This window comes from Streptomyces maremycinicus, from assembly GCF_001184025.1.
In the GTDB taxonomy this organism is placed as follows: Bacteria; Actinomycetota; Actinomycetes; order Streptomycetales; family Streptomycetaceae; genus Streptomyces; species Streptomyces maremycinicus.
Map to the genome: position 1 here is coordinate 396,374 of NZ_BBYG01000014.1, position 112,834 is coordinate 509,207.

Genomic DNA, 112,834 nt, shown 5'->3' on the forward strand with positions numbered 1-112,834 from the left:
CGGGGTCGCCCGGCGGGAACTCCCACAGGCCGTCGGTCGCGGGGCGGGCGTACAGCGCGTCGAAGGTCTTCCGGGCGCTGTCGCCGCCGTGCTGTTCGGCGTACAGCCACTCGGTGTAGGCGGCGAAGCCCTCGTTGAGCCAGATGTCCTTCCAGGAGGTCAGGGAGACGGAGTCGCCGAACCACTGGTGGGCGCTCTCGTGGACGAGGGTGCTCAGGTCGGGGGCACGGTCGTAGACGGGCCGCGACTGGGTCTCCAGGGCGTAGCCCACGTCCGGGGCGTGGTCGACGATGGAGCCGGCCGCGCGGAAGGGGTAGGGCCCGAACAGCGCGCTCTCCCACTCCAGCACGGCGGGCAGCTGCTTCAGGACGGGTGCGGCGGCCGCGGCCTCACGCGGGTCGACGGCGTCGTAGACCTCGACGCCGTCGCGGGTCGTGTACTGATCGACCCGGAAATTCCCCACCGTGGCGGTGGCGAGGTAGGCGGCCATGGGTTCGCTCTGGCGCCACCGGTAGGTGGTCCTGCCGTTCGAGGTCCGCCGGCCGAGGAGGACCCCGTTGGCGACGGCGGCGCGGTCCTCGGGGACGGTGATCGTGAAGTCGTAGGAGGACTTGTCGAGGGGATGGTTGTTGGCCGGGAACCAGGTCATGGCCCCCTGCGGCTCGCCCGCGACGAAGGCTCCGTCGTCGGTGGGGATCCAGCCGTCGAGGGAGCCGTCGGGGTCGGTGACCGGGCCGGGGGTGCCCTGGTAGGTGACGGAGACCTGGAACCGCTCGCCTTCGCGCAGGGCGTGCCGCGGGGTGACGACGAGTTCCTGGCCGTCGCGCCGGTGCGCGGCCTTGACGTGGTCGACGGTGAGGCCGGTGACCTTCAGCCCCTGGAAGTCGAGGTCGAAGCGGGCCAGCCGCCGGGTGGCGCGGGCGGTCAGCACCGCCTTGCCGTCGAGGTGGCGGCCGGCCGGGTCGTAGCGGAGGGTCAGGTCGTAGTGGCTGACGTGGTAGCCGCCGTTGCCGGCGAGGGGGAAGTAGGGATCGCCTGCGCCGGCGGGGCCCGCCGGTCCGGCCGCGGTGGCGGGTCCCGCCGCCGCGAGCAGCGCCGCCAGGGCCACGGGGACGGTGGCGGCGACGGCTTCGCGGCGCAGGAGGGTGGTGGCGCGTCTGCGGGAGTGTGTCACGTGCGCTCCTGGGGGGGTGGCGTGTGATCAAACGTCCACAGACTAGGGACCGGACGCCTCGTTCCTCCCCCTCGTTCAGGTCAAGCCGGGCGGTGTCCGCCGGTGTCCCCGGTCTACGCTCGACGGGACCCGCCACCCCGAGAACGGACGGACGGCCCGCCCATGAGTGTCCGTGTGCGTCGCGTCTACGACCCGCCCGAGCCCGGCGACGGGGTGCGGGTCCTGGTCGACCGGCTGTGGCCGCGCGGGGTGTCCAAGGACGCGGCCCGCGTGGACGAGTGGCCCAAGGGCCTCACCCCGTCCACCGAACTGCGCCGCTGGTACCACGCGGGCGAGCGGTCGTACGAGGAGTTCGCGCGCCGCTACGAGGCGGAGCTGACCGCGCCCGAGGCGGCCGCGCTCCTCGACCGGTTGCGCGAGACGGTCCGCGAGGGGCCGGTGACCCTGCTGACGTCCGCGAAATCCCCGGAGCAGAGCCACACGGCGGTGCTGGTCCGACTCCTGGAGGCGGAGGCGGACCGACGCTGAAGATCCGGGACGGCCGCCTCCGCCGTAGGCTCGTCCGCCGGTCCGTCAGGGCGGCCGCCCACCCGTCTGTCCGCCCGTCAGCCCGTCTGCCGGGCCGCGGCCCGGCCGGCGGCGCGTCCGGAGAAGAGGCAGCCGCCGAGGAAGGTGCCTTCGAGGGCGTTGTAGCCGTGCACGCCGCCGCCGCCGAAGCCTGCCACCTCGCCCGCCGCGTACAGGCCCTCGACCGGCTGTCCGTCGGCGCCCAGGGCGCGCGAGTCGAGGTCCGTCTGGATGCCGCCGAGGGTCTTGCGGGTGAGGACGTGCAGCTTGACGGCGATGAGCGGGCCTGCCCCGGGGTCCAGGATCCGGTGCGGGGTGGCGACCCGGCCGAGCCGGTCGCCGATGTAGCGGCGCGCGTTGCGGATGCCCTGGACCTGGGAGTCCTTGGCGTACGGGTTGGCCAGCTGGAGGTCGCGGGCCTGGATCTGGCGGCGCAGTCCGTCCGCGTCGAGCAGCGGCTTGTCCGTCAGCGCGTTCATCTTCTCGACGAGCTTGTCGAGGGTGTCGGCGATGACGAAGTCCGCGCCGCGGTCGAGGAAGGCCTGCACCGGCGCCGGGGCTCCCTTGCCGAGCAGCCGGTCTCGCAGGACGGCCTTGCGGTCCTTGGCGGTGATGTCGGGGTTCTGCTCGGAGCCCGAGAGCGCGAACTCCTTCTCGACGATCTTGCGGGTGAGCAGGAACCAGGAGTGGTCGTGCCCGGCGAGGTCCTCGGTCGTCCGCAGGTGCTTGAGCGTGTTGAGGGTGTCGTAACCCGGCAGGCACGGGTCGGGCAGCCGGCGGCCGAGGGCGTCGAACCACAGGGAGGAGGGGCCGGGCAGGATGCGGATGCCGTGGCCGGGCCAGATCGGGTCCCAGTTCTGGATGCCCTCGGTGTAGTGCCACATGCGGTCGCGGTTGACCAGCCGGACACCGGCCCCGGCGCTGATGTCGAGCATGCGGCCGTCGACGTAGGCGGGGACGCCGGTGACCATCTCGGCGGGCGGCGTGCCCAGCCGCTCGGGCCAGTAGCGCCGCACGATCTCGTGGTTGGCGCCGATGCCGCCGCTGGTGACGACCACCGCCTGGGCGGTCAGCTCGAAGTCGCCGGCCCGGTCGCGGTTGGAGGCGACGCCGCGCGCGGAGTCGTCGGGGGCGAGGACCGTGCCGCGCACCCCGCGGGCGGCGCCGTCCTCGAGCACCAGTTCGTCCACCTGGTGCCGGTGGTAGAAGGTCAGCAGCCCGTCCTTCGCGGCCTGCCTGGCGTACCGGACGAACGGCTCGACGACGCCCGTGCCGGTGCCCCAGGCGACGTGGAAGCGGGGCACCGAGTTGCCGTGTCCGTCGGCGCGCAGGTCGCCGCGCTCGGCCCAGCCGACGGTCGGCACGAAGGAGATCCCGTGCCCGGCGAGCCAGGTCCGCTTCTCCCCCGCCGCGAACTCGACGTAGGCGCGGGCCCAGCGCATCGCCCAGGAGTCCTCGTCGTCGGCACGGTCGAACTGCGCGCTGCCCTGCCAGTCGCTCCAGGCGAGGTCGAAGGAGTCCTTGATGCCGAGCCGGCGCTGCTCCGGGGAGTCGACGAGGAAGAGCCCGCCGAAGGACCAGAACGCCTGGCCGCCGAGGTTGGCGGCGTTCTCCTGGTCGACGAGCGCGACCCGCCGTCCCCTGCTGGTGAGTTCGTGCGCCGCGACGAGGCCCGCGAGGCCCGCTCCGACGACGATGACGTCCGCGTCCATGGCGTCCGCTGCCTTTCTCCTGAGGATGTCATTCCGGGGTGCCGCTGCCGTCGGTCAGCAGCGCGGTGAGCAGTTGCTTCAGCCAGACGCGGGCACCCTCGACGTCCTTGTCCAGCAGCAGTTGGGCGGTGACCCCGTCGTAGGCGGCGACCACGGCGTGCGCCGCGCTGTCGACGTCCCCGAGCACGGCCGGCGGCTCGGCGAGGCCCCGGGCGCGGGCGAGCCGCTCGGCGATGGCCCGCCGCAGCCGCGCCCGGTGTTCGAGCAGGGTCTGCGCGACGTCCGGAGCGCGTGCGGCGTGCACCAGGAAGTCCGTCTTCACCAGCAGCCAGTCCAGGTCGAGCAGGAGCACCTCGGTGACCCGGTCGACGGCGGCGGGCACGTCGAGGTCCGGTCCGTCGAGGGCGAGCGCTCCGGACACCTGCTCGGCGATCAGGTCGGCCCGCTGCCGGTAGAGGGCGAAGAACAGCTCGTCCAGGCTGTCGAAGTTGGAGTAGAAGGCGCCCCTGCTGTACCCGGCGGCCTCGCAGACCTCCTCGATGGAGACCCGCCCGAAGCCCTTGGCGGCGAAGACCTCGAAGGCGGCGTCGAGCAGTCTGGCCCGGGTGCGGACCCGGCGCCTGGTGACGCGCCCGGTCGTCCGCCCGGCCTGCGCGTCCCGCTCGGCCTGCTGCCCGGTCCGCTCCAGCTGCTCCGTCTGCTCGACCTGCTCCGTCTGCTCCGTCACCGTCTCGGACCTCCGTTCGATACGGGAATGTATCCGATACATCGATGTATCGAAAGACCTTGCGAAGCAGGCTTCACCCCCGGGCTTCACCGCCCCGAACCCCGCGCGTGATGATCGAAGGGAACATATTTTCGATTAAGGCGTAGGCTGGAACCATGACCGCGCACCACCTCCAGGGCTCCCTCTTCGACCAGACCGACGAACTGCGCCTCGGTCCCCTCGACGGCATCCGGCGGACCACCCTCGGCGCGGGCGCCTGGATCGACGTGCTGCCGGGCTGGCTCACCGGATCGGACGCCCTCTTCGAACAACTGGCGGCCGAGGTCCCCTGGCGGGCCGAGCGCCGCAAGATGTACGACAACGTCATCGACGTACCGCGCCTGCTGGCGTTCTACGGAGCCGGCGAGGAGCTGCCCCACCCCGTGCTGGGCCGGGCCCGTGCGGAACTGTCCGCGCACTACGCCGGGGAACTGGGCGAGCCCTTCGCCACCGCGGGCCTGTGCCACTACCGCGACGGCCGGGACAGCGTCGCCTGGCACGGCGACCGGATCGGCCGCGGCGCGCGGGAGGACACCATGGTCGCGATCCTCTCCGTGGGCTCCCCGCGCGATCTGCTGCTGCGCCCGGTAGGCGGGGGCGAGACGGTACGGCGCCCGCTGGGACACGGCGACCTGATCGTGATGGGCGGCTCCTGCCAGCGGACCTGGGAGCACTGCGTCCCCAAGTCGGCCCGGGCCGCCGGGCCGCGCAGCAGCGTCCAGTTCCGCCCGCGCGGGGTGCGCTGAAACGGAACCGGCGGTACCCGTGTCCCCGCCCCCCGGGGGTCCGTGGTTTGACCGCATGACCGACCCGCCGGAGCCCGCGTCCGCCGCCGGGACCCCGACGAGCGCGCGACCCCGGCGGACCGAACTGGACGTCCTGCGGGCCCTCGTGGTCGTCGGCCTGGTCTTCTTCCACGCCGCCCTGGTCTTCTCCCCGGACGACGACTTCTGCGTCAAGAACCGGGACACGACGGACGTCGTCACCGTCGTCGCGGGGCTCGGGGTGGTGTGGGCGATGCCGATGCTCTTCCTGGTGGCGGGGCTCGGCGCCCGCTTCTCGATCGGCCGGCGCGGCCCCGGCGGCTTCGCCCGCGAACGCCTGCTGCGCCTCGGCGTCTGCGCCTCGGCGTCCCCCTGGTCCTCGCGACGCTGACCATCGTCCCCGTCCCGCAGTGGCTGCGGCTGCGCGCCGCCGACCCCGGCTACGACGAACCGTACGGGCGTTTCTGGCCGCGCTTCTTCGACGTCCGCCCCGACCTCGGCGACTTCCCCTTCGTCCTGCGCGGGGAGTACTTCGAGACCGGCCATCTGTGGTTCGTGGTGCTGCTGCTCGCCTTCTGCCTGCTGCTCGCGCCGGTCGCGGGCCCGCTGGCCGCCGCCGCGCGGCGGACCGGCGCCGCGGTGGCGCGCCGGCCGGCCCTGCTGCTCCTGCCCGCCCTCCCGCTCGCCGCGATCGACTCCCTGCTCGGCATGGAGGAGAGCTACGCCGGCTGGAACCGCTGGGCGTATCTGGTCTTCTTCGGGTACGGCTACGCGCTGTCGGACGACGACCGGGTCAGGGCCGCGACGCGACGCCTGGCCCTGCCGGTCGGCCTGCTGGGCCTGGCGCTGTTCGCGGCGACCGCGCCCGGGTTCATGGGCGCGGACGACCCGTTCACCGAGCGGACTCCGCTCGCGCTGGTCACCCGGGCGCTGTTCGGCGCGGCGGGCTGGGCCTGGGTGGTGGCGATCCTGGGGCTGCTGGACCGGCCCCGCCCGCACCGCCGACCGCCGGGCCGGGTCCTCGGGTATCTCGCGGTCGCCGCGCTGCCGTTGTACGTGCTCCACCAACCGGTGGTGGTGGCCTTCGCCTACGGCGTGGTCGGCCGGCGGACGCCGATCGTCGTCAAGTACGCGGTGATCGTCGCCGCTTCACTGACCGTGATCCTGCTGGTGTACGAGTACGGGGTGCGCCGGACGCGGGTGACGAGACTGCTGTTCGGCATGCGCGGAACCCCACCGTCCGCGGCCCCCCGCTGATCTGCTTTGCTGTCCCCGTCGGGCACGAATCTCCAGGACACGGGACGGCCATGCGGGCAGACGTACGGCAAGTGGCGGACGGCACCTACCTGGTGCACGGCAGCAACACCAACTGGGTGATCCTCACCGAGGGGGACGCCGTCACGCTGATCGACACCGGCTACCCGGGCGACCGGCAGCTGGTCCTGGACTCCCTCGCCGCCGTCGGGAGTTCACCGGAGGCCGTCACGGCCGTGCTGATCACCCACGCCCACAACGACCACCTGGGCTCCGCCGAGCACCTGCGCTCCGCGTACGGCACCCCGGTGTATCTGCACGAGGCCGAAGTGCCGCACGCCCGCCGGGAGTTCCTCCAGCAGGTGACCGTGGGCGAGGTGCTGAGGAACGCCTGGCGGCCCGGAGTGCTGCCCTGGACGGTGCACGCGCTGCGCTCCGGCGGCACCGAACAGCACCCGGTGACCTCACCCGAGGCGTTCCCCGGCGTCGGCGGCGCGCTCGACCTGCCCGGCCGGCCCGTACCGGTGCACACCCCCGGTCACACCAGCGGCCACGCCGTCTTCCACCTGCCGCGGGCGGGCGTCGTCGTCTCCGGCGACGCCCTGGTCAACGGCCATCCGACCTCCCGGCTGAAGGGCCCGCAGCTGCTGCCGGACATGTTCCACCACGAGCGCGCCGTCGCGGTGGAGTCCCTCAGGGTGATCGAGGGACTGGAGGCCGATCTGCTGCTGCCCGGACACGGCCCGCTGCACCGGGGGTCCGTGCGGGCCGCCGCCCAGCAGGCCCGCGAACGCGCCGTCTAAGGTCGGGCCATGGCTTTGCAGATCAGCGCCACCAACCCGGAGCATCCGGCACTCCTGCTGGAGCTGCCCTGGCACCTGCCCCTGGAGGAGTGGCCCGAGGAGGTCCTCGTCCCGCTGCCGCGCGGCATCTCCCGCCACGTGGTGCGCTACGCCCAGGCCGGCGACGAGGTGATCGCCGTCAAGGAACTCGCCGAGCGCCCCGCGCTGCGCGAGTACGAGCTGCTGCGCGACCTCGACCGGCTGGGCATCCCCGCGGTCGACCCGCTGGCCGTGGTCACCGGCCGCACCGACCACGACGGCGGCCCGCTGGAGCCGGTGCTGGTCACCCGGCATCTGGGCGGCTCGATGCCCTACCGCTCCATGTTCGAGACGACGATGCGCCCGGCCACCATGGACCGGCTCATGGACGCTCTCGCGGTGCTGCTGGTCCGGCTGCACCTGGCGGGGTTCGCCTGGGGCGACTGCTCGCTGTCCAACACACTGTTCCGACGGGACGCGGGCGCCTACGCCGCCTACCTCGTCGACGCCGAGACCGGCGACCTGCACCCCCGGCTGAGCCCCGGCCAGCGCGACTACGACCTCGACCTCGCCCGCGTCAACATCAGCGGCGAGCTGCTCGACCTGGAGGCCTCCGGGGCGCTGCACCCCTCGGTGGACCCGATCGAGTTCGGCACGGAGATCTGCGCCCGCTACGGGGCGCTGTGGCAGGAACTGACCCGCACCTCGGTCTACCCGGCCGGCAAGTACCACTACATCGAACGCCGGATCCGCCGGCTCAACGAGCTCGGTTTCGACGTCGCCGAGATGCAGATCGAGCACTCCTCCAACGGCGACACGGTCACCTTCGTGCCGAAGGTGGTCGACGCGGGCCACCACCAGCGTCAGCTGCTGCGCCTCACCGGCCTCGACACCGAGGAGAACCAGGCCCGGCGGCTGCTGAACGACCTCGAGAGCTGGATGGCCACCCAGGACGACCACGCCCCGGGCGACCCCCTCGCCGCCCGCCCCGAGGTGCTGGCGCACCGCTGGGTACGGGACGTCTTCCGGCCCACCGTACGGGCGGTCCCCCTGGAGCTGCGCGGCTCCATGGACGCGGCGGAGATCTACCACGAACTCCTCGAACACCGCTGGTACCTCTCGGAGCACGCGCAGCACGACATCGGGCTCGACACGGCGGTCGAGGACTACATCCAGAAGATCCTGCCCAAGGCCCGGGAGACCCTGGAGCCGACGCTCCCGGAGTGAGCCGGCCGAGAGCGTCGGGGCCGAGTCAACCGGCCGGAGCGGGTCGGGGCGGAGTGAACCCGCCGGAGCGAACCGGCCGGACAGGGTCGGCCGCAGCGGGTCGGCCGGAGTGAACCGGCCAAACCGGCTCGGCCGCAGCGGCTCAGTCGTGGGGCACGACGGCGACCGGGCAGTCCGCGTGGTGCAGGACGCCGTGCGCCACCGAGCCGATCCGGGCGCCCACGGCCGTGCGATGGGCACGGCGGCCGACCACCATCAGCTGCGCCCGCCCGGAGACCGACAGCAGCACCTGCCCGGCGCTGCCCATCTCGACGTGCTCCACCACCGGCACGTCGGGGAACCGCTCCCGCCACGGCGCGAGGGCCGCGGCGAGTGCCTTCTTCTCGTACGGCTCCAGGCCGCCGGCCTCGTCGGCGAGCTGGAGCGAGCCGGGGCTGAAGGCGAACACCGGCGGCAGCGTCCAGGCCCGTACCGCGCGTACCCCCGCGCCCCGGGCGGCCGCGGTCTCGAAGGCGAGGCGCAGTGCCGGGGCGCTGTCCTCGGGCTCGCCGTGCTGACCGACGACGATCTCACGGCCGGCCGCCTCGGAGGACGCCTCGTCACCGGCCCGGACCAGCACGACCGGGCACGCGGCCTCGGCGATCACCTGCCGGCCGACCGAGCCGAGCAGGAACCCGACCACCGGCCCGTGCCCGCGCGAGCCGAGCACCAGCAGTTCCGTGTCCGCCCCGGCGGCGACGAGCGTGCCGACCGGGTCTCCCTCCCGCACCTCGGTGGTGACGGCGAGGGCCGGGTGCCGCTCGGCGACCGTCGCGACGGCATGCCGCACGGAGTCCCGCACCCACCGCTCCTGGGCGTCCCGGTCCGCGACCTCGGGCGCGGCGTTCGGCTGGAACCGCCAGGCGTGCACCACCCGCAGCTCCCGGTCGCGCCGGACGGCCTCGCGGGCCGCCCAGGCGAGCGCCGCGAGGCTCTCGTCCGTCCCGTCGACCCCTGCCGTGATCGGGACCGTCATCCCGCCGCCTCCTTGTGTCGTGATCACATCCGTCGGGCCCCAGTCTTCACTACGCTGCGGACATGGCTTTGGACTGGGAACAAGTGATCGTCGACTCGGCCGACCCGTCGGCCCTGGGGCGCTGGTGGGCCGCGGCCCTCGGCTGGGTCGTGGTCAACGACGCACCCGACGAGTACGAGATCCGGCCGGAGCAGGACCGGACGCCGGGTCTGCTGTTCGTCCCGGTGCCGGAGCGGAAGACGATCAAGAACCGGCTGCACCTGGACTTCCGCCCCGACGACCAGGAGGCCGAGGTGGCCCGTCTGCTGTCCCTGGGTGCCCGCCGCGCGGACATCGGACAGGGCGAGCAGCCCTGGGTGACGATGACCGACCCCGAGGGCAACGAGTTCTGTGTCCTGGGCGCGCGCAGGCCCGCTTGACGGCGGACGCCCCGCCCTGTACCGAGAGCGCACGGTCCGCCGTGGTCCGGAGCGGCCCGGGACGATCGAACATACGATGGGCTGAGTCGGCGCGGGCTTCGCCGTGCCGCGTGAGCGACGACCCTCTCGGGGTGGGAGACGTATGGCACAGGCCGCCGATTCGGCGCGGACCGTCATCCTGACCGTGGACGACGACCCGGGGGTATCCCGTGCCGTCGCCCGTGACCTGCGGCGCCGCTACGGCGCCGGGTACCGGATCGTGCGGGCCGAGTCAGGGGAGTCCGCGCTGGAGGCGCTGCGGGAACTGAAGCTCCGGGGCGACCTGGTGGCCGTCATCCTCGCGGACTACCGGATGCCGCAGATGAACGGCATCGAGTTCCTCGAACAGGCGCTGGACGTGTATCCGGGCGCGCGGCGCGTGCTGCTGACCGCGTACGCCGACACGAGCGCGGCGATCGACGCGATCAACGTCGTCGACCTCGACCATTACCTGCTGAAGCCGTGGGACCCGCCGGAGGAGAAGCTCTACCCCGTCCTGGACGACCTGCTGGACGCCTGGCGCTCCAGCGACTACCGGCCCGTGCCCGCCACGAAGGTGGTCGGGCACCGCTGGTCGGCCCGGTCGTCGGAGGTACGGGAGTTCCTGGCCCGCAACCAGGTGCCGTACCGCTGGTACTCCGCCGACGAGCCGGAGGGACAGCGACTGCTGGCCGCGGCCGGGGTCGACGGGCAGCGGCTGCCCCTGGTGGTCACGGCGGACGGCACGCCCCTGGTCGAGCCGGACGCGCCCGAGCTCGCCGCCCGCGTGGGGCTGGCGACGACACCGACGGCCGACTTCTACGACCTGGTGGTCATCGGCGGCGGCCCGGCCGGGCTCGGCTCGGCGGTGTACGGGGCCTCCGAGGGGCTGCGGACGGTGCTCGTGGAGCGGTCCGCGACCGGCGGACAGGCCGGGCAGAGCTCCCGCATCGAGAACTACCTGGGCTTCCCGGACGGCGTGTCCGGGGCCCAGCTCACCGACCGGGCGCGGCGGCAGGCCACCAAGTTCGGCGCCGAGATCCTCACCGCGCGCGAGGTGACCGGCCTCGAGGTCAACGGCTCCGCACGCGTCGTGCGGTTCTCCGACGGCTCCGCGGTGGCCGCGCACAGCGTGATCCTCGCGACGGGCGTGTCGTACCGGCAGCTGGCGGCTCCGGGCTGCGACGACCTGACCGGCTGCGGGGTGTTCTACGGGTCGGCGCTCACCGAGGCGGCCTCCTGCCAGGGGCAGGACGTCTACATCGTCGGCGGCGCCAACTCGGCCGGCCAGGCGGCCATGTACCTGGCGAGAGGCGCCAAGTCGGTCACCCTGCTGGTGCGCGGCGAGTCCCTGGCGGCGTCGATGTCGCACTACCTGATCCAGCAGATCGACGAGTCGCCCAACATCAGCGTGCGCCCCGGCACGGTCGTCGACGCGGCGCACGGGGACGGCCACCTGGAGCAGCTGACACTGCGGGACGTGACGACCGGCGAGACCGAACTCGTCGACGCGCAGTGGATGTTCGTGTTCATCGGCGCGGCCCCGCTGACCGACTGGCTGGACGGCACGGTGCTGCGCGACGAGCGCGGGTTCATCCTCGCCGGACCCGACCTCACGCCGGACGGACGGCCGCCGGCCGACTGGGCGCTCGACCGGCCGCCGTACCACCTGGAGACCAGCATTCCCGGCGTGTTCGTGGCGGGTGACGCGCGCGCCGAGTCCGCGAAGCGCGTCGCGTCCGCCGTAGGAGAGGGAGCCATGGCAGTGATGCTCGTCCACCGGTATCTGGAGCAGTCATGAGCGGGCAGCTGATGCCGTGCAGCCCGAACGAGATCAGTTCGCTGTTCCTGTTCGAGAAGCTCTCCCCCGAACAGCTCGGACGACTGTGCGCCGAGGGGCGGGTGGAGAAGTTCGAGCCCGGTCCCGTGTACACCGAGGGCGATCCGGCGACCTGCTTCTACGTGATGATCGAGGGCTCGGTCGTGCTGTACCGCCGGGTCGGCGGGGACGACGTCGAGGTGAGCCGGACCTCCCAGCGCGGGGTGTACGCCGGGGCCATGCAGGCCTACCTGGGGGACCAGGTGCCGCAGGTCTACAACAACTCGATGCGGGTGACCGAGCCGACGCGGTTCTTCGTGCTGCCCGCCGAGTCGTTCTCGGCCGTCATGCGGGAGTGGTTCCCGATGGCGGCCCATCTGCTGGAGGGGCTGTTCTTCGGCTCGAAGAACACCCAGCGGGCGGTCGGACAGCGTGAACGGCTGCTCGCCCTGGGCTCGTTGTCCGCGGGCCTGACCCACGAACTCAACAACCCGGCCGCGGCGGCCGTACGCGCCACCGCGACGCTGCGGGAGCGGGTCGGGAAGATGCGGCACAAGCTGGCCGTCATCGCCTCCGGCGCGTACGACCCGGAAGCCCTCGCCCGGTTGATCGAGATCCAGGAACGGACGGCCGAACTGGTCGCCAAGGCACCGTCGTTGAGCCCGCTGGAGGCCTCCGACCGGGAGGACGAACTCGGCGACTGGCTCGACGACCACGGCATCCAGGAGGGCTGGCGGATCGCGCCGACCTTCGTGCAGGCCGGCCTGGACGTGGACTGGCTGGAGCAGGTCGCGGCCACCGTCGACGACGACACCCTGCCGAGCGCGGTGGGCTGGCTCAACTACACGGTCGAGACCGAGCTGCTGATGGACGAGATCGACGACTCCACCAACCGCATCTCGCACCTCGTCGACGCCGCCAAGCAGTACTCGCAGCTCGACCGCGCCCCCTACCGGGTCGTCGACGTGCACGAACTCCTCGACAGCACGCTGCTGATGCTGTCGGGCAAGATCGGACAGCGCATCGAGGTCGTGAAGGAGTACGACCGTACGCTCCCGGCGATCCCGGCCTACCCGGCGGAGCTCAACCAGGTGTGGACGAACCTCGTCGACAACGCCGTCTTCGCCATCGACAGCGCGGGCGGCGAGGGCACATTGACGGTGCGGACGGCTCGCGAGGGCGACCGGCTGCTGGTGGAGTTCCGCGACACCGGCCCCGGTGTCCCGCCGGACGTGCGGGGCCGTATCTTCGACCCGTTCTTCACCACCAAGCCGGTGGGCGAGGGCACCGGGCTGGGCCTGGACATCTCCTGGCGGATCGTCGTCAACAAGCATCACGGCAGCCTCCTCGTGGAGTCGGTGCCGGGCGACACCCGCTTCCAGGTGCTGTTGCCGCTCACCGCGCCCGACCCCGAGAACGCGCCCGACCCCGAGAGCGCGTCGGACCCCGACACCGCCCCCGACACCGCCGAGGAGCCCGTATGACCGACACAGACGCCATCGACCCGAGCGTCCCGCCCAGCGGCGCGGGCTGCGTGGACTGCGACTCGACGGGCGGCTGGTGGTTCCACCTGCGGCGCTGCGCGAGCTGCGGCCATGTCGGCTGCTGCGACTCCTCCCCCGCGCAGCACGCCACCGCGCACTACAAGGCGACCGGGCATCCCCTGGTGCGCAGTTTCGAGCCGGGCGAGGAGTGGTTCTGGGACTACTCGAGCGACGAGATGTACGAGGCGGGGCCCGAGCTCGCCCCTCCGGCCAGTCATCCCGAAGACCAGCCCGTGCCGGGGCCGGCCGGGCGGGTGCCGGAGGACTGGACGCGGTCACTGCACCGCTGACGGCGGGCTGTTCGGGATCGTCCCCCTACGGCTCCGTTCCTGGTCGGGGGCCGCGTTGTCGGTGGCACGTGCCAGGATGGAGCCGTGTCGCAGACCGTGTTCGCCACTCCGTTCATCGGCCGGGAAGAGGAACTCGCCCGGCTCTCCGGCGTGCTGGAGCGCGCCCGCGGCGGTGAGTCGCGGGCGGTGCTGATCGCCGGGGACGCCGGTGTGGGCAAGACGCGGATGCTGGCCGAGGTCGCCGCGCGGGCGGCCCGTGCCGGCACGACCGTCCTCACCGGGCACTGCGTCGACCTCGGTGACGTGGGGCTGCCGTATCTGCCGTTCACCGAGATCCTGGGCCTGCTCGCCGCCGACGAGCGGTTCGCCGGCGTGCTCGCCGCGCACCCCCTGGTCGACCGGCTGCTCGGCGCCGGCCCGGAGGCCGACGCGGCGGGTGCCGCCCCGGGTTCCGGCGGCGGAGAGGGCCGGCTCAGGCTGTTCGAGGGGATGGCGGCGCTGCTGGCCGAACTGTCGGGCGTCACCCCGCTGCTGCTCGTCCTGGAGGACCTGCACTGGGCCGACCAGTCCTCCCGGGACCTGCTGCGCTTCCTGCTCAGCCGCGGCTTCCTCCAGCGCCCCGCGGGCGACGGCTCCGGTCACCGGCTGGTGATCCTGGCCTCCTACCGCGCGGACGACCTGCACCGCCGCCATCCGCTGCGCCCGCTGCTGGCCGAGCTGGTGCGGCTGCCGGCCGTGGACCGGCTTGAGCTGCGGCCGCTGGCGGACTCCGAGGTGGCCCGGCTGCTGCGCGCCCTGGAGGACCGGCCGCTGCCGGACGCCACGGTGCGCCGGATCGTCGAGCGCGCGGAGGGCAACGCCTTCTACGCGGAGGAGTTGCTGGCGGCCACCGACACGGAGTCCGGCGGCATGCCCAGCGGGCTCGCCGACCTGCTCCTCATCCGCGTCGAGCAACTCCCGGACACCGCCCAGCAGGTGCTGCGGACCGCCGCCGTCGCCGGGCGCCGCGTGACCCACGATCTGCTGCGGGACGCGGCCGGACTGCCCGAGGACGAGCTGGAGTCGGCGCTGCGGGAGGCCGTCGGCCACCAGCTCCTGGTAGCGGGCGAGGACGGCGCGTACGCCTTCCGGCACGCCCTGGCCCGCGAGGCGGTGTACGCGGATCTGCTGCCGGGTGAACGCTCGCGGATGCACGGCGCGTTCGCCGCGCTGCTGGCCGACCGGGGCCACCGCGCCGAGACCGCGGCCGAGCGGGCCCACCACTACCGCGAGAGCCATGATCTGGGCGCGGCCCTCGCCGCCTCGCTGGAGGCCGCCGACCACGCCCGGCGGGTCGGCGCGCCCGCCGAGGAACTGCGCCAGCTGGAAGCCCTGCTCGACCTCTGGGAGTCGGTCCCCGCGACGGCCCTTCCGGTCGGCGAGGGGACCGACCGCGTGACGCTGATGCTGCGTGCCTCGGCGGCGGCCGCGCACGCCGGGGAGGCGCACCGCGCGGTCTCCCTCACCCGGGCCGCGCTCGCCGGCGTCGGCCAGGACGCCGACTCCGAACTCGCCGCCCGGGTGCGGTACACGCTGGCCGGCACCCTGATGAACGTCGACAGTCTGACGGCCGCGTTCGCCTGGAGCAGCGAGGCATTGGCGATGATCCCCGCCGAACCGCCGTCGCCCACCTGGGTGTGGGCCGCCGCCACACATGTCCTGGCGGCCCGTCAGGTCGGTGAGTCCGAGACCGCCCTGCGGGTCGCGCGCCGGGCGCTGCGCGCCGCCGAGCAACTCGACCTGACGGACGCGCGTGCCGACCTCCTGGTCTCGCTGGCCAACCTCGAGGGCGACGGCCGCCGCTCCGCCGAGGGCCGCGCCCGGCTGACGCAGGCGCGTGAACTGGCCCGGCGCGGCGGCAACGCGCCGGTGGAGATGCGGGCCCTGTTCACCCTGGCCATCGGCGCCTACGAGGCCGGGCAGCTCGAGGAGTCCCTGCCCTGGCTGGCCGAGGGCCTGGACCGGGCCCGCCGGGCGGGGCTGCTGTCCTCGCCGTACCCGCTGGAGATGCGGTACCTCCAGCTGCTGGTGCTCTACACCCTGGGCCGCTGGGACGAGTGTCTGCGGACGGCGGCGACCGACCTGGCGGTGCTGCCGGCCTCGGGGGGCTACGCGGTGGGCCCCGCCCTGTACGTGGGTCTCGCGCGCGGCGACCGGGGCGTCACCGACCGGGCCCGCTCCCTGATCGAGGGGCGCTTCGACTGGATGGCGTCGCTCGTCGCGGGCATCGTGCTGACCGACGCGGCGGTACCGGCCGGGGACGCCGAGGCGGCGGTGACCCGGCTGCGGTCCTCGGTCGAGGCGCTCACGGACGAGGCGGGCACGCTCCCGGACGTCACGGTCCGGCTCACCGCGCTCGCCCTCACGGCGGTCGCCGAGGCGGCGACCGGGGCACGGCACGCCGGTGACGCGGCGGCGGCCGACCGCTGGTCGGCGGTGGCGACGGAACTGCTGGAACCGGCCAGGTCGGTGGCCCTGCGGGGCGCGACCGGCGTGCCGCAGGGCCCGGAGGGGCGCGCCTGGCTGGCCCGCGCGGAGGCCGAGTGGGTGTGGGCCACCACCGGGCCGGATCCGGCGGCCTGGGAGAAGGCGGTGGCGGCGTTCGGCTACGGCGACGCCTATGAGCTCGCCCGCTGCCGACTGCGGTACGCGCAGGCCCTGCTGGGGGCCGGCCGTCGCGAGGAGGCGGCCACCGAGGCCCGCGCCGTCCGGGTGACCGCCGTACGGCTGGGCGCCACACCCTTGTCGGAACGCGCGGACGACCTGATCCGGCGGGGGCGCCTCACCGACGACCGGTCCACCGCCCCCGGCGGCCCGGTCCCTCTCACGGCCCGGGAGCGGGACGTCCTGCGGCTGCTCGCGCTCGGCCGGAGCAACCGGCAGATCGGCGAGGAGCTGTTCATCAGCGGCAAGACGGCGAGCGTCCACGTCTCCAACATCCTCGCCAAGCTGAGCGCGGCGAGCCGCACGGAGGCGGTGGCGATCGCCTACCGCGAGCGACTGCTCGAACCGGAACTCGGCACGCCGGGCTGATCCGGCCCCCTCGCCCCGCCCAGGCCGCCCGGACGCCGGACCCCGGGCCCACCGAGGTCGGCTGCCCGGTGTGCCGGGGCGAGCCGGGCGTGGGCGGGAGGGCGGTGAGGAACCTCGGTCGCGGGCCGTGCGTTGTCGGGGCAGGGCCGCGGCGGGGCCCGTGCGACGACATCGGGGCGGCAGGATGAACGTGTTGGTTCCCGGGGGCAATCTGCCCCTCCCGGGTGGCGCCCTGGCCGTTCGGGTACCCGGCCCCTTCGATCTGTGCGCCCTCGTCACCGACGACAGCGGCCAGGTGCGGGGCGACGCCGACTTCGTGTTCTACAACCAGCCGACGGCACCGGGAGCCGTGCTCCGCGGCGACACCCTGACGCTGGAACCCGACAGACTGCGGACCGGCGCCACCCGCGTCACGGTGGTGGTCGGCGCGGCCGCGCCGGGTACGCCCCTGGCCCGGCTGCCCCTGCCCACGCTGCACGTCACCGACGCGCCGGGCCGGGTGCTGGCCCGGTTCACGCCCCCGCCCGCGCAGGGCGAGACGGTGCTGCTGCTGGCGGAGTTCTACCGGCGCGGCGGCGGCTGGAAGCTGCGGGCGCTCGGCCAGGGGTACGCGGACGGACTGGCGGGCCTGGCCCGGGACTTCGGGGTGGACGTCGTGGCGGAGGACGGTCCGCCCACGGGCGGACGGGCCGGGGCGGCACCGGCCCACGGGTACGCCGGGGAGACCGGCACCGGCCCCGCGAGCCGGCGGCGGACCACCGCACCCCGCCCGACGACGACACCGGGCTCCGTGCCGTCCCGCCCGTCCGCCCCGTACGTGCCCGCGGGGTCCGCATCCGACCCCGACGGGTTCCTCGCCCTCGTCAACCCCGCCCGCGCCATCGCCGGTTCGCGGCCCGTGTCCCTCGACGCCCGCCTCGCCTCCGCCGCCGGGGCGCACGCGGCCGCCCTGGCCGCGGCCGGGCGGCTCGGTACCGAGGGCGCGGACGGCGTCTCGGTGCACCAGCGGATCACGGCCACCGGCTACCGGTATCTCGCCGTCGGTGAGCACCTGGTCTCCGGGCCCCGCACCACCGCCGAGTTCGTCGCGTACTGTCTGCGCACCGACCAGGCCCGGCAGACCCTGCGCGATCCCGCGTTCACGCACGCCGCGCTGGGGCGGGCAACCGACACCCGCACCGGCGACACCTACTGGACCGCCGTTTGGGCGAGTGCGCTCACCCCGGACGGTCTGGCCCGGACCGCGGCCGAGGTCGTCGCCCTCACCAACCGTGAGCGGGCGAGGGCCGGGCTGCCCGCCCTGGCCGTCGATCCCCTGCTCACCACGGCGGCGCAGGCGCACAGCGCGGACATGGTGGCGCGCGCCTTCTACTCCCACACCTCACCCGAGGGGAGCCACCCCTGGGACCGGGCGGCCGCCGCGGGCTCGACCCGGCGGACCATCGGGGAGAACATCGCCTGCGGCCAGCGCTCCCCCGCCGAGGTGACGGAGGGCTGGATGAACAGTCCCGGTCACCGGGCCAACATCCTCAAACCCGCCTTCACCCACATCGGCGTCGGCTTCGCGGGCGGCGGCCCGTCGGGCACGTACTGGACCCAGCTCTTCGGCGCCTGACGCGTCACCGGCCGCCACCCTCCGGCACCCGCTTCCCGGCACCCGACTCCCGGCCTCCGCTCCCCACCCTCCCCTCTCCCCTCAGCCTTCTCCGTTCTCCCTCTCCGCTCTCCGGCCTCCGTTCTCAGTCCTCCAGGCTCCCGGGTGATCTGCGCCTCACAGGCAACCCCCTTCACCGCGCCCGCGTCTTGACCGGCAACACCGCACTATACCCACCGTGTATACACAGCGTGCATACGTGAACACCGGTGGTCTGCCGAAGGGAACCGATGTACGGCAAGGCATTCGCCCCGGAGTACCAGGGCGCTCTCACCACCCTGTCCGTGAACTCCTCGCTGGACGACGTACTGGCCGCCGGAACCGAGCGGTTGAGGGCGGCGGAGCGGGCCGGGGAGCACGGCGAGGCGGCCCGCTCGGGGCTCGCGGTCGCCGAGGCGCACCGGCGGCTGGGACAGGTGGAGGAGGCCGACCGGGCCTGGAAGGCGAGTTACCGGGCGGCCCGGGACGCCGGTGACGTCGCGGCGATGGCCTGGGCGCTGTGGAGCGGCGGCACCCTGGCCCGCCAGCGGGGCGCGTTCCCGCTGGCCCGGCGGCTGCTGGGGCTCGCCGCCGACCTGGGTGAGCGGGGCGGCGACATCGTGGTCCGCGGCTACTCGCTGGCCGGACTGGCGGAGACCGGCCGCATCCAGGGCGACTACGAGGCCGTGGGCAGGCTGCACGAGCAGTTGCTGGCCGAGGCCCGCAGGCGCGGCGAGGCGCGGCACACGGTGTGGGCCCTGGAGGGCATCGCGCAGATGCACCGCAACTCCGGTGAGTACGACAGGGCGTACGCCCTCTTCGAGGAGGCGGCCCGGATCGCCGAGGGCGCCGAGGACCGCCGGGGCCACGCCTGGGCGCTGCGCGGGCTGGCCGACATCGTCTCCGCGCGGGACGGGGACACCGAAGGCGCCCTCGGCCTGCTGACCCGGGCCGAGGAGTCCTGCCGCGCGATGAACCTGTCCGGCGCGCTGGCCTACAACCACAAGATGCGCGGCAACGTGCTGTACCGGGCCGGTCGTTACCCGGAGGCCCGGCGGTTGTACACGCAGGCGCTCGACGAGTTCCGCGCGATGGGCGAGCCGCGCGGCGAGGCACTGTCCCGGCTCGGCCTGACGAAGTCGCTGGCCCGGCTGGGCCGCGACCGGGGCGAGACGGCGGCCGAACTGGCCGGACTGGCACGGGAGCTGGAGCGCATCGGACTGCGGCACGCACGGGAGATGGTCGCCCGGGCGCAGACCGAACTGGGAGTCGGCCCCACGGCCCCGGACACGGAGGCGTCGTCCGCGTCCCCGTCCCCGTCCCCGTCTGCGTCTGCGTCTGCGTCTGCGTCTGCGGAACAGACGCAGGCTCAGGTACATGTACTGGCACAGGCAAAGGCACAGGCACAGATACCGGCAGCCACACCCAGGGGTTCCGGCACGCACGCGGCGGTCGCCCGGTGACCGCGCTCGGCACGACCGTGCGGGAAGTCACCGCGACCCGGTCCCACGCATCCGAGGTCCTCGCCCGCTGCCGGGCGTTGGTGCGCCCCGCGCTCGTGGAGGCGGTCGGGCGATCGCACCCCTGGGTGGGCGAGATGGCCGGCTACTCCTTCGGCTGGTGCGGGGTAGGCGGGGTGCCCGCGACCGGCTCCGGGGGCAAGGGCGTCCGGCAGGCGCTCGCGGTCCTCGGCGCCGAGGCGGCCGGTGCGCCCGCGCGGGCCGGGGTGCCCGCGGCGGTGGCGGTGGAGTTGGTGCACGCCTTCTCCCTGCTCCACGACGACATCATGGACGGCGATCCGACCCGGCGCGGGCGGGCCACGGTCTGGCAGGCCTACGGCACGGGACCGGCGGTCCTGGCCGGTGACGCCCTGTTCGCCCTGGCGGTGGAGACCCTCGCACTCCAGCCGCCGCCGGCCGGCGGCGAGGCCGTACGCCTGCTGTCCGGCGCCCTCGGGGACCTCGTGCGCGGACAGGCCGACGACCTGCTGTTCGCGGCGCGGCCGTGGTCGGGACCCGAGCGGGTGCGGCCCGCGGCCTACCGGGCGATGGCCGAGGGCAAGACCGGCGCGCTGCTCGGCTGCGCGGCCGCGCTGGGGGCCGTGCTGGGCGGTGCCTCCCCGGCCTCCGTGGCGGCGCTGGACAGGGCGGGACGGCATCTGGGGATAGCGTTCCAGGTGGTCGACGACGTGCTGGGCATCTGGGGCGACCCGTCGGTCACCGGCAAGCCCGTGCACGGCGATCTGCGCGAGCGGAAGAAGACGTTCCCGGTGCTGGCCGCGCTGGACTCGCCCGCTCCCGCCGCGCGCCGGCTGGCCGCGCTGCTGGAGCGGGGCGGCGAACCGGGTGAGGCGGCGGCGCTGGCCGAGGCGGCGGGAGGCCGTGCGGCGGCGCTCGCCGAGGCGGGCCGGCAGGTCGCCGCCGCCGAGTCGGCGCTGGCGGACGTCCCGCTGGCCGCCGGAGCCGTCCGCGACCTGCGGGCCCTGGTCGAATTCGTGGTGCGCCGGGATCTCTGACCCGGCTCCGCCGGGATCACGCGAGGGCGTTCCGGTGATGTCGGCCGGGCGGTGGCGCGGAGGCGGGTCGCCCCCACGGGGAAAATCACCGGGGCGGACTCCGAGCGGGAATGCGTCACGGTCGACAGGGGCCGTTCCGGGGAACGCCGAGGCGTCCCGCCCGACCTGTTTACCGCTGGTTACACCACAGGACGGCCCTCGGACGGTCCCCGGCAATTCCTTTTCCCGCACAAGCACTCGAATCACGGTGACGCCCTTTTGAATAAAAGACAGGAATCACACCGGAGTTGCCCGCCAATTGAACGGACCCCCTCGCGCCGGTCGTACCACTGGGAAAGGTGAGTTCCGGCGTTTCAGCGAGGGATGGCCATGGTCAAGACGCACGTCTCCACGCACGAGTTGGTCGCCGGGAGGTACCGGCTGCTCGACGTCGTCCACCGGGAGACGAACCGCGTCGGCTGGTACGGCGAGTACGTCGAGAACACCGGAGCCGCCCGGCCCTGCCTGGTCACCAGGATCGGGCTGCCGGCCTGCCAGGGCGAGGAGAAGTCCCGTCAGGCCGCCGACCGGGTCCTGCGCATGTCGGAGACGATGGCGCGGCTGTGCCCGGGCCGGATCGCCACGGTCGTCGACGCCGTGGAGGAGGCGGGCTCCCTGTGGACCGTCACCGAGTGGATCGACGGCCTGCCGCTGAGCCAACTCATGGAGCAGAAGGGGGCGTTCAGCCCGGCCAAGGCCGCTGCGGTCGGACTGGATCTGCTCGACGTGCTCGAGGTCGCGCACGGTGAGGGCATCACCCACGGCGAGCTGAGCCCGGGTCAGGTCTTCGTGCGGGCCCGGGGCCCCCTCGTCCTCACCGGGTTCGGGTTGGCGGGCGCGACCCTCGCCCCCCGGGTGGCGGCCCCCGCGTACGCCTCCCCGGAGCAGGCCCGGGACGACCGGATCGGCCCGGCGGCCGACCTGTGGGCGCTGGGCGCGATCCTGTACACGATGGTCGAGGGACGCCCGCCGTACCGGGACCGGGACCGGCCCGAGAGCACGCTGAAGGGCGTGGACCGGCTGCCGCTGCGCACCCCGCTGCGGGCCGGATCGCTCACCCCGACCGTGCAGGGACTGCTGCGCAAGGACTCCCGGGAGCGGCTGACCAAGGCGGTCGTACGCCAGTCCCTCACCCGGGTGCTGGACGAGGATCCGCACGCGGTCATGCAGGCCCCGGCGCTGAAGCGCGCCTGCGCCGCCGCCCGGTACGCCGGTCCGCGCTGGAGCGGCCGGGCCATGGCGGCGGGGACGGCACTGGCCGTCGTCACCGTGGCGGTCGCCGCCCTCGCCGTGACCCACCAGCTGCCCGACACAGACGACACCGCGGGAGGCGGCACGCAGGCCGCGCCGTCCGCGACCGCCGCGGCGCCCGGCGAGGACGGCGAAAGAGAGCCCGCGGCGCCGACGCCGACCGCGCCGGGCAGCCCGTCGCCGAGCGAGTCCGCGGCGCCCTCCCCCTCGGCGCCCGCCACCGCCGACGCCCTCCCCGGCGGCTACCGCGTGTTCCGCGCGCCCGAGGGCTTCTCGGTCGCGCTGCCCGCGGGCTGGAAGCCGCTGGAGACCGCGCGCGGCACCGACGGTGCGTACCGCGTCACGTTCGGGGCGACCGGCGATCCGCGCACCCTCGCGGTGACCTACAGCGAGAGCGCCGGACCGGACCCCGTGGCCGTCTGGCGCGAGGACGTCGAGCCCGGCCTGCGCGACGACGCCGGTTTCCGCCGCCTGGGCGACATCGAGGCGACGACGTACCAGGGGTACGAGGCCGCCGACATGGAGTGGCTCATGGACGCCGACGGCACCCGGGTGCGCACGCTCGGCCGCGGCTTCCTCCTCGGCGGGCAGCGCAGTTTCTCGCTGCGCTGGACGACACCCGCGGAGGACTGGGCCAAGAAGGCCAACCGCGAGGCCCTGGACACCTTCCTGCGCACCTTCCGGCCCGGTCCGGCCGCCTGACGGGGGCGACCGGGGCGCCGGGCCGCCGGCCGTGATGCAGCCGAGGAGGTGGTCGACCGGCCCCGAACGGTAGGCGAGGACGACCGTCTTGCCGACGCCTTCCGACGCCCGCGTCAGGCGTCCCGCGCGGTGTGCACACGTCGGCCGTCGACGTAGGTGAGGTGCACGCGGGTCTCGGCGATGGCCTCCGCCGGGGCGGCGAAGGGGTCACGGTCGAGGACGACGAGATCGGCGACGTTGCCGGGGCGCAGACTGCCGGTGTCGTCGCGGTGGTTCACATAGGCGCTGCCGGCCGTGTAGGCGGCGAGGGCCGTGCCGAGGTCGAGAGCCTGTTCCGGCAGGAACGGCTTGGCCTGTGCCTGCGGCAGGACGCGGTTGACGGCCACGTGGACCGCCTCGAGCGGGTCGGGACTGGAGACGGGCCAGTCGCTGCCCGCCGCGAGGGTGGTGCCGGCGCGGAGCAGGTCGCCGAAGGGGTACTGCCAGGCGGCACGTTCGGCGCCGAGGAAGGGGATGGTCAGTTCGTCCATCTGCGGTTCGTGGGCGGCCCACAGGGCCTGGATGTTGGCGGTCGCACCCAACTGCCGGAAGCGGTGGATGTCGTCGGGGTGGACGACCTGGAGGTGGGCCAGATGCGGGCGGGTGTCCCGCCATCCGTTGGCGGTGCGTGCGGCGGCCACCGCGTCGAGGGCCTCGCGGACCGCACGGTCGCCCAGGGCGTGGAAGTGGATCTGGAGATCGGCGGCGTCCAGCGCGGTGACGTACCGCTTGAGCGCGTCCGGGTCGACGAAGCTCAGACCGCTGTTGCCGGTGGCGCAGCCGCAGCCGTCCAGGTAGGGGGCGGTCATGGCGGCGGTGCCGTTCTCGGCCACACCGTCCTGCATGATCTTGACCGTGGAGCAGCGCAGCCTGCCGTGGGTGAGGTGCTCGCGCTTGTGCAGCAGTTCGGGTATCTGCTCCTCCCCCGCGCCCCGGCGCCACCACAGGGCGCCTGTCACGGAGGCGGTCAGCGTCCGGTCGCGGGCGGCGGTGAGGTAGGTCTCGGAGGGGTCGGGATAGCCGTCGGCCCCGCAGAGCAGGGCGTCCTGCCAGGCGGTGACGCCGACGCTGTGCAGCAGTTCCTGAGCGCGCATCAGTCCGGCGAGCCGGTCGGCTGGGGTCTGGTCCGGCAGATGGCGGCCCACCAGGACGACGGCTCCCTCCTGGAGCATCCCGGCGGGCGTGCCGTCGGCCGCGCGCTCGATACGGCCGTCCCGCGGGTCGGGGGTGTCGGCGTCGACACCGGCGATCTCCAGTGCGCGGGTGTTCACCCAGGCGCCGTGGTGGTCGCGGTTGAGGAGGTGGACGGGCCGGTCCGGGACCAGCGCGTCGAGGAGCTGCCGGGTCGGTATGCCGCCGTCGAAACTCTCCATGGACCAGCCGCCGCCGGTGATCCACTCCTTGTCGGGGTGCGCGTCGGCGTAGGCGCGGATACGGCGCAGGTACTCGTCACGGTCGGTGGTCCCGGTCAGGTCGCATTCGCCGAGTTCGATTCCGCCCATGACCGCGTGGATGTGGGCGTCCTGGAATCCGGGCAGCAGCAACCGGCCGCGCAGGTCGACCACTTCGGTGCGCGGCCCGCGCAGCTGCCGCACCTCGTCGTGGCCGACGGCGGTGATCCGGCCGTCGCTGACGGCCAGGCCGGTGGCCCGGGTGCGGGCGGAATCCATGGTGAGGATCGGCCCGTTGATGAAGAGCAGGTCCGCTGCGGGCTGGGGCATGGAGGGGGTGTCCAATCGTGTACGGGTGGTTCGGGGCGGATCGACGCGTGCCGTGCGTCAGGACCGGGATTGCGGCTGGAGCTCGGACTCGGTCCCGGTCCCGGGTTCCTGGGGGTCGGTGGCGGGGGCCGACGGCGAGAAGCAGGGGGCTCGCCGGTACCACTTGGCGATCGCGCTCGAGGCCAGCCCGCACAGGATGAGTACGCCGGGACACACGAGGTTGAACCAGCCGTTGTCGACGTCCACGGCGAAGGTGTCGCTGAGGGTGGCGTAGTAGAAGGCGAGGTAGCCGCCGAGAGCGATCAGGATCAGTCCGCACACCACCGGGACCACGACGGCCAGGACCGCTTGCCGGGGGTCGGTGCGCAGTAGGTACCGGAAGCGGGCCGCGCAGGCGAACGCGGTGAGCGCGTAGGTGAGGGCGACGACGATGCCGATGGCGTTGACCGAGGCCAGGATCGCTTCGCTGACCTTGGGGATCACCACGGTGAGCAGGGCGAGTGCGGCCGCCGTGCCGGTGACGATGAGGGTACCCGTGGTGGGGCTTCCGTAGCGCTCGCTGATGCGGCCCCAGGCCGGACCGAGCGTGCGTTCGCGGCTCATGGACAGGCCCAGGCGGGCGGTCGGGATGATACCGGCCTGCAAGGAGGCCACGGCGGAGAAGAGCAGGGCGACGAGCGGGAGGGTGGCGAGCGGTTCGCCGGCCAGCCGGGAGGCGAAATACGCCAGGCCCTCGGCGCCGTGGCTGCTCATCTCCTCCTCGGTCATGACGCGTTGGAAGGCCGTGGAACCGAGGAGGAACAGGCCGAGCATCGTGAACAGGGTGATGTAGCCGCCGCGAGCCGAGGCATCGGCCTCCTTGGTCTCCTCCGTGACGTTGAAGGCCGTCTCCCAGCCCCAGTAGAAGAAGACGCCGAGGACGAGGCCCTGCGCGAAGCCGGACAGGGAGTCGAAGCCGAAGGGGTTGAACCAGGAGAAGGAGAAGGGGTGTTGCCCCGCCACGAAGCCCCAGCCGCAGAACAGCAGCAGGACCGCGTACTCGAAGACCAGCAGGTAGGTCTGGAAGCGGGTGGCCCGGTGGACGCCGGTGACGGCGGTCCAGGTGACACCGGCGAGCACCAGCAGGCCGAGCAGAGTGCACTGGAGGGTCGAGTTGGGGTCGAGCTGGCGGCCCAGCAGCGTGGTGAGGCCCGCCTTGTGCGCGAACTGGAGCAGGACCGATCCGGTGACGGAGGTGGTGTAGGCGAGGAACACGACTCCCGCGGCCAGGGGGACCCAGCCGGCCAGGGTGCCGAGCCAGGGGCCCAGGCTGCGGTTGACCCAGGCGTAGCCGGCGCCGCAGTCGGGTTCGATCCTGTTCAGCCGTGCGTAGGCGCCGGCGATCCCGAGCATCGGCAGGAAGGCGATCAGGACGATCGCGGGTGTCTGCCGGCCCGTGACCAGGGCGAGCACCCCGAGACCGATGCCGATGGTGGTGGTCGCGGCCGTGCTGGACGCGGCGAGGACGACTCCGTCCACGACGCTCAGTGATTTTCTCAGTGCCGCGGGCGGTGCGTCGGCGTGGACGTTGTTCGTTTCCATGGGCAACCGGTCCTGGGGGGCGGGACGTCTGGCGTCCGTGTGTGGCTGACGGAAGGTCGCCGGTACGGGCACGGCGCTGGGGCGGCACTGAGCCGTCGCAGCGAAGCGACCGGGGCGACGCGTCTGGTGCGCGGCCCAGGAGTTCTGACTCATGGGACCGGAGTCGCCGCGGTCAGCGGCGCGTGGGCCAGACCAGGGTTCCGGGCTGGTGAAGCCACATCAAACAGTCGTGGATATTTTGAGTCAATAGTGTTGTCATAAGGGTGCACCCCGTCGCCGTCGCACCAGAGTGGAGCCCGCGTGAGTACCTTCGACGACGCAGACCGGACCGCTCCCCCGGAGCGGCTCGCGGCCGGACGGCGGCGCCGCCCCACCAAGACGGGCACGGTCCTCGACCACGATCTGATCGTGCGGACGGCGCTGCGTCTGCTCAGCAGGCACGGCAGCGAGGCATTGAGCGTGCGCCGGCTGGGAACGGCGCTGGGAGCGGATCCGTCGTCGGTCTACCGCTATTTCCGCAGCACCGACGACCTCGTGCTCGCGGTCGCGGACGAGCTGATCGGGATGAGCCTGCGGGACGTCTACGTCAGCGGTGACTGGCGTGCGGACCTGCGCCGCATCGGGACGGGCCTGCACCGCGTCTACACCGCCCACCCGCAGGCCGCGGTCCTCGCCGCCTCCCGCGTCACCCGGCGCCCCAACGAGATCAAGGGAGTGGAGATCGGCTTGGGGGTCCTGCGCGGCGCGGGCTTCTCCCGCGACGAATCTTCCCGGCACTACCACCGCTTCATCGACCTGACCCTGGGCTTCGCGGCGATCGACGCGGCCGCCATGGCCCTGCCCCCTCAGGCCGCCGCGGCCGACCGCGCGGCGTGGCGGGCGGCCTACGCGGACCTCCCGGCGGACCGGTACCCGCACATCGCCGAGTCGGTGGACGCCCTGGCGGAGACCATGAACGGCAGCGCGTACGCCGGAGCGCTGGAGCTGTTCCTCGACGGCCTGGAACTGGCCCTGCGGCGCGGGATGGGGACGGACCCGGTCGGCCGGCCCACGGGAGGTCCGGCCGACGGGACCTGATCAGGTCGTGCGGGTTAGCGGACGGTGATGGTCCCCGCGTACTCGGCCTCGGTGACCGAGCGGCCCACGTAGACCGGAACCCGGCCGGCCGGAGTCACCCACCGGTTCTCGGACTCGCCCCAGTAGGACACCGTGCGCCGGGTGACCGTGACCGCCACCTTGCGGCGCTCGCCCGGCTCGAGGGTCACCTTGGTGAAGCCGGCGAGCGTCCTGGCCGGGGTGTCGACCTCGGTGGGCAGATGCCCGATGTAGACCTGCACCACATCGGATCCGGTGCGTCGGCCCGTGTTGCGCACCTCGACGCCGACTTCGGCCGCCTCGTCCCCTCGGCCGCGGCTGGTGACACGGACCTTGTCGTGCTGGAAGGAGGTGTAGGACAGGCCGTGGCCGAAGGGGAAGAGCGGCTCGGCGTGGTGCTTGTCGTACCACTTGTAGCCGACGTAGATGCCCTCGTCGTAGACCAGGGTGCCGTTCGCGGCGTCGTTCTTGCCGCCCGTGTACCGGGTGGGGCCCTGTTCCTCGGTCGCGGGGAAGGTCATCGGCAGGCGGCCGCCGGGTTCGGCGTCGCCGTAGAGGATGTTGGCGATGCTCGTACCGGTGGCGGAGCCCTGGTACCACGCCTGGAGAACCGCCTTCACCCGGCCGAGCCACGGCATGAGCATCGGGCCGGAAGTGTTGAGGACGACCACGGTACGGGGGTTGACCGCGGCGACGGCCTCGATCAGCTGGTTCTGGTCGCCGGGCAGCGCCAGGTCCTCGCGGTCGAGGCCCTCACCGCTGTAGTTGTTGACGAACACGATCGCCACGTCGGCCTTCGCGGCCGTGGCGACGGCGGCGGGGATCAGGGACTCGGGCTGCCAGCCGAGCACCAGACCGACACCGGCCCAGCCGACGTCCTTGGTGCTGTACTCGACGGTGATGTCGACGGCCCTGCCGCCGGTCAGTTCGATCACCCCGCCGATCGGCCACTGGCGGGGGCCGATGAACGAGTCCCACCCGTATCGGGATTCCTCGATGACGGTCCTGCCGTCGACGACGACCTTGACCGCGCCGGACAGCAGTACGGCGAGACGCACGAGACCGGTGGCGGGCGGGGTGAGCCGCCCGGTCCAGCGCGCCGACCACCGGGCGGGAAGGCCCTGGACCGGGGTGCCCCCGCGGAAGTCGACGGTCGAGGCGGTCGTCGTGGCCAGGGGGGTGCCGACGAGGTCCTCGCCCGCGAAGAACTCCGCGCGCAGCCCGGGCCGTCCGTCGGACGTGGTGAAGGCGTCGGCGGGCACGGTGGGCAGGGTGTCGTCGCCGAGGCTGCCCTGGGAGAACAGGACCCGGGACGCCCCGGCCTTGGCGGTGATCGCCTCGAGTGCCGTGGTGAAGTCCCCGGGGTCGACCCAGGAGGAGCCCTCCACACCGGTGATGGTGTCCTTCCCGGCGGGTCCGATGACCGCGACGGTCCTCCGCTTCGCCAGCGGCAGCAGACCGCCCTGGTTCTTCAGCAGGACGGTTGCCTGCTCACCGGTGGTCCGGGCCAGGTCCTGGTGGGCGTCGTCGGTCACCACGGCCGCGGGCGTGGCCGGCAGCGGGTTGTCGTAGGCGCCGGAGGCGAACAGGGCGTACAGGATGCGGCGGGCCGCGTCCCGGGTGCGGTCCTTCGGGATGCGTCCGTCGGTGAAGGCGCTCTTGGGCATGTCGGGCATCAGGGCGGTGGAGTCGACGCCCGCGTTGACGGACTCCACCCGGTCCGCGTGCGGGTAGAAGTCGGTGCCGAGGTAGCCCTTGAAGCCGAGGTCGGTCTTGAGGGTGTCGATGAGGTGACTGTTCTGGCAGGCGAAGACGCCGTTGATCTTCGGGTAGGCGCCCATGACCGACAGGGCGCCGCCCTCGCGGACCGTGTGCTCGAAGGCCGGGTAGTACACCTCGCGCAGCGCGCGCTCGGAGACGACCACGTCGAGGGTCAGACGGCCCTCTTCCTGGTTGTAGACGGTGAAGTGCTTGATCTGCGCGATGGTGTCGTTCTTCTGGAAGCCCTTGGTGACGGCGGCGCCGATCAGTCCGCTGACGAGGGGGTCCTCGCTGTACGACTCGGCCTGGCGGCCGTAGCGGGCGTTGCGCAGGATGTCGAGGGTGGGGCCGAGCAGCACGTTCCAGCCCTTGGCCCGGGCCTCCTTGCCTATCGCGGTGCCGTACGCCTCCGCGAGCGCGGTGTCGAAGGTGGCGGCCAGGGCGTTGGGGGCGGGGAAGGCGGTCACGCCGGTGTCGCCGCGCAGCCCGTCGGAGGCGTCCACGCGGGTCATGGCCGGGATGCCGAGGTGTTCCAGCGGCTTCGAGTCCGGGATCTCGACCGCGGTGACCAGGGTGACCTGTTCCTCGAAGGTCATGGCGCCGAGCAGCGCCTCCGCACGGCGCGCGGGCGACTTGCGCCGGTCGCGCCAGGGCTGGTCGGCCGCGGTCGCGGCGAGCGGGGCCGCCGCGGCGGCGGTGGGGAGCCCGGCGGTCACGAGCGCCGCTCCGCCCACCGCGGCGACGGATACGGCGACGGCCTCTCGTCGGGTCATTCCTCTGGAACGGCTCACGTCACATCCTCCTTGATGCTTGCTGATCACGAGGTGATGCGCGACGACCGCCGGACCTGCGGGCGGCCGGTCGGGACATTGCTGCCGGGGGGCGGCGCGGGGACGGGGTCAGGCGCGTCCCCGCGCCGCCCCGGCTTCCCTCCTCCGCCGAGGAACGCCCTCGGGCGTCGGTCGGCGGAGGAAAGCTCGCGGGGCGTGAGGACCGGCCGGGCTCGCCTGCCCGGCCGGGGAGGGCCGCTAGGCGGCGGTGCGGTCGAGATCGCCCGTGTCGAGGTGATGTGCGCCGGGGCCGACGGTGAGGGGGGCGCGACCCGGCAGTTCGAGGACTCCCCGACATCCGCTGGGAACGGTGACCCGCACGCTCAGGCCGGTCGCCGTCTGTTCCCAGGACACGGCGGCGGTGCCGTAGGGGGTCTCGTGGGTGGCCTCGGCCCAGGTGATGCCGCCGCCGGGGCGCGGGCGGAAGCGGATGGTGCGGTACCCGGGCTCGGCCGGTTCCAGGCCGGCGACGACCCGGTGCATCCAGTCGGCCACGGCGCCCAGGGCGTAGTGGTTGAAGGAGGTCATGCCGCCGGGATTGAGGGTGCCGTCGGGGCGCAGGCTGTCCCAGCGTTCCCAGATGGTCGTCGCGCCCATGGTGACCGGGTAGAGCCAGGACGGGCATTCCGTCTGGGTGAGCAGCCGGTAGGCGACGTCGACGTGGCCGGTGGCGGTGAGCGCGTCGCAGATCAGCGGGGTGCCGACGAAGCCCGTGGCGATCCGCGCGTCGTCCGCCAGGACCAGCTCGGCGAGCCGGTCGCCGGCGATCTGGCGCTGCCGGTCGTCGGCGAGCAGGTCGAAGGCGAGGGCGAGGGAGTACGCGGTCGGCGCGTCGCTGGTCATCCGTCCGTCGGGCCGTACGTACCGGGCCCGGAAGGCCTCGGCGACCTCGTCCGCCAGCCGTCCGTACTCGGCGGCGGTCTCCGTGTCGCCCAGTTCACGGGCGGCCCACTGCACATGTCGGGCGGACCAGGCGAAGTAGGCGGTGGCGACGAGGTACCGGTCGGTGCGGGCGGCGGCGGGGTCCTCGGGGGGCGCGATGGGGTCCAGCCAGTCCCCGAGCTGGTCGCCGCTGTCCCACAGCCGGCTCTCCCCGGCCAGCCGGGCCATCAGGTCCACCCAGGCGCGCCCCATGGGGAAGTGACGGCGCAGCAGTCCGAGGTCGCCGAAGCGCCGGTACAGCACCCACGGGGTGAGGGTGGCGACGTCGCCCCAGGCCGCGCCGGGCTTGATCGGGGTCCAGGCCGGTCCGCCGGGGATGACCGGCACGTACCAGGGGACGGTGCCGTCGGGGAGTTGTTCGACGGCGACGTCGCTGAGCCAGGAGTCGAGCATGCCGGCGCAGTCGTAGAGGAAGCTCGCGGTGGGGGCGAACACCTGGATGTCGCCGGTCCAGCCGAGGCGTTCGTCGCGCTGGGGGCAGTCGGTGGGGATGTCGACGAAGTTGCCGCGCATGCTCCACACGACGTTGTCGTGCAGCCGGTTGATCATCGGGTCGCTGCACTCGAACCAGCCGGTGCGGCGCATGTCGGTGTGGTGGACGCGGGCCACGACGGCTCCCTCGGCGAGTTCGCCGGGCCAGCCGGTGATCTCGGCGTGCCGGAAGCCGTGCACGGTGAAGCGGGGTTCCCAGGTCTGCCGTCCGCTGCCGTCGAGGACGTAGGTGTCGACGGAGACGGCCTCGCGCAGGGGCCGGGTGGCGAGTTCGCCGTCCTGGAGGATCTCGGCGTGGCGCAGGGTGACGGTGGTGCAGGCGGGGCCGTCGACGGTGATGCGCAACCGGCCGACGAGGTTCTGACCGAAGTCGAGGAGGTGGCGGCCGTCGGCCGTGGTCGTGCGGGAGACCGGGAGGATCTCTTCGGTGCAGCGGACGGGCGCTCCGCCGGGCGCGATCAGGGTGCGCGGGTCCCGGACGGCGGTGGCCACCGGGCTCCAGGCGGCGTTCGGTCCGGTGGGCCGCGGGGTGGACCAGGAGGGGTGGTGGAGCCGGGCGTCGAAGGTCTCGCCTTCGTACAGTCCGGTGAACAGGATCGGGCTCTCGGCGGCCTGCCAGGTGGGGTCGGTGGCGATGACCGTCGTGGTGCCGTCGGTGTGGTGGACCTCGAGCTGGGCGATGAGGGACTGATCGGTGCCGTAGAGGTTCCGGTAGCCGCCGTCGAAGCCGATGCGGCCGCGGTACCAGCCGTCGGCGAGCCAGGCGCCGATGGCGTTGGGGCCTTCGGCGAGGTGGCCGGTGACGTCGTAGGTGTAGTAGCGCAGGCGTTCGCCGTACACCGTCCAGCCGGGAGAGAGGGTGTCGTCGCCGACGCGCCGGCCGTTGATCTCGGCCTCGTACAGACCGTGCGCCGTGACGTAGAGGCGGGCCTGGGCCACGGGAGAGGCGAGGGTGAACTCCCTGCGGACCCGGGCCGGCCGACGGTCGCCGTCCGGGTCCTGGTGCCAGGCCGGACCGACGGGGACGGCCCGCCAGTCCTGTGCGTGCAGCAGTCCGGCCTCGACGGTGCTCGCCTCGCTCCACGAGGACGGTTCGGTCGCCCCGTCGGTCCACACCCGCACGCGCACCGAGACCCGTTCGCGGGAGTGCAGCGGCCGGTCGGGCCACGGCAGGAGGACTTGGTCGCCGCCCGGTGTCCGTCCGGTGCGGTGGAGGACACCGGCGCGGTCGAGCTCGAGTTCGTAGGCCTCCTGGGAGGCGGCGGAACCGGGGACGCGCCAGGACAGGCGGGGCTCGGCGACGCCGATACCGAGGCCGTCGCGCAGGTGTTCGAACGTGACCGGGGCAGGCTGAAGGGGCACGGCTGGGGGAACCTTCCTTGTGGAGCAGGGCGGACTGCGGCCGGCCGGATCGCGGCCGGTGAGGGGTGTCAGCCCTTGACGGCGCCGGAGGTCAGACCCTTCATCACCTTCTGGTTGAGGAAGAGGTAGATCACGAGGGTGCCGAAGACGTTGATGCAGATGGCCGCGAACAGCGGGCCGTACTGGGTGGCGCCGAAGTCGCCGGTGAAGTTGAGCAGGCCGACCTGGATGGTGCGCAGGTCCTGGTCGTTGGTGAAGGTCAGCGCGATGAGCAGGTCGTTCCAGATGAAGAAGAACTGCACCAGGCCGACGGTGAGGAGGGCGTTGCGGACCATGGGGACGCTGATGGTCCAGAAGGCGCGCAGGATGCCGGCGCCGTCGATGGTGGCCGCCTCGAACAGCTCGCGGGGCACGGTCTTGTAGTAGGTGGCCATCATGAACACCGTCAGCGGCAGGCCGGTGCCGGTGTAGGTGAGGATCAGCGGCCACAGGGTGCCGGACAGCCCGGTCTGGAAGTACACGGTGAACAGCGGCAGAAGGATCATCTGCGGCGGGATCATCATGCCCGCGAGGAAGATCAACAGGGTGAGGCTGCGTCCCTTCCACACCATCACCTGGAGGGCGAAACCGGCGGCGGTGCCCAGCAGCAGGATCAGCGCGAGGGCGGGCAGCACGGCGAGGACGCTGTTCTGGATGTACAGACCGATGTTGCCGGTGGTCCAAGCCTCGGTGTAGTTGCCCCATTCCCAGGTGGTGGGCAGGCTCCAGGTCGAGTTGTCGAGGTAGTCGTTGTTGGACTTCAGCGAGGTCAGGAACATCCACACCAGCGGATAGATCTCGACGACGAGCAGCAGGGCGACGACGGTCTTCACCCAGGCGCGGCCGGGACGGCGGCGGCGGGGCCGTCGGCCGGTGTCCGCGGAGGGTGCCCGTCCGCCGCCGCTGGAGGAACCGGAGGTCTTCATGGTTGTGTCGATGGCCATGGGTTCAGCCCTCCGTGAGGTCGCGCCGCGAGACGCGGAAGACGACCAGGGTCACCATCAGACACACGACGGTCAGGAGCAGCGCGATCGTGCTTCCGTAGCCGTAGTCGCTGTAGGTGAACGACGTCTGGAACATGTACAGGGTCAGCGGGGTGGTGGCGTTGCCGGGCCCGCCATTGGTCAGGGCGACGATGGAGTCGAACACCTTGAGCGTGCCGTTGATGCTGAAGATGAGGGACGACATCAGTACCGGGAACGACATCGGCAGGACGATGTGGCGGATGAGCCGCAGACCGGAGGCGCCGTCCAGCCGGGCGGACTCCAGCACTTCCTCGGGGATGTCGACCAGGCCGGCGAAGAGCAGCACGGCGTAGAAGCCCATGGAGCGCCAGATGTCCATGATGATCAGGACCCAGAAGGCGTGTCCGGCGCTGCCGAAGAAGTCGACCGAGTCCAGGCCGACGGCGTTCAGCAGGGAGTTGACCGGTCCGGTCTGCGGGGCGACCTGGAAGAACTTCTGGAAGAGCAGGCCGACCGCCACGGTGGGCAGGACGACCGGGAAGAACACCAGCGTGCGGACCAGCGCCGACGCTTTCTTGAGGAAGAAGACGTAGAGCAGGGCCAGCAGGTAGCCCGCGACGACCTGGCCGACCGTCACGACGACCGCGTACTTGACGGTGAACCACAGGGCGTCCCGTACCGCCGGATCGGTGAACAGGTGCTGGAAGTTCTCCAGGCCGTTGCCGGTGAAGCCCTCGATGGTGTTGCCCTTGGTGAACGAGTACCCCAGTGACCACAGCATCGGGACGAGCATGATCAGGGAGTAGACCAGCAGGGCGGGGCCCAGCAGGATCAGGACCGCTTTGCGGTCACCAAGTACGCGATGCATGGATGAAGTCCGGTTTCTCGAATGTGCCGACTGGGATGCGGTGGCTGCTCAGGCGGCCGCCCGAGCAGCGAGCCGCGTCAGTTGCCGGACAGTGCGTCCTGGACGATCTGCATGAACTTCTCCGGGCTGATGCTGCCGCTGACCAGGCCGGCCGCGTTGGTCTGGCTCACGGTGGTGGCCTTCGTGCTGAAGAGGGCCTCGAACCACAGCACGTTCTGCTGGGAGGAGGTGATGGTGTCGCGCACCTGGGTGGTGACCTGGTTGGCGTCCTCGACCTCGGTGTTGACCTTGAATCCGGAGATCGAGCCCTGGTCCTTCAGCGCGGTGCTGCCGTAGTTCTCGGCGATGCAGGAGACCCAGTCACCGGTCTTCTTGTCGAAGCTGCCGGCGCCGAGGGTGATGCCGAGGCCGACGTTGGACGGGTACTGGTCGATCGAGCCCTTGCCGCCGGTCACCGCGGGGAAGGGCATGAAGCCGACATTGTCGGCGCCGATCGTGTTCTGCTTCTCGTCGGCGATGTTCGCCAGCGCCCAGCTGCCCATGTAGAGCATGGCGGCCTTGCCGGACAGGAACTGGTTCATCGAGGTGTCGTAGTCGATGGAGCCGACGCCCTTGCCGAAGTAGCCCTTCTTCCCGAGGTCCGCGACCGCTCGGGCCGCCTTCACGTACGCGGGATCGGTCAGCTTGGCCTTGCCGTCGGCGACGGCCTGGAGCGCGTCCGGGCCGAGGCTGCGGTAGAGGTACCCGCTGATCAGCCGGGTCAGCGGCCAGCCCTGCTGGCCGGAGGCGGAGAACGGCTGGACGCCCTTGGCCTCGAGCTCGGCCGCGGCGGCCACGAGTTCGGTCCAGGTGCCCGGGACGGCGATGCCGTTGTCGCCGAAGACCTTCTTGTTGTAGAAGATGCCCTCGATGTTGTACTCGTACGGCAGGACCTCGACCTTGCCGCCGTACAGCGCCTTGATCGTGGACACGGCGGCGGGTTCCAGCTGGTCGAAGACGCCGAGATCGGTCAGCTTCTTCTCCAGGTCGGCGACCTTGCCCGAGGTGTAGAGCTGCTGCGTGAGCGCCGGGGCGTTGCCCGCGGCGAACTGCACGGGCAGGGCGTTCTGGCCGGCCAGCAGCTGAAGCTTCTGGTCCAGGCTCGCCTGCGGAACGGTCTCCACCTTGAGCGGCTGGGCGTCGTTCGCGGCCTTGCACGCACCCTTGGAGAGGGTGGTCAGGGCGGTCTTGACGGTGGTGTTCTCGGTGACACTCAGGTAGCTGAAGTCCTTGGCCGAGGAGGCCGAGCCGCCTCCCGTCCCTCCACAGGCGGAGACGAGGACGACCATCGCGGCAGCGCTCGCGGTCAGCCCGGCGAGGCGGGTCCTTCTGGCGGCGGACGAGTCGGTGATCACGGCATGGCTCCCTGTCATCGTTGAACAAAGGCGTACGGCGAATGCCTGCGGAGGGGTCGGAGGCGGCGGAGAGGTTTTGTATAACGTTCTCTAAGCCGAAGTGCGCACCACAGTGCACGCAGCTTCGAGCCGCGTCAAGACATGGGGACGTAACGCCGACGAAAAGCCGACGGCATCTAGCCATCAAGGGCTCTATCGTGTAGACCGTTGTATCCGATGGAGAGGTTCAGGGGGCAAGACGCATGCAGCAGGGCTCACAGCGCAAGAAACGTGTGACGATCACGGATGTCGCGCGGCACGCGGGAGTCTCGACAGCCGCGGTCTCCAAGGTGATGCGCAACGCCTACGGGGTCAGCACCGCCATGCAGGAGAAGGTCCGCGAGGCGATGGCCGAGCTCGGCTACCGGCCGCACGCCGCGGCGCGCGGCATGCGCGGCCGGACGTACACGATAGGCGTCCTGCTGGACAACATCCGCAACACGTTCTTCGCCGACATCCTCGACGGGGTCCGCGACGAGCTGCACAGCAGCGAGTACACCGTGCTGGTCGGCGCCGCCGGGTTCGGGGCGGACGCCCAGAGCAAGACCGTCCAGGCCATGGTCGACCGCCAGATGGACGGGCTGATCCTCATCGCCCCGGGTACGTCACGCGCCGAGATCCTCGCCATGGCCGAGACCACGCCCACCGTGGTGATCGGCCACCACGACCGCTCCGACCTCCACGACTCCGTCGTCGACGCGGACGGCACCGGAGCCGGCCTGGTCGTGGACCACCTGGCCTCCCTGGGCCACCGCGACATCACCCTCGTCTCCGCTCCGGGCACCCGCTCCAGCAAATGGACGCGCACCCCGGAGATCGTCCTGACCAACGGCTACACGGAGGCCATGGGCCGCCACGACCTCGGCGACCGGACCCGGGTCTGCCGTGCCGCCTACTCCGAGGAGGGCGGCTACAAGGCCGGTATGACCCTCCTGACCGGCGAGGACCGGCCCACCGCCGTCATGGCGGGTGCGGACGTCGCCGCCCTCGGTGTCTGGCGGGCGGCTCACGAACTGGGTCTGCGGGTGCCGGAGGACGTCTCCATCGTCGGCTACAACAACACCGCCCTCGCCGACCTCGCCACCGTCCAGCTCACGAGCGTCGACCAGGCCGGGCACGACATGGGCAGCACCGCCGCCCGCCTGCTGATCGAGCGCGTCGAGGGCCGCCGCGACCACGCCGTGCAGACCACGATGACTCCGCGTCTGGTGGTACGCCGGAGCACGGCCGCCCCCGGCGCCTAGGCACGAAGCGGTCCGGACGGCACCGTGCGGTCCGGGCTCCGGGCTCCGCCGTGGCGTGTGCCCGTTTCCTCCCCCGGTCGGCGGGGACTCGGGGTCCATGGTGCAGATCGGATACACGATGATGACCGAACAGGCCGGCCCCCGTGACCTCGTCGATCACGTGGTGCGCGCGGAGGAGGCGGGTTTCGACTTCTCGGTGACCTCAGACCACTACTTTCCGTGGCTGCGCTCGCAGGGCCACTCGCCCTACGCGTGGACCGTGCTCGGCGCCGCCGCCCAGGCCACGTCACGCATTCCGCTGATGACGTACGTGACGTGTCCGACCTTCCGCTACCACCCGGCGGTGGTGGCCCAGAAGGCGGCGACGATGCAGCTGCTGTCCGAGGGACGCTTCCGGCTCGGGCTGGGCTCCGGGGAGAACCTCAACGAACACGTGGTGGGCGGCGGCTGGCCCTCGGTGGACGTGCGGCACGAGATGTTCGAGGAGGCCGTGGAGATCATCCGCGCGCTGTTCGAGGGCGGGCACGTGACCCGGCACGGCACCCACTACGACGTGGACTCGGCCCGGCTGTGGGACCTGCCCGACGAACCGCCGCCGATCGGCGTCGCCGTCTCCGGCGAGCGGTCGTGCGCGCTCGCGGGCCGGCTGGCCGACCTCGTCATCGCCACCGAGCCCGAGGCGGAGCTGCTGTCCTCCTTCGACCGCCACGGCGGTGCGGGCAAGCCGCGCGTGGGCCAGCTCCCGGTCTGCCACGACCCCGACCGGGACGCGGCCGTACGGCGGGCGCACGACCAGTTCCGCTGGTTCGGCAGCGGCTGGAAGGTGAACTCCGAACTGCCCCACCCGGACTCCTTCGAGGCGGCGACTCAGTTCGTGACACCGGACGACGTGGCCGCCTCGATCCCCTGCGGAGACGACCCGGACGACTTCGTCGAGGCCGTGCGACCGTACGCCGAGGCCGGGTTCACGGAGATCGCCCTGGTGCAGATCGGCGGGGACTCCCAGCCCGCGTACCTGGACTGGTCGGAGAAGACCCTCCTGCCCGCCCTGCGGAACGCCTTCGGCTGACGGGCGGCAGGCCCGCACGCGGGTCCGGCAAAGCATCGCCAAGAGGTGGATATAGGCTGCCCGTCTGCACTTTCGCAGTGCCGATCCTCCGTCCAGCAGCCCGTAGAGGAGAGTCATCCGTGACCCTGGCGATCGACCTGCCCGAGACGCCCGCCGAGCCGTCCCCCGCGCCCCTGTCCGACCTCGTGGCGCGGGACGCCCGCGAGTTCGGCGTCTACGCGCGGACCGGCGGCTGGGCCTTCGGCCTGATGGTGGCGCGCAGCGTCCGGCCGGGCGGGCAGAGCGCGGACGGGACGCCGAAGGTGCCGGCGAAGGAGTTCGCCGAGCTGGCCGGCTGCTCCCCCGACCGCGTCATGCGGTACTACAAGGCCTGGGACCGGGCCGCCGACGACGGTCTCGTCCCGCACTTCGAGGAGCTCGCGCCGGGCCAGGAGGTCGAGCTGCCGGACGCGGAGGTCTGGCTGACCTACTACGTCTCCCGGTCCAGCGCCGGCTCCGACCGCGGTACCGCCATCACGGCGGCCGCCGAGGCCGAGGGCATCCGCCCGACCAAGGCCCTGGAGGTCGCGGAGAACCCCACCGCCCTGCGCGCCGCGATCCTCGCCGACCCCTCGACCGCCCGCGCCGCCCTCCTGGACCGCATCAAGGAGGACCCCGATCTCCAGATCGAGCTGGCCCGGGACGTGGTCCGCACCGACGACCTGAAGAAGGCCGTGGCCACCGAGAGCCGCTCGGCCGACCGCATCGGGTACGTGCGTCAGATCGCCGAGTCCGGCCAGATCAAGACGCCCGCGGGGCAGACCCTCGACGCGCCCGCCGAGCTGCGCCAGGAGGCCGAGCGGCACCTCTCGCTGCTCGACGAGCTCGACGACGACGAGGACGCCGGCGAGTGGGCGAGCGACGCCTACGACACCATGAAGAACCTGGTCGTGGAGACCGTCGAGGCCGACCCCGAGCTGCGTGTCCAGGAGCGGCGCACGAAGTTCTACAGCAGCCTCCAGCGGGCGACCAAGGTCTTCGAGGAGCTGACCTTCGACGACCTCGACCCGCAGGAGTTCTACGAGGACGACATGGTCCAGCAGCTGGAGGAGCTCCAGCAGGCGATCGGCAGCTGCATCACCGCCCTGCGCGGCGCCCGGGGCACCGCTCCCGAGGCCGGCCAGGGCGTCTAGGGCGGCTCAGTCCGTCGTGTAGCGGCGGCGGGTCCACAGCGGCAGCACGAACCAGCACAGCGCGTACCACAGGAACACACCCGCGACGAGGTAGGGCACGAACTCGTCGTGGGTGGCCACGCGCAGGATCAGCAGCAGCGAAGAGGTCATGGTGGCGAGCAGCAGGAGCAGGCCCACGAAGGTCAGCCGCGAGGCCCACTGCACCGCCTGCGGCTTGACCCGCCGCCCGGAGACCAGGCGGTGCAGGGACACCGGCCCTATGAGGGCGCCCGTCGCGCAGGCGCCCAGGACCACGGTGACGATGTAGATGACCTGGTCGATGTGCTGGAGATCCGCGTAGCGCGGGGTGAACACCACGGTCAGCAGGAAGCCGAAGAGGATCTGCACGCCCGTCTGGGCGACCCTGATCTCCTGGATCAGTTCCCCCCACATACGGTCGGCTCTCTCCTCCTCGGTCTCGTCCCGCCCTGTGCGCTGCTCGGCCTTCGCCGCCGTGTCGGTCACCTGTACCGTCCTCCCGGTTCGAGGGGTCCCTCCCCTGACCCCGCGAGTACCCCGTGATCGGCGGTTCTCTCCCGTCCACCGCCCCTCTGCGGCTACCAGCGGCCTTCGACCTGCTCCTTGATCCGCCGGTCGTAGAGGTCGCGGACCGCCGCGAGCGTCTCCTCGGTCAGTTCCGGGAGCCTGGCGGCGGCCGCGTTGGCTCGGGCCTGCTCGGGCGAGCGGGCGCCCGGGATGACGGTGGTCACGCCGGGCTGCTGGATGATCCAGCGCAGCGCCAGCTGGGCCGGCGTGTATCCCTCGGGCGCGAGGGCCGCGAACTCGACGGCGGCCTCGACGCCGGTGGCGTAGTCGACGCCGGAGAACGTCTCGCCCTGGTCGAACGCCTCGCCGTGCCGGTTGTAGGCGCGGTGGTCGTTCTCCGGGAAGACGGTGTCCTTGGTGTACTTGCCGGAGAGCAGACCGGAGGCGAGCGGGACGCGGGCGATGATGCCGACGCCGGCCGCGCGGGCCGCCGGGAGCACCTCGTACAGGGGCTTCAGCCGGAACGGGTTGAGGATGATCTGCACGCTCGCCACTCCCGGCCGGGCGATCGCGGTGAGGGCCTCGGCGCAGGTCTCCACGCTGACGCCGTACTGCGCGATGCGCTCCTCCTCGACGAGGGTGTCGAGGGCGTCGAACACCTCGTCGCTGGAGTAGACCGGGGTCGGCGGGCAGTGCAGCTGCACCAGGTCGACGCGGTCGACGCCGAGGTTGCGGCGGGAGCGGTCGTTCCAGGCGCGGAAGTTGTCCAGGACGTAGTTCTCGGGGATCTGGTCGACGCGGCGGCCCATCTTGGTGGCGACCAGCACGTGCAGGTCGGGCCGGCCGCTGAGGAAGGCGGCGATGGTCTGCTCGCTGCGTCCGTCGCCGTAGACGTCGGCGGTGTCGAAGAAGGTCACCCCCGACTCGGCCGCCGCCTCCAGAACGGACAGGGCCTCCTTGTCGTCGACGTCTCCCCAGTCGGCGCCCAGTTGCCAGGTGCCGAGACCGACGACGGATGCGTGCTGACCAGACCTACCGAATTCGCGCTCGTCCATGACCTCAGTCTGTCATCCGGAGCGCCCCGGTACGGAACGGGCCGCTCCGGACCACCGGCTGTTCCTCCCGGGGCCACCCGGGAGCGGCCGGGGAGGTTCAGGAACTGTCCAGCTGGGCCTGGACCGTCGGGCCGTACCGCTCGACGATGTGCTCGATCGGTGTCGCCCTCAGCTCGGTCCCGCGGGCGATGCCGAACATCACGCCCAGGCCGAGCACGGTGGCGACGGCCAGTTCGGCGCGGAGCCCCGGGTCGGGGCCGGTGAGGCGGGCGGCCAGACGTTCGATGACCTGGGTGCGGAAGTTGCCGCGCAGGACGTCGCCGTGGTCGCCGTGCAGGGGCGCGAACGCGATGCGCACCACGGGGTCGGTGCCCCGCTCGCGCTGGCTCGCCACCACGTGCCGGACCATGTGCGGGCCCAGCTCCGCCAGCGGGGCGTCGAGCAGGGCGTCGGCGTCCTCCTCGAAGGACATCACCCGGGCGAACAGGGCGTCCTTGTTGCCGAAGTACTTCAGGACCAACGGCGCGCTCACCCCGGCGCGTTCCGCCACGGCCTTGAGGGTGATGTCGGCGTGCGCCTGGCGGACGAGGAGGTACCGGGCGGCGCGCAGGATCGCCGCCTTGGTCGCCTCGGCGCCGCGCCGGGCGGGGGCCGGCGGGTCGGTCGGGGCCCGGGGGCCGGATGGAGCCGGGGGGCCGGATGGAGTGCTCACGGCACTCATGCTCCCTCCAGCGCCCCGTCGCCGACAGCGCGGGTACGGCCACGGGCGCGCCGCATGTCGTCGGGTCCGGCGTCGCCGGGGATGGTGAGCGCCACCGCGCACGCGGCCAGGGCCACCGCGCCCGCGACCGCGAACGCCAGCAGATAGCCGTGCAAAGTGGGCACCGGGGCTCCGCCGACCAGGCCGGTGTGGTGCACGAGGACGGCGGCGACGGCGGCGCTGGAGGTGGCCTGACCGATCGTGCGCATCAGCACGTTGAAGCCGTTCGCCGACGCGGTCTGCCCGGGCGGGACCGCGCGCAGGATCAGTGAGGGCAGCGCCGAGTACGCGAGGGTGGTGCCGGTCGCCACGACCGTCGCCCCCACCATGATCATCCACAGGTCGCGGCTGTCGGCGATGCGCAGGGCGTACCCGCAGGCGATGACGGCGGCGCCGAGGGCGAGGGTGATCCGCGGCCCGCGCCGCTCCGAGATGCGGGCCGAGAGCGGCGAGAACAGCAGCATGGTGATGCCTCCGGGCAGCAGGCACAGGCCCGTCTGGACGATGGACAGCCCGAGCCCGTACCCGCTCGCCTCGGGCGCCTGCACCAGCTGTGCGGTCACCAGCGAGTTCGCGTAGAAGGCGAAGCCGGTCAGGAGCGCCGCCACATGGGACAGGCCCACCCTCGGCCGGGACACCAGCCACAGGTCCACCAGGGGCTGTTCGGCGCGCAGCTGGTGCCACCACCACAGGCCGAGGACGACCGCGGCGGCGAGGAGAAGGCCCACGATCCGGGCGCTCCCCCAGCCCCACTGGCCGCCCTGGGACACGGCGAGAAGCAGGCTGATCAGTCCGGCGGCCAGACCGAGCGCGCCCGTCACGTCGAACCGGCCGGGCGCGCGCACGGGCGACTCCGGCACCGCCCACCGGATCAGCGCGACACCGGTCGCGCCCAGCACGGCGGTCACCCAGAACATCACGTGCCAGTTGGCGTACTGCACGACCACGGCGGCCGCCGGCAGTCCGAGCGCGGCGCCGATCCCCACGGTGGAGCTCATCAGCGCCACGGCCGATCCCCGGCGCTCCGGCGGCAGTTCGTCGCGCAGGATGCTGATGGACAGCGGGACGACGGAGGACGCGGCGCCCTGGAGGGTCCGGGCCGCGATCAGTACGCCGATGTCGGAGGTCAGGGCGCAGATCACCGAGCCGGCGGCCATCAGGCCGAAGGAGATGAACAGCACCCGCCGCTTGCCGTACATGTCCCCGGCCCGGCCGAGGACGGGGGTGAGGACCGCGCCGGACAGCAGCGAGGCGGTCACCATCCAGGAGACCGCGCCCGGTGAGGCGCCGGTCAGCCGGGGCAGGTCGGGCAGCAGGGGGACGACGACGGTCTGCATGACCGCCATGAGGATGCCGCAGTACGCCAGGACCGGGACGGTGAGCCGGGTCCGGAGACCGGCGGCTCCTCCGGCCGGGGCGGGTATCGGAACGGGCGACGCCATGGGCACTCCAGCGACCTCGGGAAAAAGGAGGTGAATGGCAATTCACCGTATCAGTGAATTGCCATTCACCTCAGTCCCGGACGGACCTCCGCGACACCCTCCCGGTCACTTCCGCGAGGTCAGCGCCCTGGCATGCGCGCCACGCGCCAGCTTCGGCCCCAGCCAGCGCTTGAGCCGGCGCAGCGCTCCCGACTGTCCGGCGGCCCGGTCGAGCCGGTAGTACAGCTGGGGCGGGACATAGGGCAGCAGCGGCGAGTGCCGCTGGCCGAGCAGGGCGAACATCTGCTCCGGGGGGAGGTGGATGTAGCGGGTGAGGTTCTCGTACCACTGGGCGCTGTAACGGGCGGCGCTCTGGAGCGACAGCAGGGCGGACTGTCGTTCCCGTTCGTAGCGCGCCAGGGCCTGCGGCAGGTCGGCGCTCTCGCGCAGGGCGTCGGCGAGAGCGATGGCGTCCTCCAGGGCGAGGGTGGTGCCGGCGCCGATCGAGTAGTGGGTGGTGTGGGCGGCGTCGCCGAGCAGGACGAGGTTGCCGCGGTACCAGCTGCGGTTGGTGAGGGTGCGGAAGGTCAGCCACCGGCGGCTGCCGTCGGCGGCGGCACGGCCGATGAGGGGGTGTCCGTCGAGGATGTGCGCGAAGAGCTTCTCCAGCCGGGCCAGTCCGTCACCCTCGCTCGCCCGGTCCAGGCCCAGTCCGGTCAGGGTCTCGGGGGCGCACTCGATGACGCAGGTGCTCCGCTCGGAGCTGAAGGGGTAGCCGTAGCACCAGATCCAGCCGTGCTCGGTCTCCACGAACGCGAAGGTGAAGGAGTCGAACACCTTGGTGGTGCCGAGCCAGATGTAGGAGTTGCGCCCCGGGGTGAGTTCGGCGCCGAAGTGGTCGGCGTGGTGGGTGCGCAGGGCGCTGTGGACACCGTCGCCGGCCACGACGAGATCGGCGTCCGGCAGGTTCTCTGCGGTGATCGGGCTCTCGTACTCCAGTCGTACGCCGAGCGCGCGGGCCCGGGCGGCGAGGATCTCCAGCAGCTTGTGGCGGCCGATCCCGTGCCCCTCGTCGCCCGGCTGACGGGTCGCCAGGTCCCGTACGTGGGCGACGCCTTCGTTCCAGCGGACGGACTCCGCCTCGATCGCTCGCGCCGACTCGGGGTCGCAGACGCGGAGCCGGTCGAGGAGTCCCTGCCAGTACGTGACCCCCCAGCCGTAGGTCGAGCCTTCCGGGTCGCGCTCGTGGACGGTGACGTCGTGGGACGGATCCTGCCGCTTGAGCAGGATCGAGAGATACAGGCCGGCGGGCCCGCCGCCGACACAGGCGACCTTCACGCACACTCCCAGGAGTTACCAGACGTGGTCGATTGACGACGCAGGGTAGCAGGGCCCGGCACCCAGACCCGGACGCCCCACCTGCCCGTTCACGCCACTTTCCCCACGTGGGCCACGCCACCGCGGGCGCACCGGCGCGCGAAAGATCACCGGAAGCGGTGCGTCCACGGAAAGGAATTGCCCGTTCCGCCCGGCCCGGACCTCTGCCCGCCACAAGATCATCTTCATTGAAGATTGCACGACATGTAATTGATTGTCCTGATCACAGCCAACCCCTCTCGGGCGATTTCTCCCTTTCTCCGACAGCTCGGTAGGCATACGGGGTCGTCAACCGAACGCACCCCAGGAGGTCCCGCATGCCGGAACTCAGCCGTCGTCGCGCACTCACCGCGGCGGCCGCCGTCACCGGTGCCGCGCTCGTCACCGTCCCCGCCGCCCGGGCGGACGACACCCACCACGACGCCCACGGCTCCCACGGCTCCCCGGAGCCCTTCGACGAGGTCTACAAGGGCCGCCGGATACAGGGCCGGCCCACCGCCGGCGGCGGCCATCACCACGGCGGCGGCTACGGCGTGTACGTCGACGGCGTCGAGCTGCACGTGATGCGCAACGCCGACGGGACCTGGATCAGCGTGGTCAGCCACTACGACCCGGTACCCACCCCGAGGGCCGCCGCCCGGGCCGCGGTCGACGAGCTCCGGGGCGCGCGACTCGTCCCGTTCCCCACCGGCTGACCGGCTGACCGGCCGACCGCCCACCGTCCGCGCACACTTGGAGCACCGCACATGACCGTCCGCAAGAACCAGGCGTCCCTGACCTCCGACGAGAAGCGCCGCTTCGTCGCCGCCGTCCTCGACCTCAAGCGCAGCGGCCGCTACGACGCCTTCGTCACCACGCACAACGCCTTCATCCTCGGTGACACCGACAACGGCGAGCGCACCGGCCACCGTTCGCCCTCCTTCCTGCCGTGGCACCGCAGATTCCTGCTGGAGTTCGAGCGGGCCCTCCAGTCCGTGGACGCCTCGGTGGCACTGCCGTACTGGGACTGGTCCACGGACCGTTCACCGCGCTCCTCGCTGTGGGCTCCGGACTTCCTCGGCGGCAGCGGGCGCAGCCGGGACGGTCAGGTGATGGACGGCCCGTTCGCCGCCTCGGCCGGCAACTGGGCCGTCAACGTCCGCGTGGACGGCCGCACCTACCTCCGGCGGGCGCTGGGAGCGGGCGTCCGTGAGCTGCCGACCCGGTCCGAGGTCGAGTCGGTGCTGTCGATGGCGACGTACGACATGGCCCCCTGGAACAGCGGCTCGGACGGTTTCCGCAACCATCTGGAGGGCTGGCGCGGTGTCAATCTGCACAACCGGGTCCATGTCTGGGTCGGCGGGCAGATGGCGACCGGGGTGTCCCCCAACGACCCGGTGTTCTGGCTGCACCACGCCTACATCGACAGGCTGTGGGCCCAGTGGCAGCGCCGGCATCCCGGCTCGACGTATCTCCCGGGCGGCGGGACGCCGGACGTCGTCGACCTGCACGAGACGATGAAGCCCTGGAACGACACGACTCCGGCGGACCTCCTCGATCACACCGCCCACTACACCTTCGACACCGACTGATCGTCGCCGCCCGGTTTACCCCGCGGGCCACGGGTACCCGCGACGGACAGTCAGCGACGAGACGAACCACCAGGACGAAGGAGGAGACGATCGTGTCGCAGGTCGAGGAATCCATCGAGGTCGGTGTCCCCGTGCACACGGCTTACGACCAGTGGACGCAGTTCGAGACGTTCCCCGCGTTCATGAGCGGGGTGGACCGCATCGAACAGCGCACCGACACCCTCACCCACTGGGTCACCAGCGTGAACGGCGTACGCCGGGAGTTCGACGCGGAGATCACCGAGCAGATCCCGGACGAACGGGTCGCGTGGACCACGGTATCGGGCGAGGCCCGGCAGGCCGGCGTGGTGACCTTCCACCGGCTCGACGACAGCCACACCAAGGTGATGCTCCAGATGGAGTTTCAGCCGGAGGGCGTCACCGAGACCGTCGGCGACAAGCTCGGCTTCGTGAAGCGGCAGACCAAGGGTGACCTGGAGCGCTTCAAGGAGTTCATCGAGGAGCGCGGTCAGGAGACCGGGGGCTGGCGCGGCGTGGTGCTGTGACCCGCGCGTCGCTCAGCCCGCGTCGGCGTCCGCCGTACGGCACTCCGGGTGGCCCCAGCCCTGCGCGTTCTTGGCGATCTGCTCGCCCGCCGCGTACGGCCGGCCGCACACACACCGGCCGGGGAACTTGGCCTTGAGCGTGCGGGACGCCGAACCACCGCTCCGCCGGGAGGACTTGCCCCCGGCGGAGCGGCCGCTTTTCGCGGACTTCGCCTTCGGGGTGTCCGGCGAGGCGGGCGGCTCCGGGGAGCCCTGCTCGCTGCCGGCCGGCAGCTGGACGACGGCCGCCTGGCTGGCGGCCCGGTCGGCGAAGTCGTTGAGCGGGTCACCGTCGACCTGGTGGGCGGGCACATAGCGGAAGTCGACCGAGCGGCCGTCGAGCAGTTCGTCGATACGGACGACCAGCTCCTGGTTGGCCACCGGCTTCCCCGCCGACGTCTTCCAGCCATTGCGCTTCCAGCCCGGCAGCCAGGTGGTGACGGCCTTCATGGCGTACTGCGAGTCCATCCGCACCTCGAGCGGCACCGCCGGGTCGGTCGAGGCCAGCAGACGTTCCAGCGCGGTGAGTTCGGCGATGTTGTTGGTCGCCCTGCCGAGCGGTCCCGCCTCCCAGCGGGCCGGCTTCTCCGCTTCGTCCGCGACCACCCACGCCCAGGCCGCCGGTCCGGGATTGCCCTTCGAGGCCCCGTCGCAGGCGGCCACCACTCGTTCACGCATACGCCCGATCATGCCACGGCCGCGCCGGCACCCGGGCCGGGCGGCCGGTACGGGTGCGGGTGCTGCGCCGAGCCGGTCTAGGACACGTCCGTGGTCCCCGGCATGTCCCCCGCGGTGGTCGTGACGTCGATCACGGAGAAGCTCGCGCCCTGCGGGTCGCTGATCGCCGCGAACCGTCCGAACGGGGTGTCCATCGGGCCGAAGCGCAGGACGCCGCCGAGTTTGGTCGCCCTGGCCACGGCGTCGTCGCAGTTGTCCACCGTGAAGTACACGTTGACGTACGACGGCACCTCGGGCGGGAACTCGTCCGTCATCCTCATGCGGCCGAGGACCGTGTCGCCGTCGACCTCGAACAGCCGGAAGTCGACCGCGTCGTCCTGGAGCTGTTTGGCCGTGTACGGGAACACGGCCGGCAGGAACGCGTCCGTCTTCTCCGGGTCGCGGGTGAACACCTCGGCCCAGCAGTACGCGCCGGGCTGCTCGGGCGGCGCCTCGAAACCCTCGTGGACGCCCGCCTGCCAGACGCCGAAGACGGCGCCGCCGGGCTCGCGGCCCAGGCACATCGTGCCGAAGTCCCCGACCCGCATCGGCTCCATCAGCACCTCACCGCCGTTCTCACGGATCCTGCCGGCGGTCACCGAGGCGTCCGGGGAGGCGAAGTACAGGCACCACTGCGACTGGCCCTCCTGGCCGGGCATCGGCGGGACGACCGCGGCGACCGCCTTGCCGTTCGCGTAGGCCTGTGTGTAGTTGCCGTACTCCGACGACGCGTCGCCGAAGGTCCAGCCGAGGACCTCGCCGTAGAAGGTCTTGGCGCCCTCCACGTCGCCGAACATCGCGTCGGCCCAACAAGGGGTTCCCTCGGGACGTACGACCATGACCGCAGCCTTCCGGTGAGACGGGTTGTCCGGTTTCTCACGCTAGCCACCCGCTCGTCCGCTCGCGCGCCGAACACACGGGTAACCCCGAGTGACCCCCGAGCGCTCCGGCGCGCGGGAGCACCCGCGGGAAGCGGTTGCACACACGAGACGCCCTCCGCCCCAGCAGGCAGGTTTGCACCCTCCGGGCCATGAAACCGCCCCCTTCACGCCGTACCCACCCGTCACTCAGGGTGTTTGGCTGGTGCCTGCGGATCTTCGAACCGAGCGTCACCGACGGTCCGCTCATCCCCCGCGCATCTTCCTGGAGGGAATGTGTCCACACCGGACAGCGCCACCGGTCCAGCCCTGGACGAACCCGCCCCCGAACCCACCGCCGAAGCGCAGCTCACCAGTCTCAGCACCCAGGCGGCCCGCCAGCTCGCCACGACCCACAAGTCCGAACCGCAGATGCAGGCCATCAGCTCGCGCTGGCTGCTGCGGATGCTGCCCTGGGTGGACGTCAAGGGCGGCACCTACCGCGTCAACCGGCGTCTCCAGCTGCGCGTCGGCCGGGGCCGCGTGCAGTTCGAGCAGAACGGCGGGACCGACGTACGGGTCATCCCGCGGACCCTCACCGAGCTGCCCGTGCTGCGCGGCTACTCGGACAACGGCACCCTCGCGGAGCTCTCCTCCCGCTTCCAGACCCGGGAGGTCCGGGCCGGCCAGGTCGTCTTCGAGGCCGGACAGCCGGTCACCGAGACCTATCTCGTGGTGCACGGCCGGTTCACCCGCTTCACCGCCGGCAAGTACGGCGAGGAGGAGATCGTCGGGGTCGTGTCCGGCGGCGACCAGCTGGGCGACGAGGCCCTCGGGCAGGACGACCCGCTGTGGCTGAGCTCGGTGCGCGCCGAGACCTCGGGCGTGCTGCTGGCCCTGCCCTGGGACGTCCTGCGGGAGTTCGTCGGGCGGGTGCCGTCCCTCGCCGCCCATCTGGAGGCCTATGTCGCCCGGCAGCGGCTGCCGATGAACCGCAAGGGCGAGGCCGAGGTACCGGTGCAGGCCGGTCACACCGGGGAGCCCACGCTGTCGGCGGGCTTCGTCGACTACGAACTCTCTCCGCGCGAGTACGAGTTGTCGCTGACCCAGACCGTGCTGAAGGTCCACACCCGGGTCGCCGACCTCTACAACAACCCGATGAACCAGACCGAACAGCAACTGCGCCTGACCGTCGAGGAGATCCGCGAGCGGCAGGAGTGGGAGATGGTCAACAACCGGGACTTCGGGCTGCTGCACAACATCGACCACTCCCAGCGCGTCAGCACGTTCACCGGGCCGCCGACCCCGGACGACATGGACGACCTGCTGTCGATGCGGCGCAAGACCAAGCTCTTCCTCGCCCATCCCAAGGCGATCGCGGCCTTCTTCCGGCAGTGCAACCGGCGTGGCCTGGTGCCGGGCACGGCCGACGTCGCGGGGCACGAGATCCCGGCCTGGCGGGGGGTGCCGATCTTCCCGTGCAACAAGATCCCGATCAGCCCGCAGCACACCAGCAGCATCATCGCGCTGCGCACCGGTGAGGCGGACCAGGGAGTCGTCGGCCTGTACCAGACGGGCATCCCGGAGGAGTTCCAACCCGGCCTGAACGTGCGGTTCATGGGGATCGACGCCAACTCGATCATCCGCTACCTGGTGACCGCCTACTACTCGATGGCCGTCCTGGTGCCGGACGCCGCCGGGGTCCTGGAGAACGTCCAGGTCGGCCGGACGGCCGAGTGACGGCGGGGAGCCGGCGATGAGCACACCCACGAGCACCGGGAGTGCGCTGCCCGGCCCGCCGAACCTCGCCCGCAGCATGCGGGCCCGGCGCGGCGGGGCGGTCCCCGGTCTGCGGTACCGGGAGGTGGAGCCCGCAGACCCGGAGAAGGCCGCCGAGATCGACCGCAGGCTGGAGGAGTGGGCCCGGGGCCTGGACCTGTTCCCGGTGGCCTGGAACGGCGACTTCGCGGGCTTCCAGTTCGGCCGTGCCGTGGTGCTCCAGCATCCGCGCGCGCTCGACCTGGAGCGCCTCACCGTGGCCGGCAAGCTGCTGCTGGCCGAGAACATCGTCGACAACTGCTACTGCGAGGAGGACGAGGACAAGGGCGGCTCGCGCAGCGGACTGGGCGGCCGGCTGATCATCGCCCAGTCGGCGCTCGATCCCTACCACGGCCCGCCCGACCTCCAGGAGGACTGGGCACGCGGGGTGCAGGCCGACGGCCCGCTGCGCTCGTACCACTGGGCGCTCAAGGACTACGCGGCCCTCGCCACCCCCAGCCAGACCGGCCGGTTCGTGCACGACATCGCCCGGCTGCATCTCGGCTACCTCGGCGAGGCGGCCTGGGGCGAGACCCGGTACGTGCCGCGGATCTGGGAGTACCTGACGATGCGGCAGTTCAACAACTTCCGCCCGTGTCTGTCGATCGTGGACGCGGTCGACGGCTACGAACTGCCCGAGCAGCTGTACGCCCGCCCGGAGATCCAGCGGGTCACCGCGCTGGCCTGCAACGCCACCACGATCGTCAACGACCTGTACTCGTTCACCAAGGAGCTGGCGTCCGATCCCACCCACCTCAACCTGCCGCAGGTGGTGGCCGCCAACGACCGCCGTGGTCTCAAGGCCGCGTATCTGAGGTCGGTCGAGATCCACAACCAGATCATGGAGGCGTTCGAGGAGGAGTCCGCCCTGCTCGCCGCCACCTCGCCGCTCGTCGAGCGCTATCTCCAGGGCCTGTCGGACTGGGTGGCCGGCAACCACGAGTGGCACGCGACCAACACCCACCGCTACCACCTGCCCGACTACTGGTGACCGCCCGCTTTCCGACAGACCGTCACGCACAGCACCATGAGGAGCCCCCGTTGACCACAGCCCACGACGCCGGCACCAAGACCGTCCCGGTGCCCACCCAGTCCACGTACCAGAACCGCGTCGCGGACTACTGGAACGCCGAGGAGAACCCGGTCAACCTCGAACTGGGCAGGATCGACGATCTCTACCACCATCACTACGGGGTCGGCGAGGCCGACTGGACCGTGCTCGACGAACCCGACGCCGGACTGCGCCGGGATCGGATCACCGCCGAACTGCACCGGCTGGAACACGCCCAGGCGGAAATGCTGGCCGCCCGCCTCGGCCGGCTCACACCCGCAGACCGCGTCTTCGACGCCGGCTGCGGACGCGGCGGGGGCAGTGTCACGGCGAATCTGCGGTACGGCTGCCACGCCGACGGCGTCACCATCTCCGCCAAACAGGCCGAGTTCGCGAACGAGCAGGCCCGTAAGCGGGGCATCGACGACCGGGTGCGCTACCACCACCGCAACATGCTCGACACCCGTCTGGAGACCGGCGCCTACGCGGCGTCGTGGAACAACGAGTCGACGATGTACGTCGAGCTGGACCTGCTGTTCGCCGAGCACGCCCGGCTGCTGCGCCGCGGCGGCCGCTACGTCGTCATCACCGGCTGCTACAACGACGCCTACGGGCAGGCCTCGCGCGAGGTGTCTCTCATCAACGCCCACTACATCTGCGACATCCACCCGCGCTCGGCGTACTTCCGGGCGATGGCCCGCAACCGGCTGGTGCCGGTCCATGTCGAGGACCTGACCGAGGCGGCCGTCCCGTACTGGGAGCTGCGCAGCCATGCCGACCACCTGGTGACCGGCATCGAGGAGACGTTCCTGACCGCGTACCGCAACGGCAGCTTCCAGTACCTGCTGATCGCGGCCGACCGGGTCTGAATTCCGTTGGACAGCGTCGAGGCCGGTCCCGTGGAATGAGCCGTATGCGCGCGGTGAAGATGCACACGGACGAAGTCGACCTCGACGCCCCGCTGGTGAGCCGGCTCGTCGCCGGCCAGTTCCCGCGGTGGGCCGGGCTGCCCGTGACCCGTCTGGACTCCTCCGGGACGGAGAACGCGATGTTCCGGCTGGGTGCCGACAAGGTGGTGCGGCTGCCCCGGCATCCCGGCGCCGTGGAGAGCGTGGCGCACGAGCAGCACTGGCTGGCCCGGCTGGGGCCGAGGCTGCCCGTCGCCGCGCCCGTGCCGCTGGAACGGGGCGTGCCGGGCGAGGGGTTCGCCTGGCCCTGGTCGGTGTACCGCTGGCTGGACGGCGGCAACCCGGTGGCCGGCGCCGTCGAGGAGCCCGAGGCGCTGGCGGCGGACCTGGCGGCGTTCGTCACCGCCCTGCGCGGGCTCGACGCGCGGGGCGGGCCGGCCAACCACCGGGGTGTCCCGCTCGCCGACCGGGACACCCCCACCCGCGACGCCCTCTCCCGGCTGGCGGGGCGCATCGACACCGCCGCGGTCACCGCCCTGTGGGAGGAGGCGTTGCGGGCCCCCGGGCACGCCGGGCCGCCCGTCTGGGCCCATGGCGATCTGTCGCCGGGCAACGTACTGGTCCGCGACGGCGGGCGGTTGGCGGCGGTGATCGATTTCGGCGGTGTCGGGGTCGGCGACCCGGCCGTCGATCTGATCGTCGCCTGGAACCTGCTCCCGGCCTCGGCCCGCGGGACCTTCCGGGAGGCGGTGGGCGCGGACGACGCCGAGTGGGCGCGGGGCCGGGGCTGGGCGCTGTCGATCTCGCTGATCCAGCTGCCGTACTACTGGCGGACCAATCCGCCGCTGGCGGAGAGCTCCCGGCACGTGATCGACGAGATCCTGGCGGAGGCGCACTAGCGGGCGGCCCCGGTCCCCCGGCGCCTACTCGCCGTCGTAGGCCTTCCTCAGGGCGGCGATGTCGAGCTTGCTCATCGCGTACATGGCCTTGGTGGTGCGGGTGGCCTTCTCGGCGTCGGGGTCGCTGATCATCTCGATCAGTCCGTCGGGGATGACCTGCCAGGACAGGCCGTACTTGTCCTTGAGCCAGCCGCACGGGCCGGGCTCACCGCCGTTCTCGGTGAGCCTGGTCCAGTAGTGGTCGACCTCCTCCTGGTCCGCGCAGTAGATCTGGAAGGAGACCGCCTCGCTGAAGGTGAACTGCGGACCGCCGTTGATGCCGACGAACTTCTGCCCGTTGGCCGTGAACTCCACGGCCAGCACGGAACCGGCCGGACCCGGACCCGCCTCGTTGTAGCGGCCGATGTTGCCGATGCGGGAGTTCTTGAAGATCGAGACGTAGTAGTGGGCGGCTTCCTCGGCCTGGCCGTCGAACCAGAGACACGTGGTGAATCCGTCGGTGGTCATGAGTACCTCCTGGGGCGTGGAACGCGGTCATCAGTGTCGACTGCGCACCGCCCCGGAACTCATCGCTCGGGCCGTGGCGTGACCCGGACGGCGGTGTCGGGGACGGCGACGGCGCGCGAGGGGCCGAGCGCACGGTAGGGGCGAGGGAACGCTCTGCCCGTGGCGGATCTGCCGTGGGCAGAGGAACCGCCTACGGGCCTCTCCCGGGGCCAAGAGTGGAGTCGACGGCAGTCACGCCACGACGAGGAGAACCGATGACTCCACTCACCACGCTCGCTCCCCGTGCCGAGGAGGGGGACACCGCGCCCTCGCGCTTCGACGACCAACTCGCCGCGCAACTGCTCGGCCAGCGCATCGTGTTGCTCGGCACCCAGGTCGACGAGGTCTCCGCGAACCGGGTCTGCGCGCAGTTGCTGATCCTGTCGGCGGAGGACCCGCGCACCGACATCGGCCTGTACATCAACAGCCCGGGCGGGTCGGTGCACGCGGGCCTCGCCATCTACGACACGATGCGGCTGATCCCCAACGACGTCTCGACCCTCGCCATGGGCTTCGCGGCCAGCATGGGCCAGTTCCTGCTCAGCGTCGGCGCCTCCGGCAAGCGGTTCGCGCTGCCGAACGCCCGGGTCATGATGCACCAGCCGTCGGCCGGGATCGGCGGAACCACGGCGGACATCGAGATCCAGGCGGAGAACCTGGAGCACACCAAGCGCACCATCGAGCGGATCACCGCCGAGCACACCGGTCAGTCCCCGGAGACCATCTCGCGCGACGGCGACCGCGACCGCTGGTTCACGGCCGAGGAGGCCCGGGAGTACGGCCTCGTGGACCGGGTGGTGGAGTCCCTCGCGGACGTCCGCCCGGCCGCGCAGAGGCGACGGGTGGGGCTGTGACATGGGGAGCTACACGATTCCGAACGTGGTCGAGCGGACCCCGCAGGGCGAGCGGTCCTACGACGTGTTCAGCCGGCTGCTGTCCGAGCGGATCATCTTCATCGGCACCGAGATCGACGACGGCGTCGCCAACGTCGTCATCGCGCAGCTCCTCCATCTGGAGTCGGCGTCACCGGACAGCGAGATCTCGGTCTATCTCAACTCCCCCGGTGGCTCGTTCACCTCTCTGATGGCGATCTACGACACCATGACGTTCGTCCAGGCGCCGATCTCGACGCTCTGCGTGGGACAGGCGGCGTCGACGGCGGCCGTGCTGCTGGCGGGCGGGGACCCCGGGCGGCGGCTCGTCCTGGAGCACGCGCGCGTGCTGCTCGGGCAGCCGGCCAGCGGCGGCCGCCAGGGCACGGTGTCGGACCTGACGCTCCAGGCCAAGGAGATGGTCCGTATCCGCGGCCAGGTGGAGGAGGTGCTGGCCCGGCACACCCGCCACGACATCGCGACCCTGCGCGCGGACATGGACCGCGACAAGGTGTTCACCGCGCAGGAGGCGGTGGCGTACGGCCTGGCCGACGAGGTACTGAGCCGGCGTCCCGTGACGGTGTGAGACGCCGGCCCGCGCGGTTCGTCAGGCGGCCAGGCAGAGACCGTCGTGCGACGACGACAGGGTCGTACGGCTCCGGCCGACGGGCCGCGTGGAGGACCGGCCGCTGAGCCGGATCAGCTCGCCCTGGGTCCGCGCCAGCAGGTCGCCCAGGCTCAGGCCGAGGGCGTGGGCGGCGGCCGCGAGGACCTCCGAGGAGGCTTCCTTGCGGCCGCGCTCCACCTCCGAGAGGTAGGGCATGGAGATACGGGCCGACTCGGCGACGTCCTTGAGGGTGCGTTCCTGGGCCTGGCGCTCGCGGCGCAGCACGTCCCCGACCAGGTCGCGCAGCAAGGGCTCGCGCGGGGCGGGCCCGGGGCCCGTCGCGGGAACGGGGATGGGACCCGGTGCGGCGGGAGGGAGGGGAGGGAGGGTGGCGGCGGTGCCGGGGCGCTCGGCAGGCGGGCGCAGCGGGATCACGCGGGCTCGGTTCGGCGCTTGGTTGCTCACCTTCCCAGCCTAGGAAACCGGTCCGCCCGCGGAAGGGCATGGCGTTTCGCCCTCGGTGGAATCGTGAAGGGAGCCCGCGTCGATCCGGCACGCGGTCGGCAGGCATGGGTTCCCTCGAACGGGGTAGTCGCTCCCGGAGTGGGTCTGCCCGAGGGTGCTCGCTCACGGAACGAGTACAGCGGACGTCGAACCGTGACCTTTCTGGGAGAGGCAAAGGAGACCGCCGTGATCCGGTCCAAGGCCAAGGCCGTCGAGGACGTCCCCGTGACCGTCGGCACGGCCGGAGCCCCGCTCCCGGGGATCGACGCACCCCGGAGCGTGGCGCCGCGGGACGCACGGGAGCTGTCCCGTCAGTTCTTCCAGCGGCTGGCCGTGCTCGAGGAGGGGACCCACGAGTACCAGTACGCGCGCAACACGCTGATCGAGATGAACATGTCCCTGGTGCGGTTCGCGGCCGGCCGGTTCCGCGGCCGCGGGGACGACATGGAGGACATCGTCCAGACCGGGATGATCGGCCTGATCAAGGCCATCGACCGGTTCGAGGTCTCGCGCGAGGTGGAGTTCACGTCCTTCGCGCTGCCGTACATCGTCGGTGAGATCAAGCGTTTCTTCCGGGACACGACGTGGGCGGTGCACGTCCCGCGGCGGCTCCAGGAGCTGCGCGTGGAGCTGGCCAAGGCACGCGACGAGCTCTCCAGCCGGCTGGACCGGGATCCGACCGTGCCCGAGCTGGCCACGCTGATGAACCTGACGGAGAGCCAGGTGGTCGAGGCGCAGATCGCCGCCAACGGCTACAACTCCTCCTCGCTCGACGCGGCGCTCACCGGGGACGGCCCCGACCACGGCGAGGCGGTCCTCGCGGACTTCATCGGTGTGGAGGAGGAGGGCCTGCGGCTCGTCGAGGACTTCCACACCCTCGCCCCGCTGATGGCCGAGCTCAGCGACCGCGACCGGGAGATCATCCACATGCGGTTCGTGGAGGAGGCGACCCAGGCGGAGATCGGCGAGCGGCTGGGCTGCTCGCAGATGCATGTGTCCCGCCTGATCAAGCGGATCATCACGCGACTGCGCCACGGGATGCTGGACGAGCTGGGCTGCGCCTGACGGCTTCGCGGGGCACCGGTGAGGTGCCCCCCCGGCCTAGGATCCGAAGGTGAGCAGGGCGCGGACCCGCTTGCCGACCGGCACGCGTTCGGCGGTGACCTCCGCCGCCACCGCGTGCACGATCTCCAGTCCGTGCCCGCCGATGCGCTCGGGGTCCTTGGGGAACCGCAGGGGCAGTGCGTCGCTGCTGTCGTAGACGCAGACCGTGACCGACGACTCCGTGCCCTCCAGCTCCAGGATGTACGGCCCGTTGCTGTGCCGGTCGGCGTTGGTGACCAGCTCGCTGACCACCAGCAGCACCTCACCGCTGCCTCGGTCGCCGATCGTGGCGCACCACTCCGTCTTGAGCTGGTCGACGAAGTGCGCGGCGAAGGCACGGGCCTCGGCTATGCAGCCGGGCTCACCGGTGTAGTGCGCCGCCCGCCGCAGCGGTTCCACGGGTACGTCGAAACCGGTAGGTATCACTGCCCCGTCCAGGTACTCGATCATGCGTTTCTCTCTCGAAGGCCGGAAACGGCCGGACGCCGCTGGGTGTGCATCTGTGCTCGTACCCCGTGTCGCGCCGCGCAGTCCAGGTCAATTTCTCGCCCGTTCGCGGGACGGCCCGGGGTGCTTCAGACGGCTGACGAGCCGGCCGGTGCGGCAGGAGCCGGGGAGCCGGAACCGGGGGAATCAGCCGAGGTCGGCGGTGGGTGGCCCGTGCTGTCGCCCGCCGGGGGAAGGCGTGGCGGCCCGGGTGAACCGCCGGACTCGCTCGTGGGTTCGGACGGTGACCGCGGCGGGGACCCGGCGCCCGGCGGGTCGGGCACGGGACGCGCGGAGGACCGGGACCCGGAGGCGGGGGACCCCGAGGAGGACGACTCGGACGGCGGGGGTGCGAACCTTCTCGACTCCGAACCGGTCGACGGCGAGGACGGCGGAGGGGACGGCGGTTCGGACGACGGCGGTTCCCGTGAGGGGGGTTCGCGCGAGGGAGGCTCGGAGGACGGGGGCTCCGCGGACGGGGACGTCGTGGACGAACCGGACGGCGGCGGCGGACAGCCCGCGGGCCGGTCGGCGGGCGGCGAGGCGCAGGGCGGGGAGGTCCGCGGGCCGTCGCTCCCCGGTGTGCTCGGCGTGCCGACGGTGATGGACGGCGTGCGCCGCTCCGGCGCCCGGGTCGGCCGGTCCTGGTGCGGCTCGGCGCCCGGCCGTCGGGCGAACCAGTGGTGGTCGTGGCCGGGGTCGTAGAGCACGAACTCGTCGATGACGGTCGCCGACGGCCTCACCACGACGGTCGTCGCGGGACTGTAGGCGGGCCACGTGTCGCCGGTCCGCCTGAACCCGGCCCCCTGGGCGAGCGGCGGGGTCAACGGGTTGCCGCAGGCGCAGCGCACCCGCGGCACCCCGAGCCGGTCGACCAGGACGGCCGTACCGGCCTGGAGGACGGCCTGGTAGGCGGTGGGGGCGCCGTGGCGGTAACCGTGGTTGGTGACGCGGGTGTCCAGGCGCAGCTGTACGGGGGTGAGCGAGCGCAGGTGGGCCGGGACCGCGGAGGGGGCGACGCCGGCCACGGAGGCGAACGCCCGGTTCTTGGCGGGGTCGGCCCCGAGGGCCTTGATCTGCCGCTCCACGTCACAGCCGGAGACGTCGCGGGTGCCGCCGTACAGGCCTTCGTCGCCGCCGTCGACACCGGGGACGGTGTCGGTGGGCGGGGAGGAGCCCGACGGGGCGACGGAGGCCGGCGGGAAGGAACCGTCGGTGGTGGGGACCTCCGTGTAGGGCTCCGGGCCCGTCTCGCCGGCCGGCTGCATGAAGATCTCGCCGACCTCGCCGGAGTCGTCTCCGCCGGATCCGCCCCCGTTGCCCAGGGCGAGCACCAGGGCGAGCGCCGTCACGGCCGCCACCGCCGTGGCGACCAGTGCGAGCCGGGGCGCGGTCCAGCGGCCCCGGCGCGGTTCCCCGTCGCCGCTCTGCGGTGAGCCGGCGCCGGGCGGACCGGAGGGCGGACCCGAGGGCGGCGCGGAGGGGGGCTGGGACGGCGGGCCCGAAGGGGGACCCGAGGAAGGCTGGGAGGGCGGGCCCGACAGCGGGCCGGAGGGCGGTCCCGCGGGGCGGCCGGAAGACGGCGGTTCTCCGCTCACGAGCACTCCCCACGTGGGCTTCCCGCGGCGGTTCGACGGCAGGCCCCGAGCGGGCCCGAAAGGGCTCGACGGAAGCGACCTGCCGCATACGCGCCGCTTTCTTCCACAACGCACCATTGTGTGCGCCGAGCGGGCCCGGCTCGCAAGCGGGACGCGGACGGCCCTCCCGGCGGGCGCGCTCCCCCGGCGCTGCTTAGCGTGGGCAGGGTGAGCGCGTACACCCCGCACGACCAGGCAGTCTCCCGTCACGGCTGGGTGCGCGCCATCGCCGTCGCCCTGGCCGGGCTGCTCGCCATGGCGGTGGTGGCCGCGCTGGGACTGTGGGCGGCCGGAGCCGCGGACCTGCCGCAGGGTGCCTTCCCCCGGGTGATCGCGGCGACCGTGGTGACGGCTGTCGGCGGCCGGGTCGAGATCTCCGGGAACGCCGGCGGGCTCGCCGACACCCAGGCCGGTCTGACGGTGATCCCGCTGTCGGTCACCCTCGTCGGGGCGCTCGTGCTGGGCGCCGGGTTCCTGCGGCCGCTGCGGCACCGGGCGGTGGCGGGCGCGGCGGAACTGGCCGGGTGGGCGGCCCGGATCGCCGTGGTGTGGCTGCTCGGGCTCCTCGGTCTCGCCCTGGCCGCCCGGCAGACGTTCGAGGTCCCGCTCGGCGACGACACCCTGAGCGACCTGGGTGAACTGTTCGACATCAGCCCCGAGGCCGGCTTCACGACGGACGTGCCCGTCACCCTCCTCGTCGGGCTGGTGTGGCTGGCGGTCGTACTGGTGCTGGCGCTGCTGGTCTCCCCCGGCGCGCCGTTGCCGCCGCGGCTGCTGCGACTGCACCGGTCGGTGCGGCCGGCCGCGTACGCGATGGTCCTGCTGCTGCTCGGCTGCGTCGTTCTGGGCCTCGTCGTCGCGCTCGTGGTCGCGGCGACCCGGGGGCATGCCGCCGAGACCTTCGCCGTGGTCCTGCTCGGTCTGCCCAATCTGGTCTGGCTCGCCTTCACGATCGGGCTGGGCGCCACCTGGAACGGCCGGGTCGAGGGTCCGTTCGGGCTGCCGATGCCGGAGGTCCTGGACGAGGTGCTGCGCGGCCGGGACGACGCCCGGCTCAACCTGAGCACCCTCGCCGAGCACGACGGCCGCGTATGGTGGCTGCTCGCCCTGGACGCGGTCCTGCTGCTGGTGGCCGCGTTCGTGATGGCGGTCCACTCCCCCGCCGGGACGCGTGCCTGGCGGCACGCCGTGCACATGGCGGTGGCGCTGGTGCTCACGGTCCTGATGATCTGTCTGGTCGGGCGGATCTCGGCGCACTACGGCCTGTCCGTGCTCGGCATCGGCGACCTGGGCGGCGATCTGTCGGGGGAGCTGTACCTGCGGCCCGAGGTGTGGTCGGCGCTGTGGCCGGCCGCGCTGTGGGGGCTGGTCACGGGTTTCCTCGGCGGCCTGCTGGCGGGGGCGGCGCGCCGCCGGGGCGGGACGGGACCTCGTCGCTGACAGCGGTGGCGGGTGCGGCCGGTCACCGCGGGCCGGGCGGGTGGAACACCGGCCGCGCCCAGGGCGGGGGCTGGGGCGCCGAGGGCGGGGTGCCCGCCAGTTCCGTCGGCGGGTGGGCGAGCCCGCCCGTGCCGCCCGGTGTCGGCCGCAGCCCGGCGACGAACGCGGCGCAGGTGGGCTGGCGCGCCTCGGGGCTCTTGGCGAGGGCCCGGGCGAACACCGCGTCCAGATACGGGGGAAGTCCCGGGCGGGACTCGGTCAGCGGGGGCGGATCGGCGTGCTGGTGGGCCCAGAGCAGGGCCACGTCGTCGTCCCGGCGGAAGGGCGGGCGGCCCGCGAGGCACTCGTAGACCACGCAGGCGAGGCCGTAGACGTCGCAGCGGCCGTCGACGGGCTGTCCGGAGATCTGCTCGGGGGCGACGTAGTCGAGCGTGCCGACGAACTGGCCCACCGAGGTGAAACCGGTCAGGGAGAGCGACTTCTTCGTCAGTCCGAAGTCGGTGAGGTAGACGTGCTCGGGGTGGTCGCTGTCGGTGCCCGGGGCGACCAGGACGTTGCCGGGTTTGACGTCCCGGTGGACCAGCCCGTGCTCATGGGCCGCGTCGAGCGCGGAGGCGACCTGCGCGGCGATCCGCACGGCGGTCGCCGGGGGCAACGGGCCCTCGCGGTCGAGGAGGTGGCGCAGATCGCTCCCCTCCACGTACCGCATGGCGATGTACAGGATCCCGTCGGTCTCGTCCGCCTCGAAGACGGGCACGATGTGCGGGTGGTCGATGGCTGCCGCCACCCGCGACTCATGGGTGAACCGCTTGCGGAACACGTCGTTGCGGGCCAGCTCGGGGGCGAGCAGCTTGAGCGCGACGGTGCGGTCCAGCCGCAGGTCGTGGGCGCGGTACACGACGGCCATGCCGCCGCGTCCGATCTCGCTCTCGACCCGGTACCCGGCGATCCGCCGGCCGACCAGCTCGGAGGGCCGGCCGGTGAAGGGGGTCGTGCCGCCCGCCATCAGGATCCCCGGTCGGGGCGCACGATCCGGGTGGCGGTGTGGTCCTGGTCCTCAGCCGTGTCCGGCGCCCGGTCGGTCGCGTAGGTGCTGAGCCGGGTGCCGTCGCCGTAGAGCCAGCGCTCGCGTGCCGGGTCGTACAGCCATACGTCCTCGCCGTCGACGACCACGCCGATCCGCAGTCCTTGGGTGCGGCGCCGGAAGGACTCGCCGTCGAGGCCCGCGTCGGCCAGTTCCTCCAGCGCCGCCCGGTACCGGGCCAGCGCCTGTTCGGCGCGGCCGAGCAGCGGGCGCGGGTCGGCGGCGGTCGCCAGGGGGGCGCCGGAGCGGGGCGGGTCCTGGGGCACGGCGACGAGATAGCGGCTGTCGACCCAGGCCGACCAGCCGTTGGAGCACACCACGCGCCCCCAGTCGCCGCGCCGCTCCTCCAGCCGGACGGGCAGCAGCGGGTCGAGGGGCACGGTGGGGCGGGCCGGGTCGGGGGTCTCCCAGGCGGGCATGCCGTGCTGGGGGACCACGTGGGTGGGCCGGAATCCGGGAGTCGTCATGGGCCGCCCCTACTTCCGCATCACGGCGGGCTCGTGCCGGCGCAGCAGCCGGGAGACGAGGAGTCCGCAGACCGCCGAGAGCACGAGGAGCATGCCCACGTCGAGCAGCCACACCGCCGCCGAGTGCTCGAACAGCGGATCGGCGGTGATCTCGCCGGGCACGATCCCGGCCAGCCCGATGGTGCCGGCCATCGCGCCGAGCGCCCATCGCGCGGGCACCAGCCAGGCCAGCTGCTCCAGGCCGGGCACGCCGTCCAGGGTCAGCAGCGCCCCGCAGAAGACCACCTGGACGATGGCGAGCAGCACCAGCAGCGGCATCGTCACCTCCTCCTTGTGGACCAGCGCGGAGATCACGAGGCCGTACATCATCGCCGTGAACGACAGCAGGGCCACGGCGACCGTGATCTCGACCAGGGGCGGCATCAACACGCCCTCGCCGCCGGGCGCGCCGAGGTCGACGCCGAGCAGGGCGACCAGGGTGAGGACCACCGCCTGGACGACGGTCACCGTGCCGAGGACGACGACCTTGGACAGCAGGTACGCCGATCTGGACAGGCCGACGGCGCGTTCCCGCCGGTAGATCACGCGTTCCTTGACGAGTTCGCGCACCGCGTTGGCCGCGCCGGTGAGGACGCCGCCGACGCACAGGATGAGCAGCACGTTCATCGCGTGCTCCCGGTCGAGCTCGCCGCCGGACAGGGCCCGGGCCATGGCGCCCATGACGAACGGCAGCGCGATCATGATCGCGAGGAAGGTGCGGTCGGCGGCGAGCGCGGCCGTGTAGCGGCGGACCAGGGTGCCGAGCTGGGCGCTTCTGCTGCGGGGCCGGGGCGGCGGCAGCATGACCACCGGGCCGGAGCGGGGCAGCCGGGGCTGTTCGCTGTCGTTGACGACGTACTGTCGCCGGAACGGCGAATCGCGGTACTCCCCCGCCCAGTCCCGGTCCTGGTCGCGTTCGAAGGCCTCGAAGGCCTCGGGCCACTGTTCGAAGCCGAAGAAGGCGAGGGCGTCCTCGGGCGGCCCGTAGTAGGCGACCCTGCCGCCCGGCGCGAGCACCAGCAGCCGGTCGCAGACGTCGAGGCTCAGGACGCTGTGCGTGACGACGATGACCGTGCGGCCGTCGTCGGCGAGGCCGCGCAGCATGTGCATCACCGAGCGGTCCATGCCCGGGTCGAGGCCCGAGGTCGGCTCGTCCAGGAAGAGCAGCGAGGGCTTGGTCAGCAGTTCCAGGGCCACGCTGACGCGCTTGCGCTGGCCGCCGGACAGGCTGTGCACGGGCTGGTCGGCGCGCTGCTCGAGCCCGAGCTCACAGATGACCTCCTCGACCCGATCCCGGCGTTCGGCCTTGGCGGTGTCCTGCGGAAAGCGCAGTTCGGCGGCGTACACGAGCGCGCTGCGCACGGTCAGCTGGGCGTGCAGGATGTCGTCCTGCGGGACCAGTCCGATGCGCTGGCGCAGCTCGGCGTAGTCGCGGTAGAGGTCGCGGCCGTCGTACACGACCGTGCCGTGGCCGGCCGGGCGCTGGCCGGTGAGGGCGCCGAGCAGCGTGGACTTGCCGGCGCCGCTGGGGCCGACGACCGCGAGCAGGCACTTCTCGCCCACCGGGAAGGACACGTGGTCGAGGAGGACCTTGCGGCCCCGGTCGACGGCGACCGTCAGGTCCTGTACGTCGAGGGAGACCTCGCCGGTGTCGACGTACTCCTGGAGCTGGTCGCCGACGAGACAGAAGTCCGAGTGGCCGATGCCGACGATGTCGCCGGGGTCGAGGGGGGCACGGCTGACGGGCAGCCCGTTGAGATAGGTCCCGTTGTGGCTGCCGAGGTCGACGATCTCGTGGCCGCCCTCGGGCAGCGCGCGCAGTTCCGCGTGCCACCGCGAGACGACCAGGTCGTCGACGACGAGGTCGTTGTCGGTGGCGCGGCCGATGCGGACGGTGCGCGTCGGTATCGGGCGGACGGTGGTGGGTTCCCGGAAGGTGCCGGTGACACCGGGCATGGAGACCGCCGAGGGGCGTTCCGCCGCGGGCGGGGGGCGCCCCGACAGGACGAGGTACGGGCCGTCGTCGGGGCTGCCGACGCGGATCACGCTGCCGGGCCCGACGCCCCGTTCGCGCACGCGCCGGCCGTCGGTGTAGGTGCCGTTGGTGCTGTGTTCGTCGGCGAGCGTCCAGTGGTCGCCGTCGGGCCTGAGCACGGCGTGGTGCCAGGAGACGCGGATGTCGTCGAGGACGATGTCGCTGAGCGGGTCCCGTCCGATGCGGTAGTCGTGGCCCGGGATCAGCACGCTGGTGCCCGTCTCGGTCTCCAGCACGAGTTCGGGCGCGGTCGAGGAGACCGGTCGCTCCACCATGTCCGAATTCTATCGATCGGTACCGTTGTGTGCCCAACGGGCGGCGGAGCTCACGGAAGTCAGCCGACAGGGAGGACGAGCGCCGGGACGGTCCGCTGCATCCGCAGGGCGTCCACGGATTCGGCGAGCAGCTCGTACTCGGTGGTCTCGTCGCTGATCGCGATCCGCACCAGCCGGCCGCCCGCCAGCTCGTCGGCCACCAGCTCCTGCCGGTCCGCGTCGGCACACCAGGCGCGCAGCAGTTCGGGCACGTCCGGCACGTTGTCGGCGACCGGGACCAGGGCGCCCGGCGGGATGTGCTCGCTCTCGGGCCGCGGATCCAGCCGCTCGGCCATCCAGGAGGCCCGGTCCCGCAGCCACCACAGGGCGAGTGCCAGCGTCGGGGCTCGATAGGTGCCGAGCGGTACGCCGATCCGCCGGCCGTCGCAGACGCCGTATGCGGTGACATGGCACAGGAATTCGTCGTGCACGATTCTCTCCCCCGGTGCTCGCAGGCCGGTCGCGCCTCGCTTTCCGTGCGGCTCCTGTGGGGTGAACTGCCCCTGACCTTCGAGTATGTTCACTCTTGAAACACTGTCACCATGACTTTCCGGCCAGTCTCTTGGCATATTCCGTGCCGTTCATGGCCGAAATGCTGCGAGCACCGGATCACACCGTCATTACCCGGCAGGTAATCGACCCGGACGGCGGGCGCGGGCAAGGTGGTCACAACGGATCGGCGATAACCGAGATCCGGGACCTGACCAGTATCGATGACCTCAATGGAGGAGATTCACGATGTCCGCGAACACCGACCGCCACGCCGATGCCGTCGCCCGTTACTTCGAGGCCTGGAACGCACGGGACCCCGAGGCTTTGGCCAAGGCTGTTACCGCCGCGTGGGCCGTGGACGGAGGCTACACCGACCCCCTCGCCGACGTCCGGGGCCACGAGCAGATCGCGGCGGTGATCGCGGCGGCACACGCGCAGTTCCCGGGCTTCGCCTTCCGGCCGACCGGCAAGGTGGACGCGCACCACAACACGGCCCGCTTCTCCTGGGAGTTGGTGAGCGAGGCCGGAGGTGCGGCGCCGGTGGCCGGATCCGACGTCATCACTCTGGACACCGAGAACCGGATCACCGCCGTCCTCGGATTCCTCGACCGGGTGCCCGACGGGGCCTGAGGCCGACGGCGGTGAATTCCTCCGCTCGCGGCGGTCCACCCGAGGGGAGATCACCGCGAGCGGAGGACGTCATGAGCGAGAACGGAATCATGAGCACCGAATTCACGGCCGTGCTGCGCAAGAGCCCGGCAAAAGGCGGCGGGACCTATGCCGTCCGGCCGGGGTCCGCCGAATTCTTCGGAACCCGCGGACTGGTCAAGATCTCCGGAACGGTCGACGGACATCCGTTCCGGAGTTCGTTCATGGCCCTCGGGGACGGCACCCACAAACTTCCCGTCAACGCCGAGGTACGCGAGGCGATCGGAAAGCAGGAGGGCGACTCCGTATCCGCACGGCTGACGGAACGGCTCAGCCGTTGATCACCGCGTCGATCCGGGTCAGCTCCTCGGCGTCGAAGTCCAGGTTGGCCAGGGCGCCGACACTGTCCTCGATCTGCCGGGCGCTGCTCGCGCCCACCAGCGCGGAGGTCACCCGGCCCCCGCGCAGCACCCAGGCCAGCGCCAGCTGGGCGAGGGACTGGCCGCGGGACTTGGCGATGTCGTCGAGGGCGCGCAGCTTGCCGGTGAGCTCCTCGGTGAGCGCCTCGGAGTTCAGGAACGGGCTGTCGCTCGCCGCCCGCGAGTCCTCCGGGATGCCGTTCAGATAGCGGCCGGTCAGCAGGCCCTGCTCCAGCGGCGAGAACACGATCGACCCGACCTGGAGCTCGTCCAGGGCGTCGAGCAGGCCCTCGCTCTCGGGGCGGCGGTCGAGCATCGAGTAGCGCGGCTGGTGGATCAGCAGCGGGGTGCCCAGCTCACCGAGGATGCGGGCGGCCTCACGGGTCTGCTCCGCCGAGTAGTTGGAGACACCGACGTAGAGCGCCTTGCCCTGCTGGACGGCGGTGTGCAGGGCGCCCATCGTCTCCTCCAGGGGAGTCTCCGGGTCGGGGCGGTGCGAGTAGAAGATGTCGACGTAGTCCAGACCCATCCGGGTCAGGCTCCGGTCGAGCGAGGACAGCAGGTACTTGCGCGAACCCCACTCACCGTACGGGCCCGGCCACATCAGGTAGCCGGCCTTGGTGGAGATGACCAGCTCGTCCCGGTAGGGCGCGAAGTCCGCCTTCAGCGCCTCGCCCAGCGCGGACTCGGCGGCGCCGGGCGGCGGCCCGTAGTTGTTGGCCAGGTCGAAGTGGGTGATGCCGAGGTCGAAGGCGCGGCGCAGGATGGCCCGCTGCGTCTCGACCGGGCGGTCCGGCCCGAAGTTGTGCCACAGTCCGAGCGACAGCGCCGGGAGCTTCAGGCCGCTGCGTCCGGTGCGCCGGTAGGGCATGTCGGCGTAGCGGTCGGGGTGTGCGGTGTACAACGCGACTCCAAGAAGATCGGTTTCGGAACCTGACCGCTGTCCACTCTGGCTCGACCTGCGGGTAGTGGTCCAACAGAAGAATCCGATGGAATTGTGCGGCTACGCTTCTCAATCATGGAACTGCGCCACCTCCAGCACTTCGTCGCGGTCGCCGAGGACCAGCACTTCACCCGGGCCGCCGAACGCCTGATGGTCTCCCAGTCGGGCCTGTCGGCGTCGATCCGGGCACTGGAGCGGGAACTGCGCGCTCCGCTCTTCGTGCGGACCACCCGCCGGGTGACGCTGACGGAGGCGGGCCGGGCACTGCTGGCCGAGGCCGAGCGGATCCTCGCGCAGGTGCGGGCGGCCCACGAGGCGGTGGCGGCCGTGCAGGGCGTGGTGCGCGGCACCCTCTCCGTGGGCACCGAGCAGTGCATCGCCGGGGTGGACGTGGCGGGGCTGCTGGCGGCGTTCCGGCGGCGTCATCCCGATGTGGAGATCCGGTTGCGGCAGACCGGCTCGGGCGCGCTCGGCGAGGAGGTCGCGGCCGGCCGGCTCGACCTGGCCTTCGCCTACCGGACCCAGACGGACACCGATCAGCTCCGCTGCGCGCCGCTGGCCAGCGAGCCGATGTACGTGCTGTGCCACCCCGACCACCGGCTCACCGGGGTGTCGGCGGCGCTGACGCCGCAGGACGTGGCGGGCGAGGTGTTCGTCGACTTCCACCCGGACTGGGGCCCGCGCCGCGCCACCGACGCCGCGTTCGCCGAGGCGGGTGTGCGGCGCACGGTCGCCCTGGAGGTCAACGACGTGCACAGCCTGCTGGACCTGGTGGACGAGAACCTCGGCGTCGCCGTCGTACCGCGTCATTTCCGGCACAAGCGGGAGGCGCTCACCGCACTGCCCCTCAAGGGCACCGGCGAGGCGGTGTACGAGACGGTCGCCCTGCTGCCGCCCGCGCGGTCGACCAGCCCGGCGGCCCGGGCGCTGATGGCGCTGCTGGAAACGGGGAGCGGCTGAGCGCGGGGTGCGCGATGGTGGAGGAATGCATGCCAAGGACATCCTCATCGACGGTTACGAACGCATCCGGGAAGAGGTCCACGCCGCCGTCGAGGGCCTGGACCCCGACGACCTGAACGCCCGGCCCACCGCCGAGTCCAACTCGATCGCCTGGCTCGTCTGGCATCTCACCCGCGTCCAGGACGACCATCTGGCCGACGCCTTCGGACTCGACCAGGTGTGGCTGGCCCAGGACTGGGAGAAACGGTTCGGCCTCGACCTGCCGCGGCAGGACACCGGGTACGGCCACAGCGACGCGAAGGTCGCGAAGGTGCGGGTCTCCGACGCCGGCCTGCTGACCGGGTACCACGACGCGGTGCATGCGCAGAGCCTGGCGGCACTGCGCGCGCTGACGGCGGCGGACCTGGATCGCGTCGTGGACGAGCGCTGGGATCCGCCCGTCACCCTGGGCGTACGGCTGGTCAGCGTGCTGTCCGACGATCTCCAGCACGTCGGACAGGCCGCCTATGTCCGCGGACTGCTTCAGAGCGCGGCGTAACCCGGAAGGACGACGTCCTCGATGAGCGCGTTGCGCTCGTCGAACGGCAGGAACGCGCTCTTGAGGGCGTTCACCGTCACGGTGCGCAGGTCGTCGAGGGTCCAGCCGGCCTCCTGCACGAGCAGCGACATCTCGCGGGTCATCGTCGTGCCGGAGACCAGCCGGTTGTCGGTGTTGAGGGTGACGCGGAAGCCGAGGTTCTTCAGCTCGGTGATGGGGTGCTCGGCGATCGAGGCGGCGGCGCCGGTCTGGAGGTTGGAGGTCGGGCACATCTCCAGGGCCACCCGGCGGTCGCGCACCCAGCCGGCCAGCCGGCCGAGCTTGCCGTCCACGATGTCGTCGGTGATGCGCACGCCGTGGCCGATGCGCTGGGCGCCGCAGACCTGGAGGGCCTGGTGGATGCTGGGCAGGCCGTGGGCCTCGCCGGCGTGGATGGTGAAGGGGACGCTCTCGCGGCGCAGGTGCTCGAAGGCGGCGAGGTGGTCGGCGGGCGGGAAGCCGTCCTCGGCGCCGGCGATGTCGAAGCCGACGACACCGGCGTCCCGGAAGGCGACCGCGAGGTCGGCGGCCTCGCGTACGCGGTCGAACATCCGCATGCCGCAGAGCAGCGTGCCGACCCGGACCGGCGTCCCGGCCGCCGCCGCCTTGGCCATACCGGCCGCGAGGCCCTCCTGGACGGTCTCCACGACCTCGGCGAGCGTCAGCCCGCCGTTGACGTTCAGCTCCGGCGCGTAGCGGACCTCGCCGTAGACGACTCCGTCGGCCGCCAGGTCGAGCACGTACTCCTCCGCGGTGCGCAGCAGGCCCTCGCGGGTCTGCATGACGGCGAGGGTGTGCTCGAAGGTGGCTATGTAGCGCACCAGGTCACCCGAGTTGGCGGCCTCGTAGTACCAGGCGGCGAGCTCGTCGGGGTCGGTGGTGGGCAGGGTGTGGCCGACCGCGTCCGCGAGCTCGACGACGGTGGCGGGGCGCAGGCCGCCGTCGAGGTGATCGTGCAGGACGGCCTTGGGCAGGCGGCGGAGGGTGTCGGCGTCGATGTGGGGCGCGGTCATGAGCGTGTTCCTCGGCAAGGGGATCTCAGGTGGTCTCTGAGGGGCTTCTCAGGGGGCTGGTCAGGGGGCTGTGCAGGGGGTTCGTCAGGGGTCTTCTCAGGGGGTGGCGGGCTGGAGCAGGTCCCAGCGGTTCCCGTACAGGTCCTGGAAGACGGCGACGGAGCCGTAGGACTCGTGGCGGGGCTCCTCCAGGAAGGTCACGCCGGCGGCGAGCATGCGGGCGTGGTCGCCGGCGAAGTCCTCGGTGTGCAGGAAGAACCCGACGCGGCCGCCGGTCTGGTCGCCGATCCGGGCGCGCTGGGTGTCGCCCTTGGCCCGGGCGAGCAGCAGCCCGACGCCGTCCTGCCGCTCCCCCGGCCGCACGACGACCCAGCGGGCGCCGCCGGGCCGGGGTTCGTCCTCGACGAGCCGGAACCCGAGGGCCTCGGTGTAGAAGCGGATCGCCTCGTCGTAGTCGTCGACGACAAGCGTGACCAGGGCGATGCGACTCATCGTGGCCTTTCGGGGAGCGTGCGGGAGGCTGCCGGGAGGGGCGATTGACGGGAGAGGTTATACGTAAAACCTACTCCACGCCAGTCGCCTCGGCGGCGCCCGCTCAGGCCCACTCCGCCGGGTGAGGCCGGAGGCAAGCGTCGGCGCGGTCTCGGCCCGCGTATGCGCGGTCTCGGCCCCCGTCTGCGCGGTTTCGGCCCCCGTCTGCGGGGTGATGCGCCGGACATGCCCTAGGTCGCGAGGCCGAGGAGCGGTCGACCATCGTCCGAGGCCCGGTCGGGACCATCGTCCGAGGCGCGGGTTGCGCCGGCGCCGGTAGCGTCCCGGCCATGAAGATCACGGACCCGCCGCGCACCCCGGCGCAGCGCAGACAGGAGCTGCTGGCCCGGCTGGACGACGAAGCCGACATCTGGGTGGCCACGGCGGACCGGGAGGGAGAGCCGTGTCTCGTCGCGCTGTGGTTCGTCCGGTACGGCGAGCACATCTGGCTGGCCACCCGCCTGACCAACCCCACCGGTCGCAACCTCCGGGAGGGCGGCCGGGCCCGTCTGGCCCTCGGGGACACACGGGACGTGGTTCTCGTCGACGGCGAGGTCGAGACGTACTCACGGGAGGAGGTACCGGAGGCGCCCGCCCGGGCGTTCCTGGCGAAGACGGGCTGGGACCCGGGCCGGGACGGCGCGTCCTACGCCTATTTCCGGGTGCGGCCGGTCGCGGTGCAGGCGTGGCGCGGGGCACAAGAGCTGCCCGGGCGCCATCTGATGCGGGACGGGGTGTGGGTCGTGTAGGTGGACGGGGCAGGCGATGTGCGGGCTGGCGGGCGGCGGTGTGCCGGCCGCTCGACGGTGGCGTCGGGCGGCGGAGTGCCGCCGGTCGACGGCGGTGTGCCCGCTGCCGGGCGGCGGGGTGCCGGCCGCTCGACGGCGACGTACCAGCCGCTCGCCCGGCCCGCCGATCCGCCGATCCGCCCTGGCTGTCGGCCCGTCGGCTCTCCGTTCCGCCGTCCTGACGGCTCTCCCTCCGGCTGCCGCCGCCCCCCCTCCGATCAGTTCTCCGGCTGCGTGCCCGTGTCGTGGTGGGCGGCGTTCAGGCGGTGGAGGTCCTCGGTCGTGAGGCGCAGTGCGCCCGCCGCGACGTTCTCCGTGAGGTGTCCAGGGTTTCCGGTGCCCGGGATGGCGAGCACCTGAGGCCCCTGGGCGAGGGTCCAGGCGAGGCGGACGGCGGCGGGCGTGGTGCCGTGGGCGCGGGCGACGGCGAGGACCGCCTCGTCGTGGGCGGTGGTGGCGCCCTGGGCTCCTCCGTCGCCCGCGATGGCGAAGAACGGCACGAAGGCGATGCCCTGTTCGCCGCAGACGCGCAGGAGTTCCTCGGTCCGCGGGGCGTGGTGACCGAGACCGTAGCGGTTCTGCACGCTGACGACGGGGGCGATGGCCTGCGCCTCGGCGAGATGGCGGGGCTCGACGTCGGAGACGCCGAGGTGGCGGACCAGTCCGGCGGTGCGCAGCTCGGCGAGGGCGCCGAAGTGCTCGGCGATCGAGTCCTGGCGCATCCGGCGCAGGTACACCAGGTCGAGGTGGTCGCGGCCGAGCTGGCGCAGGTTCTCCTCCACGTGACCGCGCAGGTCCTCGGGGCGGGCCGAGGTGCCCCACTCCCCCGACCAGTCGCGGAACGGGCCGACCTTGGTGGCGATGAGCAGGTCCTCGGGGTACGGGGAGAGCGCGCTGTTGATCAGCTCGTTGGCCGAGCGCAGGGCGGAGAAGTAGAAGGCGGCGGTGTCGATGTGGTTGACGCCGAGTTCGATCGCCTCGCGCAGGACGGCGATCGACCGGCCGCGGTCGCTCGGCGTGCCGAGGTGGAAGGCCGCGCTGCCGGTCAGCCGCATCGCGCCGAAGCCGATGCGGCCGACCGTCAGGCCGCCGATGTCCCAGGTGCCCGCGGCGTCCGCGGTGATCGTTGCGGGGGTCATCCGGGCAGTCTCGCACGCGCCGCCACACCGGTTACGAGCCCGCGGCCTCTCAACAGGCCACGGTCTCCTCGCACTTGCGCAGCGCCTCCTGAACGTCGCGGCTCCAGTGCCGGGCCGTGCGCGGGGTCGCCGAGGACACGGTGTGCACGGCCGGCTCCCGGCGTTCGGGCAGCGCGCCGGACCGGGCGCGCCGGCGTTCCCCGGCGGCCGGGGTGCCGCGGGCGACGACCTCCTCGACGATCTCGGCCAGATCACCGTCGGGGAGCGGGAGTTCGAGGTCGTCGTCGACGAAGCCGACCACGGCCGGCACGTACTCGACCAGCGCCCGCAACGCCCTGGGCAGCCCTCTGCCGCCGCGCCGCAGACCACTGAGCACGTGCAGCGCAGTGGCGATCTCCAGTTCGGTGGCCTCGCGGCTCAGCGTGGCGGGGGTGATCTCCGTGTGGCGCAGCCACCAGTCGGCCTCCTCGTCCTCGCCCATCGAGCGGTGGTGGAGGTAGAGGCAGTACGAGGAGACGGTGTCCGAGGCGCCGGCGCCGTACTGCCACCAGAAGCGGGCGCTGTCCTCACAGTCGGCCAGGTACAGCAGGCTGCCGAGGATCCGTGCGCCGCAGGGCTCGGGCAGTGAGCTGCCGAGGAAGTTGCCGAGGCCCTCGAGTGCCCCGGTGCGGGTCAGCAGCGCCTCGCAGAGTGCACGCAGGTCCCGTGCGGCCGGGTGCACCCGTGCGGGTCGGCGGGCCGCCGCGGCGCGCTGCGGGCACACCCGCGCCGTGGGCCCGTCGGGGCCGCCCGCCGCCACCCGGGCGGCGATCCGGGCCTCGGCGGCCTCGATGTCCGCGCGGGTGCAGGGGGCCGTGGGGACGAGCCGCGCCCCGGCCAGCAGGGTGTCGATGTCGCTCACGTCGAAGGTCATGACCGCTCCGCCTCCTCCTCGGCGCACGATGTGTAGATCTCCCGCAGCCGGCGTTTGGCGTAGCGTTCGGTGGAACGCACGCCGGCCTCGGTGATCCCCAACTGGAACGCCACGTCGGCGGTGCTGTACCCCTCGCAGTAGCGCAGCCGGATGACGTCCCGCTGGCGCTCGGGGAGGGCGGAGATCGCCCGGAACAGCCGCAGGTTCTGCTCGATCACCTCGAAGGCGTCCTCGGCGCCCTGGAGGGTGACCGTCTCGAAGACGGCCGTGTCCATCAGCGTGGCGCGCCGGCCCCGGGCCCGGGCGTGGTCGACGACGCGGTTCTTCATCACGCGCCAGGCGTAGGCGGCGGGGTTCTCGGCGCTGAGTATCCGCGGCCACTGCCGGGCGAGTTGGACGAACGCCTCGTCCACGGCCTCCTCGGCGTCCGCGCGGCAGCGCAGACAGCGCTCGGCCTCGCGGACGTAGCGCGGCCGGTGCATCTGGTGGAAGGCGCTGAAGTCCAGGGGCAGTTTCTCCGGCGCCCGTGGGTTTCCCGCGGGTCGCAACTCCTCCTGGGTCACCGATCGCCTCCCGGGAGCCGGTGGTCCATCTCCCGGACGCCCATCCGCACGAGGGCGGCGACGGACCGGCGTGCGAGGGCGAGGACACCGGGCCCGAAGACCCGGAGGGCTAGCACGGACAACGCCACGTCGCGGGCGAGCTGTTCGAACTGGTCGTTCACGGACCCTTCGGTCCTTCCGTTGGCTGTGCGGGGCTCAGGGACCCCGGAAGGCATCGGTCACACCTTCTGCCTCCACGGCGTCCGGCGGTGCCGTTTCGTGCACTCCGGATTCGAATGTCCGATGGAATTGGCCGTTTCGGACTACGGACCGTGCCGTTCCGGGCTAATACCCGTTCCCTGACTGCCGCTCGGTGGGCTACTTCCGCTCACTCACGTCCGTTTTCGCCCGCTCGCGCCCGCTGCGCGTGTTGTGCCGCCGCTCAGCGCAGCGGCTTGTCCAGCACCGCCTTGCGGTGGCTGAACGTCTCGATGGACCAGCGGCCGTGGTAGTTGCCCATGCCGCTCTCCCCGACCCCGCCGAACGGCAGGTCGGAGACGGTCAGATGGGCGAGCGGCAGGCCGTAGCCGAGGCCGCCGGAGGAGGTCTCGGCGGCGATCCGGCCCCGGGTGTCGCCGGACTCGCTGAAGACGTAGAGGGCGAGGGGCTTGTCGCGGTCGTTGATGAACGCGATCGCCTCGTCCAGGCCGTCGACGGTGACGATCGGCAGGATCGGGCCGAAGATCTCCTCCCGCATCACGGGCGACCCGGGGTCGACGTCGGCGAGGACGGTGGGCGCGAGGTACTTGTCCGTGCGGTCACTGCCGCCGCCGACCACGATCCGCCCGGAGTCGAGCAGGGCGGCGAGCCGGTCGAAGTGACGCTCGTTGATGATGTGGCCGTAGGCGTCCGAGGCCTGCGGGTCGGTCCCGTAGAGCGTCTCGACCGCGTGGGCCAGCAGGGGTTCGAGGGCGGCGGCCGTCTCGGGGTCGGTGAGGACGTAGTCGGGGGCGACGCAGGTCTGGCCGGCGTTGAGGAACTTGCCGCGGGCCAACCGGTCGGCGACGACGGAGAGATCGACGTCGCGGTCGACGAACGCCGGTGACTTGCCGCCGAGTTCGAGGGTGACCGGGGTGAGGTGCTCGGCCGCGGCACGCAGGACGACGCGGCCGACGGTGCCGTTGCCGGTGTAGAAGATGTGGTCGAAGCGCTCGGCCAGCAGGGCGGTGGTCTCCGGGATCCCGCCCTCGACGACGGCGACCGCGTCGGTGTCGAGATACGCCGGCAGCAGGCGGGCCAGCGCGGCGGAGGTGGCGGGCGCGAGCTCGCTGGGCTTGACGACCACCGTGTTCCCGGCGGCGAGCGCGCCGACCAGCGGGGCGAGCAGGAGCTGCGCGGGGTAGTTCCAGGGCGCGATGACCAGGACCACGCCGAGCGGGTCGACCTGCGTCCACGCGGTGGCGTCGGCACCGAGGTGGGCCGGGACCGGCGCGGACTCGGGGCGCAGCCAGGCGTCCAGGTGGTCGAGGGTGTGGTCGATCTCGCGGACCGTGAAGTCGATCTCGGTGCGGTATGCCTCGGTGGAGCTCTTGCCCAGGTCGGCGTGGAGGGCGTCGGCCAGGTCGGCGCTCCGCTCGGTGAGCAGCTCACGCAGGCGGCGCAGCTGCCCGGTGCGCCAGGCGACGGGCTTGGTGCGGCCGGTGCGGAAGGTGGCGCGCAGCCGGGCCACGACGTCGGCGGGCTGCTCGGGTGTGGCGGGGGTGGTCACGGTGCCTCGCTGGGGTGCGCGGGCCTCGCGGCCCTGGGGTCTCGGTGCGAGCGGTCGGCTCGCTCTCGGCACGAGCGGCAGCTCGATGTATATGCCAACCTTTCATGCACCAAAATACATTCCCCGCGGCGCCGACTACTCCCCCGCCTGTTCGGTGAGGGCGCGTCCGCGTCCGTCCAGGAAGGCCCGTTCCGCCGGATTCCCGCTCAGCGCGAGGGCCGCCCGGTAGGCTTCCGCGGCCTCGGTGAGCCGGTCCAGGCGGCGCAGCAGGTCGGCGCGGACCGCGTGCCAGACGTGGTAGCCGTCGAGGGCCAGTGCGTCGACGAGGTCGAGGGCCCGGGCCGGGCCTTCCGTCTCCGCCACGGCCACGGCCCGGTTCAGCGCCACCACCGGGCTCGGGGCGAGTGCCATGAGCTGGTCGTACAGGCGCAGGATCTGCCGCCAGTCGGTGTCGGCGGCGCTCGGCGCGTCGCTGTGCACGGCCTGGATCGCGGCCTGGATCTGGTACGGCCCCGGCCGGTCCCGGCGCAGACAGCGGCGGACCAGCGTCTGTCCCTCGGCGACGAGGTCCCGGTCCCAGCGGCCGCGGTCCTGCTCGGGCAGCGGTACGAGCGTGCCGTCGGCGTCCACCCGCGCGCTCCGGCGGGAGTGCACGAGCAGCATCAGCGCGAGCAGTCCGGTGGCCTCGGGCTCGTCCGGCATCAGCTCGGTGAGGAGCCGGCCGAGGCGCAGGGCCTCCGCGCACAGGCCCGGGTCACCCCCGTAACCCTCGTTGAAGATCAGGTAGACGACGGCGAGCACGCCGTCGAGCCGGTCGGGCAGGTCGGCGTCGCGCGGCACGCGGTACGGGATCCGCGCGTCCCGGATCTTCGCCTTGGCGCGGACCAGCCGCTGCGCCATGGTCGGCTCGGGGACGAGGAAGGCGCGGGCGAGCTGTGCGGTGGTGAGTCCGCCGAGCAGGCGCAGGGTCAGGGCGACCCGCGCCCGCGGGGCCAGGGCGGGGTGGCAGCAGGTGAAGATCAGACGGAGCCGGTCGTCGCGCACGGGGCCCTCCTCCACGGGCGGTTCGGTGGCGTACAGCAGGACGGCCTCGGCGTGCCGGGCGTCCCGGGAGGACTCCCGGCGCAGCCGGTCGATCGCCCGGTTGCGGGCGGTGGTGATGATCCAGCCGGCCGGGCTCGGCGGCACGCCGGTCCGCGGCCAGCGCGCGACGGCGGTGGTGAAGGCGTCCTGGACCGCCTCCTCGGCGAGGTCGATGTCGCCGAGCAGGCGGACCAGCACGGCGACGGCCCGGCCGTACTCCGCGCGGAAGGCGGCCTCGACGTCGAGGGGCATCAGGCCTCGCCCATGAACGGACGCACCTCGACGGGAAGGGTGGTGGCCCAGGTCGCCCGCCGGCCCCAGTGCAGGGCGGCGTCCAGGTCCGGCGCCTTGATCAGGCAGATCCCGCCGAGGTACTCCTTGCCCTCGGCGTACGGGCCGTCGGTGACGAGGACGTCGTCACCGTCCGGCCGCAGCACGGTGGCCGTCTCCGGGCCGTGCAGTCCCCCGGCGAAGACCCAGGCGTCGGCCTCGCGCAGTTCCCGGTGGAACGTCTCGAGGTTGCGGCCGATCTCCGCCATCCCCTCGGCCGACGGGGGTTCGCCGTCGGTGGGCGTGATCACGCTGAGCAGGTAGTACTTCATGACGTCCTCCATGCGGTCGTGCCGTTGTGTCACCTCCTACACGAACGGCGGCCCCCCGGATCGACACCCCGCGCCGCGGAACCGGAAGAATCCCGCCCATGACCGCACCGCATCCCCTCGTCACCCGCGCCCGCAGTCTCGCGGACGACCTCCTCGCCCCGCACGCCGAACAGGTGGACCAGGGCGAGGTCCCCGCGAGCCACCTCGCGGAGATCCGCCGCTCGGGCCTGCTCGGGCTGAACGCGCCACAGGAGTACGGCGGGGCCGCGGCGCCGGGTGCGGTGGTGCGCGAGACGACGGAGATCCTGGCCGGGGCGTGCTGCTCGACCTGGTTCGTGCAGGCACAGCACCACACACCCGTACTGACCCTGGCCGGGAACGAGGGCCCGGCGCGTGAGCGTCTGCTGGGGCCGCTGGCGACGGGTGAGCTGCTGTCGGGGGTCGCGTACGCGCATCTGCGGGCATATCCGCGTCGCCCCGTCCGGGTCACCCGGGAGCGGGGCGGCTGGCGCTTCGACGGGACGGTCCCCTGGTACACGGGGTGGGGCCTGAACGATGTGCTGCTGCTCGCGGGCGTCACCGACGCGGACGAGGTGCTGTTCGCCTTCACCGAGGCCCGGGAGCGGCCGGGACTGCGGCCGTCGGCCCCGCTGCGGCTCGCCGCGCTCACCGCGGCCCGCACGGTCTCCCTGGAACTGGACGGCCTGTGGCTCCCGGAGGACGCGGTCGCGCTGCGCACCCCGCACGGGCGCTGGTCGGCGGCGGACCGTCGCAGGACGGTGAACGCCAACCCGGCGGTCTTCGGTCTCACGGAGGCGGCCCTGTCCCTGCTCGACGAGGCGACGGCGGCCCCGCTGCGCGCCCGGCTCACCAAGGTCCGGAGCCGGGCCTACGCTCTGATGGACGGCGCGGCGCCCGAGGAACACCTGGCGGACCGGCTGGCCCTGCGGACACAGGCCCACGAGGTGATGCGGACGGCGACCACGGCAGCGGTGGTGACCGGTGGCGGCCGCTCCATGCTGCTGACGAACAGGGCCCAGCGCTTGGCGCGGGAGGCCCTGTTCCTCATGGTCCAGGCCCAGACCCAGGAGTCACGGGCGGCTCACCTCGACGCACTGACCGACGACTGAGGGGCCACGCCCGCACCTCCGTGTCACCGGTCGGCCGCCCGCCCGGGTGCCGGCTCCGGCGATGCGGCGAGGAGGGGCTCGAGCAGGCCGGGACGGCTGCGGTAGAACGCACCGGCGCCGGATCCGGGGGGCGCACCGGGCGAGGACCGCGCTGACGGTCGGGGGGACACGGGCGCCCGATCGTCACCCGGGCGGGTCACGCTGTGCCGCCGCGCGGAGGACCGCTCAGTTCGCGAAGGGTACCTGCGGGGAGGGAGCGGACGCGTCGCGGCGCGGATGGTGCCAGAGGCCCTCCGCCGCCAGCCTGGGCAGCACGCCCTCCCCGAACCAGTACGCCTCCTCCAGGTGCGGGTACCCGGAGAGCACGAACTCCTCGATGCCCAGCGCCGCGTACTCCTTGATCAGGTCGGCGACGTCCGTGTGGCTGCCCACCAGCGCCGTCCCCGCCCCGCCGCGGACCAGACCGATCCCGGCCCACAGGTGGGGATGGATCTCCAGTCCGTCCCGGCTTCCGCCGCCGTGCAGGGCGAGCATCCGCCGCTGTCCCTCGGACTCGCTGCGCGCGAGCCCCGCCTGGACGGACCGCACGGTCTCCGGGTCGAACCCGGCGAGCAGCCGGTCCGCCTCCGCCCAGGCCTCCTCGGCGGTGTCCCGGGTGATGACATGGAGCCGGATGCCGAACCGGAGAGTCCGCCCCTCCTTCGCCGCGAGTTCCCGGATCCAGGCGATCTTCTCGGCGACCTGGGCCGGCGGTTCGCCCCAGGTGAGGTAGACGTCGGCGTACTTCGCGGCGACCTCGCCGGCGACCGGCGAGGAGCCGCCGAAGTACACCTCCGGCACCGGGTCCGGCAGCCGGGCCAGCTTCGCGTCCTCGACCCGGAGGTGCTCGCCGTCCAGGTCGACGGTCCCGCCCTCCCACAACTCCCTTACGACGCGCAGGAATTCGCCGGTCCGGCGGTAACGGGCGTCCTTGTCCAGGAAGTCGCCGTAGGCCCGCTGCTCGTGGCTCTCGCCGCCGGTGACGACATTGAGCAGGAGCCGTCCGCCGGTCTGCCGCTGGAAGGTGGACGCCATCTGCGCGGCGAGCGTCGGCGAGACGAAGCCGGGCCGGAAGGCGACCAGGAACCGCAGCCGCTCGGTGTGCTGGCTGACCATGGCCGTGGTCAGCCAGGCGTCCTCGCACCAGGCCCCGGTCGGGGTGAGCGCGCCCACGAAGCCGAGGTCCTCCGCGGCACGGGCGATCTGGCTCAGGTAGGCGACCGTCGGCGGCCGGTCCCTTCCGGAAACGGTGGCCGGGGTGCCGTGGCCGCCGCCGACGACATCGCGGCTGTCGCCGTTGGTGGGGAGGAACCAGTGGAAGGTGAGGGACACGGGGGGTCTCCGATCAGGAAGGCGGCTAGAGCAGGCCGTGGCGCGGGGGCCGGGTGCCGTTCAGGGCGAAGCGTCCGAGGTGCTGGATCTTCCAGCGGGTCGGGTCGTGCAGGGTGTGGGTGCGGGCGTCGCGCCAGTACCGGTGCAGGTTGAGCGGGCGGAGCGCGGACCGGGTCCCCGCCACCTCGAACAGGGCGCCGGAGACCTCCACCGCGGCTCTCGCCGCCTGCACCTTGGCCGCGGCGACCGCCAGGGACGCCCGGGCGGCGGTGTCGTCGGTGAGTCCGGCGCGTGCCGCGTCGACGGACCGGGCGGCCTCGCGCAGCAGCGCCTCCGACGCCCGTACCTCCAGGTCGAGTTCACCGAACCGCTGGATCAGCAGTGGGTCCTCGGCGGCCGTGTCGACGCCGGACTCGAACCACGGCCGGCTCTTCGTCCGCACGAACTCCGCCGCCTCGGCGAGCGCGCCCGCCGCGATCCCCGCGTCGATCGCGGCATGCAGCAACTGGGCCACCGCGCCGTGCAGTTGCGGCCCCTCGAAGGTGAGGTGGTGCGGCAGTACGCGATCCGCCGGCACCGGCACGGCGTCGAGGCGGACGGTACCGCTGGCCGTCGTCCGCTGGCCGAGCCCGTCCCAGTCGTCGATCACGGTGAGGCCGGGCGCGCCGGACGGCACGTACGCGACGTGCAGCCGGTCGTCCTCGGCGCGGGCGAGGACCGGGATCCAGTCGGCGAAGAGGGCGCCCGTGGAGTAGTGCTTGACGCCGGTCAGGACGTACGAGCCGTCCGGCCGGGGCTCCAGGCGGGTGCGGATGTCCTGGATGTCCTTGCCGCCGGCCTCCGACTGGGCGTTGCCGAGGCGCCGGCCGGCCAGCAGCTCGGCGAAGAAGAACTTACGCTGTTCCGGAGTGCCCTGACGGCGGATCACGTTGACGTAGGCGAAGTGGCTCTGCGGGATCTGGGCGAGGCTCCCGTCGGCGGTGCCGAGCAGGCGGAGGATCTCCGCGAGGGTCAGGGCGCTCACATCCGCCCCGCCGTGGTCGGCGGGGACGGTCACCGCGAGCAGTCCGGAGGCGGACAGCCGGTCCAGCTCGGCGCGCGGCAGCCGTCGCTCGGCGTCGCGCGCCGAGGCTCCCGCGCGGAACTCCTCGGCCAGCGAGGCGGCGACGGCGAGGGCCTCGGCGTCGTCGGCGATGACATGGGCGGACATCGTGCGCTCAGCTCGCCGCGGCCAGGTACGGCGTCCGCCCGAGCGCGGTCGAGAACTGGTCGACCACGTGGGAGAGCGCCTCGGTGGCGCCCGGGGCGACCGAGACCGAGCCGTCCTCGTGGGCGGTGATGTCCTTGTCGAGGGTGAACCAGCCCTGCACGATGTGGGCCGCGCCCATGGAGTTGAGCACGGGGCGCAGCGCGTAGTCGATGGCGAGGACATGGGCGGTGGAGCCGCCGGTGGCCAGCGGCAGGACCGTCTTGCCGGTGAGCGCGTACTGCGGGAGCAGGTCGAGGAGCGCCTTGAGGACACCGGAGTAGGACGCCTTGTACACCGGCGTGCCCACGACGACACCGTCGGCGCGGGCGAAGAGTTCGGCGGCCTCGACGATCGCCGGGTGCCGGAAGTCCGCGCCGAGCAGGGCCTCGGCCGGGATGGTGCGCACGTCGAGCGGGATCACCTCGTGTCCCTGGGCGGCGAGCCGCTGGTCGAGGTGGCGCAGCAGACGGCCGGTGCGGGAGGAGGCGGAGGGGCTGCCGGAGACGGACAGAACGGTGGCCATGGGTCCTCTTTCGAAGGAACCCGGGGCACCCCGGCAGGGCGGGGCGCTCCGGTGGGAGCGGTCAGGAGTGGCGGTGGGTGCGGGCGGTTCGCCCTCGAGGACCCGGCGACCGGCCTCGCGGCGCCCGTGGGCGGCGGGGTCGTGGAGCGGGTGGGCACGGTCGGAGCCGACCGGGGGCCGGACTCCTCCTGTACGTCCGGGAGTCGCGCCCGACGGTTCACGGACCGGGGGCGCGGGAGGCGCTTTCCGACGCGTGGCGCGTGCTGTTTTCCGGCGCGCCGAATTCACCGGCGCGGCGGCGCCGACACGAATGCGGACGCCGGGAAGCGGGCGGACGCGGGGAATTCGGAGGGGGAGAAGGAAAGGCGCGGCGGACCGGGGGGACGGATCAGACCGCGGCGCAACAGGAGGCGCTGGATACGCGCGCGAGGTCGACATGGCGTCGTCGCGTGAGGTCCAGTCGCAGCTTCATGTGCTCGATCGTGGCAGCCGCGCGCGAGGGCAGTCAAGGCAAACCCGACCGGTCTCGTATCGCGGACCATTGAATTTCACGAAGGCGTGACAGGGAAACCCTTGAACGCGCGCCGGTCCGGCCCGCAATCTTCCGTCGTGCGTACGGAACAACTGGAATACATCGCGGCGGTCACCCGGCTCGGTTCGCTGCGCCGGGCCGCCGACGAACTACGGCTTTCCCAGCCCGCGTTGAGCGAGACCGTACGGAATTTGGAGCGCGAGCTGGGAGTGGATCTCCTGGAGCGCAAGCGGTCCGGTGCCACGATGAGCGCGTCGGGCCGGGAACTCCTGCCGCACATCATCGGGGTGCTGGAGGCGGTGGACCGGCTGCGCTCGGCGGCGGGCGAGCAGCATCGGATCAGCCGGATGGTGCGGGTCGGCACGGTGAACGCGGCGACCGTGCCGCTGCTCATCCCGGCGGTCGAGGAGTTCCGCGCCGGGCATCCCGTGACCCAGGTGGAGGTGGTGGGGGCCCAGCAGACCGACATCCACCGGACCCTGCTGGAGGGCGGGTTCGACCTGGGTCTGGTCAACCACCTGGAGGGCGACGACATGCCCGCCGAGTTCGAGTCGACGGAACTGCTGCGGGGCCGGCCCGTGGTGTGCGTGCGTCCCGACAGCCCGCTGGCCGCCGCGCCGTCGGTCTCGGTGGAGGACCTGCTCGGCGTTCCGCTGATCGGGATGCGGTCCGGCTACGTCATGCACCGCTATGTGCATCGGCTGCTCGACGGACGTGGCCTGTCGTTCGCCTACTCCACCGACGGGGCGGAGATGGGCAAGCTGATGGTGGCCGAGGGGCTGGGCGCGACGGTGCTGCCCGACTTCAGCGTGGTCGGGGATCCGCTGGAGCGGTGCGGGGCGCTCACCCACCGGCCGATCACCGGTGACACGACACGGGTGCTGCTGATGCTGAAGCGGCGGCGGGCGGAGTCCGTACCACAGGCGGCACGGGACCTGCACGAGGTCTTCGTACGGACGGCGCGGACGCTGAGCGCGACACCCGGGGCGCCGTAGGCGTGCGGGCACCGGGGTGACCGTCTCATGATTCACTCGTTTGACGGAGCACCAGAGCAGTACGTCACCCGCCCGCGGAAGGTACCCGCTCGATGCTCTCTCTGTCGTTCCGTCGGCGCCCCGGCTCCGTCCCCGCCGAAGCCCGGGTCCTGCGTGCCGAGGCCGCCCTGGTCGAGCGGTACGCCGATCTGGTCCGGCTCGCCTATCTGGTCCTGCCGTCCTCGCTGGGCCGGCACCGCCGGGTGCTGGCCGCCCATGGTCTGGTGCAGCACGCCCTGCCCGGCGGCCGTACGGACCGCACGCGCTCGCAGGTTCCGTCCCCCCGCCGCAGGGCGGGCGGGGCCGAACCGGCGCTGGACGGGCTGCGGGTGGCGGTGCTGAGCGCCGCCCTGGCGCGTGGCCGCCGGCCCCGGGGCTGGCCGGGCAGGCTCGCCGCACCGGCCGATCTGGTTCCCCGACTGCCGTTCGTGGTGGGGCTGCGGCTCTTCCCGCGTTCCGGCGGCGTCGAGGAGATGGTCCTCGCGCAGGCGCTGTCCGGGGTGTCGGCGGAGGCGCGCGCCGTGTTCGTGCTGCGGCGCCTCGACGGGCTGTCCGACACGGCGGTACGCGGTCTGCTGGAGGCCGCCGGCGCGGCCGACGTCGACGCGGCGGTACGGGCGGCGGACCGGCTCGACGCCTGCGCCGGCACCGCGGCGGCGGCCACCGCTCTCGCGGCGTCGCGGGAGTTCGACGCCTGCACCGTCCAGGCCCGTCCCACCGATCTGCTGCGCCGGCGACGGCGGTCGCGGCTCGCGGGCGCCGCCGTCCTGGTCAGCGCGGCCGCGCTGACGGTGTCCTACCGGGTGACCGCGCCGGTGCACGACAGCCCGCGGGACACCGCGCCGGCGCGGTCCAGCGTGGCCGTGCCCCGGGCCGCCGACCTGGTGAGGACGCCCCCGGACGGGTGGGCGAGCACCTCACGGGTGGACTTCACCGCCTGGCCGGCCCGCGGCGCCCGCACGGACGACGACGCCCTGCTGACCCGCGCGCTGACCGTCTGGGCCCGTCCGCCGGCCGGCACCCGGGTGGCGTACGCGCCCGCCACCGCGCAGGACCCGCCGCCGGTCGCGCCCCGACTGCTGTACGCGGGCGACATCGGCGACCGCACGGTCGTGCTGCTGTTCGACGGGATGCGCCTGGCCCGGTACACCGAGCCGCTCGGCCCGGACGGACCACGCACCCTGACCGTCTCGCGGGCCGACGACGCCGACGTCACCACGGCGGCCGCGGTCGCCGTCGAGGAGCGGGGCGGCGCGGCACGCTATCTGCTGGCGCCCTGGATCGCCGAGTCCCGCACCCGCGACCTGTCCCGGCCGGACGTCCCGGCCCGCCCGCTGACGGTCTCCCGGGACGGTCTGACCGCACCGGTGCCCACGGTGGGCGCCGACTGCGCCGGGCCTGGGGTGCTCCAACTGCGGTCCTCCCCGCGGATCGTGGAGGACCACGCGTTCCTGCTGGCCGGACTGGGCGGGCTGTCGCCGGTGCATCTCACCTACACCCCGCTGCCCGCCCGCGGTACGCCGCCCGCACGCCAGCCGCGCGAGGCGACCGGCCCCGCGGCCCTCTCGGCGTGGAGCAGGCTGGGCTGCGCGGGCGGTGCGCTGCGCGGCGGCGCGGGGGTGCGGGCCGTCAACGCCTGGGACTTCGCCGATCAGTCGCTGCCGGACGGGGGCGGGCTCGCGGTGTGGACCTGCTCCCGCGCCGACACCTGGCGCGGGACGGGGGACGTCCGGCTGTCGCTGCGGACGGCCGGTGCGGCCGCCCGGACGGTGGCCGCGCAGGACTCGACCGCCGCGTGCAGCCGGTTCGGGCAGCACGTGGTGGCCGGTACGTCCTGGCGGTCGCCGGCGGGCCGCTGGTACCTGCTGGCGGCCGGGAGCCGTGCCGTCACCGGCATCAGGGCCACCGAGGAGCGGGCCGGGGGCGGCACCGTGTCCGCCGCCGGGCGCACCCTCGCGGTGCCCGCGCCGCGGGACGCGCGCTACCGGGTGACGGCCACGCTGAGGACGGGCGGGACGCTGCGGGGGACGGGCCGCTGAGGTCCGGTCCCCGGCGGCGCCCCGGCCGTGCCGGCCGTCGGGGGATCAGTCCTCGTCGCCGGCCGGGACCACGACGAGGAAGGCATCCGACTTCAGGTCCATGACCACGGTGGCGGGCTCCCCCTCGGCCCGTCGCCGCGCCGCGTACTCCTCCGCCGGCCACGATCCTCGCGGGGATCCCGCGGGGAAACGCTCCAACACCTTCGCGCCCATAGCGGCCGACACCTCCCGTGCGAAACGGACAATCTCTTCGGGGTTCGGTTGCCCGGGATCGGTGCGGTCATGTCCGGTCGTCGGCCGACGGCCCGTCACCCGCCGGGCCACCACCGCGGCCGAGCCGTCCCGGCCACCAGGCGGGGGCGCCGATGTCCCGTACCAGCGCGGGCACCAGCAGCGAGCGCACGACGAGCGTGTCGAGCAGGACGCCGAAGGCGACGATGAACGCGATCTGGGCGAGGAAGGCCAGCGGGATCACCCCGAGCGCGGCGAACGTGGCGGCGAGCACCACGCCGGCCGAGGTGATCACGCCGCCGGTGGTGACCAGCCCCCGCAGGACGCCCTCGCGGACGCCGTGCCGCAGGGACTCCTCGCGGACCCGGGACATGAGGAAGATGTTGTAGTCGACGCCCAGCGCCACCAGGAACACGAAGCCGTACAGGGGCACGGAGGGATCGGTGCCGCTGAAGCCGAACACGTGCCGGAACACCAGGGCGGAGACGCCCAGGGTGGCGAGGAAGTTCAGTGCCACCGTGGCCACCAGCAGCGCGGGCATCAGCAGCGAGCGCAGCAGGACCGTCAGGATGACGAAGATGATGGCGAGGACGACGGGGACGATGAGCGTGCGGTCGCGTTCGGCGGTGCGCAGCGTGTCGTACCGCTGGGCCGTGTAGCCGCCGACGAGGGCGTCCGCGCCGGGGACCGTGTGCAGGGAGCTGCGCAGTCGGGCCACGGTCCGCAGGGCGGCGTCGCCGTCCGCGGCGGAGGTGAGGGTGACGTCGACCCGGACCCGCCCGTCGACCACCAGGGGTTCGCCGCCTGGCCGGCCGGACGCGGTGGCGCCGTACGCCGAGGCGACGCCCTCGGTGTCCCGGGCGGCGGCGAGGACCTCCTTCAGCCGGTCGGCGTCCGCGACGACCACGGTGGGGTTGCCGGAGCCTCCGGGGAAGTGCCGGCCGAGGGTCTCCTGCGCGGCGACGGAGGGGGCGTCGTTCACGAAGGTCTCGTCGAGCGGTACCCCCTTCGAGGCGAGCGTCGGGGCGAAGGCGGCCCCGGCCAGCAGGACGGCGAGGGTCACCGCCCAGACCCGGCGCGGTGCCCGGTCGACGAGGGCGGCCACGCGCCGCCACACGCCGTGCCCCGCGCCGTCCGCCGTCAGGCGGGCGGGCCAGTACGCGGACCTGCCGAGCAGGACCAGGACGGCGGGCAGGAAGGTCAGCGTGCTGAGCACGGCGCAGCCGATGCCGATGGCGCCGACCGGTCCGAGGGCGCGGTTGTTGGTGAGGTCGCTGAGCAGCAGGGCGAGCAGTCCCAGGGCGACGGTCGCGGCGCTGGCCACCACGGCGCCCCAGGACTTGCGCAGCGCGGCCGTGATGGCGGCGAACCGATCGGTGCGCGCGGCGAGTTCCTCCCGGTAGCGGGCGGTGAGCAGCAGGGCGTAGTCGGTGGCGGCGCCGATCACGAGGATGGAGAGGATGCCCTGGACCTGTCCGTCGACGCGCACCACGTCGTGGTCTGCCAGCGCGTAGACGACCGCGCAGGCGAGGCCGAGGGCGAAGACCGCGCCGAGGATGATCACCAGCGGGAGCAGCACGCTGCGGTAGACGAGCAGCAGGATGACGAGGACGGTGGCCAGCGCGACGGCGAGCAGCAGTCCGTCGATGCCGGCGAAGGCGTCGGACAGGTCGGCCTGGGTCGCGGCCGGTCCGGCGAGCCGGACCGTGGTGCCGGGGACGCGTTCGGCGGCGGCGCGGATCCGGTCGAGGGTGGTGGCGAGATCGTCGCCGAGGTCGGGGCGCAGGGGCACCACGCCCTCGATGGCCTGCCCGTCCTCGGAGAGCAGCGCGGGCGACACGTCACCGGCGACGTTCCGGTCGTCTGCGAGGGAGGCGAGTGCCTGGCCGGCGGCGGCCACCCGGTCCTCGATCCCGGCGGCCTCGCCTGCTCCGCCCTCGGTGTTCCCGGTCCACACGACGATCGCCGGGAGGGTCTCGTTCTGGCGGAAGGCGCGTTGAGCCGCGATGACCTCCGTCGACTCGGCGCTGCGGGGCAGGAAGGCGGCCTGGTCGTTGGTGGCGACCTCGCCCAGCCGCCCCGCGTAGGGGCCGAGGACGCCGCCGACGCCGAGCCACACGGCGACGAGGAGGACCGGGACGAGCCAGCGGGCGCGCCGGGGGTTGGTGGACATCGTTCTCCAGATCGGTGAGTAAGTATCTCAACAACAAACAATCTCAATGATTGAGTAAGTTGCCGCCGAGTGATCGTAGACGCTGCCCGTCCTTCCGGCCTCGGCCGGTCCCCGGATGCGGCGGACCGCGGCCTTTTTCGGCGTGCCGGTCTCAGCGGCCGGGAGGGGAGATCCCGGACAGCTCCTCGCCCATCGCCGTGAGGAAGCGCAGCACCACCGACAGCTCGTCCTCGGTGAACCGCGAGCGCGCGGCCCGGGTCGCCTCGGCCAGCGGCCGGAAGTAGGTGCGGGCCACCGACCGGGCGTCGGCCGCGTAGTACAGGTGCACCACCCTGCGGTCGGCGCTCTCGCGGACCCGGCGGATGTGCCCCGCGCGCTCCAGCCGGTCCACGCACGCGGTGACGGCGCCGGAGGTGAGCCCGAGATGCTCGCGCAGCCGCTTGGGTGTCATCGGCCCGTCGGCGTCCAGGATCGCGGCGAGCGCCTGGACGTCGGTCGGGTGCAGCCCCTGGTCGCCCGCGAAGCCGTGCACCAGCCGGTTGATCTCGCCGTTCATCCGCCGCAGCCGCACCGCGAAGGCTTGCAGGTCGGTCGGCGTCCCGGACGCCTCGGACGGCTGTCCCGGCACCCGCCCCTCACGGTCGTTCGCTGTGGCCACGGGGCCAGCGTAGTCGCCGCCCGCGATCACTCGTTCGTGCGCACAAGCTCCCGCCGCATCCGCGGCCCCGCCGCGCGTGGAAGCGATCTGCGAGAGGGCCACCGACGCGAAGGAGCGAGGACTCATGACCGCAGACGGCCGCGGCACCCTGTGCCTGGTGACCGGCGCCACGGGCTACATCGGCGGGCGGCTCGTCCCGGAGCTGCTGGCGGCGGGGCACCGGGTGCGGTGTCTGGCCCGCTCCCCCGAGCGGCTGCGCGACCACCCGTGGGCCGGGGACGTCGAGCGGGTGCGCGGGGACGTCACGGACGCCGCGTCGGTCGCGGCCGCGCTGAAGGACGTCGACGTCGCGTACTACCTGGTGCACGCGCTGGGTACCGGCGAGGACTTCGAGGAGACCGACCGCCGGGCGGCGCGGATCTTCGGGGAGCGGGCGCGGGCGGCCGGAGTGCGCCGCGTCGTCTACCTCGGCGGCCTCACCCCGGCCGGGGTGCCCGAGCGGGAGCTCTCGCCGCATCTGCGGTCGCGCGCCGAGGTGGGGCGGATCCTGCTGGACTCGGGCGTGCCCACCACCGTGCTGCGGGCCGCCGTGGTGATCGGCTCGGGTTCGGCCTCCTTCGAGATGCTGCGCTATCTGACCGAACGGCTGCCGGTGATGATCACTCCGAGCTGGGTGCACACCCGGATCCAGCCCGTGGCCGTCCGCGACGTGCTGCGCGCCCTGGTCGGTTCCGCAGGGATGCCGCAGGACGTCAGCCGGGCCTTCGACATCGGCGGGCCGGACGTCCTGACGTACCGCGAGATGATGATCCGCTACGCGGCCATCGCCGAACTGCCCCGCAGGCTCATCCTGTCCGTGCCGATGCTCAGCCCGGGCCTGTCCAGCCACTGGGTCGGACTGGTGACCCCGGTGCCGGCCTCGATCGCACGGCCGCTCACCGAGTCGCTGCGGCACGAGGTGGTCTGCCACGAGCACGACATCGCCCGCTACGTGCCGGACCCGCCCGGCCACCCGCTCGGATTCGACGACGCGGTCCGGCTCGCCCTGCGCAAGGTACGGGACGCCCGGGTCGCCACCCGGTGGTCCTCCGCTTCCGTCCCGGGCGCTCCCAGCGACCCGCTGCCCACCGACCCCAACTGGGCCGGCGGCAGCCTCTACACCGACGTGCGCGAACTGGTCGTCGACGCGCCCCGGGAGTCCCTGTGGCGGGTGATCGAGGGCATCGGCGGCGACAACGGCTGGTACTCCTTCCCGCTCGCCTGGGCCGTCCGCGGCCGGCTGGACCGGCTGGTGGGCGGGGTGGGGCTGCGCCGGGGCCGCCGGGACGCCGCCCGGCTGCGGGTGGGCGATTCGCTGGACTTCTGGCGGGTCGAGGAGATCGAACGCGGCCATCTGCTCCGGCTGCGGGCCGAGATGCGGCTGCCCGGCCTGGCCTGGCTGGAGATGTCCGTGGAGGACGGCTCCGGCGGCCGTGTCCGCTTCCGGCAGCGCGCCCTGTTCCATCCGCGCGGACTGCTCGGCCACGCCTACTGGTGGAGCGTCTCCCCCTTCCACGCCCTCGTCTTCGGCGGCATGGCCCGCAACATCACCCAGGCGGCGGTGGCGGACGCGACGGCACGGGAGCGGGAGCCGGTCCGCTGACCCGCCGTCCGCGAGGACCCGTCCGCCGTACCCCCTGCATCCGCCGGGCGCCGCCTCCCGGAAGCAGCTGATCGTCCGAACCCCTGCCCCGGAGTCCTGCCATGAACGTCTCGGTCGTCCTGTTCACCGCGGACCTGCGTCTGCACGACCACCCGCCGCTGCGCGCGGCCCTCGACGGGGCGCGGCAGGTGGTCCCGCTGTTCGTGCGCGACCGGGCCGTCGACGGTGCCGGGTTCGCCGTGCCGAACCGGCTGGCGTTCCTCGCCGACTGTCTGGGCGACCTCGACACGGGGCTGCGCGCGCGGGGCGGCCGGCTCGTCGTGCGTTCGGGCGACCTGGTCGAGCAGGTGTGCCGGGTGGCCGGGGAGGCGGACGCGGACGAGGTCCACCTGGCCGCCGACGGGAGCGCCCACGCGCGGCGCCGTGAGGAACGGCTGCGGCGCGCCCTGGAGTCGGAGGGCGTGCGGCTGCATGTGCACGACGCGGTGACGACCGCCGTCGGTCCCGGCGCGGTGACGCCGGCCTCCTCGGACCACTTCGCCGTCTTCACGCCGTACTTCCGGCGCTGGTCGCAGTGCCGGCTGCGCGAGCCGCTCGGCGCGCCCCGGACGGTACGCGTGCCGGAGGGGGTCGGCTCGGAGGAACTTCCCGCCCGCGAGGGGCTGCCGGGACTGTCGCCGCAGCTCGCCCGCGGGGGCGAGGAGGAGGGCCGTGACCGGGTCACCGCCTGGCTGCGGTCGGGCATCGCCGCCTACGAGGACCGGCACGACGACCTGGCCGGTGACGCCACCTCCCGCCTCTCGCCGCACCTGCACTTCGGCACGCTGTCCCCGGTGGAGCTGGTGCACCGGGCGCGCCGCGCGGGCGGGCCGGGGGCCGAGGCGTTCGTACGGCAGCTGGCCTGGCGCGACTTCCACCGTCAGGTGCTGGCGGCCCGGCCCGCCGCGGCGAGCGCCGACTACCGCACCAAGCACGACCGCTGGCGTTCGGAGCGGACGGCGGGCGAGGACGTCGAGGCGTGGCGGGCCGGCCGTACCGGCTATCCGGTGGTGGACGCGGCGATGCGGCAGCTGCGGCACGAGGGGTGGATGCACAACCGGGGCCGACTGCTCACCGCGAGCTTCCTCGTCAAGACGCTGTACGTCGACTGGCGCGTCGGCGCCCGGCACTTCCTGGATCTGCTGGTGGACGGGGACGTGGCCAACAACCAGCTCAACTGGCAGTGGATGGCGGGCACCGGCACCGACTCGCGGCCCAACCGGGTCCTCAACCCCGTCACCCAGGCGAAGCGCTACGACCCCGACGGGACGTACGTACGGCGCTGGGTGCCGGAGCTCGCGGGCGTGCCGACGTCCGCGGTGCACGAGCCGTGGAAGCTGCCGGACGCGGACCGGGCGGCACTCGACTACCCGGACCCGATCGTCGAGCTCGCGGAGGGACTCGCCCGCTTCAAGCGCGCCAGGGAACGCTTCTGAGCGGCCCGATGCCCTCGGCCCGTCACCAGGCGGGTGCGGCGCTCAGCAGGAGATCGCGGACGCGGGCCACGTCCCGGTTCTCCACGGCGCCGGGGCGCCGGACGAGGTAGGTGGTGTTGATCGGCGGGTCGGGCGGCTCATGGAGCGGGACGAGGGTGCCGGAGGCCAGTTCGTCCAGGCAGAGGTAGCGGGGCAGCACGCTGATCCCGGCCCCCGCGACCACCGCGGCCAGCACACCGCGCAGGTCGGGCACGGTCACCGCGGCGGATGCCGACAGCCGCCGGCCGAAGACGTGCCGCCAGTAGCGGCGCGCGATGGGCAGGTCCTCGGCGTAGGTGACCAGGGGTGCGCAGTGCAGTGCCGAGGCTCCTTCGGCGGCCAGCGGTCCGCTCAGCCGCCCGGCCCACGCCGGGGCGCCGACCAGCACGAACTCCTCGTCCGTCAGCGGGACCGCGGTGAGGGTGCGGCCGCGCGGCCGGGTGGTGGCGATGACCAGGTCGTGCCGTCCCGCCCGCAGTTCGTCGAGCAGCGGGTCGGTCAGGCCGGTGGCGACGCGCAGCCGGACTCCCCCGGCCGCCAGCGGCGCCAGCGCCGGGAGCACACGGGTGCACACCAGTTCCGCGGGCCCGGCCAGGTGCACCGGATCGGCCCGGCCCACCGCCGACCGCGCACCGGCCGCGGCGGCCAGTTCGTCGAGCGGCGCGGAGACGCGGGCGGCGAGCTCGTCGGCGACGGCGGTCGGCGCGACGCCGCGCGGGAGCCGCTCGAACAGCTCGCGTCCGGCCTGCCGCTCCAGCGCGCGCATCTGCGTCGTCACGGTCGGCTGGGACAGCCCCAGCAGTTGCGCGGCGCCGGTGAACGAGCCCGAGCGGTACACCGCGAGGAAGGTGCGCAGCAGGTTCAGGTCCAGGTGCTCGGCGGGGCGGCCGTCGGTTCGTTCCACCGGGCCCAGTATTCCCTCTCCCGCCATAGGAAGTCCTATGTCCGCCATTGGGATCCCCATTGGATCCCTATGCCCGGAACGCCTACGTTCGACCGCACACCCACCCACGCCGGCGGTCCGTGACACGCACCCCGGCACCGACACCAGCGGAGTTCACCCATGGCAAAGATCCTCTTCGTGCTGACCGGCGCCGACCACTGGACGCTCGCCGACGGCACCTCGCACCCCACCGGCTTCTGGGCGGAAGAGGCCGTCGCCCCGTACGAGACGTTCCGGGCGGCCGGACACGAGATCGTCGTCGCCACGCCCGGCGGCGTCGTCCCCCCGGTGGACCGGGGCAGTCTGGCCGCGGAGGTCAACGGCGGCCAGGAGGCCGCCGACCGTCTCGCCGCCGCGCTCGACGCGATGCCGGAGCTGCGGCGGCCGGTGCGGCTGGAGGACGTGGACCTGTCCGACCACGCGGCCGTGTTCTACCCGGGCGGGCACGGCCCCATGGAGGACCTCGCGGTCGACGCCGTGTCCGGCCGGCTCCTCGTCGACGCCCTCCGCTCCGGCAGGCCGCTGGGCGTCGTCTGCCACGGTCCCGCCGCGCTGCTCGCCGCCGTGACCGAGGACGGCTCCAACGCCTTCGCGGGCTACCGGGTCGCCGCGTTCACCAACGCGGAGGAGCTCCAGGCCGGACTGGGCGAGAAGGCCAAGTGGCTGCTCCAGGACCGGCTGACCGAAGCGGGCATCGAGGTGCGGGCCGGTGAGCCGTGGGCGCCGCACGTGGTGGTGGACCGCAACCTGGTCACCGGCCAGAACCCCGCCTCCTCCGCCCCGCTCGCCGAGCAACTCCTCAAGCTGCTGGGCTGACCCGCCCGGCCGCCCGAGCCCGGGCGGACCGCGCCCGTCAGGTGGCGTACGCCCCGGCCAGCAGCGTCAGGGCGTCGCTCAGACCGACCGGGCGGGGCAGGCCCGGGGCGGGGCGGCCCGCCCAGCCGGGTCCCGCGAGCATCACGGTCGGGGCGCGCCGGGCTCCGGTGACGCCCCAGCGGGTCTCGGCGACGTGCCGGGCGAGCGGCAGGCTCGCCGTGGAGCGGGCCTGGGCCCAGAGGACCACGGCGACCGGCCCCAGCCGCTGCACGGCCGCGGTCAGCGCCTCGACGGGCACCGCAGCCCCGAACATCCTGGTGGGGACGTCGAGCCGGGTGAGGCCCGCGTTCAGCGCCTCCAGCGGCAGACTGTGCTGCTCGCCCGGCACGCAGGCCAGCACCACCGGCCCCGGCCCGCCCGCCGCGTCCTTCGGTGCGACGGCGCGGGTGGCGTGGCGCAGGGCCGTGGAGACATGCCAGGACAGCAGATGCTCCACCTCGACGTACCGGTCGCCGGACGAGGCCCACTTGCGGCCCACCGCGTGCAGCGTCGGCACCATCACCTCCTGCCAGGCGACGGTGAGCCCGTGCCGTTCGACGGCGGTGTCCAGCTGCTCCGCGACGGCCGGCGCGTCGAGCCGGACGGCGGCGCGGGCCAGCCCCCGGCACTCCTGGCGGACGTCACCGCCGAACGGCAGGGCGGTGGCCACGGTCCGCCGCACGGCGGACCCGTCCTCCGGAACGGCGGACGGCGGCACCCCCTCCTTCGCCGCCCGGGCGGCGTCCGCGGGCGGCACACCGGACGAGGTGAGCCGGCACATCGCCTCCAGCACGGCCACGTCGGACGGCCGCCAGCGCCGGTGCCGTCCGTCGGTGCGGACGGCGGGCCCGATGCCGTAGCGGCGGTCCCAGGAACGCAGGGTGGTGGGCGCCACGCCCAGTCGGCGGGCCAGCGCCCCGGTCGTCAGCCCGGTGTCCTCGGGGCTCGGGATCACGCTCATGGGACGACGATACGACGCAGAAACGATGCATGTTGAAGCTCCTGGTGAACGGCTCGCACGATGAGGCCATCGGGGCACGCCCCCGAGAACGCCCCGGACCGGCCTGAACGCAGGCCGCCCGACGCGAGGAGCCGTCGTCATGACCCCGCAGCCGACCCCCGTACCCTGCCCCGCCCCGACGCCGGAGTCGCTCGCCGACGCGGAACTCGCCCGCGGCCTGATGTCGGGGGACGAGGCCTCCCTCGCCGCCGTGTACCACCGCTGGCGCCCCCTGGTGCACTCACTCGCCTGGCGTTCCCTGGGCGACGCCAAGGAGGCCGAGGACGTGACCCAGCAGGTGTTCCTCGGGGTGTGGAGCGGTCGGGCGGGCTACCGGCCCGAGCGCGGCGCGCTCGGTGGCTGGATCGTGGGCATCACCCGGCGCAAGATCGCCGACGCGCTGGCCGCCCGGACCCGCAGGCAGGAACTCGTCGCCTCGGCCGGCTCCTGGCTGACGCTGCGCGATCCGGGCCGCGGCCGGCCCGAGGAGGTCCTCGACCGCGTGCTGGTGCGCGGCGAGCTCGCCCGGCTCCCGGCACCCCAGCGGCAGGTGCTGCGGCTGACCTTCTACGAGGACCTGACACAGACCCAGATCGCCGAGCGCACGGGCTGGCCGCTGGGCACGGTCAAGAGCCACGCCCGGCGCGGCATGCTGCGGCTGCGCGGCCGCCTGGAGCCCGTCCCGCACGACTGAGACGCCACGGTCCGCACGCGCGTTCCCCGGGCGGACGTGAATTCGACGCACAACCGCTGCGTCGACCTCGTCGGGGAAATGCGGACGCGGACCAATCCACCGCCCCCCGGGCACCGGATTACGTCCGGACCTGCCGCACTCCCGAAGGATCCCCCGTGAAAGAAGCCGTCCACATCGGCCGTAATCCCGCCTCCCAGCCGGACCCCCAGGAACTGCTGGGCGCCGTGGCCCTGGGCGACCAGGAGGCCTTCGCCGGTCTCTACGACATCGTCGCGGGACCGGTGCTGGGCGTGGTGCGCGCGGTGCTGCGCGACCGGGCGCAGTCGGAGGAGGTGGCCCAGGAGGTGCTGGTGGAGGTGTGGCGTTCGGCTCCCCGGTACCGTCCGGAGCGCGGCTCGGCCGTCAACTGGGTGCTGACCATGGCGCACCAGCGGGCGGTCGACCGGGTCCGTTCGGTGCAGGCCGCGACGGCGCGCGAGCACCGGGCCGCCCTGCTCGACCACGCGCCCGAGTACGACGAGGTCACCGAACAGGTGGAGGCCCGGCTCGAACGGGAGCAGGTGCGGCGCTGCCTGCGCACCCTGACCGAGCTCCAGCGGCAGGCCGTGGAGCTCGCCTACTACCGGGGGCTGACCTACCGTCAGGTCTCCGAGGCGCTGACGGTGCCGCTGGGCACGGTGAAGACCCGGCTCCGCGACGGACTGATCCGGCTGCGCGACTGCCTGGGGGTGACCGCGTGATCACCTCGGATCTGCACACGCTGTCGGGCGCGTACGCCCTGCACGCTCTGGAGGACGACGAGCGCGCCGCCTTCGAACGCCATCTCGCGGACTGCGAGGCCTGCGCCCGGGAGGTCGCGGAGTTCACCGCGACGGCCGCCCGGCTGGGGCTCGCGGTGTCGCTGCGACCGGCGCCCGGCGGCCGGGACCAGGTGCTGCGGCGGATCGCCGAGGTCCGGCAGGCCGCCCCGGCCCGCGCTCCCTGGGACCGTTCGGAACGCAGGGTGCGCAGGGCGTGGTGGGCGTCCCGATGGGTCCTGGCCGCCTGTCTCGCGGCGACCGCGGCGCTGGGCGGCACGACGGTCTGGCAGTACCAGCGTGCCGAGGACGCCCGGGCCGAGGCCGGCCGCTCGCAGCGCGCGTCGGCGGAGCTGTCCGCCGTGCTCGGGGCGCCCGACGCCCGCTCGCGCACGGTCCGGCTGGCGGACGGCGCCGAGGGGACGGTGGTCGTCTCGGAGAGCCGCGACCGGGCCGTGTTCCTGGCCACCGGCATGGCCGAACCACCCGGCGGCAAGGTATACCAGCTGTGGTTCGACGAGGACGGCGTCATGCGCGACGCGGGACTGATGGACCCGGGTCGTACGAGTCAGGCGGTGGTCCTGCGGGGGCCGGTGGACGAGGCGTCCGCGGTGGGCATCACGGTGGAACCGACGGGCGGCTCGAAGCAGCCCACCTCACAGCCGGTCGCCCTCCTGCCGTTCCCCACGTGATCCGGCAGACCCACCTGCCCCGGCCGGACGGCCCGGCCCGCCGAGATCTGCCTGCCCGGCGGGTACGGCTGCCCGGCGGGCCCGCCTGATGCGACTGACGGCCTCGGTCCCCCTGCCGACCTGATCCCGGCAGGTCCGGGTGCCCGGGGAGCCCGCCCGATCCGGCCGGCCGCCTGGTTGGTCCACCTGATCCGCCGTCATCTGCGTGCCCGGCAGGTCCGGCTGGTCTCGTTGATCGGCATTCTGCGCGCGCCTGGCCCGACTGGTTCGGCTGCCCTCCGGGTCTTGGCCCACCTGTCCGCTGGGTCCGGCAATCCGGCAGTCCGGCAGTCCGGCTGTCCGGCTAGGCCTTGGTCCGCCCGTCCGCCCGGCCCGCCTGATCCGGCCGGCCGCCTGGTTGGTCCACCTGATCCGCCGTCATCTGCGTGCCCGGCAGGTCCGGCTGGTCTCGCTGATCGGCATTCTGCGCGCGCCTGGCCCGACTGGTTCGGCTGCCCTCCGGGTCTTGGCCCACCTGTCCGCTGGGTCCGGCAATCCGGCAGTCCGGCAGTCCGGCTGTCCGGCTAGGCCTTGGTCCGCCCGTCCGCCCGGCCCTGCTGTCCGGCGGGCCCGCCCGATCCGGCTTGGTCTGCCTGCCCGCCTGGTTCGGCTGTGCGGCGGGCCCGGCCGGTCCCCCGGATCCGCGTTCCGGGGGACCGCGGATCCGGGGATGTCGGGCGGGTCAGTCGTGGGGCGGTCGTGGGAAGAAGCCGCTCGTGCGGGAGACGTACTCGGCGTATCCGGGGCGCTCGGCCAGGTGCCGTTCCAGGAGCGGCTTTCCGCTGCCCTTGATCAGCAGGAAGCTCATCACTAGTGGCGAGACGACGCCGACCAGGGCCGAGGCCGCGGAGTCGCACGCGATGAGGAACAGCCCCCACCAGACGCAGAAGTCCCCGAAGTAGTTGGGGTGCCGGGTGTAGCGCCACAGGCCGCGGTCCATGACCCGGCCCCGGTGGGCCGGGTCCGCCTTGAACCGCGCCAGCTGGGCGTCGCCCACCGCCTCGAAGAACAGCCCCACCGCCCACAGCGCGGTACCGGCCCAGGCGACCGCCGTCATCGGCGCCGGCACGTACTGCGCGGCCTGGACCGGCAGCGACACCAGCCACACCAGGGCCCCCTGAAGCAGGTACACCATGCGCAGCGCGTACAGGTTCCGGCTGCCGGGAGCCTTCGCCAGCATCGCGTCATAGCGGGGATCCTCTCCGTGGCCTCGGCCGCGGCGGGCGATGTGCGCGGCCAGCCGCAGTCCCCAGACGGCCGTCAGGACCGTCACCAGGACGCGGCGCCCGGTGTCGCCGTCTCCCGCGGAGGCCCCGTACGTCACGAGGGCCACGGCGGTGAAGGCGATGCCCCAGGCGACGTCCACGAGCCGGTGCACGCCCTTGCGCACCGCCAGGGCGAAGGTGGCGAGCAGGACGACGGACACGGCCGCGGCGGCCCAGGCGAGGTTGAGCGCGAACGCGCCCCAGGGGAAGCCGCTCATGACTGCTCCGGCCCCGCGTACCAGTGCTCGGGGCTTGCGGGCATCCCGCTGTCCCCGAGCGGGGTCGGCCGTACGCAGAGGATCTGGTCGACGCCCATCCGGCCCTCCTCGAAGGCGAGCGCCCCGCCGACCAGATAGAGCCGCCACACCCGGGCGGTCTCCTCGCCGACGAGCCGCACCACGTCGGCCCAGCGGTCCTCCAGCGTCCGGTGCCAGGCGGCGACGGTGCGCACGTAGTGCTCGCGCAGCGACTCGGTGGAGCGCACCTCGAGCCCGGCCCCCTCCAGGAGCGTGACGGTCTCGCCGAGCGGCCGCATGTGCATGTCGGGAGCGATGTACGCCTCGATGAAGGGGCCGCCGCCGGGGGCGTTTCGCCCGCGCGACATCTGCTGCACGAGCACCCGGCCGCGCGGGCGGACCAGCCGGCGCAGCGCGGCGGCGAAGGCGGGGTACTCCGCGTCCCCGACGTGTTCACCCATCTCGATGGTGGCGACGGCGTCGTAGGCCCCGCCGTCGATGTCCCGATAGTCCTGGCACACCACCTCGACCCGGTGTTCCAGGCCCCGTTCGCGCACCTCGCGCCGTACGTACGCGGCCTGTTCGTGTGCCAGGGTGACGGCGGTGACCAGTGCCTTGTGGCGCTCGGCGGCGTACAGGGTGAGCGAGCCCCAGCCGCAGCCGATGTCGAGCAGCCGCGCGCCGGGCACGACGGCGAGCTTGCGGCAGACCAGCTCCAGCTTGGCGTACTGGGCCTCGGCGGGAGTGCGGTCCGGGTCGTCGTCCGCCCAGTAGCCGCACGAGTAGGCCATCGACTCGTCGAGCAGGAGCCGGTAGAAGTCGTTGGACAGGTCGTAGTGGTGACTGATCGCGGCCCGGTCCCGGGCCCGGCTGTGCAGACCGCCGCGCAGCCGGGCCTGGGCGGCGGGCGGGGCCGGGCGCGGCCCGACGGCGCCGAGCCGCAGGGCCTCGGCCGCGGCACGGGTCCGGTCGGCGAGGGTGGGGCGCGGAAGGTGCGCGCCCCGCTCCCTGGCGGCCGCCCAGAGGGTGCGCAGCGCGTGCGCGAGATCGCCCTCGACGTCGAGTTCGCCGGTCACGTAGGCCTGCGCGAGGCCGAGTTCACCGGGTTCCCAGAGCAGACGGCGCAGGGCTCGGCGGGAGCGTACGACCACGAGGGGGCCGTCGGCCGGGCCGGCCTCGCTGCCGTCCCAGGCGCGCAGCCGGACGGGCAGGGACATGCCGAGCGCTTCCTCGACGAGGGCGGCGAGCCGGTGGGCGGTGCCGGGCCGCGCGGTGCGGACGGTGCGCACATCGGTCATCGGGTCGGATCCTCCTTGGTGAACAGGTACTGCTGCACGTCGAGGTAGCCGGAGCGGAAACCGGCCTCGGAGTAGGCGAGGTAGAGGGTCCACATCCGGCGGAAGGTGGCGTCGAAACCGAGGGCGGCGACGTCGTCGGCGCGCTCGGTGAACCGCTCGCGCCACAGCCGCAGCGTCTCGGCGTAGTGCGCGCCGAAGCCGTCGCGACGCGTGACGGTCAGCCGGGTGTGGTCGCGGACGGTGCGCTCGACGGCCTCGACGGAGGGCAGCAGACCGCCGGGGAAGATGTACTTCTGGATCCAGGTGTGGGTGTCCCGGCTGGCCAGCATCCGCTCGTGGGGCATGGTGATGGCCTGGAGCGCGGCCCGGCCGCCGGGGCGCAGCCGGTCGTCGAGGGTGCGGAAGTAGACCGGCCAGAACTCCTCGCCGACGGCCTCGATCATCTCGACGCTCACGACGGCGTCGTAACGGCCGCGTGCCTCGCGGTAGTCGCACAGTTCGACCGTGACCCGGTCGGCGAGCCCGGCGTCGCGGACCCGGGCCAGGGCGAGGTCGCGCTGTTCGCCGGAGAGGGTGAGCGAGGTGACCTGGGCGCCGCGCGCCGCGGCCCGCAACGCGAGCTCGCCCCAGCCGGTGCCGATCTCCAGCAGCCGGGTGCCGTGCCCGACGCGGGCGAGGTCGAGCAGCCGGTCGATCTTGCGGTGCTGGGCGGCGGCGAGCAGATCCCGGTGGGCGGGGAAGCCGCGGAAGATCGCCGAGGAATAGGTGAGCGTGTCGTCGAGGAACAGCGCGAAGAGGTCGTTGGACAGGTCGTAGTGGCGGCTGATGTTGGCGCGGGCGTTGTCCGGGGTGTTGCGGCGGTGGTGCGGCTGCCGCTGTGCCCAGCGGCCGCGCAGCCGCTGGAGCGGGGCGGGGATCAGGTCGGCCGCGTGGGCGGCGAGCACGGTGAGCGGGGCGACCAGGTCGGGCGCGTCCCACTCGCCGGCCATGTACGACTCGCCGAAGCCGATCAGGCCGTGGGCGCCGATCCGGGCGTGGAAGGCGCGCGGGTCCCTGATCTCCAGCAGGGGCCCGCCCCGGCCCACGGCGGTGCCGTCCGCGTAGCGCGCCAGCAGCGGCAGGCGGTCCAGTGCCCGGCGGACGACGGCGCCGGCCACGGCGGTCCGCAGACGGGCGGCGGTGGGCGGTGCGGCCACGCCGGGCCGGTGTGCGGCGTCCGGGTGCGGAGCGCCGTGGCGGTCGCCCCGCCGCGCGGTGGCGGGGCGGGGCTCGACGTACGTCATGGGGTGTTCTCTCCGGTGCGGTGGTCGGGACGGGGTCGCACGGGCAGGCCGCGCAGGTACAGCCGGATGCCGTGCAGTCGGATGGCGGCGGACACGGCGACGGTGGACCAGGGGCGGCGCAGCGCCAGGCGCAGCAGTTGCCCGGTGGTCGCTTCCCGTCGCGCGCCCCGGACGGTTGCGGTGAAGGGGCGCCCGCCCGCGCGGTCGAGATGCACGGTGAGGTCGAGCCGCTCGTCCGGCCGGGGCAGCCGCATGCGGTAGCGGCCGTCGACGGGGAAGAAGGGCGAGACGTAGAACTCCTTGTCGGTACCCGCCCGGCCCTCGACGTCGGTGTCGAGCACATAGCAGTGGCGCTCGCCGTAGGTGTTGTGGACCTCGGCGACCACGCAGCGCGGCTCGCCGTCGGGGCCGTGGCACCAGTAGAGGGTGAGCGGGTTGAAGACGTGTCCGAACATGCGGGCCTGGGCGAGCATGAGCACCGGGCCGCCCGCCAGGTCGACACCGTGCGCCGCCAGGACGGCGTCCAGGCCGGCCCGGATGCCGGGCTCGTCGCCGCCGAAGTGGTCGCGCGCGTCGAAGCGGGCCAGTACCCGCAGGGGGCGCGGGAGTTCGGGCAGGCGGTCGACGTCGACCAGCCAGAGGTGGGTGCGGTGGCGCAGCGTGTGGCGGACCGGTGAGGTGCGCACGTGGGTGACCGTGCAGGGGTAGAGGGCGGGTGCCGGGATGTTCCGCCCGGTCCGCGCGCTCCGGGAGGTCACCACCGCACCCCCAGCGCGGCCGCCGCGGCCACGCCGGAACGGCAGCCGTCCTCGTGGAACCCCCAGCCGTGGTAGGCGCCCGCGAACGCGGTGACGGCGGTGTTCAAGGTGGGCAGTTCCCGCTGCGCGGCGACCGACTCCGGGGTGTAGACGGGGTGTTCGTAGGTCATGCGGGCGAGGACGCGGCCGGGGTCGACACGGTCGGTCCCGCCCAGCGTGACCACGTACGGCTCGGCCGCGTCGAGGCGCTGGAGGCGGTTCATGTCGTAGCTGACCCGGACGTGGTCGGCGCCCGCGGCGCAGGACGGCATCAGGTAGTTCCAGGAGGCGCGGGCGCGGCGGGCGCGCGGGAGGACCGTGGTGTCGGTGTGCAGGAGCGTGGCGTTGCGCGCGTACCGGAACGCCCCGAGCAGTTCCTTCTCCCGCGGGGTGGCGTCGGCGAGCAGCCGCAGCGCCTGGTCGGGGTGGACGGCGATCACCACGGCGTCGTAGGCCTCGGTCACGCCGTCGCCGGCGGTGATCTCGGCGCCGTCCGGGGTGCGCCGCACGGCCCGTACGGGGGTGCCGGTGCGGACGGTGTCGAGCGCGGCGGCGACCCGCTCGACGTACGTGCGCGAGCCGCCGGTGACCGTGCGCCACACCGGGGAGCCGCCGATGCCGAGCATCCCGTGGTGCTCGAGGAACCGGAACAGGTAGGCGGCCGGGTAGCGCTGGGCGGTGGCGGCGTCGCAGGACCAGACCGCCGCGACGACCGGCGTCATGAAGTGGGTGCGGAAATAGGCGGAGTAGCCCTCGCGGTCGAGGAACTCCCCCAGGGTGAAGGTGTCTTCGGCCCCGTGGGAGAGCAGTCGGCGGGCCGCGCGGTGGAAGGCGGGGACCTCGGTGAGCATCCGCAGGTAGGGCAGGCGCACGGCGTTGCGCGGCCGGGCCAGCAGGCCGGCCGGGCCGCGGGCACCGGCGTACTCGAGCCCGCAGCCGTCGCACCGTACGGACATGCTCATCTCCGACTCCTGGGTGGAGACGCCGAGTTCGTCGAAGAGTCGCAGCAGGTGGGGATAGGTACGGCGGTTGTGCACGATGAACCCGGAGTCGACACGGTGGGTCCGGCCGTCGGGCGCGGTGAGGTCGTGGGTGTGGGCGTGTCCGCCGAGCCGGTCGTCGGCCTCGTAGAGGGTGACCCGGTGGTCCGCGCGGCGCAGCACGTGAGCGGCGGTCAGCCCGGCCACCCCGCTGCCCACGACCGCCGTCCGCCGTCGCCCGTCGGACCCGGCTCCCTCTCCCCCGCTCGGCTCGCCGCCGGTCGCCGCTGTCGTCCGCACCATCGTCCGCTCCTCCCGCCGGGCCCCGGTCCGGGCCCGTCACGGGTGATCCGAAGCCGCGGCGGACGCGGATTGGCGCGGAGGCCCGGGATTCTTCACCCGCGGGACGAGAGATCGCATAACGGAACAAGAGGTGTGACCTCTACACATAAAGAACTAATAAGAGCAGAATGGAGAGGCGCGGCGCTTACCGCACACCGCTCCCCAGCGGTCGGGCCCGGAAGTCGAAGGAGACGAATCATGGCCAACGTCTCGCCCACCAGAGGTGACATGTCGACGCACCCCGATGTTCCCGAGATGCAGGCGCGGTACGCCCGCATGCTCGGTGGTCGTGATGTGGCGCTCGTGGACGGACCCGTGTTCCTGCTCGGTCTGTACTGCGCCGTGTCCCCGTGGATTCTCCACTACACCGCCAGCCAGCCCGCGCTCATGACGCACAACCTGATCGTCGGGATCGCGATCGGTCTGCTGGCCCTCGGCTTCACCGCGGCCCCCGCGCGCATGTACGGCCTGAGCTGGGCCATGTGCGCGCTGGGCATCTGGATGATCATCGCCCCATGGGTCGTCGGCGACAGCCCGGACGCCGGAGTCGCGGTCAACAACATCATCATCGGCGCCCTGGCCCTGATCCTGGGGCTGATGTGCACGGTCACGGCGGCGAAGAGCGGTCCGCAGCCGTAGAGAGCCTGCCGCCCCCTGACGACGGCCGGGTCGGTTCGCCGGGGCGGGTCGACCCGGCCGTCGTCAGGGGGTCCCGGATGCTGTGGTCACGGGGATCATCCCCGCACCCGCGGAGGTGATCCCGCCGACGTCCTCGCCGGCAACCTGGCCGACGCGCGCTCCCCGCACCCATGGGGATGGCTCCAGAGCCTTCCGGGTGCTCCGCGGCGGACCACGACGGATCGTCGAGAACCCACGCGGAGCCGGGCCATCCCCGCGTCTCGTGCCACTCGTGGCGGCCGACGAGGGTGAGCGCGTGGCGCTGAGCGAAGTCCACGGCCGGCTGGGTGAAGCCGTTCAGGCCGATGATCAGCGCCAGGTCGGCTTCGTGCTCCGGTCGGGCGGTGCCGTTGAAGGTCTCGCGGCAAGCGGTACGGCGGTGCGAGGAGTGCCAGACAACGCTGGCGTAGCGCGCGCCGCCGTGCACGCAAGTGCGAGCACTCCGAGTTCGCCAGGCGGGCAGCCGCAGCCAGGCTCCTCTCTCGCATCGCCCGGCTGACCTACCCGGTCACCCCCCTCACTGCGTCGCTGGAGCCGGCCTCGTGGCCGGCCCTTCATTCGCAGGGCCAGCCACGAGGCGGGCTTTTGAGTGGGTGGGTTCAAGGGCTACGGAAGAACTCCCGGTCGAGGATCGCGTGCACGATGGAGTCCCTCCACTCCCCCGCCTTGAGCACGTGCTCGCGAATCGTTCCCTCTTCCACCATTCCGGCGGCGCTCATGGTCTTGGCGGAAGCCTGGTTGAGGGGAGAACGGGCACCCCAAATGCGATGCAATCGCAAGTCGTTGAAGCCGACACTCAGCAGCAACCGCACCGTCTCCACACCGTAGCCCCGCCCCCATACGTCCGGGCGCAGCGCGAAACCCATGGTGGCTCCGCGCTGCTGGTGCGGATCAAGCGCCAAGCGGCCGGACCCGATCAGCTCAGCCGTCTCGGACTGGATGACCGCGAGCGCGTATTCCGTACGAGGCGTCACCGTGGCCTGTGCGACGGACCAGGCCACGACCTGTTCGACCTGCTCGCGGTTTCGCGGTTCGAGCGAGAGGTGCTCGGTGGCTGCGGGGCTGCCGTATAGGGCGACCAGTGCTTCCACATCGGTGATGGTGAGTTCCCGCAGACGAAGACGTGCGCCGGAACGCGTGATGGGATGCATGCCCGGACTGTACCGGCGGCGCAGCGCTGACCGGCTGGGTGCGCTTCGATCTTCGCGTCGAGATCGGGTTCTGCGGCTGCGGTCCGGATGGCGCCGGGGCATGGGCAGGTACCGGCGCGACGTTGACGGACCTGCCGGCTTGCCATCGCGGTCATGTCGGTCTTTTGTCGGCGAGGCGGTCGGCCGGCCAACTCCCGTCCGGGTTCCGCTGCTGGCGGCTGCTGCGGAGGCGAGCACGCCGCCCTCACCGACCGAAACGCGGCCCGCCGACGCCTGACCCCGAACTGCCCGTCCCCGTCTGCCAGCTCCCTACCGCACGCCTCGGCGTGCGGGGCCTGACCCAAGGCGCCCGCGTGATCTCCGCCCTGCCCGCGGGGCCCCGGCGGCCCCAGACCAACGGCAAGGTCGACCGCTTCCACCGCACCCTGCTCGAGAAACGGGCCTACCACCGACCCCACACCGGCATCGCGGCCAACCATCAGCCAGCCGCGTCACCAACCTCTCCGGACAGCACACCGAGGGGCGTGTCTTGAAAGTGCGGGCGAGGTCCGGTGCGCCGTAGTAGTACTCCTGTGAGCCCCAAAGCCCCGTCCAATTCGGAGTCGTCGATGACTGTTCGCCGCGTCGTGCCCAACATTCAGTCCGAGGCCGCACAGGAAAGCCGGGAGTTCTACGGCCTGCTGGGTTTCGAGGAGGTCATGAACCACGGCTGGATCATGACGCTCGCCTCCCCGTCCAACCCGGCAGCGCAGATCAGCGTCATGTCCAGCGACAAGACCGCACCGGTCACGCCCGATATGAGCGTCGAGGTGGACGATGTGGATGCGGCCTACGCAGTCATGCAGGAGCGCGACGTGGAGATCGTCCACCCGTTGCAGGACGAGGAGTGGGGAGTACGGCGGTTCTTCGTCCGTGACCCCAACGGCCGGGTGGTCAACGTGTTGGGCCACCGCTGACGTGCTTCTCGTGCGGCCGGCAACCGTGCTGGCCGACGGAGGGCCTTCAGGGCGTCGCGGCGGAGCTGCACGCCGATCAGCCGGAGAAGTACCCGGCGACTGGAGCAAAGTGTCGACCGGCTCCCCTAGTCGGCGGTCACCCCCCAGTAGCCGATAAGCGCAGGCCTGCCGTCGCGGTAAAGCACCGTGCAGTTCCCCTGAGCACGGCCCGGGAAGTCCAACCGCTCCCCATCGATGGCGGCATCCCACTCCTCGTACGTCGGCCGGCCGTCAGGAGCCCACGCACGCACCTCATCCTCCGTCAGCGGTCGCATGAACGGACCGTCGTGGCTGTCCCAGGCCTCGATCATGAGAGAGAAGTCCAGCACGGTGCCCGTGCCGCCGGTGTAGATGTACTCCTCCCACTCCGGGTCGCGCCACAGTTCCTCGACGGACCGGCCCTCGAAACCGCGGTTGTCCCGCGCCAACTCGTTCTCCTGGGCCTGCCGGAACGCGGCCGCCGGATCACGCTGATACGGGCCCGTGTGGCTCCATGCGTTTCCGCCCATTCTCACCCCCTCCCCATCCGAACTGCTTGATCAAGAGCGGAGCGTAAAGGACGGCACCGACAGGGCACCACGTCCCGACGGCGATCACCGCTGGAGACCGACAGAACCCCGACACCTGGCCAGGACGGCACGGAGGAAACCGTGAACGGCTGCACGGAGGACGGCCCCCGCGCGGCACAACGGGTGCGCTGGACACCAGCCCGGTGACCGTGCCTTCCATGACATCACCGATTGCCGTGAGGACGGCTGACCCCTCCGGCTCTGTGGCTGGACCCCAATTCCGGCCACAGGGCCGTGCTTTGCGCTCCTGCTCGGTGGGGAACGTCTCAGACGACGGCGACGCCTGCCTGTGCGGTCGGCGTGCTCCGCTCGGCCGTCGTGTTCAGGTGGTCCAGGAGTGCGCGGGCGCCCCGGACGGCGAGGGCGACTGAGGTCAGTGTGGGGTTGCAGGCGGTGGCGGTGGGGATGACGTTGTTGCCGGCGACCCACAGCCCGCGGGTGCTCCAGACACGGCTGTGACTGTCGCAGACGCTGGTGCCGTCGTCGACGGGGCCCATGCGGGTGGTGCCCTGGTAGTGCAGTGAGCTGCCCGCGGGCAGGAGGACGGGGCTGTCGTCGAGGGGGATGCCGATGGTGGCCCCCGCGGCGGTGACGGCCTTCTTGGCCTGCTCGATCGTGTCCAGGTCACGGTCGCTGTAGCGATAGTGGATGCGCGGGGCGGGCAGCCCGTAGGCGTCGGACTCGCTGTCGGTGAACTCGACTCGGTCGTCGGAGGAGATGTCCTTGGCGCAGAACCAGCCCAGGCCGACGACGGTACCGGGCTCGACGTCGGTGTCGTCGGCGAGCGGGACGGGGGAGGCGTCGAGTTGCATCACCTGGCCGTGGAAGGGGTGGGCGTCGGAGTACGGCACCCAACTGACACCGCTCTGGGGGATGATGGCGCCGTCTTCGTCACGGGTGCGGCCGGTGACGGCGCGGTGGGCGGCGACTACGTCGTCAGGCAGTCGGACGGCGTAGACGATCTGCGGCTGGTCGTTCAGGTAGCGGCCCAGGGCGGGCGGGCGTATGCCGGAGGCGTGCAGCAGTTGCGGCGTGCGCAGGGCATCCGCTGCCACGACGACCGCCCGCGCGGCGATGGACCTCTCCTCGCCGGTGACGAGGTCGCGCACGACGACTCCGGTGGTGGTCTCCCCGTCCAGGACGACGCGCAGGCCCAGGCACCGGTCGGTGATCTCGACGCGCTCGTCCGCTGCCGACCCACCCAGGACGACGTCGGTGCCGCTCCAGGTATGGGCGCCGTCGGAGCGGGTGGTGACGGCCAAGGGCATGGGGGCCACGCGCCGGTGGGCGGGCCGGCCGGGGTCGAGGAGCGCGGACAGCCGGCGGCGTACCTCGTCCGCGAAGGGCGCTCGGTCGAAGGCGTGGGCGGTGACGTGCAGGAGCTCTTCGGCGCGGGTGAGGTGGACGTCCATTTCGGCGTCGGGGATGAAGCCGATGCGTTCGCCGTCACCGGGGCGGGGGCAGGCGCCGGTCCAGTGTGCGCCCATACCGCCGACGTTGGTGGACAGGGCGGCGGCGGGCAGCTGGGGTGAGCCGAGCAGCCGGGTGCCGGGGCGGCCGGCCGGGCCGGGGCCCTCGGAGTCCCGCTGGGCGCGTGAGCGGTCGTCCGGGTCGGGGATGTTCTTGACGTGGGTGCCGGGCGGATCGGTCAGGCGCGGGCCGGCGTCGAGCAGGAGGATCGTCGCGGTGGGGTGCTGTTCGTACACCTCGCGGACGTAGGCGCTGCCGGTGGGGCCGCTGCCGACGACGACGAGGTCGTAGGCGGTGGCCGAGGGGAGGGACATGGAGTGCTCCGGGATGGGGAATCAGGCGACGACGAGGGGGCGCAGGGTGTGATGGGCGATGGCCAGGCCCTGGCAGACCTTCTCCGGGGTGCCGCCCCACAGCGGGTCCTCGTGCTCGACGGAGAGGGTGCCGGTGAAGCCGGCCTCGTAGAGGCGGTCGACGACGCGGGTCCAGTCGACCTGGCCGCGGCCGGGGACCCGGTAGCGCCACCAGCCGGTGGCCCACGGGTCGCCGTTCTTGGCGGTCGTGCCGAAGACCCCGTAGCGGTTGCGGGCGACCGGGTCCAGCTCGATGTCCTTGGCCTGGGCGTGCACGATCCGGTCGACGTACGGGGTGATGGTGGTCAGCGGGTCGATGCCGAGCCACATCAGGTGGGAGGGGTCCCAGTTGAGGTACAGGCCGAGGGAGAACATCCACTCCCACAGCTCGGGCGAGTAGGCGATGTTGCCCGGGTGGCCGTCGGGGTGCCAGCCCTCCATCACGCAGTTCTCGATGAGCAGTTTCACGCCGCGCTCGCCTGCGTACTCGATGAGTTCGGGCAGGACGCGCTCGGCCTCACGCTGGTTCTCGGGCACGCTGCGGGCCGGGTCACGGCCGATGAAGGTCCCCACATGCGGTACGCCGAGCGCTTGTGCCGTGTCGATCGCGTGCTTGAGGTGGGCCCGGATCTGTTCGCGTCGTTCGGTGTCGGGGTGGAGGTTGTTCTCGTAGTACGCCAGTGCCGAGATGTCGAGCCCGGTCTCCTGCAACAACCGCTGCACGTGCTCGCGTTCGCGGGTGTCGAAGTGGGTGACGTCTATGTGTGAGGCTTCGAAGGCGCGGCCGCCGGTGCCGGGCCAGACTGCGACCTCAAGTCGCTCGTAGCCGGTCTTCGCGGCCCAGTCGGCGATGCGCTTCAGCGGCCAGGTGGGCAGGCAGGCGGTGAGCATGCCGAGCTTCATGGGTGGATCTCCGTCCAGGTGGCGTTGGCGGCGGCCGAGTCGAGTACGGCCTGGGTGAGCCTGGTGGCACGCAGCCCGGCGTCGAAGGTGGGCAGGCCGTCGGGGGCTTCACCCCGGACGGCGGCGTAGGTGTCGGCGACGAAGTCGGCGAAGCACTCGTGGTAGCCCTGGGGGTGTCCGGCGGGCAGGGCGTCCGGCCGGCCTCCAACGCGGGCGGGGTCGCGTGTCAGGGCGCGGTTGGTGTCCGGGCCGCCGACCCAGAGGCTTTCGGGACTTTCCTGGTCGAAGACGTAGCTGGCGTCGGGGCCGTCGAAGGAGAACCACAGCCGGTTCTTGCGTACGGCGCTGGCCTGGCTGATCACCAGGGATCCCAGGGCCCCGCCGTCGGTGCGGAAGGAGATCACGCCGCCGTCCTCGGTGGCCGACGGGCGTCCGGCGCGCACGGGGTGGGCGGTGCCGAGCGTGGCTTGGACCGCCGTGATGCGCTGCTCGGTGACGAACTCCATCAGGTCGCACCAGTGGATGCCGATGTCGCCGAAGGCCCGGCTTCCACCGCCCTGGGCGGCATCGACCCGCCAGTTGTCGGCGTCGGGCGAGGCGAGCCAGTCCTGGAGGTAGGAGCCGTGCAGCAGCCACGGCCCGCGGTCGGCGGCGGCGATCAGCGAGCGCGCGAGCCGCACCGATGCGTAGAAGCGGTAGACGAAGGGCACGGTGGCCACGCGACCTGTGCTCGCGGCGAGGTCGGCCAGCTCGGCTGCCTCTTTCACGGAGAGGGCCAGGGGCTTCTCGCAGATCACATGCTTGCCGGCCTCCAGCGCCTGCCGGGCCATGTCGTAGTGCAGGTGGTTGGGCGTGCAGATGTGGACGACGTCCACGTCGGAGGCCAGCACCTCCTCGAATCCGGCGGGTTCGGCGCCGGGGATGGTCCCGGCCAGCTCCCGGGCGCGTCCTGGCGAGCTAGCGGCGACCAGGCGTACGCGGCCGCTCGCCGCTGTCACGGCGCGGGCGTGGACGGATCCCATGAAACCCGTGCCCACGATCGCGGCCTGTATCTGCTGCGTCATGGCAGCCTCCCGCTTCTCCGGTACGAACACTGCGAGACACTATTGCACGTGACATGCAAAAGTCGTCAAGGGTGTGCTCGCCTGCCGCGTAAGTGCGAAAGGATGGCGGCATGTCACGTCGACCGCCCACCGCCATCGATCAGTACGAGGCTCTCTCCACCGTCGTGCGCCTGGTGCGCCGCAATCGGGCGCGCACCCGACCGGAACTCGGCGCGACCGCGCTCCTGGGGCGCACCGTCATCTCCCAGCGGGTGGAGGAGGCGATGGATCTCGGGCTGCTCGAGGACGCCGACACCGGCCCCTCGAGCGGTGGCCGGGCGCCCAGGCGGCTGCGCTTCAGGGCCGAGGAAGGGCTCGTGCTGTCCGCCGTCCTCGGCGCCGCCGCGCTCGACGTGGCCGTCACGGACCTCGACGCCGTCGTGCTGGAGCACCGCCACCTGGAATGGCCCGTGGCCCGAGGCCCCGAGGAGACCCTCGGCTTCCTCGACGAGCAGTTCGCCGACCTGCTCAAGGAGCGGGACCCGGGACGGCTGTGGGCCGTGGTGATCGGCGTTCCCGGCCCCGTGGAGTTCGCCACCGGCCGGCCGTCGCAGCCGCCGATCATGCCCGGCTGGGACGGGTTCGACATCCGCGGCCGGTTGCAGGACCGGCACGGGGTGCCGGTCTGGGTCGACAACGACGCCAATCTGCTCGCCCTCGGCGAGGCCAGGAGCACCGGCCTGGACGACGACCAGCACCTGATCTTCGTGAAGGCCGGCACCGGCATCGGCGCCGGCCTGGTCACCCGGGGCAGCGTCCACCGCGGCAGCAAGGGCGCCGCGGGCGACATAGGGCACGCCCGGGTCCTGGAGGACAACTCCGTGATGTGCCGGTGCGGTCGCACAGGCTGCCTCGAGGCGCTCGCGGGCGGCTGGGCGCTGGCCCGGGACGCGGTGAGCGCCGTGCACGAGGGCCGCAGTCGTTTCCTGGCCGACATCCATCACGCCACGGGTGAGATCACTCCGGCCGATATCGGCCGCGGCGTCGTGGCGGGGGACGCCTGGTGCCTGACCGCCGTGGCGCGGGCCGCGGAGCGCATCGGCAGCCTGATGGCGGCGCTCGTGAACTTCTTCAACCCGGACTACCTGGTCTTCGGCGGCGGCGCGGTCACCGGCGGGGACACCTTCCTCCGTGTCGTCGACCACACGGTGCGCAGCCGGGCCCTTCCGCTGGCCGCGGCGGACCTGACCGTCCGGGCGTCGCAGGCCGGTGACACGGCGGGGGTCGTGGGCGGGGCGCACCTTGCCGTCGAGGCCCTGCTGTCCGCGGACGCGCTCGCCACGTGGGCGCCGGGAGGCGCTCCCTCCGCGGTGGAACCCGCCCGCCTCGTCGGCGGGCTCTGAGGCGGCGGCTGCCGCGGGCGGCGGGGCGGTCCGCCATCGGCACTGTCTGTGTCGGACATATGGATACCGATGAACCATTGACTTATGTAGATGGCGTGCATAAGTTCCGTGGGCAGCGAGCGGACTCCGGACGAGCTCCGCCGCGGTCCCCGGCAGCCGCCCACAGTCCCCCACCCTGCGTGTGTCGTGGCGGCGTGCCCTCTGCCTCCCGAAGGGACTCGACGATGAGTGCCGTGCCCTCCCCTGCCACTGCTGTGACCACCGCATCCCCCGCTCGGCCGTCCCCGCCCTCCAAGGCCGCACAGTTCGGTTACGGCCTCGGCGACCTGGCGTCCAACCTCACCTGGACCACGCTGACGGCGTTCCTGCTGTACTACTACACGGACGTCGCCGGCCTGGCCGCCGCCACCGCCGGCACCATCCTGCTGGTCGGCCGGGTCGCGGACGCGGTCATCGACCCGGTGGTCGGCCTGGCCGTCGACCGCACCCGCAGCCGCTTCGGCCGCGCCCGCCCCTACCTGATCTTCGCCGCACCCGTCCTCGGCATCGCCTTCGCCCTGGCCTTCTCCTCGCCCGGCAGCGGTACCACGGCGACGGTGTGGGCGGCGGCCACCTTCGTCGTCGTCGGCATCAGCCACTCGCTCGTCAACGTCCCCTACGGCGCGATGCTGCCCATGCTCACCGACGACGCCGACACTCGCCTGAAGATGAGCGGCTACCGCTTCGTCGGCGCCTCGCTGGGGCTGATCGCCGTCTCCCTCGCGGTGATGCCGCTCGTCGGTGCCCTGGGCGGCGCCGACCGGGCCCGTGGCTTCACCGGTACGGCCCTCGTGCTCGGCGCGGTCGGCACACTGCTCTACTGGACCGTCGCCCTGCTGTGCCGCGAACGCCCCGCCGCACCGGTCGCCCGTGAGGCCACCACCTGGCGCGCCCTGGCGTCGCTGCGCGGCAACCGTCACTGGCTGGGCGTGAGCGCCGCGTCCCTCATCGCATTCGTCCGCCTGGGCATCGTCACCGCAGGTGCCGTCTTCTATGCCCGCGAGGTCCTCGACAACGCGTGGGCCACCAGTTACATCCTGCTCGCGTTCTCCCTGTCGGCCCTGGTCGGTTCCCTCGTCACCCCCTGGTTCCTGCGCCGCATCGGCAAGCGCCGCGGCATCAACATCGGCCTCGCCGCCACCGCGGCCCTCTACGTTCTCCTGTTCTTCCTGGACGGACAGCCGACGGTGTTCCTCGCCGTCTTCCTGTTCGCCAACCTGATCGGCGGTTTCGGCTTCGTCGCGGCCCCGGCGCTGGTGTCGGACACGATCGACCACCACGAAACGCTCACCGGCCGCCGCGACGAGGGCCTGCTGTACGCCGGCTACAGCTTCGCCACCAAGGTGGGAACGGCCCTCGGCGGCTCCCTCTTCGCCTGGGCCCTGGCCTGGGGCGGATACCGATCCGACCATGTCTCCGCGCAGGCGACCCAGGCCATCGAGTGGGCCTTCGTCGCACTCCCCGCCGCGCTCTGCCTGGTGCAGGCGGCCTGCATGGCCCTGTACGGCCTGGAAGACCGCGAGCACTGACCCCGCAGCCGCCCCCTCCCCACAACATCCAGTCACGAAGGACGACCATGCTCGAACGCCCGCTCATCCAGCAGCGCGGATTCCGCAACATCACCGACGGCACCGCTGTCACGGGCTTCCAGCTCCTCCTGCGCAACCCCAACTACCGAGGGATCGCCGGCAGCCTCGTCGACGGCGCCGACGTGATCGTCGACGGACACCCGTTGCCGCGGCAGACGCAGCGCTGGACACTTCAGGGCCGCACGTTCACCCTCGACGAACTGCGCGCTTCCACGGACGTGCGGTGGCAGCTCGACGAGCCCGCCACGCTCACCGTCGACCGTCCGGGCGGCTTGAGGGCAGGCATCCACCGGATCGAGGTAGCGGTCCATCTGCGCCGGCCCTACATCCCCGAGGTCGCCGGACCCTCCGTGTTCCGCGCCGCCACCACGGCCACGATCGTGCCTGACCAGGACGGCGCCGCCCACGGGCTGCACTACGGCGTCTCGCTCTACAGCTACTCGGGCGACCTGTACACGTCGATGACGCTCCAGGACGCCATGGCCGACATCGCGGACCTGGGAGCCACCGGCATCGAGATCCTCGGCGAAGGCAACCTCCCCGGCTACCCGCACCCCGACCCGCACTGGATCGACACCTGGCACCGGAACCTGGACCGGTACGGGCTCACGCCGACGAACTACGGCTCCTGGGTCGACACCGCCATGTGGCGTGACCGCGACCTCACCGCCGAGGAGGGCCGTGCGCAGCTCGAACGCGACCTGCGCCTGGCCAAGCTGCTCGGCTTCACCTCGATCCGCCCCAAGTTCGGCGTCGTCACACCCGAACTCGACCCGCACCCCCTGTGGCAGCCCGCCGTGGAGCGGGTCCTCGACCTCGCGGCCGACCTCGACGTCGTCATCTGCCCCGAGATCCACAGCCCCACTCCGATCAAGCACCCGGTCACCCAGGCGTATCTCGACTTCATCGAACGGACCGGCAGCGACCACTTCAAGCTGCTCATCGACACCGGCATCTTCCAGACGGCTCCGGTCGACGACGGCCACGAGGGCTTCGAGGGCAAGAAGCGCCCC

General features: G+C 72.8%; 103 protein-coding genes and 2 pseudogenes (2 of these 105 cut by a window edge). 50 read left to right on the forward strand and 55 right to left on the reverse strand.

Going from position 1 to position 112,834, the window contains the following annotated elements:
• Positions 1-1,174, reverse strand: the 5' portion of a protein-coding gene (locus tag AOQ37_RS20000; RefSeq protein WP_062645927.1) for a M1 family metallopeptidase. 245 nt of this gene lie to the left of the window's left edge; only the first 1,174 of its 1,419 coding nucleotides appear in the window; it begins with the start codon at positions 1,172-1,174; the stop codon falls past the left edge of the window.
• A 162-nt stretch (positions 1,175-1,336) separates the two neighbouring features.
• Here AOQ37_RS20000 and AOQ37_RS20005 point away from each other — a divergent pair, with 162 nt between their 5' ends.
• Positions 1,337-1,702, forward strand: a complete 366-nt coding sequence (locus AOQ37_RS20005) for a DUF488 domain-containing protein (protein WP_062645928.1) — start codon at positions 1,337-1,339, stop codon at positions 1,700-1,702.
• Between the two features lie 77 nt (positions 1,703-1,779).
• On the opposite strand, the gene AOQ37_RS20010 is transcribed toward AOQ37_RS20005, so the two are convergent.
• Both AOQ37_RS20010 and AOQ37_RS20015 read right to left on the reverse strand, forming a co-directional pair.
• Positions 1,780-3,453 (reverse strand): FAD-binding dehydrogenase, encoded by a 1,674-nt coding sequence (locus tag AOQ37_RS20010; RefSeq protein ID WP_062645929.1) that lies wholly within the window; start codon positions 3,451-3,453, stop codon positions 1,780-1,782.
• Between the two features lie 28 nt (positions 3,454-3,481).
• Positions 3,482-4,141 carry a TetR/AcrR family transcriptional regulator gene (locus AOQ37_RS20015; RefSeq protein WP_062646080.1) on the reverse strand — a complete coding sequence of 220 codons (660 nt, stop codon included), beginning with the start codon at positions 4,139-4,141 and terminating at the stop codon, positions 3,482-3,484.
• 194 nt (positions 4,142-4,335) lie between these two features.
• Between AOQ37_RS20015 and AOQ37_RS20020 the strand changes: the two genes are divergently transcribed.
• The 5 genes from AOQ37_RS20020 to AOQ37_RS20035 are packed head-to-tail and all read left to right on the forward strand — an operon-like array spanning position 4,336 to position 8,285.
• Complete coding sequence (locus tag AOQ37_RS20020; RefSeq protein ID WP_062645930.1) at positions 4,336-4,965, forward strand: alpha-ketoglutarate-dependent dioxygenase AlkB; 630 nt, start codon at positions 4,336-4,338, stop codon at positions 4,963-4,965.
• Between the two features lie 55 nt (positions 4,966-5,020).
• Complete coding sequence (locus AOQ37_RS42150) at positions 5,021-5,374, forward strand: acyltransferase family protein (protein ID WP_374701519.1); 354 nt, start codon at positions 5,021-5,023, stop codon at positions 5,372-5,374.
• Positions 5,375-5,376: 2 nt separating this feature from the next.
• Complete coding sequence (locus AOQ37_RS20025) at positions 5,377-6,240, forward strand: acyltransferase family protein (RefSeq protein ID WP_374701527.1); 864 nt, start codon at positions 5,377-5,379, stop codon at positions 6,238-6,240.
• A 50-nt stretch (positions 6,241-6,290) separates the two neighbouring features.
• Complete coding sequence (locus tag AOQ37_RS20030) at positions 6,291-7,040, forward strand: MBL fold metallo-hydrolase (protein ID WP_062645931.1); 750 nt, start codon at positions 6,291-6,293, stop codon at positions 7,038-7,040.
• Between the two features lie 9 nt (positions 7,041-7,049).
• Positions 7,050-8,285 (forward strand): DUF4032 domain-containing protein, encoded by a 1,236-nt coding sequence (locus AOQ37_RS20035; RefSeq protein ID WP_062645932.1) that lies wholly within the window; start codon positions 7,050-7,052, stop codon positions 8,283-8,285.
• 142 nt (positions 8,286-8,427) lie between these two features.
• On the opposite strand, the gene AOQ37_RS20040 is transcribed toward AOQ37_RS20035, so the two are convergent.
• Entirely contained in the window at positions 8,428-9,300 is an 873-nt protein-coding gene (locus AOQ37_RS20040) for a universal stress protein (protein WP_062645933.1), read from the reverse strand.
• A 62-nt stretch (positions 9,301-9,362) separates the two neighbouring features.
• Here AOQ37_RS20040 and AOQ37_RS20045 point away from each other — a divergent pair, with 62 nt between their 5' ends.
• The 9 genes from AOQ37_RS20045 (at position 9,363) to AOQ37_RS20085 (ending at position 22,602) form a co-directional block, all read left to right on the forward strand.
• Entirely contained in the window at positions 9,363-9,719 is a 357-nt protein-coding gene (locus AOQ37_RS20045) for a VOC family protein (protein ID WP_062645934.1), read from the forward strand.
• A gap of 142 nt (positions 9,720-9,861) precedes the next feature.
• Positions 9,862-11,538 (forward strand): NAD(P)/FAD-dependent oxidoreductase, encoded by a 1,677-nt coding sequence (locus tag AOQ37_RS20050; protein WP_062645935.1) that lies wholly within the window; start codon positions 9,862-9,864, stop codon positions 11,536-11,538.
• Complete coding sequence (locus AOQ37_RS20055) at positions 11,535-13,040, forward strand: ATP-binding protein (protein ID WP_062645936.1); 1,506 nt, start codon at positions 11,535-11,537, stop codon at positions 13,038-13,040. The genes AOQ37_RS20050 and AOQ37_RS20055 overlap by 4 nt, the downstream gene beginning before the upstream one ends.
• Positions 13,037-13,390, forward strand: a complete 354-nt coding sequence (locus tag AOQ37_RS20060) for a UBP-type zinc finger domain-containing protein (RefSeq protein ID WP_062645937.1) — start codon at positions 13,037-13,039, stop codon at positions 13,388-13,390. The genes AOQ37_RS20055 and AOQ37_RS20060 overlap by 4 nt, the downstream gene beginning before the upstream one ends.
• 84 nt (positions 13,391-13,474) lie before the next feature.
• Positions 13,475-16,462 (forward strand): helix-turn-helix transcriptional regulator, encoded by a 2,988-nt coding sequence (locus AOQ37_RS20065; RefSeq protein ID WP_062645938.1) that lies wholly within the window; start codon positions 13,475-13,477, stop codon positions 16,460-16,462.
• Positions 16,463-16,646: 184 nt separating this feature from the next.
• Complete coding sequence (locus AOQ37_RS20070) at positions 16,647-18,077, forward strand: CAP domain-containing protein (RefSeq protein ID WP_062645939.1); 1,431 nt, start codon at positions 16,647-16,649, stop codon at positions 18,075-18,077.
• A 269-nt stretch (positions 18,078-18,346) separates the two neighbouring features.
• Positions 18,347-19,558 (forward strand): tetratricopeptide repeat protein, encoded by a 1,212-nt coding sequence (locus AOQ37_RS20075; RefSeq protein WP_078890273.1) that lies wholly within the window; start codon positions 18,347-18,349, stop codon positions 19,556-19,558.
• Positions 19,555-20,610, forward strand: a complete 1,056-nt coding sequence (locus tag AOQ37_RS20080) for a polyprenyl synthetase family protein (RefSeq protein WP_062645940.1) — start codon at positions 19,555-19,557, stop codon at positions 20,608-20,610. Before AOQ37_RS20075 ends, AOQ37_RS20080 begins: the two co-directional genes overlap by 4 nt.
• 363 nt (positions 20,611-20,973) lie before the next feature.
• Positions 20,974-22,602, forward strand: a complete 1,629-nt coding sequence (locus AOQ37_RS20085) for a serine/threonine protein kinase (RefSeq protein ID WP_062645941.1) — start codon at positions 20,974-20,976, stop codon at positions 22,600-22,602.
• A gap of 113 nt (positions 22,603-22,715) precedes the next feature.
• On the opposite strand, the gene AOQ37_RS20090 is transcribed toward AOQ37_RS20085, so the two are convergent.
• Both AOQ37_RS20090 and AOQ37_RS20095 read right to left on the reverse strand, forming a co-directional pair.
• Positions 22,716-24,362: an amidohydrolase gene (locus tag AOQ37_RS20090; protein WP_062645942.1), complete on the reverse strand. Its 1,647-nt coding sequence runs from the start codon at positions 24,360-24,362 to the stop codon at positions 22,716-22,718.
• A 57-nt stretch (positions 24,363-24,419) separates the two neighbouring features.
• Positions 24,420-25,943: an APC family permease gene (locus tag AOQ37_RS20095; RefSeq protein ID WP_063781168.1), complete on the reverse strand. Its 1,524-nt coding sequence runs from the start codon at positions 25,941-25,943 to the stop codon at positions 24,420-24,422.
• Positions 25,944-26,243: 300 nt separating this feature from the next.
• Here AOQ37_RS20095 and AOQ37_RS20100 point away from each other — a divergent pair, with 300 nt between their 5' ends.
• Positions 26,244-27,020, forward strand: coding sequence for a TetR/AcrR family transcriptional regulator (locus AOQ37_RS20100; protein ID WP_062645943.1), 777 nt, complete (start codon positions 26,244-26,246; stop codon positions 27,018-27,020).
• Between the two features lie 14 nt (positions 27,021-27,034).
• Here the strand turns inward: AOQ37_RS20100 and AOQ37_RS20105 are convergent, their stop codons facing one another.
• The 5 genes from AOQ37_RS20105 to AOQ37_RS20125 all read right to left on the reverse strand — a co-directional run bounded on the left by AOQ37_RS20105 (position 27,035) and on the right by AOQ37_RS20125 (position 35,691).
• Positions 27,035-29,590, reverse strand: coding sequence for a beta-glucosidase H (locus AOQ37_RS20105; RefSeq protein WP_159401361.1), 2,556 nt, complete (start codon positions 29,588-29,590; stop codon positions 27,035-27,037).
• Between the two features lie 237 nt (positions 29,591-29,827).
• Entirely contained in the window at positions 29,828-32,425 is a 2,598-nt protein-coding gene (locus tag AOQ37_RS20110) for a family 78 glycoside hydrolase catalytic domain (protein WP_062645945.1), read from the reverse strand.
• A 68-nt stretch (positions 32,426-32,493) separates the two neighbouring features.
• Positions 32,494-33,408, reverse strand: coding sequence for a carbohydrate ABC transporter permease (locus AOQ37_RS20115; RefSeq protein WP_062645946.1), 915 nt, complete (start codon positions 33,406-33,408; stop codon positions 32,494-32,496).
• A 4-nt stretch (positions 33,409-33,412) separates the two neighbouring features.
• A complete protein-coding gene (locus AOQ37_RS20120; protein WP_062645947.1) occupies positions 33,413-34,297 on the reverse strand; it encodes a carbohydrate ABC transporter permease in 885 nt (294 codons plus the stop codon).
• A 77-nt stretch (positions 34,298-34,374) separates the two neighbouring features.
• Positions 34,375-35,691, reverse strand: coding sequence for an ABC transporter substrate-binding protein (locus AOQ37_RS20125; protein ID WP_107085247.1), 1,317 nt, complete (start codon positions 35,689-35,691; stop codon positions 34,375-34,377).
• Between the two features lie 242 nt (positions 35,692-35,933).
• Between AOQ37_RS20125 and AOQ37_RS20130 the strand changes: the two genes are divergently transcribed.
• The 3 genes from AOQ37_RS20130 to AOQ37_RS20140 all read left to right on the forward strand — a co-directional run bounded on the left by AOQ37_RS20130 (position 35,934) and on the right by AOQ37_RS20140 (position 39,215).
• Positions 35,934-36,974 (forward strand): LacI family DNA-binding transcriptional regulator, encoded by a 1,041-nt coding sequence (locus AOQ37_RS20130; protein WP_078890274.1) that lies wholly within the window; start codon positions 35,934-35,936, stop codon positions 36,972-36,974.
• A 97-nt stretch (positions 36,975-37,071) separates the two neighbouring features.
• Complete coding sequence (locus AOQ37_RS20135) at positions 37,072-38,043, forward strand: LLM class F420-dependent oxidoreductase (protein WP_062645948.1); 972 nt, start codon at positions 37,072-37,074, stop codon at positions 38,041-38,043.
• Positions 38,044-38,162: 119 nt separating this feature from the next.
• Positions 38,163-39,215: a hypothetical protein gene (locus AOQ37_RS20140; RefSeq protein ID WP_062645949.1), complete on the forward strand. Its 1,053-nt coding sequence runs from the start codon at positions 38,163-38,165 to the stop codon at positions 39,213-39,215.
• Between the two features lie 6 nt (positions 39,216-39,221).
• Here AOQ37_RS20140 and AOQ37_RS20145 read toward each other — a convergent pair whose 3' ends face one another.
• From AOQ37_RS20145 to AOQ37_RS20165, 5 genes are all read right to left on the reverse strand, one after another.
• Positions 39,222-39,647, reverse strand: a complete 426-nt coding sequence (locus AOQ37_RS20145; protein ID WP_062646083.1) for a DUF6328 family protein — start codon at positions 39,645-39,647, stop codon at positions 39,222-39,224.
• Between the two features lie 164 nt (positions 39,648-39,811).
• Positions 39,812-40,795, reverse strand: coding sequence for an aldo/keto reductase (locus AOQ37_RS20150; protein ID WP_062645950.1), 984 nt, complete (start codon positions 40,793-40,795; stop codon positions 39,812-39,814).
• Between the two features lie 97 nt (positions 40,796-40,892).
• Positions 40,893-41,516 carry a TetR/AcrR family transcriptional regulator gene (locus AOQ37_RS20155; RefSeq protein WP_199825055.1) on the reverse strand — a complete coding sequence of 208 codons (624 nt, stop codon included), beginning with the start codon at positions 41,514-41,516 and terminating at the stop codon, positions 40,893-40,895.
• Positions 41,513-42,997 (reverse strand): MFS transporter, encoded by a 1,485-nt coding sequence (locus AOQ37_RS20160; RefSeq protein WP_062645951.1) that lies wholly within the window; start codon positions 42,995-42,997, stop codon positions 41,513-41,515. Before AOQ37_RS20160 ends, AOQ37_RS20155 begins: the two co-directional genes overlap by 4 nt.
• A 105-nt stretch (positions 42,998-43,102) precedes the next feature.
• Positions 43,103-44,320: an FAD-dependent monooxygenase gene (locus AOQ37_RS20165; RefSeq protein WP_062645952.1), complete on the reverse strand. Its 1,218-nt coding sequence runs from the start codon at positions 44,318-44,320 to the stop codon at positions 43,103-43,105.
• A 350-nt stretch (positions 44,321-44,670) separates the two neighbouring features.
• Between AOQ37_RS20165 and melC1 the strand changes: the two genes are divergently transcribed.
• From melC1 to AOQ37_RS20180, 3 genes are all read left to right on the forward strand, one after another.
• Complete coding sequence (gene melC1 / locus AOQ37_RS20170; protein ID WP_062645953.1) at positions 44,671-45,048, forward strand: apotyrosinase chaperone MelC1; 378 nt, start codon at positions 44,671-44,673, stop codon at positions 45,046-45,048.
• A gap of 51 nt (positions 45,049-45,099) precedes the next feature.
• Positions 45,100-45,924 (forward strand): tyrosinase MelC2, encoded by an 825-nt coding sequence (melC2, locus tag AOQ37_RS20175; RefSeq protein ID WP_062645954.1) that lies wholly within the window; start codon positions 45,100-45,102, stop codon positions 45,922-45,924.
• A 92-nt stretch (positions 45,925-46,016) separates the two neighbouring features.
• A complete protein-coding gene (locus tag AOQ37_RS20180; protein ID WP_062645955.1) occupies positions 46,017-46,469 on the forward strand; it encodes an SRPBCC family protein in 453 nt (150 codons plus the stop codon).
• A gap of 12 nt (positions 46,470-46,481) precedes the next feature.
• Here the strand turns inward: AOQ37_RS20180 and AOQ37_RS20185 are convergent, their stop codons facing one another.
• Together AOQ37_RS20185 and AOQ37_RS20190 are read right to left on the reverse strand one after the other, a co-directional pair.
• Positions 46,482-47,198: a ribonuclease H family protein gene (locus AOQ37_RS20185; protein WP_062645956.1), complete on the reverse strand. Its 717-nt coding sequence runs from the start codon at positions 47,196-47,198 to the stop codon at positions 46,482-46,484.
• 65 nt (positions 47,199-47,263) lie between these two features.
• Positions 47,264-48,064, reverse strand: a complete 801-nt coding sequence (locus AOQ37_RS20190; protein ID WP_062645957.1) for a VOC family protein — start codon at positions 48,062-48,064, stop codon at positions 47,264-47,266.
• 315 nt (positions 48,065-48,379) lie between these two features.
• On the opposite strand from AOQ37_RS20190, the gene AOQ37_RS20195 reads away from it, so the two are divergent.
• From AOQ37_RS20195 to AOQ37_RS20210, 4 genes are read left to right on the forward strand one after another with little or no spacing between them, the layout of a single operon-like run.
• Positions 48,380-49,822 carry a family 2B encapsulin nanocompartment shell protein gene (locus AOQ37_RS20195; protein ID WP_062645958.1) on the forward strand — a complete coding sequence of 481 codons (1,443 nt, stop codon included), beginning with the start codon at positions 48,380-48,382 and terminating at the stop codon, positions 49,820-49,822.
• A 16-nt stretch (positions 49,823-49,838) separates the two neighbouring features.
• Positions 49,839-50,891, forward strand: a complete 1,053-nt coding sequence (locus AOQ37_RS20200) for a family 2 encapsulin nanocompartment cargo protein terpene cyclase (RefSeq protein ID WP_062645959.1) — start codon at positions 49,839-49,841, stop codon at positions 50,889-50,891.
• Positions 50,892-50,941: 50 nt separating this feature from the next.
• The gene (locus tag AOQ37_RS20205) at positions 50,942-51,820 is read left to right on the forward strand and encodes a geranyl diphosphate 2-C-methyltransferase (RefSeq protein ID WP_062645960.1); all 879 of its coding nucleotides are present in this window, start codon (positions 50,942-50,944) and stop codon (positions 51,818-51,820) included.
• Between the two features lie 44 nt (positions 51,821-51,864).
• Complete coding sequence (locus AOQ37_RS20210) at positions 51,865-52,758, forward strand: aminoglycoside phosphotransferase family protein (protein WP_062645961.1); 894 nt, start codon at positions 51,865-51,867, stop codon at positions 52,756-52,758.
• Positions 52,759-52,782: 24 nt separating this feature from the next.
• Here the strand turns inward: AOQ37_RS20210 and AOQ37_RS20215 are convergent, their stop codons facing one another.
• Positions 52,783-53,265: a VOC family protein gene (locus tag AOQ37_RS20215; protein ID WP_062645962.1), complete on the reverse strand. Its 483-nt coding sequence runs from the start codon at positions 53,263-53,265 to the stop codon at positions 52,783-52,785.
• A gap of 254 nt (positions 53,266-53,519) precedes the next feature.
• On the opposite strand from AOQ37_RS20215, the gene AOQ37_RS20220 reads away from it, so the two are divergent.
• Positions 53,520-54,158, forward strand: a complete 639-nt coding sequence (locus tag AOQ37_RS20220) for an ATP-dependent Clp protease proteolytic subunit (protein ID WP_062645963.1) — start codon at positions 53,520-53,522, stop codon at positions 54,156-54,158.
• Between the two features lies 1 nt (position 54,159).
• Positions 54,160-54,762, forward strand: a complete 603-nt coding sequence (locus AOQ37_RS20225) for a ClpP family protease (RefSeq protein WP_062645964.1) — start codon at positions 54,160-54,162, stop codon at positions 54,760-54,762.
• Positions 54,763-54,783: 21 nt separating this feature from the next.
• Here the strand turns inward: AOQ37_RS20225 and AOQ37_RS20230 are convergent, their stop codons facing one another.
• Positions 54,784-55,248, reverse strand: coding sequence for a helix-turn-helix domain-containing protein (locus AOQ37_RS20230; protein WP_062645965.1), 465 nt, complete (start codon positions 55,246-55,248; stop codon positions 54,784-54,786).
• 264 nt (positions 55,249-55,512) lie between these two features.
• Between AOQ37_RS20230 and AOQ37_RS20235 the strand changes: the two genes are divergently transcribed.
• The gene (locus AOQ37_RS20235) at positions 55,513-56,352 is read left to right on the forward strand and encodes an RNA polymerase sigma factor SigF (protein ID WP_234436964.1); all 840 of its coding nucleotides are present in this window, start codon (positions 55,513-55,515) and stop codon (positions 56,350-56,352) included.
• A 36-nt stretch (positions 56,353-56,388) separates the two neighbouring features.
• Here AOQ37_RS20235 and AOQ37_RS20240 read toward each other — a convergent pair whose 3' ends face one another.
• Complete coding sequence (locus tag AOQ37_RS20240) at positions 56,389-56,841, reverse strand: ATP-binding protein (protein WP_062645966.1); 453 nt, start codon at positions 56,839-56,841, stop codon at positions 56,389-56,391.
• 383 nt (positions 56,842-57,224) lie between these two features.
• A pseudogene (locus AOQ37_RS39950) lies at positions 57,225-58,475 on the reverse strand (DUF6777 domain-containing protein); the annotation flags it as partial.
• A 207-nt stretch (positions 58,476-58,682) separates the two neighbouring features.
• Here AOQ37_RS39950 and AOQ37_RS20250 point away from each other — a divergent pair.
• Positions 58,683-59,954 carry a streptophobe family protein gene (locus AOQ37_RS20250; protein WP_062645968.1) on the forward strand — a complete coding sequence of 424 codons (1,272 nt, stop codon included), beginning with the start codon at positions 58,683-58,685 and terminating at the stop codon, positions 59,952-59,954.
• Between the two features lie 22 nt (positions 59,955-59,976).
• Here AOQ37_RS20250 and AOQ37_RS20255 read toward each other — a convergent pair whose 3' ends face one another.
• The 4 genes from AOQ37_RS20255 to AOQ37_RS20270 are packed head-to-tail and all read right to left on the reverse strand — an operon-like array spanning position 59,977 to position 64,324.
• Positions 59,977-60,960, reverse strand: coding sequence for a serine/threonine-protein kinase (locus AOQ37_RS20255; RefSeq protein ID WP_062645969.1), 984 nt, complete (start codon positions 60,958-60,960; stop codon positions 59,977-59,979).
• Entirely contained in the window at positions 60,960-61,505 is a 546-nt protein-coding gene (locus tag AOQ37_RS20260; RefSeq protein WP_062645970.1) for an SH3 domain-containing protein, read from the reverse strand. Before AOQ37_RS20260 ends, AOQ37_RS20255 begins: the two co-directional genes overlap by 1 nt.
• Before the next feature lie 9 nt (positions 61,506-61,514).
• On the reverse strand, positions 61,515-63,854 hold the full coding sequence (locus tag AOQ37_RS20265) for an ABC transporter ATP-binding protein/permease (protein ID WP_062645971.1): 2,340 nt from the start codon (positions 63,852-63,854) through the stop codon (positions 61,515-61,517).
• Positions 63,855-63,913: 59 nt separating this feature from the next.
• Positions 63,914-64,324 (reverse strand): hypothetical protein, encoded by a 411-nt coding sequence (locus tag AOQ37_RS20270; RefSeq protein WP_062645972.1) that lies wholly within the window; start codon positions 64,322-64,324, stop codon positions 63,914-63,916.
• A gap of 307 nt (positions 64,325-64,631) precedes the next feature.
• On the opposite strand from AOQ37_RS20270, the gene AOQ37_RS20275 reads away from it, so the two are divergent.
• Together AOQ37_RS20275 and AOQ37_RS20280 are read left to right on the forward strand one after the other, a co-directional pair.
• Entirely contained in the window at positions 64,632-65,015 is a 384-nt protein-coding gene (locus tag AOQ37_RS20275; protein ID WP_062645973.1) for a nuclear transport factor 2 family protein, read from the forward strand.
• A gap of 89 nt (positions 65,016-65,104) precedes the next feature.
• A complete protein-coding gene (locus AOQ37_RS20280; RefSeq protein ID WP_062646086.1) occupies positions 65,105-65,374 on the forward strand; it encodes a DUF1905 domain-containing protein in 270 nt (89 codons plus the stop codon).
• Here the strand turns inward: AOQ37_RS20280 and mgrA are convergent.
• Positions 65,364-66,356: an L-glyceraldehyde 3-phosphate reductase gene (mgrA, locus tag AOQ37_RS20285; protein ID WP_062645974.1), complete on the reverse strand. Its 993-nt coding sequence runs from the start codon at positions 66,354-66,356 to the stop codon at positions 65,364-65,366. The two genes, AOQ37_RS20280 and mgrA, sit on opposite strands and share 11 nt — an antisense overlap.
• A gap of 114 nt (positions 66,357-66,470) precedes the next feature.
• Here mgrA and AOQ37_RS20290 point away from each other — a divergent pair, with 114 nt between their 5' ends.
• Positions 66,471-67,355 carry a LysR family transcriptional regulator gene (locus AOQ37_RS20290; RefSeq protein ID WP_062645975.1) on the forward strand — a complete coding sequence of 295 codons (885 nt, stop codon included), beginning with the start codon at positions 66,471-66,473 and terminating at the stop codon, positions 67,353-67,355.
• 25 nt (positions 67,356-67,380) lie between these two features.
• Complete coding sequence (locus tag AOQ37_RS20295; protein ID WP_062645976.1) at positions 67,381-67,893, forward strand: mycothiol transferase; 513 nt, start codon at positions 67,381-67,383, stop codon at positions 67,891-67,893.
• Here AOQ37_RS20295 and AOQ37_RS20300 read toward each other — a convergent pair.
• Complete coding sequence (locus tag AOQ37_RS20300) at positions 67,878-68,945, reverse strand: adenosine deaminase (protein ID WP_062645977.1); 1,068 nt, start codon at positions 68,943-68,945, stop codon at positions 67,878-67,880. The two genes, AOQ37_RS20295 and AOQ37_RS20300, sit on opposite strands and share 16 nt — an antisense overlap.
• A gap of 96 nt (positions 68,946-69,041) precedes the next feature.
• A complete protein-coding gene (locus tag AOQ37_RS20305; protein WP_062645978.1) occupies positions 69,042-69,437 on the reverse strand; it encodes a VOC family protein in 396 nt (131 codons plus the stop codon).
• Between the two features lie 329 nt (positions 69,438-69,766).
• On the opposite strand from AOQ37_RS20305, the gene AOQ37_RS20310 reads away from it, so the two are divergent.
• Positions 69,767-70,225: a pyridoxamine 5'-phosphate oxidase family protein gene (locus AOQ37_RS20310; protein WP_062645979.1), complete on the forward strand. Its 459-nt coding sequence runs from the start codon at positions 69,767-69,769 to the stop codon at positions 70,223-70,225.
• A 257-nt stretch (positions 70,226-70,482) separates the two neighbouring features.
• Here the strand turns inward: AOQ37_RS20310 and AOQ37_RS20315 are convergent, their stop codons facing one another.
• The 7 genes from AOQ37_RS20315 to AOQ37_RS20340 form a co-directional block, all read right to left on the reverse strand.
• A complete protein-coding gene (locus AOQ37_RS20315; protein WP_062645980.1) occupies positions 70,483-71,403 on the reverse strand; it encodes an aldo/keto reductase in 921 nt (306 codons plus the stop codon).
• A 49-nt stretch (positions 71,404-71,452) separates the two neighbouring features.
• Positions 71,453-72,316: a hypothetical protein gene (locus tag AOQ37_RS20320; RefSeq protein ID WP_062645981.1), complete on the reverse strand. Its 864-nt coding sequence runs from the start codon at positions 72,314-72,316 to the stop codon at positions 71,453-71,455.
• Positions 72,313-72,879 (reverse strand): sigma-70 family RNA polymerase sigma factor, encoded by a 567-nt coding sequence (locus tag AOQ37_RS20325; RefSeq protein WP_234436958.1) that lies wholly within the window; start codon positions 72,877-72,879, stop codon positions 72,313-72,315. The genes AOQ37_RS20320 and AOQ37_RS20325 overlap by 4 nt, the downstream gene beginning before the upstream one ends.
• Entirely contained in the window at positions 72,876-73,040 is a 165-nt protein-coding gene (locus AOQ37_RS40490; RefSeq protein WP_159401362.1) for a hypothetical protein, read from the reverse strand. The genes AOQ37_RS20325 and AOQ37_RS40490 overlap by 4 nt, the downstream gene beginning before the upstream one ends.
• A gap of 260 nt (positions 73,041-73,300) precedes the next feature.
• Positions 73,301-74,626 (reverse strand): aldehyde dehydrogenase family protein, encoded by a 1,326-nt coding sequence (locus AOQ37_RS20330; RefSeq protein WP_062645982.1) that lies wholly within the window; start codon positions 74,624-74,626, stop codon positions 73,301-73,303.
• 135 nt (positions 74,627-74,761) lie between these two features.
• The gene (locus tag AOQ37_RS20335) at positions 74,762-75,961 is read right to left on the reverse strand and encodes an RNA polymerase sigma factor (RefSeq protein WP_062645983.1); all 1,200 of its coding nucleotides are present in this window, start codon (positions 75,959-75,961) and stop codon (positions 74,762-74,764) included.
• A complete protein-coding gene (locus AOQ37_RS20340; protein WP_062646088.1) occupies positions 75,961-76,311 on the reverse strand; it encodes a YciI family protein in 351 nt (116 codons plus the stop codon). Before AOQ37_RS20340 ends, AOQ37_RS20335 begins: the two co-directional genes overlap by 1 nt.
• A 98-nt stretch (positions 76,312-76,409) precedes the next feature.
• Here AOQ37_RS20340 and AOQ37_RS20345 point away from each other — a divergent pair, with 98 nt between their 5' ends.
• Positions 76,410-77,441, forward strand: a complete 1,032-nt coding sequence (locus AOQ37_RS20345) for an acyl-CoA dehydrogenase family protein (protein WP_062645984.1) — start codon at positions 76,410-76,412, stop codon at positions 77,439-77,441.
• A 225-nt stretch (positions 77,442-77,666) separates the two neighbouring features.
• On the opposite strand, the gene AOQ37_RS20350 is transcribed toward AOQ37_RS20345, so the two are convergent.
• The 4 genes from AOQ37_RS20350 to AOQ37_RS42155 form a co-directional block, all read right to left on the reverse strand.
• Positions 77,667-78,812 carry an LLM class flavin-dependent oxidoreductase gene (locus tag AOQ37_RS20350; protein ID WP_062645985.1) on the reverse strand — a complete coding sequence of 382 codons (1,146 nt, stop codon included), beginning with the start codon at positions 78,810-78,812 and terminating at the stop codon, positions 77,667-77,669.
• 25 nt (positions 78,813-78,837) lie between these two features.
• Positions 78,838-80,022, reverse strand: a complete 1,185-nt coding sequence (locus AOQ37_RS20355) for an SfnB family sulfur acquisition oxidoreductase (protein WP_062645986.1) — start codon at positions 80,020-80,022, stop codon at positions 78,838-78,840.
• Between the two features lie 7 nt (positions 80,023-80,029).
• The gene (ssuE, locus tag AOQ37_RS20360) at positions 80,030-80,584 is read right to left on the reverse strand and encodes an NADPH-dependent FMN reductase (protein WP_062645987.1); all 555 of its coding nucleotides are present in this window, start codon (positions 80,582-80,584) and stop codon (positions 80,030-80,032) included.
• Positions 80,585-80,972: 388 nt separating this feature from the next.
• Positions 80,973-81,056, reverse strand: a complete 84-nt coding sequence (locus AOQ37_RS42155; protein ID WP_374701529.1) for a putative leader peptide — start codon at positions 81,054-81,056, stop codon at positions 80,973-80,975.
• A 137-nt stretch (positions 81,057-81,193) separates the two neighbouring features.
• Here AOQ37_RS42155 and AOQ37_RS20365 point away from each other — a divergent pair, with 137 nt between their 5' ends.
• Together AOQ37_RS20365 and AOQ37_RS20370 are read left to right on the forward strand one after the other, a co-directional pair.
• Positions 81,194-82,111, forward strand: a complete 918-nt coding sequence (locus tag AOQ37_RS20365; protein ID WP_062645988.1) for a LysR family transcriptional regulator — start codon at positions 81,194-81,196, stop codon at positions 82,109-82,111.
• Positions 82,112-82,203: 92 nt separating this feature from the next.
• Complete coding sequence (locus AOQ37_RS20370; protein ID WP_062645989.1) at positions 82,204-84,189, forward strand: hypothetical protein; 1,986 nt, start codon at positions 82,204-82,206, stop codon at positions 84,187-84,189.
• Between the two features lie 45 nt (positions 84,190-84,234).
• On the opposite strand, the gene AOQ37_RS40880 is transcribed toward AOQ37_RS20370, so the two are convergent.
• The 3 genes from AOQ37_RS40880 to AOQ37_RS20380 form a co-directional block, all read right to left on the reverse strand.
• The gene (locus AOQ37_RS40880; RefSeq protein ID WP_199825056.1) at positions 84,235-84,402 is read right to left on the reverse strand and encodes a DUF8839 family protein; all 168 of its coding nucleotides are present in this window, start codon (positions 84,400-84,402) and stop codon (positions 84,235-84,237) included.
• Between the two features lie 67 nt (positions 84,403-84,469).
• On the reverse strand, positions 84,470-86,593 hold the full coding sequence (locus AOQ37_RS20375; protein ID WP_062645990.1) for an MMPL family transporter: 2,124 nt from the start codon (positions 86,591-86,593) through the stop codon (positions 84,470-84,472).
• 151 nt (positions 86,594-86,744) lie between these two features.
• Positions 86,745-87,251, reverse strand: a complete 507-nt coding sequence (locus AOQ37_RS20380) for a MarR family winged helix-turn-helix transcriptional regulator (protein ID WP_107085254.1) — start codon at positions 87,249-87,251, stop codon at positions 86,745-86,747.
• Positions 87,252-87,375: 124 nt separating this feature from the next.
• Here AOQ37_RS20380 and AOQ37_RS20385 point away from each other — a divergent pair, with 124 nt between their 5' ends.
• Together AOQ37_RS20385 and AOQ37_RS20390 are read left to right on the forward strand one after the other, a co-directional pair.
• Positions 87,376-88,893 (forward strand): SDR family oxidoreductase, encoded by a 1,518-nt coding sequence (locus AOQ37_RS20385; RefSeq protein WP_062645991.1) that lies wholly within the window; start codon positions 87,376-87,378, stop codon positions 88,891-88,893.
• Between the two features lie 101 nt (positions 88,894-88,994).
• Positions 88,995-90,368 carry a cryptochrome/photolyase family protein gene (locus AOQ37_RS20390; protein ID WP_062645992.1) on the forward strand — a complete coding sequence of 458 codons (1,374 nt, stop codon included), beginning with the start codon at positions 88,995-88,997 and terminating at the stop codon, positions 90,366-90,368.
• Between the two features lie 22 nt (positions 90,369-90,390).
• Here AOQ37_RS20390 and AOQ37_RS20395 read toward each other — a convergent pair whose 3' ends face one another.
• Positions 90,391-91,338, reverse strand: a complete 948-nt coding sequence (locus AOQ37_RS20395; RefSeq protein ID WP_078890279.1) for a LysR family transcriptional regulator — start codon at positions 91,336-91,338, stop codon at positions 90,391-90,393.
• Between the two features lie 132 nt (positions 91,339-91,470).
• Between AOQ37_RS20395 and AOQ37_RS20400 the strand changes: the two genes are divergently transcribed.
• Positions 91,471-92,166: a type 1 glutamine amidotransferase domain-containing protein gene (locus AOQ37_RS20400; protein WP_062645994.1), complete on the forward strand. Its 696-nt coding sequence runs from the start codon at positions 91,471-91,473 to the stop codon at positions 92,164-92,166.
• A gap of 37 nt (positions 92,167-92,203) precedes the next feature.
• Here AOQ37_RS20400 and AOQ37_RS20405 read toward each other — a convergent pair whose 3' ends face one another.
• Positions 92,204-93,166 (reverse strand): MerR family transcriptional regulator, encoded by a 963-nt coding sequence (locus AOQ37_RS20405; protein WP_062645995.1) that lies wholly within the window; start codon positions 93,164-93,166, stop codon positions 92,204-92,206.
• A gap of 139 nt (positions 93,167-93,305) precedes the next feature.
• Between AOQ37_RS20405 and AOQ37_RS20410 the strand changes: the two genes are divergently transcribed.
• The 3 genes from AOQ37_RS20410 to AOQ37_RS20420 all read left to right on the forward strand — a co-directional run bounded on the left by AOQ37_RS20410 (position 93,306) and on the right by AOQ37_RS20420 (position 95,388).
• Positions 93,306-93,899: a sigma-70 family RNA polymerase sigma factor gene (locus AOQ37_RS20410; RefSeq protein WP_062645996.1), complete on the forward strand. Its 594-nt coding sequence runs from the start codon at positions 93,306-93,308 to the stop codon at positions 93,897-93,899.
• Positions 93,900-94,054: 155 nt separating this feature from the next.
• Positions 94,055-94,639 carry a sigma-70 family RNA polymerase sigma factor gene (locus AOQ37_RS20415; protein ID WP_062645997.1) on the forward strand — a complete coding sequence of 195 codons (585 nt, stop codon included), beginning with the start codon at positions 94,055-94,057 and terminating at the stop codon, positions 94,637-94,639.
• Positions 94,636-95,388 carry an anti-sigma factor gene (locus AOQ37_RS20420; RefSeq protein WP_062645998.1) on the forward strand — a complete coding sequence of 251 codons (753 nt, stop codon included), beginning with the start codon at positions 94,636-94,638 and terminating at the stop codon, positions 95,386-95,388. The genes AOQ37_RS20415 and AOQ37_RS20420 overlap by 4 nt, the downstream gene beginning before the upstream one ends.
• A 721-nt stretch (positions 95,389-96,109) precedes the next feature.
• Here AOQ37_RS20420 and AOQ37_RS20425 read toward each other — a convergent pair.
• The 5 genes from AOQ37_RS20425 to AOQ37_RS20445 are packed head-to-tail and all read right to left on the reverse strand — an operon-like array spanning position 96,110 to position 101,589.
• The gene (locus tag AOQ37_RS20425) at positions 96,110-96,910 is read right to left on the reverse strand and encodes a DUF1295 domain-containing protein (RefSeq protein WP_062645999.1); all 801 of its coding nucleotides are present in this window, start codon (positions 96,908-96,910) and stop codon (positions 96,110-96,112) included.
• Positions 96,907-98,226 carry an SAM-dependent methyltransferase gene (locus AOQ37_RS20430; protein ID WP_062646000.1) on the reverse strand — a complete coding sequence of 440 codons (1,320 nt, stop codon included), beginning with the start codon at positions 98,224-98,226 and terminating at the stop codon, positions 96,907-96,909. Before AOQ37_RS20430 ends, AOQ37_RS20425 begins: the two co-directional genes overlap by 4 nt.
• Positions 98,223-99,509, reverse strand: coding sequence for a class I SAM-dependent methyltransferase (locus AOQ37_RS20435; protein ID WP_062646001.1), 1,287 nt, complete (start codon positions 99,507-99,509; stop codon positions 98,223-98,225). The genes AOQ37_RS20430 and AOQ37_RS20435 overlap by 4 nt, the downstream gene beginning before the upstream one ends.
• Entirely contained in the window at positions 99,506-100,270 is a 765-nt protein-coding gene (locus AOQ37_RS20440) for a DUF1365 domain-containing protein (protein WP_374701521.1), read from the reverse strand. Before AOQ37_RS20440 ends, AOQ37_RS20435 begins: the two co-directional genes overlap by 4 nt.
• Complete coding sequence (locus tag AOQ37_RS20445) at positions 100,264-101,589, reverse strand: NAD(P)/FAD-dependent oxidoreductase (protein ID WP_374701522.1); 1,326 nt, start codon at positions 101,587-101,589, stop codon at positions 100,264-100,266. The genes AOQ37_RS20440 and AOQ37_RS20445 overlap by 7 nt, the downstream gene beginning before the upstream one ends.
• A 237-nt stretch (positions 101,590-101,826) precedes the next feature.
• Between AOQ37_RS20445 and AOQ37_RS20450 the strand changes: the two genes are divergently transcribed.
• Entirely contained in the window at positions 101,827-102,267 is a 441-nt protein-coding gene (locus AOQ37_RS20450) for an SPW repeat protein (RefSeq protein ID WP_062646002.1), read from the forward strand.
• Between the two features lie 638 nt (positions 102,268-102,905).
• Here the strand turns inward: AOQ37_RS20450 and AOQ37_RS20455 are convergent.
• Entirely contained in the window at positions 102,906-103,457 is a 552-nt protein-coding gene (locus tag AOQ37_RS20455) for a GNAT family N-acetyltransferase (protein WP_062646003.1), read from the reverse strand.
• A 377-nt stretch (positions 103,458-103,834) separates the two neighbouring features.
• On the opposite strand from AOQ37_RS20455, the pseudogene AOQ37_RS40885 reads away from it, so the two are divergent.
• Positions 103,835-104,019: pseudogene (locus AOQ37_RS40885) on the forward strand (hypothetical protein); the annotation flags it as partial.
• Between the two features lie 46 nt (positions 104,020-104,065).
• Positions 104,066-104,413 carry a VOC family protein gene (locus tag AOQ37_RS20460; RefSeq protein ID WP_062646004.1) on the forward strand — a complete coding sequence of 116 codons (348 nt, stop codon included), beginning with the start codon at positions 104,066-104,068 and terminating at the stop codon, positions 104,411-104,413.
• Between the two features lie 125 nt (positions 104,414-104,538).
• Here AOQ37_RS20460 and AOQ37_RS20465 read toward each other — a convergent pair whose 3' ends face one another.
• From AOQ37_RS20465 to AOQ37_RS20480, 4 genes are all read right to left on the reverse strand, one after another.
• Entirely contained in the window at positions 104,539-104,961 is a 423-nt protein-coding gene (locus tag AOQ37_RS20465) for a hypothetical protein (RefSeq protein WP_062646005.1), read from the reverse strand.
• Between the two features lie 326 nt (positions 104,962-105,287).
• Positions 105,288-106,805: a GMC oxidoreductase gene (locus AOQ37_RS20470; RefSeq protein WP_062646006.1), complete on the reverse strand. Its 1,518-nt coding sequence runs from the start codon at positions 106,803-106,805 to the stop codon at positions 105,288-105,290.
• 21 nt (positions 106,806-106,826) lie between these two features.
• Complete coding sequence (locus AOQ37_RS20475; protein WP_062646007.1) at positions 106,827-107,747, reverse strand: sugar phosphate isomerase/epimerase family protein; 921 nt, start codon at positions 107,745-107,747, stop codon at positions 106,827-106,829.
• Positions 107,744-108,811 (reverse strand): Gfo/Idh/MocA family protein, encoded by a 1,068-nt coding sequence (locus AOQ37_RS20480; RefSeq protein ID WP_062646008.1) that lies wholly within the window; start codon positions 108,809-108,811, stop codon positions 107,744-107,746. Before AOQ37_RS20480 ends, AOQ37_RS20475 begins: the two co-directional genes overlap by 4 nt.
• 110 nt (positions 108,812-108,921) lie before the next feature.
• Here AOQ37_RS20480 and AOQ37_RS20485 point away from each other — a divergent pair, with 110 nt between their 5' ends.
• The 3 genes from AOQ37_RS20485 to AOQ37_RS20495 form a co-directional block, all read left to right on the forward strand.
• Entirely contained in the window at positions 108,922-110,193 is a 1,272-nt protein-coding gene (locus AOQ37_RS20485) for an ROK family protein (protein WP_062646009.1), read from the forward strand.
• Between the two features lie 254 nt (positions 110,194-110,447).
• Positions 110,448-111,761 carry an MFS transporter gene (locus tag AOQ37_RS20490; protein WP_062646010.1) on the forward strand — a complete coding sequence of 438 codons (1,314 nt, stop codon included), beginning with the start codon at positions 110,448-110,450 and terminating at the stop codon, positions 111,759-111,761.
• 47 nt (positions 111,762-111,808) lie between these two features.
• A protein-coding gene (locus tag AOQ37_RS20495) for a C-glycoside deglycosidase beta subunit domain-containing protein (RefSeq protein WP_062646011.1) crosses the window boundary here: on the forward strand, positions 111,809-112,834 show its 5' portion. The gene runs 276 nt beyond the window's last position; 1,026 of the gene's 1,302 nt are visible here — the first part of the coding sequence; the start codon lies at positions 111,809-111,811; the stop codon falls past the right edge of the window.

Coding starts and splice junctions, on each gene's coding strand:
- AOQ37_RS20005 (WP_062645928.1), top strand. CDS start 1,337: ATGAGTGTCCGTGTGCGTCGCGTCTACGACCCGCCCGAGCCCGGCGAC.
- AOQ37_RS20010 (WP_062645929.1), bottom strand. CDS start 3,453: ATGGACGCGGACGTCATCGTCGTCGGAGCGGGCCTCGCGGGCCTCGTC.
- AOQ37_RS20020 (WP_062645930.1), top strand. CDS start 4,336: ATGACCGCGCACCACCTCCAGGGCTCCCTCTTCGACCAGACCGACGAA.
- AOQ37_RS42150 (WP_374701519.1), top strand. CDS start 5,021: ATGACCGACCCGCCGGAGCCCGCGTCCGCCGCCGGGACCCCGACGAGC.
- AOQ37_RS20030 (WP_062645931.1), top strand. CDS start 6,291: ATGCGGGCAGACGTACGGCAAGTGGCGGACGGCACCTACCTGGTGCAC.
- AOQ37_RS20035 (WP_062645932.1), top strand. CDS start 7,050: ATGGCTTTGCAGATCAGCGCCACCAACCCGGAGCATCCGGCACTCCTG.
- AOQ37_RS20040 (WP_062645933.1), bottom strand. CDS start 9,300: ATGACGGTCCCGATCACGGCAGGGGTCGACGGGACGGACGAGAGCCTC.
- AOQ37_RS20045 (WP_062645934.1), top strand. CDS start 9,363: ATGGCTTTGGACTGGGAACAAGTGATCGTCGACTCGGCCGACCCGTCG.
- AOQ37_RS20050 (WP_062645935.1), top strand. CDS start 9,862: ATGGCACAGGCCGCCGATTCGGCGCGGACCGTCATCCTGACCGTGGAC.
- AOQ37_RS20055 (WP_062645936.1), top strand. CDS start 11,535: ATGAGCGGGCAGCTGATGCCGTGCAGCCCGAACGAGATCAGTTCGCTG.
- AOQ37_RS20060 (WP_062645937.1), top strand. CDS start 13,037: ATGACCGACACAGACGCCATCGACCCGAGCGTCCCGCCCAGCGGCGCG.
- AOQ37_RS20070 (WP_062645939.1), top strand. CDS start 16,647: ATGAACGTGTTGGTTCCCGGGGGCAATCTGCCCCTCCCGGGTGGCGCC.
- AOQ37_RS20075 (WP_078890273.1), top strand. CDS start 18,347: ATGTACGGCAAGGCATTCGCCCCGGAGTACCAGGGCGCTCTCACCACC.
- AOQ37_RS20085 (WP_062645941.1), top strand. CDS start 20,974: ATGGCCATGGTCAAGACGCACGTCTCCACGCACGAGTTGGTCGCCGGG.
- AOQ37_RS20090 (WP_062645942.1), bottom strand. CDS start 24,362: ATGCCCCAGCCCGCAGCGGACCTGCTCTTCATCAACGGGCCGATCCTC.
- AOQ37_RS20095 (WP_063781168.1), bottom strand. CDS start 25,943: ATGGAAACGAACAACGTCCACGCCGACGCACCGCCCGCGGCACTGAGA.
- AOQ37_RS20115 (WP_062645946.1), bottom strand. CDS start 33,408: ATGGCCATCGACACAACCATGAAGACCTCCGGTTCCTCCAGCGGCGGC.
- AOQ37_RS20120 (WP_062645947.1), bottom strand. CDS start 34,297: ATGCATCGCGTACTTGGTGACCGCAAAGCGGTCCTGATCCTGCTGGGC.
- AOQ37_RS20130 (WP_078890274.1), top strand. CDS start 35,934: ATGCAGCAGGGCTCACAGCGCAAGAAACGTGTGACGATCACGGATGTC.
- AOQ37_RS20135 (WP_062645948.1), top strand. CDS start 37,072: ATGGTGCAGATCGGATACACGATGATGACCGAACAGGCCGGCCCCCGT.
- AOQ37_RS20145 (WP_062646083.1), bottom strand. CDS start 39,647: ATGTGGGGGGAACTGATCCAGGAGATCAGGGTCGCCCAGACGGGCGTG.
- AOQ37_RS20150 (WP_062645950.1), bottom strand. CDS start 40,795: ATGGACGAGCGCGAATTCGGTAGGTCTGGTCAGCACGCATCCGTCGTC.
- AOQ37_RS20155 (WP_199825055.1), bottom strand. CDS start 41,516: ATGAGTGCCGTGAGCACTCCATCCGGCCCCCCGGCTCCATCCGGCCCC.
- AOQ37_RS20160 (WP_062645951.1), bottom strand. CDS start 42,997: ATGGCGTCGCCCGTTCCGATACCCGCCCCGGCCGGAGGAGCCGCCGGT.
- melC1 (WP_062645953.1), top strand. CDS start 44,671: ATGCCGGAACTCAGCCGTCGTCGCGCACTCACCGCGGCGGCCGCCGTC.
- melC2 (WP_062645954.1), top strand. CDS start 45,100: ATGACCGTCCGCAAGAACCAGGCGTCCCTGACCTCCGACGAGAAGCGC.
- AOQ37_RS20185 (WP_062645956.1), bottom strand. CDS start 47,198: ATGATCGGGCGTATGCGTGAACGAGTGGTGGCCGCCTGCGACGGGGCC.
- AOQ37_RS20190 (WP_062645957.1), bottom strand. CDS start 48,064: ATGGTCGTACGTCCCGAGGGAACCCCTTGTTGGGCCGACGCGATGTTC.
- AOQ37_RS20200 (WP_062645959.1), top strand. CDS start 49,839: ATGAGCACACCCACGAGCACCGGGAGTGCGCTGCCCGGCCCGCCGAAC.
- AOQ37_RS20210 (WP_062645961.1), top strand. CDS start 51,865: ATGCGCGCGGTGAAGATGCACACGGACGAAGTCGACCTCGACGCCCCG.
- AOQ37_RS20215 (WP_062645962.1), bottom strand. CDS start 53,265: ATGACCACCGACGGATTCACCACGTGTCTCTGGTTCGACGGCCAGGCC.
- AOQ37_RS20220 (WP_062645963.1), top strand. CDS start 53,520: ATGACTCCACTCACCACGCTCGCTCCCCGTGCCGAGGAGGGGGACACC.
- AOQ37_RS20225 (WP_062645964.1), top strand. CDS start 54,160: ATGGGGAGCTACACGATTCCGAACGTGGTCGAGCGGACCCCGCAGGGC.
- AOQ37_RS20240 (WP_062645966.1), bottom strand. CDS start 56,841: ATGATCGAGTACCTGGACGGGGCAGTGATACCTACCGGTTTCGACGTA.
- AOQ37_RS20255 (WP_062645969.1), bottom strand. CDS start 60,960: ATGGCGGGCGGCACGACCCCCTTCACCGGCCGGCCCTCCGAGCTGGTC.
- AOQ37_RS20260 (WP_062645970.1), bottom strand. CDS start 61,505: ATGACGACTCCCGGATTCCGGCCCACCCACGTGGTCCCCCAGCACGGC.
- AOQ37_RS20265 (WP_062645971.1), bottom strand. CDS start 63,854: ATGGTGGAGCGACCGGTCTCCTCGACCGCGCCCGAACTCGTGCTGGAG.
- AOQ37_RS20275 (WP_062645973.1), top strand. CDS start 64,632: ATGTCCGCGAACACCGACCGCCACGCCGATGCCGTCGCCCGTTACTTC.
- AOQ37_RS20280 (WP_062646086.1), top strand. CDS start 65,105: ATGAGCACCGAATTCACGGCCGTGCTGCGCAAGAGCCCGGCAAAAGGC.
- AOQ37_RS20290 (WP_062645975.1), top strand. CDS start 66,471: ATGGAACTGCGCCACCTCCAGCACTTCGTCGCGGTCGCCGAGGACCAG.
- AOQ37_RS20295 (WP_062645976.1), top strand. CDS start 67,381: ATGCATGCCAAGGACATCCTCATCGACGGTTACGAACGCATCCGGGAA.
- AOQ37_RS20300 (WP_062645977.1), bottom strand. CDS start 68,945: ATGACCGCGCCCCACATCGACGCCGACACCCTCCGCCGCCTGCCCAAG.
- AOQ37_RS20305 (WP_062645978.1), bottom strand. CDS start 69,437: ATGAGTCGCATCGCCCTGGTCACGCTTGTCGTCGACGACTACGACGAG.
- AOQ37_RS20310 (WP_062645979.1), top strand. CDS start 69,767: ATGAAGATCACGGACCCGCCGCGCACCCCGGCGCAGCGCAGACAGGAG.
- AOQ37_RS20315 (WP_062645980.1), bottom strand. CDS start 71,403: ATGACCCCCGCAACGATCACCGCGGACGCCGCGGGCACCTGGGACATC.
- AOQ37_RS20320 (WP_062645981.1), bottom strand. CDS start 72,316: ATGACCTTCGACGTGAGCGACATCGACACCCTGCTGGCCGGGGCGCGG.
- AOQ37_RS20335 (WP_062645983.1), bottom strand. CDS start 75,961: ATGCCCCTCGACGTCGAGGCCGCCTTCCGCGCGGAGTACGGCCGGGCC.
- AOQ37_RS20340 (WP_062646088.1), bottom strand. CDS start 76,311: ATGAAGTACTACCTGCTCAGCGTGATCACGCCCACCGACGGCGAACCC.
- AOQ37_RS20345 (WP_062645984.1), top strand. CDS start 76,410: ATGACCGCACCGCATCCCCTCGTCACCCGCGCCCGCAGTCTCGCGGAC.
- AOQ37_RS20355 (WP_062645986.1), bottom strand. CDS start 80,022: ATGTCCGCCCATGTCATCGCCGACGACGCCGAGGCCCTCGCCGTCGCC.
- ssuE (WP_062645987.1), bottom strand. CDS start 80,584: ATGGCCACCGTTCTGTCCGTCTCCGGCAGCCCCTCCGCCTCCTCCCGC.
- AOQ37_RS42155 (WP_374701529.1), bottom strand. CDS start 81,056: ATGAAGCTGCGACTGGACCTCACGCGACGACGCCATGTCGACCTCGCG.
- AOQ37_RS20370 (WP_062645989.1), top strand. CDS start 82,204: ATGCTCTCTCTGTCGTTCCGTCGGCGCCCCGGCTCCGTCCCCGCCGAA.
- AOQ37_RS40880 (WP_199825056.1), bottom strand. CDS start 84,402: ATGGGCGCGAAGGTGTTGGAGCGTTTCCCCGCGGGATCCCCGCGAGGA.
- AOQ37_RS20375 (WP_062645990.1), bottom strand. CDS start 86,593: ATGTCCACCAACCCCCGGCGCGCCCGCTGGCTCGTCCCGGTCCTCCTC.
- AOQ37_RS20385 (WP_062645991.1), top strand. CDS start 87,376: ATGACCGCAGACGGCCGCGGCACCCTGTGCCTGGTGACCGGCGCCACG.
- AOQ37_RS20390 (WP_062645992.1), top strand. CDS start 88,995: ATGAACGTCTCGGTCGTCCTGTTCACCGCGGACCTGCGTCTGCACGAC.
- AOQ37_RS20395 (WP_078890279.1), bottom strand. CDS start 91,338: ATGGCGGGAGAGGGAATACTGGGCCCGGTGGAACGAACCGACGGCCGC.
- AOQ37_RS20400 (WP_062645994.1), top strand. CDS start 91,471: ATGGCAAAGATCCTCTTCGTGCTGACCGGCGCCGACCACTGGACGCTC.
- AOQ37_RS20405 (WP_062645995.1), bottom strand. CDS start 93,166: ATGAGCGTGATCCCGAGCCCCGAGGACACCGGGCTGACGACCGGGGCG.
- AOQ37_RS20410 (WP_062645996.1), top strand. CDS start 93,306: ATGACCCCGCAGCCGACCCCCGTACCCTGCCCCGCCCCGACGCCGGAG.
- AOQ37_RS20425 (WP_062645999.1), bottom strand. CDS start 96,910: ATGAGCGGCTTCCCCTGGGGCGCGTTCGCGCTCAACCTCGCCTGGGCC.
- AOQ37_RS20430 (WP_062646000.1), bottom strand. CDS start 98,226: ATGACCGATGTGCGCACCGTCCGCACCGCGCGGCCCGGCACCGCCCAC.
- AOQ37_RS20435 (WP_062646001.1), bottom strand. CDS start 99,509: ATGACGTACGTCGAGCCCCGCCCCGCCACCGCGCGGCGGGGCGACCGC.
- AOQ37_RS20445 (WP_374701522.1), bottom strand. CDS start 101,589: ATGGTGCGGACGACAGCGGCGACCGGCGGCGAGCCGAGCGGGGGAGAG.
- AOQ37_RS20450 (WP_062646002.1), top strand. CDS start 101,827: ATGGCCAACGTCTCGCCCACCAGAGGTGACATGTCGACGCACCCCGAT.
- AOQ37_RS20455 (WP_062646003.1), bottom strand. CDS start 103,457: ATGCATCCCATCACGCGTTCCGGCGCACGTCTTCGTCTGCGGGAACTC.
- AOQ37_RS20460 (WP_062646004.1), top strand. CDS start 104,066: ATGACTGTTCGCCGCGTCGTGCCCAACATTCAGTCCGAGGCCGCACAG.
- AOQ37_RS20465 (WP_062646005.1), bottom strand. CDS start 104,961: ATGGGCGGAAACGCATGGAGCCACACGGGCCCGTATCAGCGTGATCCG.
- AOQ37_RS20470 (WP_062646006.1), bottom strand. CDS start 106,805: ATGTCCCTCCCCTCGGCCACCGCCTACGACCTCGTCGTCGTCGGCAGC.
- AOQ37_RS20475 (WP_062646007.1), bottom strand. CDS start 107,747: ATGAAGCTCGGCATGCTCACCGCCTGCCTGCCCACCTGGCCGCTGAAG.
- AOQ37_RS20480 (WP_062646008.1), bottom strand. CDS start 108,811: ATGACGCAGCAGATACAGGCCGCGATCGTGGGCACGGGTTTCATGGGA.
- AOQ37_RS20485 (WP_062646009.1), top strand. CDS start 108,922: ATGTCACGTCGACCGCCCACCGCCATCGATCAGTACGAGGCTCTCTCC.